The organism is Actinoalloteichus hoggarensis, assembly GCF_002234535.1.
Classification (GTDB): Bacteria; Actinomycetota; Actinomycetes; order Mycobacteriales; family Pseudonocardiaceae; genus Actinoalloteichus_A; species Actinoalloteichus_A hoggarensis.
In genome coordinates this window covers 5,613,015-5,728,357 of the sequence record NZ_CP022521.1, presented here as the reverse complement: position 1 = coordinate 5,728,357, position 115,343 = coordinate 5,613,015, and the positions used below count along the sequence as shown (strand labels likewise).

Below are 115,343 nucleotides of genomic sequence, written 5' to 3'. Positions count from 1 at the left end.
CGCGTTGACGCTGATGGGGGAGGGCGAGGTCCACGACGCGGCGGGCAGGCGGGTGCCGACCGCCACGGCGTTCGCCGAACACGGTCTGCGGGCGATCACGCTGCGTGAGAAGGAGGGCCTGGCGCTGACCAACGGCACCGACGGCATGCTCGGGATGCTGGTGCTGGCCGCCGCCGACCTCGCCGCCGCTCTGGACGTCGTCGACGTCACCGCCGCGATGAGCATCGAGGCGCTGCTGGCGACCGATCGGGTCTTCGCCCCCGAGTTGCAGGCCCTGCGCCCGCATCCCGGCCAGGCGCGCTCGGCGGCGCGGCTGACCGCCCTGCTCGCCGAGTCCGAGATCGTGGCCAGCCATCGCGGGCCCGACTGCAACCGGGTGCAGGACGCCTATTCGCTGCGCTGCGCCCCGCAGGTCCACGGCGCCGCCCGCGACACCCTGTCCCACGCCGAGCTGGTGGCAGACCGCGAGCTGGCCTCGGTCGTGGACAACCCGGTGGTGCTGGCCGACGGCCGGGTGGAGTCCAACGGCAACTTCCACGGCGCCCCGGTGGGCTACGTGCTCGACTTCCTGGCCGTGCCCGTCGCCGACGTCGCCAGCATGGCCGAGCGACGCACCGACCGCCTGCTCGACGTGCACCGCTCCCACGGGCTGCCGCCGTTCCTGGCCGCCGATCCCGGCGTCGACTCCGGCTACATGATCGCTCAGTACACCCAGGCCGCCGTGGTCTCCGAGCTCAAGCGCCTGGCGTCACCCGCTTCGGTGGACTCCATCCCCAGCTCGGGGATGCAGGAGGACCATGTGTCCATGGGCTGGTCGGCTGCCCGCAAGCTGCGTAGCGGACTGGACGGACTGCACACCGTCCTGGCTGTCGAGCTGCTCGCCGCCGCCCGTGCCCTGGACCTGCGAGCGCCCCTGCGGCCCTCCCCGGCGACCGGCGCCGCGGTCGCCCTGCTGCGCCGCCACGTCCCCGGCATCGGCCCCGATCGCCACCTCGCCCCCGACATCGCCGTCGCGCGCGAACTCGTCACCTCCGGCGCGCTGCTGGACGCCGTCACGCCACATCTGGCCTGACGTCGTCGGCGCGCCGAACCGCAGCACACCTGATCAGCCGTCCCCGTCGAGAGGAGTCCCTTTCGTGACCACCGGACCTCGCATCGTCCGCGCAGCCCGAGGCACCACGCTGACCGCCAAGAGCTGGAGCACCGAGGCACCGCTGCGGATGCTGCACAACAACCTCGATCCCGAGGTGGCCGAGCGACCCGACGACCTCGTGGTCTACGGCGGCACCGGCAAGGCCGCCAGGAACTGGGCGAGCTTCGACGCCATCACTCGGGAGCTCACCACGCTGGCCGACGACGAGACGCTGCTCGTCCAGTCCGGCAAGCCGGTCGGCGTGCTGCGCACCCATGAGTGGGCTCCTCGGGTGCTGATCGCCAACTCGAACCTGGTGGGCGACTGGGCGAACTGGCCGGAGTTCCGCAGACTGGAGCACCTCGGCCTGACGATGTACGGGCAGATGACCGCCGGATCGTGGATCTACATCGGTACCCAGGGCATCCTCCAGGGGACCTACGAGACCTTCGCCGCCGTGGCGAACAAGCGGTTCGGCGGCAGCCTGGCGGGCACCCTCACTCTCACGGCCGGTCTGGGCGGGATGGGCGGCGCCCAGCCGCTGGCGGTGACGATGAACGACGGCGTCGCGCTCGTCGTGGAGGTCGACCAGGAGCGGGCTCGGCGTCGGGTGGAGACCCGGTACCTCGATGAGATCGCCGACGACCTCGACGACGCGGTGGCCAGGGTTCTCGCCGCCAAGCGGGAACGCCGCGCCCTGTCGGTCGGCCTCATCGGCAACGCCGCCGAGGTCTTCCCCGAGCTGCTGCGTCGCGGCGTGGCGATCGACGTCGTCACCGACCAGACCTCCGCGCACGATCCGCTGTCCTACCTGCCCAAGGGCGTCGAGCCCGCGGACTGGGCGGACTACGCCGAGCGCAAGCCGGAGGAGTTCACCGACCGGGCCCGGGCGTCGATGGTCGATCACGTCGCCGCGATGGTCGGCTTCCAGGACGCGGGAGCGGAGGTCTTCGACTACGGCAACTCCCTGCGCAGCGAGGCCAGGGTCGGCGGCTACGAGCGCGCCTTCGACTTCCCCGGCTTCGTGCCCGCTTACATCCGACCGTTGTTCGCGGAGGGTCGCGGGCCGTTCCGGTGGGCGGCGCTGTCCGGCGACCCGGCGGACATCCGCCGCACCGACGAGGCGATCCTCGAGCTGTTCCCGGACGACAAGCCGTTGGCCCGGTGGATCCGGATGGCGCAGGAGCGGGTCGAGTTCCAGGGGCTGCCGTCCCGGATCTGCTGGCTCGGCTACGGCGAACGTCACCTGGCGGGGCTGCGGTTCAACGAGCTGGTGGCCGCAGGCGAGATCAGCGCACCGCTGGTCCTGGGGCGCGACCATCTGGACTCCGGCTCCGTCGCCTCGCCGTACCGGGAGACCGAGGGCATGGCCGACGGCTCCGACGCCATCGCCGACTGGCCGCTGCTCAACGCCTTGATCAACACGGCGTCGGGCGCGACCTGGGTGTCGATCCACCAGGGCGGCGGCGTCGGAATGGGCCGCTCCATCCACGCCGGTCAGGTGACGGTCGCCGACGGCACCGAGCTGGCGGCCCGCAAGATCGAGCGCGTCCTGACCAACGATCCGGGGATGGGCGTGCTTCGGCACGTCGACGCCGGATACGAGCGTGCCGAACAGGTGGCGGCCGAGCGCGGACTGCGCATCCCGCTGTCCGACGTCGAGTGATCCGCCCCGGTGCCCGCCTTCGGTCGACGGCGGGCACCGGGCTTCGCCTGCCGTGACGGCGACTCCGGGTGATCATGAATTTCCCACCGTCGCGTCCGGCCATTCTTGATCATCACTCGCCTGTGGTCTATTACGTTGTGAAACTCCGCTCGGTCATTGTTGATCTTTATCGCCGCGCGCTTCGGTGACCTGCTTTCGTGATCCTCGGAATTCATTGACGCGGAATGCCCTGCGCAATTACCTTGGACGGTGATCCAGGCTGCGGGGGTGTGTGATGGGTGGCGCAGGCGAGGTGCGTGGAGAGCTTCTCGACATCGCGGATCGACTACCGGCGGAACGATTGACGCGGCAACGAGAGAAGGCGTCGGAAATCGCAGGAGAACTGGACGAGGCATGGCGCGGAAGCGAATATGCCGAGGCCGCTCCCGCCGTGGCCGGCCTGCGCGAGGTGACGAGCGACCTGACGGCCGCGGCCGGACTGCTGCGTCAGGGCTCGGAACTCCTCCGCGCCCATGCGGCGCGGTTGTGAGCGGACATGGCGGGATTCGACGCCGTCGCCGCTCGGCTTCGGCGCGTCCTGTCGGAGACCGACCTGGCCGTCGCGGAGCTGAGCGGGCTCGCCGATGAACTCGCCGGCCTGGCTCCGAGGGCGGCGGTGGTCCTGCGTGGCTCGGCCGTCGCGGACGTGGCCGCCGTACCCGCGCTGATCGAACGGGCCGTCGCCGAACTCGTCAGCGCGCGTGGTCGCTACCAGGACGTCAACCGGCGGATTCACGCCTACCTGGCGGTGCATCAGGTCGGCGGCCCTGCCGACGCGGGCGTCGGTGCCGTCCCGCCCGTGCGCCCGCCCGTCGTCGAGGAGTCGTCCGGTCCGCCCGGCGGGCTGGAGCCGCCCCGTCCACTCGACGGATCGAGGCCGCCCCGCCCGCCCGTCGTCTCGGCGCCGCGGCGGCCTGCCGACACCGTCACGGACGATCCGGCGACCTGGCCCGGCGTCGTCCGCGAACCGCCCGGCGACGGGTCGTTCACCCCCGAGGAGCGGGCCGTCGCCGAACGCCTCGCCCGCCTCGACCCTGTCGAGGTGGTCCGGCATCCGGAATCCGCCGAACGCACTCCCGACGCTCTGGTGGACGGCAGGCGCGTCGAGTTCAAGACCCTGCTCGACGCCGATCCGGACCACCGGCGAGTGAAGAACACCCTGGATCGAACCGTGCGCAGGGGAGGTCAGGCCGACGAGGTCGTCATCGACGCACGGCGTACGAGCTTGAGCAGCGCGGACGCCGAACGAGGCGTCCACCGGTTCCTTCGTGCCCCGGGGAACTCCCGGAAACTCGCCAGGATCTCCATCTGGGGTGCGATCTTCGACTTCGAATGGGAGAGGACCGATTAGATGTCCGATCACTATGAGGTCTTCTTCGACGCGGCGGGTGCCGGCCGTTCCCTCGAGGAGGTCGCTCGGCTGGTGTCGACGGCCGTCGACATCCCACTCCAGCGGGACGACGACCCGGACCGCGAATACTGGGCTGAACGCGACGGCGTCTTCTTCGATCTCTACTCCGATCACGGGATGGAGGACGACGCGGGAATTCCCTTCGAACGTATGCCGTATTCACTCACACTGCGCAGCGGGACGTCGGGACTCGACCGGCAACGGGTGATCGCCGAGCAGGTCTTCGACCGATTGTGCGCCGAGGGGATGCGTCCGATCTATCTGGTCTGGGGAATCGAGCGAATCATCCGGCACGCGGACTGACCGGCGCGATGGCGGCCCGCCGCACCGGCCGTCATCGCCGCGGGCCTCGTACCCGGCGTGAGCCGGCGCCGTGCTCGGACGGACGGTCGCGACACTCGGGGGTGCGTCGGATCCACGCGTCGTCGTGGTCGGCGAGAAGCAGGCCGCCCGCCGGTGAGCGCGGCGGCTGTGGTTCGGCCCGTGACACGGTGCGGCACGTCGACGCCGTTCCCGTGGGATTCGAGAAGCGACCGTCGGCGGAACCGGCATCCGACGGGCGATCGCGGGCTCGTCGTCGGTCCGGGGACCGCCGATCAGGGACGTCCGCGGCGACACGTCGGCCCGGCGCGGCGGGCTCATGCCATCGGAGAACAGAGCCCGGCGTACGGGCCTGACGAGGGCGCATGTCGTTCCTTTTCGGCAGGTCTCTCGACCTCGTGAATCTTTTCCGGCGGTTCTTCGTCATAACGGGCGAAGGCGCTCGTCCCTTCAGAGGAACCCGCAGGATCTCCGGCCGTCCACCATGAGCGCCGGGGCCTGATCGCCGCGAGACGAACGGAGCACCCGCCGATGACCCAGCACGATCACGCGTTCCCCGCCGGCAGGAGAGGCTCCGACACGATCACTGGGCCTGCCCCGTCGCCGCGTGCACCGGGTGACGAGCCCGGGGATGCCCGCGCCGGTCGGGCGGCGGCCGGCGCGTCCCGGACCGCGCTGCCCGCGCACCCTCGGAACGCCTCGGCCCGACCGCTGCCCCCGCGTCCCCAGCCCCCTCGGCCCGCTCCGCCGCGTCCCACGGCCCCACAACCGAGGTCGTCGGCCGACGCGCGGCGGCGCCGCCCCGCACCGGGCACGGTCGACGAGGCGCTGGACGTCCTCACCCGCCGCGGATTCACCGCCTCCCACGCTCCCGGCGACGACCAGGTGCCTTTCACGCTGCTCTACACCTACGGCTGGCCCGGATACGTCGACGCCGTCCATCTACGTGCCGAGGACGACACCACGGCCGTCCGTTTCCGATCGTCCGGCTGTCGCTGCGCTGGTCCGGCAGCGCTCGACGACGACCTGGTGTGGCGGAGCGAGGGCGACTTCCTCAGCGTGGTCGGCGAGCTGATCGAGCTGCCCGCACCAGGAGAGCGCGGCGCGCCCGAGCATGCTCTGCGGGTGCCCGGCGGACTCTGGGTTCCGCGGGGCTCCGGCGCCCTCGCCTTCCACTGAGCGGTCACGGGAGGCACCGATCCGCCCGATGAGCGGCCGCCGCGGCCGGTGCCCGGTGCCCGCGCCCGGCCGGCCCGCTCCTGAACCACGCCGAGCGCGGATCGCGTCTGCCCCCGACGTGACCGTGTGACCAGCAGCCTGCCGAAGGGGAGGTGATGCACGACGACGGTCCTCGACAGTGAGTGAACTCCAGCGGTCGCGGCTCGTCGACGACACCCGGGACCCTGCGCCGACCCCGCCCCGTCAGGAAGGTGGTGCCCACGAACGAGTCCCCTCGGCCGCGTGCGGCCGTGCACCGACCGCTCACCGGGAGTCATGTGGTGTCGTAAGGGGCAAGCACCCGCTCCGTCTCGGGATCAGGAGGCCGCCCGCCATGTCCGGCTCGCCGCACCCGACGCCGTCGCAGACCGCGTCCCCGCATCCGACGTCGTCGCAGACTCCGTCGGCGACCAAGGCCACGGCCACCGGCCTGCTGGCCGCCATCGCCGACGTCGGGTCGGACCGCCGCCGAGGCGGCTTCTCCCGACACGGCTACGACCACGCCGAACTCGACCTGCGCGCCTGGTTCGTCGAGCAGGCCCGGCGGCGAGACCTCGATGTCCGCACCGACCGCAACGGCAACATCTGGGCATGGTGGGGGAGGCCGGGACCCGACGCCGTCATCACCGGCAGTCACCTCGACTCCGTGCCCGGCGGCGGTGCCTTCGACGGCCCGCTGGGCGTGGTGAGCGCGCTGGCCGCCGTCGACGAGCTACGAGCCAAGGGCTTCACGCCGCGCAGGCCGCTGGCGCTCGTCGTGTTCGCCGAGGAGGAGGGCGGCCGTTTCGGCGTCGCGTGTCTCGGTTCGCGGCTGCTCGCGGGCACCATCGACCCGGCGAAGGCCGCGGCGCTGCGCGATCCCGACGGGGTGAGTCTCGGCGAGGCGATGACCGCCGCAGGCCTGGACCCCGCCGGGCTCGGCCGGGATGACGAGGCCCTGTCGCGGATCGGCTGTTTCGTCGAGCTGCACGTCGAGCAGGGCCGCGGCCTGATCGACCAGGCCGCCCCGGTCGGCGTCGCATCCTCGATCCTCGCGCACGGCCGCTGGCGGTTCTCCTTCACCGGCGAGGGCAATCACGCGGGCGCCACGCCCATCGCCGACCGTCGGGACCCGATGCTGTCGGCCGCCGGACTGGTGCTGGCCGCTCGGCGGATCGCCGCCGAGGTCGAGGGCGCCAGGGCCACCGTGGGACGTCTGGTGCCCAACCCCGGCGGCACCAACGTGATCGCCTCCTCGGTGGATCTGTGGCTCGACGCCCGCGCCGAGGACGACGCCAGGACGCGGACCGTCGTGGATCGCATCCGAGAGGCCGCGACGGAGGCGGCCGAGGCGGAGGGCTGCGCGGTGCGGATCACCGAGGAGTCCTACGGCGACACCGTCGTCTTCGACTCGACCCTGCGGGACGACCTGTCCGCCGCGTTGGGCGGCGTCCCCGCCCTGCCGACCGGGGCCGGTCATGACGCGGGAGTCCTGGCGGCCCGGGTGCCCACGGCTATGCTCTTCGTGCGCAACCCGACGGGGGTGAGTCATGCCCCCGCCGAACATGCGGAACCTGAGGACTGCGAGGCCGGCGTGCAGGCACTGACCACTGTCCTGGAGAAGCTCGCGTGATGCGTTGCTGGGCGCCCTACGCACTTGTCGGCGGCGATGCTCCCCGCGTGGAGTGGGGCGTGCTGCTGGAGATCGCCGACGGACGGTTCCACACCGTCCGGCCGGGGGTGGCGGCCCCGCCGGACGCCGCCCGGCTCGACGGCCTCGCCGTGCCGGGTTTGGCCAACGCCCATTCCCACGCCTTCCACCGCGCGCTGCGGGGCCGGACCCACGTCGGCGGCGGAACCTTCTGGACGTGGCGCAAGCAGATGTACGCGCTCGCCGAACGGCTGAATCCCGAGAGCTACTACCGGCTCGCGCGCGCCGTGTACGGCGAGATGGTGTTGGCGGGCATCACCAGCGTCGGCGAGTTCCACTACCTGCATCACGACATCGGCGGCATCCGGTACGACGACCCCAACGAGATGGGGCTCGCGCTGGTCGCCGCCGCCAGGGACGCCGGGCTGCGGATCACGCTGCTGGACACCTGCTATCTGGCGGGCGGCTTCGGCAAGCCTCTGGAGGGCGTGCAGCTGCGTTTCGGCGACGTCGACGCCGACGGCTGGGCGGTGCGGGCCGAGGCCCTGCTCGCCCAGCTGACCGACCGACCCGGCGTCGACCCCTACCGGGTGCGGATCGGCGCGGCCGTCCACTCGGTGCGCGGCGTGCCCGCCGAGGCGTTGAGCGTCGTCGCGGGCTGGTCGCGGCGATTCCACGCGCCGCTGCACGTCCACCTCTCCGAGCAGCGCGCCGAGAACGACGCCTGCCAGGCCACGCACGGCGTCAGCCCCACCCGGCTCCTCGCCGAGCACGGGGTGCTCGGTGAGCTGACCACCGCCGTGCACGCCACGCACCTGAGCGTCCCCGACATCGAGCTGCTGGGCTCGACCACCACCGGCGTCTGCCTGTGTCCCACCACCGAACAGGATCTCGCGGACGGCATCGGCCTGGGCCGCGCTCTCGCGGACGCGGGCTCGCCGCTGTCCCTCGGCAGCGACGGACACTCGGTCATCGACCTGTTCACCGAGGCCAGGGCCGTGGAGATGCATGAGCGGCTGCGCACCGAGACCCGCGGCCACTTCAGCGCGGCGGAACTGTGGACCACGGCGACGGCGACGGGACACGCCTCGCTCGGCTGGGCGTCCACCGGGGTGATCGAGACGGGCGCGCGGGCCGACCTGGTGACGTTGGACCTGGACGGCGTGCATCTGGCAGGCATCGAGCCCGCCGCGGCGATCTTCGCCGCGACGGCGGGCGACGTCCGCGACGTGATCATCGAGGGCAGGCCGGTGGTGCGGGACCGCACGCACCTCACGCTCGGCGATCCGGCCGCGTTGATGCGCGAGGCCATCGAGGAGCTGCGGCGATGACGAGCATCCTGATCACCGGCATCGGCGAGCTGACCACCAACGACGACGAGCTCGGCAGGCTCGCCTCCGCCGCGATCGTGCTCGACGGCGACCGGGTCGCCTGGGTCGGCTCGGCCGCGTCGGCGCCCGACGCCGACGAGCGGGTCGACGTGGCGGGCCGCGCCGTCCTGCCGGGGTGGGTGGACAGCCACACCCACCTGGTGTTCGCGGGCGACCGCACCGCCGAGTTCGAGGCCAGGATGGCGGGGGCGGCCTACCAGGCAGGCGGCATCGCCGTGACCGTCGGCGCGACCCGAGCGGCGACGGACACGGAACTGGCCGACGGACTGCGACGCCACCTGGCCGAGGCAGCCGCGCAGGGCACCACCTGCGTGGAGACCAAGACCGGCTACGGGCTGACCGTCGAGGACGAGGTGCGGGCGGCGCGGATCGCGGCGGAGCAGGCCGACGAGGTCACGTTCCTCGGCGCGCATCTGGTGCCGCCGGGCACCGACGCGCGGGAGTATCTGGACCTGGTGTGCGGCCCGATGCTCGTCGCCGTCGCGCCGCACGTCCGATGGGCCGACGTGTTCTGCGAGACCGGTGCCTTCGACGAGGAGCAGTCGCGCCGGGTGCTGCGCGCGGCGGCCGATCAGGGGCTCGGACTGCGGGTCCACGGCAACCAGCTCGGGCGCGGCCCCGGCGTGCGGCTCGCGGTGGAGGAGGGCGCGGCCAGCGTCGACCACTGCACGCATCTCGCGGACTCCGACATCGCCGCGTTGGCGGGCTCCACGACGGTGGCGACGCTGCTGCCCGCCTGCGACCTGTCCACTCGTCAGCCGTTGCCGCCCGGCCGGGAACTCCTCGACGCGGGCGCGACGGTGGCGCTCGCCTCGAACTGCAATCCGGGTTCGTCGTACACGTCGTCGATGGCGTTCTGCGTCGCGACCGCGGTGCTGCAGATGGGATTGAGCGTCGAGGAGGCGGTGCGGGCGGCGACGTGGGGCGGGGCCAGGGCGCTGCGGCGGGAGACCGGCGACGGCGCGGTCGGGGTGCTGCGGCCCGGTGCCCGAGCCGACGTCCACGTCCTGGACGCGCCCTCGGTGACGCACCTGGCCTACCGACCGGGCGTCCCGCTCACGCATGCCGTGTGGCGCAAGGGCATGCGGGTGCGTTGACCCGGGCAGGGTCGGCCTCGGCGAGCGGGACGGGCGCGGACGAAGTCGAGGACACGCCGGCTGCGGCGTCGTCGGACGGGTGCGGTACCCGGTGTCGGGCCGTGAGATCAGCTCGTCGGTCCGGACGTCATCTCCCTCGATTCGAGACGTGAGCGTGTCGGATCGCTGCCGCGTAGTAGTACAACGGCCGTCGACGCCATCACGGCAGCCGTGGCACCGTGCACGCCGAGGGCCACCGCGGGCGATCCGCCGTGGGAGAGGACGATGAGGACGTCGCCGATCGGGATGATCGTCGCTCCGAGCAGGTACCAGGCCAGGACCCGGTGGGTGCCGACGGCCAGGATCAGCAGGCCGATCAGGCCCGAGGCGATGTCCCGGAGGCCCTTGGCCGCGAGGTAGGCCTCTCCGCCGCCCGTCGTGGCCGGGATGCCGAAGCCGATCGCGGCCTGTCCCGGCGCCAGCAGGAACCGGCTGCCGATGGCGATGATGCCGAGGGCGAGCAGGACCGCCACACCGAGGGCCAGACGTCTGAGCCGCACACCGCCTCCAATTCTAGCGTTGCTAGATTTTGTGTCGACGCTACATTCAAGTGGAGTCGAATGCTAGCGTCGCTAGAATCCAGACCGTGTCCATCGCGCAGCGCCGAGAACGGGAGCGGGCCGACCGCCGTCGGCTGATCGTGACGACCGCCAGGGAACTGGCCGAGGCCGAGGGCTGGGACGTCGTCACCACGCGCCGACTCGCCGAGCGGATCGAGTACAGCCAGCCCGTCCTCTACAGCCACTTCAGCGGCGGCAAGGACGAGATCATCGCCGCCGTCGCGTCGGAGGGCTTCGCCGAACTGGCCGTCACGCTGCGGAAGGCCTCGGCCGACGGCGGCGCACCGAGGGACGCGCTGGCCGCCGCTGTCGCCGCCTACGTGGACTTCGCCACGGCCAACCCGGCCGTCTACGACGCGATGTTCGTCCGGACGACCGAGCTGGCCTTCGGAACCGAGGACACGCCTGCTCCACTGCGCGAGGCCTTCGACGCGGTGCGGGCGGTGTTCGCCGCCGTCGCCGACGGCCGAGACGTGGAGACGCTGACCGAGATCGGCTGGAGCGCCGTCCACGGCCTCGTCATGCTCGACCGAGGCGGGCGGCTGCGCCCCGGAGAGCGGCGACGACGCCTGACGATGTTGGCCGCCCAGTTCGGCGCCGTGCCGGTGTCCGGGTGACCCGACGAGTCTCGCAGTCCTGAGGACGTCATGACCTCATCCGCCACGGCGTGACCCGAGCGCACGTCGGACTCCGTTTCAGGCCAGGAGTGCCGGGGCCTGCCGTGACGCTGACGGAGTTGGTCGAGCGGCCCCCGGCGCGTGTCCGGGCTGGTGGGTGAGGCGTGGCGGGGCGCCGAGCGGCGTCTCCCGGTCCTGCCTGGGCTGGCACCCGAATACCCCGGAAAGGGGCCACTGGTCTGAGTTTTCACTGGCCAGGCGCGGTAGCGGTGGGGTGAGTGTGGATCTTTAGGCTGGTGCGGTTCGGGTTGGTGATCGTACTGGGGTGGCGGGTTGACGGCGATCGATCGGACCGCGTACCCGCGGTTCAAGCGTGTGGTGTCGTCGAAGGAGTTGGCGGAGGCCTTCACGCCGTCGCAGGCCGAGGTGGTGTGGGCCCGGTCGAAGGTGCGGTCCGGGGCGCCCGAGCAGGTGGTGGCGCTGCTGGTGTGGCTCAAAGCGCACGCGCGGCTGGGGTACTTCCCGAAGTTGGATGCCGTGCCGCGGGTGGTGGTGGAGCATGTCGCGGCCGCGCTCGGCGTTGGCGCGGACGTGGTGGCCCGGGTGGACGCGGTGCGGACAGCGAAGCGGTACCGCGAGTATGTGCGGGAGTTCCTCGGGGTGCGGTACGAGGCGACCCTCGTGCGGAAGATCGCCGAGGAAGCGGTGCGGGAGGCGGTGACGAAGAAGGACAACCCGGCGGATCTGATCAACGTGGCGCTGGATGAGCTGGTGCGCCAAGGCTGCGAGCTGCCGGGGTACACGACACTGGACGCGATGGTGGCGGGCATCCGCACCGAGGTCAATGGCGGGTTGCAGGCCACCGTGTACGGGCGGATGGGGTGGGAGGCCCGCGCCCGGTTGGAGCGGTTGCTGGTGGTGGACCCGGCGACGCGGCGCAGCGAGTTCGACCGGATGAAGGATCCAGCGCCGGCGGCGACGGTGTCGAAGTTCCGGGCCCGGCTGGCACGGTTGCAGGGCCTGGACGCAATCGGCCCGACCGAGGAATGGCTGGCCGGTGTCACGGCCGCGAAGATCGCCCACTTCGCCGGGGAGGCCCGGGTCGCCGACGCCGATGACATGCGTAAGACCAGTGAGGCGAAACGGTTCACGCTGCTGGCGTGCCTGGTGCATCAGGCACGGATCGAGACCCGTGACGACGTGGTGACGATGTTCTGCAAGCGGATCGCGGCGGTGCACAAACGCGGCAAGGACAAGCTGGACGAGCTGCGCGAGGCGCACCGGGGAGAAACCGAGCGTCTGATCGGGGTGCTGGGCAAGGTGGTCGCCGAGGCCCGCGACGCCACCATGGTCACCGCGCGCGGGCGGGGCCGTCCGGTGGGGGTGGCGCGCCGGGAGCAGCAGCTGGGGCGCTCGGTGCTGCACACCCTCGATGGCGAGGGCGGGATCGACCAGGTTCGCCGCGGCACTGGAGGCGGTGACGGCCTATCACGGCAACAACTATCTGCCGCTGCTGGAACGGTTCTATCTGCCGCACCGGCCGACCCTGTTCGACATGGCCGCCTCGCTGGAGCTGGTCGCGACCAGCGCGGACCGGGACGTGCTCGACGCGCTGGAGTTCGTGCGGGAGGTGCGGGACCGGCGCGCCGAGTGGATCCCGGACACCGTGGCCGTGGAGCGGGACGGGGCCATGGTGACGGTGCGGGCCCCGGTGGAGAACTTCGCATCACACGCGTGGCGGAAAGTGTTGCTGGACAAGCACAAGCCGGGGATGGTGGCACGACGGCACCTGGAAGTGTGCGTGTTCTCCCACCTCGCCGCGGAGCTGCGGTCCGGCGACATCGCGGTGGTGGGCGCGGACTCCTACGCCGACTTCACCGCGCAGCTGCTGCCGTGGGAGGACTGCGAACCGCGGCTGGCCGAGTTCTGCGAGCAGGCCGGGATCCCCGCCGGCCCGGACGAACTGGTGGCGCATTTCCGGGAACAGCTGGCCGACGCGGCCGAGACGACGGACGCGGGGTTTCAGGCCAACACCGATCTGCGGATCGTGGACGGCCGCCCGGTGCTCACCCCGCGCCGCGGCGGCGAACGCAGCACCTCGGCGATCGCGCTCGAGCAGGCGATCCATCAGCGGCTCCCGGAGCGCAGCCTGCTCGACATCCTGACCCGCACCGCGTACCTGACCGGCTGGCACCGCCATCTCGGGCCCGCGTCGGGGTCGGACCCGAAGATCCGCGGGGACCGGATGGGCCGCTACGTGCTCACCGCCTACGCCTACGGCACCAACCTCGGCGCCACCGAGGTCGCCCGGCACATGCGCGGCACCGTGTCCGCGCACGAGATCTCCACCGCGGGAAACAAGCACTCCACCGCGGGCAAGGTCGCCCGCTGCTCCACCGACGTGATCAACGCCTTCGCCGAGCTGGACGTCGCAGGGGTGTGGGGCGACGGGAAGGTCGTCGCGGTCGACGGCTCGCAGATCGACACCTGGGAGAACAATCTGCTGGCCGAAACCCACATCCGATATGGCGGATACGGCGGAATCGCCTACCGCCACGTGTCCAACACCTATATCGCGCTCTTCTCCTGATTCGTGCCCTGCGGCACGTGGGAAGCGATCCACATCGTCGACGGGCTGCTGAACAACGATTCCACGATCGACCCTGACACCATTCATGCCGATACCCAAGGCCAGTCCCTTCCGGTTTTCGGTCTCGCCGCGCTGCTCGGGTTCGATCTGCTGCCCCGCATCCGGAACTGGGCGGACCTGAACTTCTACCGGCCCGACGCGGCGGCCGGCTACACCCACATCGACAGCCTCTTCGGCGACGACGTCATCGACTGGGACCTGGTCAAACGCCACTGGCAGGACTTGATGCGCACGACGATCTCCATCCGCGAGGGCGCCGTCTCGTCGGTGACGCTGCTGCGACGGCTGGGCAACCATTCCCGCAAGAACCGGCTCTACCGCGCGTTCCGGGAACTCGGGCGGGCCATCCGCACGATCACGCTACTGCGTTTTCTGAACGATCCGCAGTTGCGGGAACAGATCACCGCGATCACTAACAAAGCCGAAGGGTTCCACAAATTCTCCGACTGGATCATGATCGGCGGCGTTCTGGGGCACAATGACCCGGACGTGCACGAACGGATCGTGAAATTCAACGAGCTGGCCGCCAATTGCGCGATCTATTCCTCGGCGCTGGACATCACCGACGCCGCCAACCAGCTCGCCGCCGAGGGGCACCCGGTCGACTTCGACGACCTGGCCACGGTGACGCCGTACCTGACCCACACCATCCGCCGCATGGGCGACCTGGTCCTCGACCTTGCCGAGCCCGAGCAGCCGCAGACCCGGCTCGATCTCGAACCGAAGGTACTCTTCCGCGCCGGCGCCTGACCGTGCTCCCGAGGGCCCGGCAGGGTGCACGGTAGAGCGTTACTGCTGGTCGGGGGCCGGTCATCCAGCTTGACTTGGAGCGCGCTCCAAGTCCTAGCGTCGGAGGCGTTCGTCAGCCATCGAGGTACCGCCCGGTCCGCCGGGCAGGAGGAGGATCTGCGCATGATCACCCGAACCACGCTCGGCTCGCCCGGTCTCACCGTCAGCGCGATGGGCCTGGGGTGCATGGGGATGAGCGAGAGCTACGGCGCCGCCGACTGGGACGGCGGCCTGGCCACCATCGACCGGGCCCTGGAGCTGGGCATCACGTTCCTGGACACCGCCGACGCCTACGGCACCGGGCACAACGAGGTGCTGGTGGGCCGGGCCATCCACGGCCGCCGGGACCAGGTGCAGCTGGCCACCAAGTTCGGCATCGACCGCAGCGCCGGCGACCGGGCACGCCGCATCCGCGGTGCCCGGGACTACGTGCTGCGCGCCTGCGACGCCTCGCTGCTGCGGCTGGGCGTCGAGGTGATCGACCTGTACTATGCCCACCGCCCACCCCAGGACGTGGAGATCGAGGAGACCGTCGGGGCGATGGCCGAGCTGGTCGAGGCGGGCAAGGTCCGCCATCTGGGCCTGTCCGAGGTCGACGGCGAGCTGCTGCGCCGGGCGCACGCGGTGCACCCGATCGCCGCGGTGCAGAGCGAGTACTCGCTGTGGACCCGCGACGTCGAGGCGGTCACCCCGGTGATGGCCGAGCTGGGGGTCGGGCTGGTGCCGTACTCGCCGCTGGGGCGGGGGTTCCTGACCGGCACCCTGGACCGCTCCACGCTGGGCGAGAAGGACTTCCGGCGCACCAACCCCCGCTTCGCCGGCGAGGCGGGCGAGGCCAACGAGAAGATCGCGCAGACCGTGCGCGAGGTGGCCGACCGGCTGGGTGCCACCCCGGCCCAGGTGGCGCTGGCCTGGGTGTACGCCCAGGCCGAGCGGCTCGGGGTGGCGGTGGCGACCATTCCGGGCACCCGAAGCCCGGCCCGGCTGGAGCAGAACGCGGCCGCGCTGGAGCTCACCCTGGACGCCGAGGCGCTGGCCGCGCTGGACCCGCTGAGCGACCAGGTGATGGGCGAGCGCTACACCCCCGCGCACACCGCTGAGGTCGCTCGGGGTTAGCCGGTGGGCTCGACGCACACGACGTCCAGCTCGACGACGTCGTTGACGTCGCGCCCACCGGTGACCTCGCCGGTCACGACCAGCCGGGGTCGGGCCAGCGGTGCCCCGTCCTGCTCGACGGCCAGGATCGCCCCGGTTGCCGGAGCCCGGGGCGATCCTGGCCGTAGGAGACCAGCGCCCCGGTACCCGTCCGCGCCCACCGCGAGCACGCCGACGCTCAGCTATGTGTCGTCAACCGGTCCTTTGACGACAGGCGGTCCGGGGTGCTCACTGGATCGGCAGGACGGCCGGGATACGACGGTCGGCGCGGCGCCGGAATCCAATGCGAGCCAATGAGCGATGAAGACAGGGTTTGACGACAGGTAGGGTGGGTGCGCGGCCGCGTCCGGCGGCCGGAAAGCGGGGAGGGTCGTGTCGGAGCTGGTCTACGCGCGGGTGTCCACCGACGAGCAGAGCACCCAGCGGCAGACCCACCTGCTCGCCGAGGCTGGGCTCGTCGACGGCGCGGACGGTGTGCGGTTGTTCTCCGACCCGGCGACGTCGTCGAAGATCCCCGCACTGGAACGCGAGAGCTTCCGCGAGCTGGCCGGCTACACCCGGCCCGGCGACCGGCTCACTGTCTCCGAGCTGTACCGGTTGTGCCGGGACCTGGCCGACATCCTCGCGGTCCGGGAATGGTGCCGCGCCCACGACGTGAAGCTGCGGGTGCTGTCCGGCGCGCTGTCGGGCATCGTCGACCTGGCCGCCACCGACGCGACCACCACCATGCTGGTCAACATCCTGGTCTCGGTCGGGCAGTTCCAGCGTGACCTGCAAAACGAACTCACTCGCGACGGACTCGCGGCGGCGTGGGCGACCGGCGCGAAGTCCGGGCGCAGGCCACGCCTGGCCGAGCTCGGCGTCCTGGAGGAAGTACGGCAGGCCTTCCGCGACGGCGCGAGCGTCGCCGCGATGGCCCGCGAGCACGGCGTGAGCCGGGTCGCGATCCGCACCGCCGTCGCCGACCTGATGCCCGGCCGGTCCGAACAGCCGGTGGCCGCCGTCATCGACGAGCCGCGGCCGGTGCGGATCGAGATCCCCGGCAAGATCGCACGGCACCTGACCGAGCGCGACGGCTTGGGCGAGGCCGAACGCCACGCCTTGCGGCGCGGCCGCGAGGTCCGCCGCGGCCAGGGCTACAGCCTGCACGTCACCGCCCTGACCGACGTGCACCGGGCCCTGCTCGCCGCCGCGGCGACGCTGGGCACCGACCAGGCGTCCCCGGCCGAGCGCAAGGCCTACCGGGTCTATGCGGAACGCCTGAACACCACCCCGGCGTGATCGCTCGATCGGTCACCCCTGACGGCGCCGGGGCGCTGATCATCTCCGGGCACGGATCTCATCCGTGACGAGGTGGGCTGGCTCGATGGCGAGGCGCTCGGCGCGACCCAGTGGCCCCTTTCCGGGGTATTCGGGTGGCAGCCCCTGCCTGACCTGTGTCGATCCCCGCCGGCGGGCGGTCTCGCTTCTCGAGCAGCGCCTGATGTGCGGGTGGTGCTGCTCTGGTACCGGTACGCGAGCGGCCTGACCTTCTCGCAGGGGCGAGGCCGGCGAGAGTCGCGGCTTCGCCCGACGGCATGGCCGGCTCGTCGTTCCCCGTGCCTGCGAAACGACGGACCGGGGATGCCCTCGAAGGAGGCGTCGGACCCGGCTGCGTCTCGTTCCGACGGCGGCCGGTCGTACCGTCGGCGACCCCGGTCCGCTAATACAGGTAGGCGTTCCTCGTGAAGGCGTAGTCGGCGAGATAGTCGATCTTGAGGGCGACGGGCGATTCGGCCTTGATTCGAGCGGCCAGCGTCTTTCCGCGTTCGACCCAGGCCGCTTCGGCCTCTTCACTGGGAAACCCCGAGTTCCGGGGATCGTCCGGCCGATAGGTGTCCTGGTATTCGGCGTCCCAGGCGGTGAGGTCGGCGACGAGACCGTCGGGAAGGCGGAGGTCGCGTTGTGCCTCGCGGATGGTGTGGTTGTTCAGGCGGTCTTCCTCCGGGTGGTAGTAGAACGGATCCTCCTGCCATCCGGTGAGCAGGCTGACGTCGATGGACCGCGCCGTGTCGGGTTTCCGTGACGGCGGATAGAGCTGGTCGAGTGGTCTCTGTCGGCGGCCGAAGAGACAGGCGCCCTTGTCGATCACGCCATTGGCGCGGTAATCGACGCTGGCGATGACGGGCGACTCGGCCAGGATTCGGGCGGCCAGCACCTTGCCGTGTTCCAGCCAGGCCTTCTCGGCCTCGGGCGAGGGGAATCCGCCTTTCGACCAGATATAGCCGTCGGGATCGTAGGTGTCCTGGTATTCGGCGTCCCAGGTGGTGACGTCGGCGATGAGACCATCGGGCAGTCGGAGATCGTCGCGCGCTTCCTCGATGGAGTGGTTGGCGAACCGTTCTTCGTAGTAGAAGAACGGGACATCCCGCCACCGGGCCAGCAGCGACACTTTGAGGGGGAGTTCGAACACGTCAGCCTCTCCGGTGCATTCTGAGTGCTCGCGACATTCTGTGGTCATCGCCGCGGTCGGAGCAAGGGGGCCGGTTCGCCGGATCGGCGAATGCGGCCGCGGTGAGGGCGTCGGCGAGTCAGGGCAGGGCGGTCGGCGTCGAGTCTCGCGATGTCTTCGTACCTGCGCCTCAGCGCCTCAGCGCGGAGTGTCGGGTGCGGGGACGCCGGCCCGATCGCCGGGGTGCGGTCCAGGTGCGGGAGGATGTGGACCACGCGGAGAGTGAGGGGCCGTGTCGTGACGGTGATGGACGTGCTCGGGCAGCTGCGGCGAGCGCATGAGCTGTTGACCCAGGCGTGGCGGGCCGTCGAGCACGCCGAGGCGGCGATCGTCGAGGGCGACGTGCTGTTCCGCACCACCACCGCCGGTTCGGCCGCGTCCGAGGTGGCGGGGGCCGCGCGATGCGCCTCGGCGGCACTGGCGGATCTCCGGTGCGGCACGGGCGCCATCGGCGGGGCGTAGGACGTCATCGATCGCTACCATCGGGCCGTCGCGGGGCACGGCGTCGCCGACGGCGAGCAGCCGCCCGCCGCTCCGCGGCGAGCCGCGGAGGCCGCCGAGCCGACCGAACCGGTGCCCGAGTCGGGGATCGGCGGCCGTACGGACGCCCCCGGCTGTGCCGCCGAGCCCGCCGACACGGCCGCCGACCACGCCGAGCTGATCGCCGAACTACGCCGTCGGGGCGTCAAGATCAGCCCGCGCAAGGTCGTCCGCATGACCCGCCTCCGAGACGGCCGGGTCGCCTGGTTGGAGACCGGTTCCACGACGGCCGGGCTCGCACACATTCTCGAAGCGAGGAAGGTTCGCACTTTCGAGAGGGCCGGCGTACCGCGGGAGTGGATCGTGACCGTGGTGTTCGCCGCAGTCGAGCGTGGCAGGCTGATCGGTTACCACGGTGTCGGTCGACCCGTGTACGAAGTGGAGACCGACGCAGGCGTACGCAGGGTGTCGGTCGACGTCTCAGACAACGGATTCATCGTCGGAGCGCACCCCGTCAGTCTGAGAACCAAGGTCCGTCGCCATCGTGACCGAACGAGGACGGAGTCGCCGTGAGCTATGACGTCACTCTGCTCGTGGGATACGGGGAGGACCCGTTCTACTACGAGATGGACGAGGAGGACCTCGGTAATCACAGCATCGAGGAGGCGGGTGCGGATCTGGGGCTCAGCGCCGAGCTCGTCGAGGAGCTTCTGGTGTGGGATGAGGAGTTCCAGCGGACGCGTGATCCGGTGGACGGGCGGCGTTCGACGTTCGCCTCGGCTGTGGCGGAACACTCCTGGGTGGAGCGGGGGCGTGGTCTGGCGACTCGGGTTCGGCGGGAGTCGTCGGTGATCACGCGGTTGGAGTATCGGGGTTTCGGCGGGGTGGCGCCGGGGGCGTGCGTCTTCTGACCGGGCCGTCGGCTCGCCTGCCGCCCGCGTCTCAGGGGCGGCATCGCGTGAGGACGACGGCACCGTGTGAGACCGGGCCACCGCAGGAGACCGGGAGCACGCCGCCGAGTCGCCGATCGTCGGCGGCATCAGCCGGGGCCGCCCGCCTGCCCACCGGGCACGGCAGGCGGCGAGCGGCCGTGGGCGGCGCGGGCTCAGTCCTCGTCGTCGGAGTCGTCGCGGGCCAGGTAGGTGGCCAGCCGCTCGACGGCGTCCTCGAACTCGGGATTGCCGTCCACGAAGGCTCGCAGGCGGTCGGCGACCCAGGACAGGGTGACCGACTCGTCGCCGCGACGCTCCTCGAGTTCTTCGATGCCTCTGTCGGTGAAGTACAACGCTGCCTCCGGCAACGACTGATCGGATACGGGGAAGGCGGTCCCGCGGTCGACGCGGCGCGGCCATGTCGGGCGGATCGCGGCGCCGCCGATACCGACGTGACGCCCGAAAAGGCCTGCCGACGGCGCCCGCGAACACGAGACCCGAACCACGAGATCGAGGCCACGAGACCACGATCATGAGACCGAGGGCACCCGGTGCGGCGGACGACCGACCCGACCTGCACGGCGGACACCGCGGCCGGACACAGAACCGGGTCGCGCCGACGAACGGCGCGACCCGGCAAGCCTAGACCTCGGCGCCGATCAGCTCAGCGCGGTGTCCAGGATCTCCTTCTGCTCCACCTCGTGGACCTTGTTCGAACCCGCCGACGGCGCGGCCATCGCCCGCCGCGACACGCGCTTGAGACCGGACAGTCGCTCCGGAAGCAGATCCGGGAGGTTCAGGCCGAGGAACGGCCAGGCACCCTGGTTCGCGGGCTCCTCCTGGACCCAGCGGATGTCCTGCGCGTTCGGGTACCGCTCCAACGCCGCCGCCAGCTTGCGTCGGGGCACCGGGTAGAGCTGCTCCAACCGCACGATGGCCGTGTCGGTGATGCCCCGCTTGAGCCGCTCGGCGTTCAGCTCGTAGGAGATCTTCCCGCTGCACAGCAGCACGCGCTTCACCGCGCTCGGGTCCTTCACCGTCGGGTCGTCCAGCACCGACTGGAACTTGCTGCCCTCGGTGAAGTCGGCGAGGTCGCTCACGGCCGCCTTCAGCCGCAGGAGCTGCTTGGGCGTGAACACCACCAGCGGCCGGTTCACACCGTCGAGGGCGTGCCTGCGGAGCAGGTGGAAGTAGTTCGCGGGAGTCGACGGCATCGACACCGTCATCGAGCCCTCGGCGCACAGCTGGAGGAATCGCTCGATCCGTCCGGACGTGTGGTCCGGCCCCTGTCCCTCGTGGCCGTGGGGGAGCAGCAGCACCACGTCGGAGCGCTGGCCCCACTTCGCCTCACCGGAGGAGATGAACTCGTCGATGATCGGCTGCGCGCCGTTGACGAAGTCGCCGAACTGCGCCTCCCACAGCACCAGGGCGTCGGGGTTGGCCACCGAGTAGCCGTACTCGAACCCGAGGGCCGCGAACTCCGACAGCGCCGAGTCGTAGGCCATGAACCGCGCCTGGTCCTCGGCGAGGTTCTGCAGGGGGGTGTACTCGCCGCCGCTCTTCTTGTCGATGATCACGGCGTGCCGCTGCACGAAGGTGCCTCGGCGGCTGTCCTGACCGGAGAGCCGGACCAGCCTGCCCTCCTTGACCAGCGAGCCGAACGCGAGCAGCTCGGCGAACGCCCAGTCGACGGCGCCCTCGCGGGCCATCTTCGCCCGCCGCTCCAACACCGGCTTGACCCGCGGGTGCGGGGTGAAGCCCTCCGGCAGCTCGGTGTGGGCGTCGGCGATCCGGACGATCGTCTCCGCGGTGACCGAGGTGTTGAGCTTCGCCGGGACGAGCTGCTCGGACTCCACCGAGGGGCTGGGCGCCGGTGGGTGCTTCTCCAGCTCCCGCACCTCGTTGAAGACGTACTCGAGCTGGCTGGCGTAGTCCCGCAGCGCCTTCTCGGCGTCCTCCACCGAGATGTCGCCGCGACCGATCAGCGACTCGGTGTAGGTCTTGCGGACGCTGCGCATCGTGTCGATGACGCTGTACATCTTCGGCTGGGTCATCGAGGGGTCGTCGCCCTCGTTGTGCCCGCGGCGTCGGTAGCAGACCATGTCGATCACGACGTCCTTGCCGAACGCCTGCCGGTACTCCACCGCCAGCTTCGCCACCCAGACGCACGCCTCGGGGTCGTCGCCGTTGACGTGGAACACGGGGGCGCCGATCATCTTCGCGACGTCCGTGGAGTACTGGCTGGACCGCGAGTGCTCCGGGGCGGTGGTGAAGCCGACCTGGTTGTTGATGATCACATGCAGCGTGCCGCCGGTGCGGTAGCCGCGCAGCAGCGACAGGTTCAGCGTCTCGGCCACGACGCCCTGGCCCGCGAACGCGGCGTCGCCGTGCAGCAGGACGGGGAGCACGGTGAATCCGTTCTCACCCTTGTCGATCATGTCCTGCTTGGCGCGCACGATGCCTTCCAGCACCGGGTTCACCGCTTCGAGGTGCGAGGGGTTCGAGGTCAGCGACACCGTGGTCTCGCCGTCGCCGAACATCCGGAAGTACTTGCCCTCGGCGCCGAGGTGGTACTTCACGTCACCGGAGCCGTGTGCCTGCCCCGGGTCGAGGTTGCCCTCGAACTCGCGGAAGATCTGCGCGATGGGCTTGCCGACCACGTTGGCCAGGACGTTCAGCCTGCCTCGGTGCGGCATGCCGATGACGACCTCGTCCAACTCGTGCTCGGAGGCCTTGTCCAGGACGGCGTCCAGCAGCGGGATCACCGTCTCGCTGCCCTCCAGCGAGAAGCGCTTCTGACCGACGTACTTGGTCTGGAGGAAGGTCTCGAAGGCCTCGGCGGCGTTGAGCTTGGACAGGATGTACTTCTGCTCGGCCGGGTCCGGGTGGCGGTGCGGCACCTCGACGAGCTTCTGCAGCCACTTCCGCTCGTCCGGCTCCAGGATGTGCATGTACTCCACGCCGACCGTGCGGCAGTAGGAGTCACGCAGCACGCCGAGGACGTCGCGCAGCTTCATCCGTTCGCTGCCCGCGAAGCCGCCGACGGCGAACTCCCGATCCAGGTCCCACAGCGTCAGCCCGTGAGACAGGATGTCCAGGTCGGGGTGGCGCCGCTGCCGGTAGTTCAGCGGGTCGGTGTTGGCCATCAGGTGGCCGCGCGTGCGGTAGGCGTCGATCAGCTCGAGCACGCGGGCGGTCTTGTCGACGGCGCCTTCGGGGATGTCGCTGACCCAGCGCACCGGCTCGTACGGCAGCCGCAGCGACGTGAAGATGTCGTCGTAGAAGCCGTCCTCGCCCAGCAGCAGCTGGTGGACCCGCCGCAGGAAGTCGCCGGACTCCGCACCCTGGATGATCCGGTGGTCGTAGGTCGAGGTCAGCGTCATGATCTTGCTGATGCCGAGCTTGACCAGCGCCTTCTCGCTGCTGCCCTGGAACTCCGCCGGGTACTCCATGGCGCCGACGCCGACGATCGCGCCCTGTCCGGCGGTGAGCCTCGGCACCGAGTGGTTGGTGCCGATGGTGCCGGGGTTGGTCAGCGAGATCGTGGTGCCCGCGAAGTCGTCCGCCGTCAGCTTGCCGGTCCTGGCCTTGCGGATGATGTCCTCGTAGGCCTGCCAGAACTGGAGGAAGGTGGTGCCCTCGCACTTCTTGATGGAGGCGACCACCAGCGACCGTGAGCCGTCCTTGCCGGGCAGGTCGATGGCCAGGCCCAGGTTGACGTGCTCCGGGGTGACCACCGTCGGCTTGCCGTCGGTCTCGGCGTAGAAGCGGTTCATGCCGGGGAAGCTCTCCAGCGCCCGGACGATCGCGTAGCCGATGAGGTGGGTGAAGGAGACCTTGCCGCCGCGCGTCCGCTTGAGGTGATTGTTGATCACGATGCGGTTGTCGAACAGCAGCTTGGCGGGCACGGCGCGAACGCTCGTCGCGGTCGGGACCGTGAGCGACTGCTCCATGTTCTTGGCGATGGCCGCCGCGGCGCCGCGCAGCGGCTTGCGCTGCTCGCCTTCCGGCTTGTCCTCCTTGCCCGCGCCCTTGACCGGTGTCTTGGTCGCGGCCTTCTGCGGGGACGGCTTGCCTGCGGGCTGCTGCGTCGCAGCTGCTGTAGTCGAGGTCGCTGTGCTCATCGTCTTCTGCGAGTCGGTGGCGGCGGGCTTCGCCGCCGTCGTGGGGGTTGTCGTCGCGGGGGTTGCGGGCGCCGTCGTCGCGACCTGCTCTCGCTGACCGTTCCGCTGTGAGGACGCGGCCTGCTGTCCGGCCTTCGTCTGGGTGGTGGTACCCGTCGATGAGGCCCCGCCGACCTGCTCGGCAGACTCTCGGCCGTCGCGTCCCGTGCGCTGGGTGGGCTTGTAGTCGGCGAAGAAGTCGTGCCACGCGGGGTCTACTGATGACGGGTTGGTGAGGAACTGCTCGTACATCTCCTCGACCAGCCACTCGTTAGGGCCGAACTGTGACGCAGGGGTGCTGCTGGACACGGCTCCCGTTCGCCTCGATCCGTCTGCTAGGGGTTATTGAGACACTGTTCCCTAGGCTAATCCTCCCCAAGATGTGGTTGTTACAAGACTGGTGCATGCACTCTTCGACTCAGTCACAGGATCGATCACTGTATCGATTCCGTCTTCACGATGTGGACTGAGGGTAACTGATCAGTCGCTTTCTGCGACGGAATTTGCCGACCACAGCCGGGCATATCGCCCGTTGCGGGCGAGTAGGTCCCGATGGGTTCCCTCCTCGACGATCCGGCCCTGATCGAACACGTAGACGCGGTCGGCCTGAGCCGCCGTGGCCAGCCGATGCGCCACGACGAAGGTCGTCCTGGACGCGGACAGCCGGTCGTCCGCGGCGTGCACGGCGGCCTCGGTCGCCGGGTCGAGCGCGGCGGTGGCCTCGTCCAACAGCAGCAGGTCGGGCTTGACCAGCTCCGTCCTGGCCAGCGAGACGAGCTGTCGCTGGCCCGCCGACAGGCTGCCGCCGCGTTCGCCCACCTCTTGGCGGAAGCCCCTCGGCAGCGACGCGATCATCGGCAGCGCGCCCACGGCCCGCGCCGCCGCCTCGATCTCGGCCTCCGTGGCCTCGGGGCGCCCGTAGCCGATGTTGTCGGCGACGGTCCCGCTGAACAGGTGCGGCTCCTGCGGCACGACGCCCAGGTGGCCGCGGTAGTCGATCAGACCGTGATCCCGGATGTCGACGCCGTCGACGAGGATGCGCCCCTCCTCCGTCTGATAGAAGCGTCCGAGCAGCTTGACCAGCGTCGACTTCCCCGCTCCGGTGGCACCCACCAGCGCGACCCGCTCGCCGGGGCGGACCAGCAGGGACACGCCCGTCAGAGCCTTGCGCTCCGCGCCGGGGTACGAGAAGCCGACGTCGACGAACTCCACCTCGCCGCGCAGCCGTGCGGGCACCGGAACCGGCGTCGCGGGCTCCGGCACCGACGGCGGAGTGCGCAGCAGGTCGCGGATACGGCGCAGACCCACCTTGGCCTGCTGGTACAGGTCGAAGACGCTGGAGAGCTGCTGCACCGGACCGAACAGCAGCCGGAGGTACAGCAGGAATGCCAGCAGGACGCCCGGGCTCAGGTCGCCCGCCGCCACCGCGAACGCTCCGACGCCCAGCACCGCCACCTGGGCCACGTCGGAGAGCAGCGCGACGAAGGGGAAGAAGGTCGCGATGTAGCGCTGCGCCCGCAGCCGGGTCGTCCGATAGGTGTCGCTGCGGGCGGCGAAGTTCGCGGCCGAGCGGGCCTCGCGGCTGAACGCCTGCGCCACCCGCACACCCGAGACGTTCTCCTGCAGGTCGGCGTTGACGGCACTGACCTGCTCCCGGGCCTGCGTGTAGGCGCGGGAGGACAGGCGCTGGAAGATCACCGTCGCCAGGATCAGCACCGGAAGCGGCGCCAACGCCACGACGGCCAGCGACACGTCGGTGATCAGCAGCGCGCCGATGATGCCGAACAGTGTGAGCAGACTCACCACCGCGCTCGCCAGTCCGGTCTGGAGGAACTGGGACAGCGCGTCGACGTCGGTGGTCATCCGGGTCATGATCCGACCGGCCTGCTCGCGCTCGTAGTAGTCCAGGCCGAGCCGTTGCAGGTGAGCGAAGGTCCGAACCCGTAGCAGGTAGAGCAGGGTCTCGCCCGCCTTGGCCGCCACCACGGTCTGCAGCGCCACGGTGAGCCAGGAGACCACGACGATCGCCACGCCGCCCGCCGTCGCCCACCACAGGGCGGAGGCGACCCCGTCGGCGACACCGGAGTCGACGCCGTAGCGGAAGAGGCTCGGCAGGATCACCGCGGCGATCGCGTCCAGACTGACCAGCAGGATCGCCAGTGCCAGCGGCCCGCGCACCGTCCGCAGCAGGCGGCGCAGGCGGAAGTCCGGGTCGGGCGCGGTCGGGTCCTCGGTCCGCAGTCGCGGCTCGTCACGGACCGGCGGGAGCCGATCCACCTGCGCGAGCAGCTCCGGCGTCGGGACCATCCCGCCGAACAGCGAGGACGAACCGCCCGCCGCGCGCATGCCGCCCCGCGCGGCTCCGCCCGCCCGGCCGCCCGAGTCGGCGGCATCCCGCCCGGCGAGTCGGATCGACCGGGTCGCGTCCCCGGCGTCGACCTCGGGCCACAGTGCGGCCGTGACGCCCGGCTGCCGGATCGCCGCCGTCTCGGACGCCTCGGCCGATCCGGCCGGATCAGCCGGTGTGACGGTCTGTCCAGCGGGAGCCTGAGCCGGCGCGGACTCGATCGCCGCCCCGTGGGCCAGCAGCGACCGGAACAGCGGACAGCGGGCCGTCAGCTCCTCCTCGGTTCCGACGTCGACCAGCCTGCCCCGATCGAGCACCGCGATGCGGTCCGCGAGAGACAGACTCGAACGGCGATGCGCGATCAGCAGGGTCGTCCGCCCCGCCGTCACCGACCGCAGCGTGTCGTGGATCGCGGCCTCCGTCACCGCGTCCACGGCGGACGTCGCGTCGTCGAGCACCAGGATGCGCGGGTCCGTGAGCAGCGCGCGGGCCAGGGCGATGCGCTGCCGCTGGCCGCCCGACAACGAGAGGCCGCGCTCGCCCACCCGCGTGTCGTAGCCGTCGGGCAGATCCTCGATGAACCCCGCCGCCTCCGCGGCCCGTGCGGCGGCTTCGACCTCCGCGTCGGTGGCGTCGGGCCTGCCGTAGGCGATGTTGGCGCGCACGGTGTCGGAGAAGAGGAAGGCCTCCTCGAACACCACGCCGATCGCACCGCGCAGCGAGGCGGTCCGCAGCGTGCGGACGTCCCGCTCCCCGCCGGGGGAGCCGACGCGGACCGCGCCGCCGTGGACGTCGTAGAAGCGGGGCAGCAGCGCGGAGACGGTGGACTTGCCGGAACCCGCGGGCCCGACCACCGCCAGCGTCTCGCCCGGTTCCACCCGCAGCGAGACGCCGTCCAGCACCGGATCGGCCCTGGTGTAGCCGAAGCGGACGTCGCGAAGCTCGACGGCCAGCCCGCCCGAGGGCAGGTCCGCCGCGTCCGGTGCCTCCCTGACGTCGGGCTGCGAGTCGATCAGCTCGTAGACCCGCTCCACGCCCGCCCTGGCCAGCTGGGCGCTGACCAGCAGACTCGACAGCATCCGGGCCGGGCCGACGAGTCCGACCATGTAGGTGGTGAAGGCGAGGAACGTGCCGAGCGTGATGTCGCCGTTCATCGCCAGCCAGCCGCCGACGCCGAGCACGCCGACCTGGCCGAGCGCGGGCAGCGCGGCGAGCGTGGCCGCCGGGCGCGCGGTCAGCCGAGCGGCTCGCAGACGGTCGCCGAACAGCCGCCGGGCGGTGCCCTCCAGCGTGGCGACCTCACGGCGTTCCTGGCCGAAGCTCTTGACCACCCGGACGCCGGTGACCGTCTCCTCGACCTGCTGTGCCACCTCGGCCGCCCGCTGCTGCGCCGCCCAGGTGGCCGGATAGAGCACCCGCCGGGTGCGCAGGGACTCGATGAACACCAGCGGCAGGACCACCAGCGCCAGCAGGGTCAGCAGCGGCGAGAGCCAGACCATCACTCCCAGCGAGACGACGGCGAAGACCAGCGAGCCGGTGGCCAGCGGGACCATCGACAGCAGCGCGTTCACCAGCTGGAGGTCCGAGATCGCCCGCGAGGCTATCTGCCCGGTGCGGATGCCGTCCTGGTTGCCGCCGTCGAAGCGGGTGACCGAGTCGAACACCGCCTGGCGGAGGTCGTGCTGCACGTTGAGCGCGAGCCTGCCCGCCTCGTAGCGTCGGACGAAGGCCGTCCCGAACCGCAGCAGACCGAACAGCACCATCACGCCGAGGATCAGCCAGAGCCCGTCGGTGCGGCCCGCCACCGCCCCGTCGACGGCCTCGCGGGTCAACAGGGGGATGAGTGCTTCGAGACCCACGCCCACGACGGAGGCGATGAGGGACAGCAGCACGGTGCGGCGATGACGCCAGCACGCGGCGCTCAGCCGCCTCAGCCAGCCGGGTTCCGCGGCGGCGCTTCGATTCTCCGAGGTGGTGCTCGGCGCGAGGGGAGGCACTGATCCAGATTAGGTCCGAACTCGGGCCGCCCACCCGTTCACGGCTCGTCGTCACCCGTTTCCGAGTCCGCCGACCGCGGGACGGGCGGAGCCCGACGACGGCGAGGGCCGGACACGGCGGGCCACGGCGTCGATCACGACGTGGGTCCACCCCGTCCGGCCCGATCCGCGCCGCGGTCGGTGACCGAGGGTCACCGAGCCGACGTCGGGATCAGCTGACGTCCCGACGGCTGTTGGCCAGCATCCCGAGCAGCAGGAACACGGCACACCAGACGACGAACACGAGCCCGGAGATCCACCACTGGGTCGCCATGTCCGTGAAGGCCGCCGCCTCCGGGACCTCCCGGTTCAGCTGGTCGACGTCACCCGCCTCCGGGACGCTCGCGAAGATCTGGTTCAGGCTCAGCGAGATCGCGAGGCCGAACAGCAGCGCGGAGGCCGCGCCGCCCGGCAGGTAGTTCGCCGCGTTGTCGACCCCGAGCTCGGCGAACAGGGTCGCGATCAGACCCTCGCCCAGGAGCACGACGAGCACGAGCGTCAGCACGACACCCGCCTGGTTGGTCATCAACGCGCCGAGGCCGAGGCCGAGGACGGCCCACAACGCCATGACCACCACGGCGACCAGGCTGATCAGCAGCCAGACGCCGAGGTCGGGGAAGTCCCGGAAGCTGGAGCCGATGCCCGCGCCGAGCGAGCCGAGCAGGACCGAGGTCACCCCGTACAGGGCACCCATCCCGGCGTAGACGATCGTCTTCGCGGCGAGCACCCGGCCGCGCGAGTCGGACACGAGGAACGTGGTGGTGATCGTCTTGTGGCGGAACTCGCCCGCCATGCCCAACGCCCCGAAGATCCCCGCGAACAGGCCGGTGGCGACCAGACCCGTCGTGAAGGTCATCGAGGTGAACAGGCTGGTGAGCCCGGAGATGCCTTCCAACTCGGCGTCCGGGACCTCGGTACTGAGCGCCGAGCCGAACATGCTGCCCGCCGTGCCGCCCAACAGGGAGAGCAGGAAGCAGAGCAGGCCTGCCGGGATCAGCAGTCCCCACCACAGGTTGGTGGTGAAGATCTTGCGAATCTCAGACTGGATGAGCCTGTTCATCAGTGGTTACCCCCGGACCCGTCCGACTGCCCCTGGTCGCCGGGCGGCTGCTGGTACGGACTGTGCTGCGGCGGACCCTGCTGGTACGGGCCTGGCTGGTACGGGCCCTGTGGTCCGTGTTGGTACGGCCCCTGCTGCTGGTACGGGCCCTGCGGTGCACCGGGCTGCTGGTAGGGATTGACCGTCGGGAACCCGCCGCTTCCGGGCGGCTGCCCCCAGTTCGGCGGGGGCTGCTGAGGCGCAGGCGGTCCGAAGCCGGGGGCACCCGTGTACTGCCCGCTGGTCATCTCCAGGAACAGCGACTCGAGGTCGACGTGCTCCTCCTGGATGCCGTAGACGGCGACGCCTGCCTTCAACGCGAGGTCGGCGACCTGCTTCGAGTCGGCCCCGCTGACCGCCAGACGGCCGTCGGGGATGCTCTCGATCCCGTTGTGCCCGGCCTCCTGGAGCGCGCCGACCAGCGTGGCGAGATCGTCGGCCTGCACGAGTACTCGGCTGGGGCGCTGCGCGCGGAGCTGATCCAGCGAGCCGTGGTACATCGACTGGCCTCGGCTGATGATCACGACCTGGTCGACGGTCTGCTCGACCTCCCGCAGCAGGTGGCTGGAGATCAGCACCGTCCGGCCGCGCGAGGCGAAGTCGCGGAGGAAGCCGCGCAGCCAGGCGATGCCCTCGGGGTCCAGTCCGTTCGACGGCTCGTCGAGGATCAGGATCTGCGGGTCGCCGAGCAGCGCGGTCGCCAACGCGAGGCGCTGTCGCATGCCCAACGAGAAGCCCTTGGTGTTGCGTCGGCCCGCCTGGTGCAGGCCGACGAGACCGAGGACGTCGTTGACGACCCGGTCCGACACGCCGATCGCTGCGGCGAAGCTGCGCAGGTGGTTGAGGGCGCTGCGCGTCGGATGGAAACTCTGCGCCTCCAACACCGCGCCGACCACCCGGGCGGGGTTGCCGAGCTGTTCGAACGGACGCCCGTTCACGGTCGCCTGGCCCGCCGTCGGACGCACGAGTCCGAGCAGCATGCGAAGCGTGGTCGTCTTGCCTGACCCGTTGGGGCCGAGGAAGCCGGTGACGGTGCCGGGCTCCACGGTGAAGCCCAGATTCTGTACCGCTGTGACCGGCCCGAACTGTTTGGTCAGGCCTTGCACAACGATTCGGCCGGTGCCGTCGTGCACATGTCCTCCCCTGACGTAGGGATGTCAGGCGTCATCCTGCCTCATCGGTCGAAAGGGCATCGGCCGCTTCGACGACAAGGCGGTCGGGGAGTGGCGAAACAGGCGGTGCGGGGGGCGGGCCTGCTTCGGTCGGACGTGGCCTCGACGCGCGTCCGACGGAGGTCAGGGGCCTTCTGGGGAGAGCCTGCGAACCAGTGGCGAGGTGCGTTCGACGACCTTCGCCCGGTGGATCGGCCGCTGAGCGGGGCGGCTGCCCGACGCGGTGTCCGCCTCGGGGGCGGCGCCGTCGGTCAGGCGGCGGTGGTCGCCGTGCCGGGGTGCTTCGGTCATCAGGGAGCGGGAGCCGGCGTCCGCGACGCCGGGGGCGGCGGACGGTACCGCGGTGCCGGGGACCTCGGCGATTCCGGGTGCCTGGCCGGGAGCGCCGTGATTCCTCGTCCCGGTCGCGGCGGAAGCGGACACCCGGCTCGCGGCGCGGGCGAAGGTGCGCGAGAGGGGCCGTCGTCGCCTGCCGTGCGTGTCGCCGTCGCCGATGAGGTGCCGGTGAGCCAGCAGCCACACCTTGCAGGGCCACCGTCGCCGTCGCCAGCCGGACGGACAGGCACGACAGCGACCGTCCTCGTCGGGCTGGTGCACGGTGAGCAGCAGCCGCCATCCATCGGTGAGTCGCCGAAGCTCGGCACGGGCCAGGGGGGCCAGCGTGTCGACGTCCTCACGTTCGGCGGCCTCGTCGAGCATCGTGAGCCGAGTGAGCACCGCGTGTCGGAGCGCCTTCTCCGTGGCGCTCACGGGCGGCGGCTCCCCGCCGTCCGGGCCGCGCGATCCAGGGTGCTGCGCAGCCGACGGGTCTGCCGGGCGGACATCACCGCGCCTGCACCGGGCGGGGAGATGACGGCGATCTCGCCTCCGTCGACGAGCACCGTGACCGAGCGGTCTCGGCCGAAGGGATCGTGGCAGGCGACCCACCAGGCTCGCCCCTCGTCGGTCGAATCGACGTCGGTCGAGGAGCCGCCGGTCCTGCTTCGCGCGGCCCGGCCCTCTTCGTCCAGACCCGTCGTGTCGAGACGGCCGTGGGCGTCGTCCGGCTCGGCGGGGCGACGCCCCTCCGGCGTCTCGGAGGTCACTGCTGCCCCGGGCGACACGGCTGATCGCATCGGCAGCGATGAAGGGGACTGTCCCCCGGTCGAGTTATCCACCACATCCATCGTGGGAACATCGGCGATGTCACCCGGTCCCTTCACCCCCGTGCGGAAAAGTTCACCCGTTTGACCTACTGATTCTGGTCTGAACGGGGCTTTCTCGGGCGAGATCACGATTTCCGGGTGGACCGGCTCGGTTTTCGGGCCGCGATGGGCTTAGACTGGTGTCGGCGGCTCGCTCCCGGTGACCCCCAGGCTGGTTGAGCGGGCCGCCCCTATACGTCTCTCCTCTCCTCCGACCGCCGCCGCGGTCTCGCCCCGATCGGCCGCTGCCGGACATCGCATGAGGCGTGCGACCGACGATCGCCGCCGGGCTCGGCGGTCCTCTCGAACCCGCGCGAGGCGTGGCCCGCGTCTGCGAGCCCGACGGCGGACCTCATGCTCGCCGCGTGCCCAGCACCTCGGAGAGGTCGACCCGCTCCATCGAGTGTGCCTCGGCGACCGCCTCGTTGATCAGCATGCCCTGATGGGTGGTCAGGCCTCCCGCGAGAGACGCGTCCGCCGCGCACGCCTCCTGCCAGCCCTGGTCGGCCAGCCGCATCACGTAGGGCAGCGTGACGTTGGTGAGGGCGTGGGTGGAGGTGTGGGGGACGGCGCCGGGCATGTTCGTGACGCAGTAGAAGAGCGAGTCGTGGACGCGGAAGGTCGGGGCGTCGTGGGTGGTCGGGCGCGAGTCGGCGAAGCAGCCGCCCTGATCGATGGAGATGTCCACCAGGACGGAGCCGGGTCGCATCCGTGCGACGAGGTCGTTGTCGACCAGCGTGGGCGCCTTGGCACCGGGGACAAGCACGGCGCCGATCACCAGGTCGGCCTCCAGCACCGCCTGGGTGATCGTGTAGCTGTTCGAGGTGATGGTGCGCAGCCTGCCCCGGTAGTCGCGGTCGATCTCGCGGAGCCGGGCGACGTTGGTGTCGAGCAGTTCGACGTCGGCCTGTAGTCCGAGGGCGATGCTCGCGGCGTTCAGGCCTGCGACCCCGGCGCCGATCACGACGACGCGGGCGGGCGGCACCCCCGGCACGCCGCTGGCCAGGATGCCTCGACCGCCCGCCGGACGCAGGAGGGTGTCGACGCCCACCATGGGGGCGAGCCTGCCCGCCACCTCCGACATCGGCGCCAGCAGCGGCAGCGTGCGGTCCGGGTTCTGCACCGTCTCGTAGGCGATGCCGGTCACCCCGGAGGCGAGTACCGCCTCGGTGAGCGAGCGACTGCCCGCGAGGTGCAGGTAGGTGAAGAGCACCTGGTCCCGCCGCAGCCTCGGATACTCCTCCGGGAGCGGCTCCTTGACCTTCAGCACGAGGTCGCCCTGCGCCCAGACGTCCTCCGCCGCATCGGCGATCGTCGCTCCCGCGATCGAGTAGTCGGTGTCGGCGATGCCGGAGCCGACCCCTGCCTGACTCTCGACGAGCACCTCATGACCGCGGCGAGTCAGTTCGTGGACGCCGGCGGGGGTGAGGGCGACCCGATACTCGTGGTTCTTGATCTCACGGGGAACGGCGATCTTCATGGGTGGATTCCTTCCATTCCTGCGGTGCGGCGGGCTGCGATCGCGCGGCGGTGGCCGCGGCGTGTCGGCCACGATGCTGCCTCGGCCGCCTGCCTGTCATCGTTCCCGCGGCACGGATGATCAGCGACTCCTTAGTCCGGCGCGGACAACCGGCCGGCGCCGGTCCGACCCCAGTGACGGACGGTGAGCTGCGTCACCAACGCGAGGCGAACCTCTGGAGTGGTCAGATCGAGTTCCGTCACGGCGTGGAGTCGTTTGAGCCGGTAGCGCAGGGTGTTGGGATGGATGCCGAGCTCGGCGCCTGCCCTCCTCGGATCGCCGGGATGCCGCAACCAGGCGTAGAGCGTCGCCACATGGTGCGTCCCCTGCCGGGCGTCGAGTTCCGCCAGTCTCCCGAGCGGCCCCAGCTCGTCGAGATCCGCCCTGGCCGCCGCCGAGGCGAGCCGGTGCAGGACCAGGGCGGGCCAGCAGTCCTCCCACACGGCCACCGGTCCCGGCAGCAGTCCGGCCCGCAGCAGGCCCAGCAGCTCGGCCGCCTGTTCCCGCGACCGTGCCAGCTCGCCTGCCTCGACGGCGGTGCCCACCGCCAGCGCCACCGGGCCCGCCGTGGCCAGCGGCGAGTCACGCAGGACGTCGTGCCCGCCCGCTCCCGCGCGCTGACCGACCACCGCGTAGAGCACCCCGCCCAGCTCGGTGACCACCGGAGCCCGGCCGATCCCCCTGGCCAGGTGCTGTCGCAGGGCCAGCCGAGCCCCTTCGGCCTCCGGTGCCGTCGGCGGGTCCGCCGCATCGATCGCGACGACGCGATGCGGTCCGGAGTCACAGCCCAGTTCGGCCGCCGCCGCCCGCCAGCCCTCGCCGCCGTGCAACAGCAGCCGCGCCTGCTCGGCATGCCTGGCCGCGTCGGCGTCCACCGTGGCGCGCCATCGCAGCAGTCGCAGTGCCACCACGGGGCCCGCGTCGGCGAAGGCCAGCGCCCGTTCGGAGGTCACCGGGCCTGGCACGACCGCCCACATCGAGCCGAGCAGTTCCCCGCCCATCCGGATCGGCACGATCAGCCGAGGCAGCGTGCCGTCGGGCTGCGCGGGCACGAACACCGTGCTCCGGCCGAGACTGAGCTTGCGAAAGACCCCCCGCGACCGGAACCGCGCGAGGACGTCGTTGGGCACCCGCCGCCCCATGATGGTGGCCACCCGCGCCGGGTCCGTCCGGTCCTGTCGAGCCGAGTACGCGACCACCCTGGACTGGGCGTCCTCGATCGTGACCGGCGCGTCGACGATCGCGGCCACCACGTCGGCCAGCGTGAACAGGTCGCCCGCGGCGGCACCGTGATCGCCGCGCGGCTCGGTGATATCGGCATCCGACAGCGCCGCGGCGTCCAGGACGGTCCGCAGCAGCCACGTCACCTGAGCCCAGGCCGCGTCGGCGGACACCTCCACGAGCGCGGTGCCCAATCGCTCGGCCAGCGCACGCAGGCCTGCGTCGGCCGCGAACGGCGGCTTGAGCAGCACGCCCGCGGCCTGGTGCTGCGCGCCGGATCGGACCAGGGCCGCCGCGTCGGACACCGCCGTCACCGCGACGCCCAGCAGGAGCTCGCCCGCACCCGGCCGCGGCGTGTCGCCCGGCTCCACGATGACGACGTCGGCCACCGGCGCGCCCAGTCCCGTGGCCGATCTGGCCCGTAACAGCGTCGCGCCCATCCGGTCCACCACACCCGACACCGTGATCATCCGGCCTCCTGCTTCGTCGCCGTCCGCCGCGACGCACCGGACGGCCCCATCGCCGTCGGCTCACCGCTCGGCTGTCGACACGGCGATGCCCGTGGATGCGCAGGCAGTAGGAAACCAGGCGAGCCGCCGATACGGGGCCGGAAGTCGAGGATTCACCCGAGGCGGCCGCGGTCGGCGGCCGGTGGGTTTCGATGAGAACCCGCCCGGGGTGAGCGGGCGCCCGCCCCGGCACGGCTGCCCCGACCGGCGTGACGTGGCGAGGCGACCGGCCCTCGGTCCGACCCGCCAGGCCGGCGTGGCCGCGTGCGGGCCGTCTCCTGCGCCTGTTCGGGCGGTCCGGCGGCCTCCGGATCCGCCGTCGGCCGAACGATCACCGACCACGTCATCGAGGAGGGTCCGTCCGGCGGGGTGTCTGTGCCGGGCATCGCCCGGCAGCCCGTCGTCGAGCCGTCGGACGGGCCGTCTCGTCGCCTGCGACGGTCACCTGGCGAGCAGGTCGCGCAAGGCCCCGATCACCTGGGCGGGCCCCTCTTCGGCCATGAAGTGACCGCAGGACACCGTCTGGTGTGTCAGATCCTCGGCCCAGGCCCGCCATCGGGTGACCGCGTCGTAGCCCAGTTCCGATCCCCAGTCCTGTTGCAGCACGGTCACCGGCATCCGCAGCCGATTCCCCGCTTCGCGGTCGACCTCGTCGTGGTCGACGTCGATGGTCGCGGAGGCTCGATAGTCGGCGACGATGGAGGGAATCGCGGCCCGGGACGCGGCCAGGTAGGCCGCGCGAATCTCGGCGGGGACGGCCGCCGGATCAGTGGACCACACATCCAGGAAGTGCCCGAAGAAGGCGTCCGGCGCGCCGCTGATCAACGCCTCCGGAAGCCCGGGCCGCTGTGCCATCAGGTAGAGGTGGAAGCCGACGGCGGCGGACACGCCGTGCATGACGTCCCACATGTCCAGCGTCGGCAGGACGTCCAGCACGGCCAGCCGAGTGACCGCGTCCGCGTGATCCAGTCCGGCGCGCACGGCGACCAGCGCCCCGCGATCGTGACCCGCGAGGGCGAACCGCTCATGTCCGAGCGCCCTCGCCAGCGAGACGACGTCCGCGGCCATCGTGCGCTTGGAGTAGGTCAGGCCGTCGGTGTCGACGGGCTTGTCACTGTCGCCGTATCCCCGCAGGTCGGGGCAGATCACCGTGTGGTCGGCCGCCAGGTCGGCGGCGACGTGCCGCCACATCAGGTGGGTCTGCGGGAAGCCGTGCAGCAGGACGACGGGGCTGCCCGAGCCGCCCACGGCGACGTTGAGCGCCACCCCGTCGGCGACGGTCACCCGCCGCCGGGTGAAACCGGTGATCTCCGGTGCCATGTCGATACTCCTCTCCGGTTCGTGTCCAGGACGAGGCCACCGTCGCGGGCTCCGATCAGCACCTGGTCAGCCGGCGATCAGCAGCCGCTTCGCCGCGGCGCCGAGGCACCGTCGGACGGTTAGGTTGGGCGGCGATGGTGACTTTCGGAGTGCTCGGCCCGTTGGAGGCGGCGAACCGACAGGGGCCCGTCGACCTCCGCGGGCCTCGGCATCGGGCGGTGCTGGCCAGGCTGCTCGTCGCAGGCGGCCGGACGGTCCCGGTCACCCGACTCATCGACGACCTCTGGACACAGCCGCCCGCCGGGGCGCTCGGCGCCGTCCAGACCTTCGTCGCCGCCCTGCGCAAATCCCTGGAGCCCCAGCGGCCCGCCCGCACGCCGTCTCGACTGCTGGTCACCGCGTCGCCCGGTTATGCGCTGCGGGTCGAGCCGTCGGCGGTGGACGCCGGGCGCTTCGAGAACGCGGTCGCCGCATCCGCCACGCTGCTCGCCGAGGGCCGCGCCGAGGCGGCGCATGCCCTGCTGGACGAGGGGCTCGGGCTGTGGCGTGGGGCCGCGTACGCCGAGTTCGCCGAGCTGGACTGGGCACGCGGCGCGGCGAGCCGACTCGAGGAGCTGCGCCTGCTGGCCGTTCTCCGTCGTGCCGAGGCGGCCGTGGCCTCGGGGCGGGCGGCCGACGCGGTGCCGGATCTGGAGGCGCACGTCGGGGAGCACCCGCTGCGGGAAGACGGCTGGCGGCTGCTCGCGCTGGCGTTGTACCGAGTCGGGCGGCAGGGCGACGCGCTGGCCGTGCTGCGTCGAGCTCGCGAGGTGCTGCGCTCGGAACTCGGCGTCGACCCCGGTACGGAACTGCGACGGCTGGAGTCGGACGTCCTCGCACAGTCCCCGCACCTCGACGCCCGACCCGGCCCCACGTGGCGATCCCGGCAGCCGGAGCGTCTCGCCGAGGACGGCGTCGACCGCCCGGCGTCATCGGCCGTCGAGCCCGCCACCTCGCCGTCCATCGGCGGAGCCCCCGCCGCCCCACGCCCGTTCGTCGGCCGCACCGCCGAGCTGACCGAGCTGGCGGCGGTCTCGACGTCCGTCGTGGAGACCGGCCTGCCGGGCCTCGTGCTGCTGTCCGGTGAGGCGGGTTCGGGCAAGACCGCGCTGGCCCGGATGCTCGCGGATCGCCTGCGCGGGTCCGGCTGGGCCGTCGCCTGGAGCTCGGTCCCCGAACTCCGCGGCGCACCCGCGGCCTGGCCGTGGACTCAGGTGCACGCGAACCTGGTCGAGGCGGGGTACGGCGCGGCGTTCGCCGAGCCGCCGACGACCGAATCACCACTCACCGAATCGCCGTTCGCGCACGACCCCGCCGAACCTCGCCTCGCGTGGGCAGGACGCGCCGCCGCCGATGTCGCCGCCGTGCGCGAGGCCGCCCCGAGCGCGCCCTCCGTCGGGGATCCCGTCGCGGCGCGCTTCCACCGCCACCGCGCCGTCGTCGCCGGCGTGACCCGCATCGCCGAGGACACCCCGGTCCTGATCGTCTTCGACGACCTGCACTGGGCGGACGAGGAGACCCTCGCCCTGCTGACCGCCGTCGCGGCCGACCCGAGGCCGGGTTCGGTGTTGTTCGTCGGCACGTACCGGTCCACCGAGCTCACCGGTGCCCTGACCGAGGCCCTGGGGCGTGCCGCCCGCGGCGAGCCGACCCGTCTGTACCTGGGTGGACTGACCGAACCACAGGTAGGGGAGCTGATCTCGTCCGTCGCCGACCGCGAGCCCTCGCGCCGCGATGTACGACTGATCCATCGGCGCAGCGCGGGGAATCCCTTCTTCGTCCGTGAACTCATCCGGCTGTGGGAGGGCGATGCCGCCGGGCCGTCGGGTGACGACGTGGACGCGGGGCAGCGGGCGGCGGTCGGGGTGCCCGTCGGCGTGCGGGACGTCATCCGGCATCGACTGACCCGACTTCCCGAGACGGCGCGGACCGTGCTGCGGCAGGCCGCGATCCTCGGCCTGGAGGTCGATCTCGAGGTGTTGACCGCCCTCGTGGGCGATGAGCGGGCGGTGCTGGACGCTGTCGAGTCGGCGCTCGCGGCCGGCTTCCTGAACGAACAGGACGCCGACCGAGTGTGGTTCGCGCACGCGCTGGTCCGCGAGGCGCTGTACGAGGACGTGCCGCTGGCCCGCCGGGCCGCCTGGCACGCCGCGGTCGCCGAGATCATCGAGGCCGCCCACCCCGATGCGGTGGAGACGATCGCCGAGCACCTTCTGCGGGCAGGCGGCCGGGCTTCCGGGGCCCGCACCGCCCGGTACGCCCGTGCCGCCGCGCTGCGGGCGGAGGAACGGCTGGTGCCGCATGAGGCGGCCCGCTGGTGGCGGCGGACGATCACCGCCCTGGACCGAGCCGGCCGCGATCCACGCGATCGCCTCACGGCGGTCATGGGCCTGGTCACGGCGCTGGCGGTGGTGGGCGACCTGGATGCCGCTCGCCGACATCGGGCCGAGGCCACCGAGATGGCGGAGCGGATCGGCGACCCGCTGCTGACCGCCGAAGTGATCGGCTCGTTCGACGTGCCCGCGATCTGGACGGCCAACGACGATCCGGCACTGTCGGCGTTCCTCGCATCCGCCGCCGAGCGCACGCTGTCCGCACTGCCCGCCTGCCGGGCGAGCGACCGAGCCCGACTGCTGATCACCATCGCGATGGAGCGCCGCGCCGACACCGGTTCCCGTGGACCTGAGGCGGCGCGGGAGGCTGAGGCGATCGCCCGCCGACTCGGCGACCCCGCACTGCTCGCCTACGCCCTCAACGGGCGGTTCATGCAGTCCTTCCACCGTGCCGGGCTCGCCCCGTACCGCGTCGAGATCGGCGAGGAGCTGCTCGACCTGGCCGCGCGCCACCAGGGGCTGATCACCTTCGCGGTGCTGGGCAGGCTGATCCTCCTGCAGGCCCGGGCCGCGCTCGCCGACTTCGGCGCCGCCGACGTGCATGCCGCCGAGGTCGATCGCCTCGCCGAACGCTACGAGCTGCCGCTCGTCGGCGTGTTCACCCGGTGGTATGCCGCGCTGCGGCTCGCGGTGACCGGCGGGGTGGACGAGGCCGAGGCCGCCTACCGAGCCGCCGAGAACCGATCGGCGGGCACCGGGATGCCAGGACTGACGGAGGGCATCCTCTCGTTGGCCAGGCTCAGCCTCCACGCACCCGGGATTCCGCCGGACCTCGTCGACGCGGACTGGGGTTCCTATGCGGACTGGGCTCGACCGCTGATCGCCCTCGCCGATCGGCCTGCGAGGTGGAACGGGTCTGGATCGGAAGGGGGCCCTGGGCCGACGGGAGCTGAGGGGGCGACGTGCGGGGCGGGAGCGGAGAACGGGGCCGGGATGCGGTCGTCGACCTGCCACGCGCGGACCGGCGGCGTCCTGCCGCTCGATGCCGCGGGCAGTGTGCCGGACTCGCCGCGTGACCTGCTCTTCGAGGCACGCACCTGCCTGCACGCCATGATCGCGATTCGCACGGGCGACCGCGCGACGATGACCCGGCTCTATGAACGTCTCCTCCCGGCCGCCGGGGAGCTCGCCGGTGCGGGCAGCGGCCTCCTCACCCTCGGTCCCGTCGCCCAGCATCTCGGTGACCTGGCGGCCGCGTTGGGCGACACCGAGCAGGCGGCCGACCACTACCGACAGGCTCGGACGATCGCGGATCTGGCGCGATCCCCGCGATTCGCCGCTGCCGCCCGCGAAGCCCTGAACCGTCTCGGCGCCGAGGCCTGAGCCGGTCGAGCGTCGCCACCGAGGTCTGCGGGCCACGCCGTCGCGCGAGCCGAGGACGGGGGCGGGCTCCCACGCGCAGCAGGCGACCGTGGGGCGACACCGGCCGATCGGGCGCAGCCCCTGACAGCGATCCCGAGGGCGAAATGAGCCTGGCCGCGTCGCGACGTCGAAGCCCGCGGGCGGCAGCGTCCCGGCAGACAGGTCGCGGATCACCACACCGGGTCGGCTCCGGCGAGCGTCGCACGCCGCTGCCGGTGTGTGCGACGGCCACCCGACGCAGCCCGCGACCGGCGCGCCGCCTCGTCGCCTGGCGGGGTGCGAACGCCCGCCCGACCGTGATCGCCGCCGGTCGGCGCCGCAAGGTGTCTGTCCGCGGCGGCCCGCCTGCGGTTCCCGCCGCAGGGGGTGCGCGGGCATCCGCGATCGGCAGCGGCGTGGGCCCGGGGCGGCGCCCTCTGGAGCGGAGACCGGGAGCCGCCCCCGGAGTCAGACCAGGATGACCCAGCCGAGCGCGAGCATTCCGAGGAGCACCGTCGCGAGCGTGAACAGCAGCGGAAGCCTGCCGCTGGGCAGCGGCTCGGACCGGTGCAGTCGCTCCGTCGTCCGGCGGTACCGCCGCAGCGTCAGCATCAGCAGCCCGCCCACTCCGGCCGCGCACAGTACCGCCAGGACCGACGCCGCGGGCACGCCGACGCCCGCCACGAGCCGGACCAGGGCCAGCGCCAGGATCACGAAGGCCAACGCGGTGCGGCGCCAGGACAGCGCCGTCCGCTCGGCCTGGGCGAGATCCCACACCGCGTCCCGGCCGTTCGTCGTCATCGGTTCGTCACCAGCACGACGACGATGAACAGCCCGAAGAGCAGGGTCACCCCCACCAGCAGCGCGCCCGCCGACAACGCGGGCAGCGGGGAACCGGTCCGCAAGGCCCGTTCGGCCGCCATCCAACGGGACAGCCCGAACACGCTCATCGCCATCCCCGTCAACACGAGTCCCACGGCCAGTACCAGGTATGACGTCTTCTGCGGCGCCAGGACGTCCAGTCCGACGCCGCCCGCGGTCAAGGCCATCGCGGTGCGCAGCCAGGCGAGGAAGGTGCGCTCATTGGCCAGGCTGAACCGAGGATCGGGCTCCTCGCCGACCCCGTACACCCGGCGCGGCCATCGCCGACGCTGTCGTCCCACGCGAGTCACGGTAACGCCGTCGGCCGATCGCGCGCCCTGCATGGCGGCCCAGGGTCCTGCGTGGTGGCAGCGGCGGGTCGGCTAGCGTGGCGGCAGTGAGTCACGAGGTCAGCGGGCCGGAACGCGCCCCGAGCGTCTGGAGTCCTTCGCTCGTCTGGCTGTTGGCGGGCACGCTGGCGGTCTTCCCGAGCTTCTTCCTACTGCTGTCGGTGATCCCGCGGTATGCGACCGAGGGCGGGGCCGGTCCGTTCGGCGCGGGGACGGGAACAGGCGTGTTCATGCTCGCCACCGTCGTCCTACAGCTGTTCATGCCGCGCCTGATGGCGCGCTTCGGTTACCGGCGGATGCTCGCGGCGGGTGCCGTGCTGCTCGGTGCGCCGACCGCGGTGCTGACGCTCTCCGACGCACTCGGCGTCATCCTGCTCGTCTCGGCGGTACGCGGGCTCGGTTTCGGCATCGTGACCGTGGCCTTCTCGGCGCTCGTCGCCGAGCTGGTGCCGCCGTCGCGCCGAGGGCAGGGCGCGGGCCTGTACGGCGGTGCCGTGGGCATCGCAGGCATCGCCGGCCTGCCGCTGGGCGTCTGGCTGGCCGACGAGGTCGGGTACGCCTCGGTGTTCCTCGTGGCGGCCGTGCTGCCGTTGCTGTCGCTGGCCGCTCTTCCCGCGATGCGCGCGCCCGCGCCCGTCGTCGACCCGCGCCGCGGAGGCGTGCTGCGCGGCCTGCTCGACGGCGGCCTGCGGCGCCCCTTCCAAATCCTGCTCGCGTTCTCGCTGGCGTCGGGTGCCGTGGTCACCTTCGTTCCGCTCTCGGCGGGCGAGGTCGTGGGCCTGGCCTCCTTGGCTCTGCTCGTCCAGCAGGTGTGCGCCGCGGGCTCGCGTTGGGCGGCAGGGCTGATCGGCGATCGGTTCGGCAACGGGCGCCTGCTGCTGCCCGCCGTGGTCGCCGGGGTGTCCGGGCTCGCCGTGACGGCGTGGGCAGGCCCCTCGTCGCTGCTGATCGGCATGGTGCTCTTCGGGCTCGGGTTCGGGGTGGCGCAGAACGCGACGCTGGTCGTCATGTTCCATCGGGTCGACCGGCAGGGATTCGGCGCGGTGAGCACGCAGTGGAACATCGCGTTCGACGCGGGAACCGGCCTCGGCGCCGCGATGATCGGGATCGTCGTGCAGTACGCCGGCTTCGCCGCGGGGTTCGCCGTGGCGGCGGCGCTGCTGTTGGCGACGGTCGGCGGCGCGGTCCGCGATCGCGCGGCGCGCTGAGGGCGACTCGCGGCCGGGCCTGCCCCGCCGTGCCCCGCCGCCCTGCCCCGCCGTGTTCCGACCCGCATCACGGTGGGGTCGGTCTCGCCCAAGCCCGCCCGTCGCCACAGCGCCGCAGGGCCCCGGTCGGCGACCGCCGCATCACGGTCACGCCGCCGAAGGGCTTTGCCGCGGTCCGGACGCACCATCGCCGGAGAAGATCTCGTGGGCCGCGGTGAAGGCGTTTCCCGCACCGCTCACCGCCCCGGACCTGCCACCCTCGGCCTTCGCGCGGGAGACCCGACGGCCCGCGTCCTTCACTTCGACCTGCCGCCCCAGCCGGACGCTTCGGCGGGGGTCCTGCCTCCTCCGCACCGCCTGTCGGCGTGCGGGCCCGGGCCGGTGGCGGAGACGCCGTCGGGCGGTCTCCGACGTGGAGACCGCCCGAGGACGCGATCGATGCGTCTGCCGCGTCAGAACGCGAAGATCTCACCGGTCTCGGCGGCCAGCACGCACTTGTTCGAGTACGTGCGTTCGATCGCGACCGGCCTGCCCTCCACCGTGCCCGTCGCGGTCACGGTGTGCGGCTGGTAGATCATCGTGCAGATCTCCTGGTTGGCGATGCCCTCGAACCGGTCGCCCACGAGCTTCAGGTCGCTGCACGCCCGGGCGGGGTCGGGGTGGTCGCCTCCGTCCGGATCGCAGGTGAGCACCGCGCTGCGGTGTCCGTCGGTGTCCTGATCCGCGAGGAGCGGGTCCTGACTGATCGTCAGAGTCAGGGTGGTGGGGGTCTGCGCCTCGGTCGCGACCGCCGCCGGCTCGCCCCCGCTCAGGTCGGTGGCGCCGGTCAGCACGGAAGCGGCGAACATCGCGCTCGTGACGAGGTGATGCCAAGACATGGTTGAGATCCTCCTGGGAACAGATCACACTGACGGGGTACGAAGGGTCTACCCGGTTGATCGTGCTCGTCGCCAGGGGCGCGACAATTTTTGCCGTATCAGGTATCACTCGATAGTGGATATCAACCCAGTGTGTCGAGTATTGCGGTGTGATCACCCTGAGATAGCCGAGTGGTGATCACCCGAACGTGTTTTATGGTCACGAAGAATCGGCATCGGTGCGGGCGTGGATCAGAGCGCGGTCGTCTCAGCGCTCAGCCAGTCCAGATAGTCCTCGTCCCCGCCGATGATCGGCGTCGCGATGATCTCGGGCACCTGATAGTCGTGCTGCGCGCGGATATGCGCCGTCACCGCGTCCAGTCGCGCCGTGGTCGTCTTGATGACGCACTGCCACTCCTCGTCGAAGGAGACCTGGTTGTTCCAGCGATAGACACTGCGGACGGGCCCCACGATCTGAACACAGCCTGCGAGCCTGGCCTCGATGATCCCGGCCGCGAGCCGGTCGGCCTTCTCCTGGCTGTCGATGGTCGTCACGACCTGGCAGTACACCGACGACTCCGCGTCATCCGGAGTCGCGACGGCACGTGCGTCGGGGGAGACCGTGGTCGAGGGGGAGGCGGGCTCGGGTATCGACATCGGGCTCAACTCGCTTCCGGGTTCGCGGTTCGCCAGGGCCCCTCTTCCTACCAAGCGAACGCCGTATCCGACAGCGCAGGACAGCGGCAGGGCGCCGGATCGAGTGTCGATCCGGCGCCCTACCGGGTGGTTCGTCGATGTCCGACGGACGACGCCGTCGGCGTCATCAAACGTCAGAGACCGGCGTGCGGCGCACCCTTGCCCGACTGGCCGTGGTGGCCGTGGTGGTGCTTCTTGCCGTGGTCGTCGACGATCACGGTCGTGTTGCCGATGTCGTCGGTGATGGGCGCGTTGGTGCAGTCGTTGATCTGCGGCGAGAGCAGCGGGATGATGACGCCGATGACGGCGGCGACGTTGTTGCCGCAGAGCTGCACCGGCACGGCGCTGATGTTGTTGTCGTTGATCGCGTTGACGCCGTCGTTGTCGATCGAGTCGGCGAAGGCCGCCCCGCCGCCGAGCGACAGGACACCGAGTGCGGCGCCGGCCGCGGCACTGACGATCCGTGCGGAAGTACGCATGGTGAGCACCTTTCAGAAACAAGAGTGTGAAGGGCGGCCGGCGCGCGTGGCGGAAGCCCCGCGGGATGCCGGTGTCCAGGAAGGGTCATGCCTCAGAAGTGGTCAGGGGCTACCCGACCGAGGGGAGTGCGTCCAAGGCGCACTCCCCGATCCGACGAGACGAGCTCAGTCGTGGATGACGACCTTGTTGCCGATGTCGTCGGTGATGGGCGCGTTGGTGCAGTCGCTGATCTGCGGCGAGAGCAGCGGGATGATGACGCCGATGACGGCGGCGACGTTGTTGCCGCAGGCCTGGATCGGCACGGCGCTGATGTTGTTGTCGTTGACCGCGTTGACGCCGTCGCTGTCGATGGTGTCGGCGAACGCGGGCGCACCCAGCATCATCGCGCCGAGGGTGGCGCCTGCGGCGGCGGTCAGGACGCGCGCGGAGGTACGCATGGGAGACACCTTTCTCAGGTTGATCAGGGTTGGTCCGCGGCCGGGCGAGTCGTGATCGTCGCCCGGCCGCGGACGGTTGCTGTGCAGAGAGGCGTCTGACGGCGAGTCGAATGTCTCTCAGCCGTCGTCGCCCGGGGTGTTTCGGATCGTGATCGGCGCGGCGGCGGGGTCAGCCGGAATCGGCGAGCCGCCCGCCCGCACCGCAAGGTGATGCGTGACGAGGATCAGTCGTCGATGACGACCTTGTTGCTGATGTCGTCGGTGATGGGCGCGTTGGTGCAGTCGCTGATCTGCGGCGAGAGCACCGGGACGACGACCCCGATGAGGATGGCGACGTTGTTGCCGCAGAGCTGCACCGGCACGGCGCTGATGTTGTTGTCGTTGATCGCGTTGACGCCGTCGTTGTCGATCGAGTCGGCGAACGCGGGACCACCGAAGGCCAGCGCGCCCAGTGCGGCTGCGGCGGTGGCGCCTGCGAGGCGGGTAGAGGTACGCACGGTGTGTGCCTTCCGTCGTTGCATCTTTGACAAGAAGCACTTTCCGCGGAGTCATCCGGCGGCGAGTGCAATGAGCATTCTGCCCCATCAACCCCCCGATATTGACCGTTCAGGGGCTGATAAGCCTATTTACACCTCATAGAGTGAATCAGCTTTGAACCGCTTTGCGGGGCGTCGGCGTCCTGGCTATGGGTGGGGTCGAGGGAACGCGATGAACGGTCGCGGAGAAACCATTCCAGGGGTACACCGAAACGGTGTACCCCTGGAATGGTGATATGCGGATATGTCGCGGCGTGCCGCGGCTCGGTCGCGCGGACCGACGCCTCACGGGCCTGCCGACTCGGCGGCCTGCGAGACGGAGAGGATCAGAGAGGGAGCGTGCCGGTCAGCGTCTGGGTAAGCCCACCGAGCTGATCGGCGGCGGGCGACGCCGCGGGCGCGGGCTGCGCCTGCGGGGTTTCGGACTTGGCGGGCAGTGTCAGCTCGCCCCCGAACAGCTCGCCGAGCCCGGTGCCGCGCAGCGCGTTGATCTCGGGCTGCTTGTTCTGGTCTCGAACGTGGTACTCGACGGTCGGCTCCGGCGCGGCTGCCGGGGCGGCCTGCTGGCTCTGCGGGGAGTTCATGTTGCCCACCAGGCCGCCGACCGGGTTCGTGCTGATCAGGTCGCTCGCCTGGTCGAGGGCGCCCGCGAGGGGAAGGGTCCGACCCTGGTCGGCGACCGGACTCTCCGCGGGCGCGGGCAGCGTGGTCGGACGTCCGTCGCCCGCGAGGCCGCCGAGGCCGCCGAGCCCGCCGAGCAGAGCGGTCGGTTCGAGCTTCGCCTCGGTGAGGGTCTCGTTCAGCGACAGTGCACGGGCGCCGTCGGCGACGCCCTGGACGGCGTCGGTGACCGGCGGGCCCGCCGGTGCGGGCAGCGTGCTCGGCGCTTCCTGCCCCGTCAGCCCGCCGAGCAGCGCGGCCGGGTCGATGCCGGTCTGGTCGAGCAGGTCGCTCACCGGGTCGGCCGAGGGCTGCGGGGACCGCGCCGGTTCGGCGGCGGATCCGGGGACAGTGGGCGCTCCCGGAGTCGGCTGGACCGAGCCGGGCTTCGGCTGGGGCGCGAGCAGGGCGTCGGTGAGAGCGCCGACCGGCGTGGCGACGCCGAGGTTGCCGAGACCGCCCTCCTGGTCGCGAGGAGTCGTGGCGCCTGCGGCGGGCTGCGCGGTCAGGCCGCCGAGGGCGCTGTCGCCCTCCAGGTTCAGGTTGCTGGTCATCGCGCCGACCGTGTCGGTGACCTCGCCGAGCGGGTCGGCCTGACGGGTCGAGTCGAGATCGGCGGTGACCTGGTCGAGTGCCCGGTCGGCCAGCGGACCGACGAGGGGAAGCTCGGCGGTCTCGGGCAGTGTCGGAGCCGAGTTCAGCGGTGTCTGGCTCACCGCTGCGGTGACCGGCCGGGTGAGACCGTTCGCCTCGACCGGCTGGCCGATGGTGTAGCCGCGGACGGCGTTCACCTCCAGGGCGGTGTCGGCCGCGGAGAAGCCGGAGTGATTCTCCGGACGCTCCCAGATCCGGGTCTGCAGCAGCGAGTCGCGGCTGCCCTCGTCCAGTACGCCCGTGTTGCCGGGCGCGACGTCCAGCGAGATGTCCGGACGGGTCGTCTGGAGGTCGGTGATCTCGTCCACCTCGTGGCCCACCGCGCCGCTGAGCCGGTTGACCCGGTCGACGTCCAACAGGGGGCCGGGGGTCACGAACTGGTCCGCCAGAGCCAGCGCCGTGCCCTCCACGGTGTAGGCGGGCTGCGCCAGCACGTTGCGGACACCCGCCTTGGCGGTGATGTCCGCGCAGGGCACGATCTCGCTGCCCGCGTACTGGTAGGCGAGCGACTGGCAGCTGTGCAGCGGCAGTTCGGCGCCGATGTCCTGGGGCCTCTCCGGCAGGGCGGTTCGGCTGTCGGACTCCGTGGCCATGGCGGCGCCCGCGCCCATCGCGGCGAAGCCCGCGGCCATCACTGCGGCCTGCAGAGTGCGCGAGGTCTTGGAAGGCAAGGTGACTGTCTCCTTGATGTCGTGCGGGAGTCGTGCGGTCTGCCCGATCGCGTCGGCCGACGACTCAGACGGGGATGCGGGCTCCGAGAGTCCGCGTGGAGTTGGCAGTCGCCGGTGCCAGGCGGGGGAGGAGTCGGTCTGGCCGTCGAGGCAGCCGGAGCGCCCGCCACCGGGCACCACACGTTCTCGGGGCATGATCGACCCGATGGCGGCCGAATCGGCGGTCCCGACCGGCAAATCCACTCGGACGAGTTGCGTCTTTGGCTCGATTCGGTGATCTCGGAGGGGATACCGCAGGGCCGGGGAATCCTGGCCGCCGCGCGGCGGCGCGTGTCCGATGAGATCGGCATCGCGACCGCGCACGCCACCGGCCGAGGCGGCCGGAACCGGCGGCGCCCCACACACGGGCGGGGGCGTCCGACGCAGGTTCGGCCGGCGTCGTCAGCCGCCGTCGCCAGGGCCGCAGGCCGCGGCCAACGCCGCGTGGGCCATCGCCGACAGCAGGGACCGCATGGTGGGCAGGTCGACGCCCGTCGCGCTGTGCGGCGTGGAGTTGAGCAGACCGAAGGTCGCATGGGTGGCCGCCAGCAGCCTGCCGCGGTCCGTCCCCGGTGACAGTCGGGCCAGCACGGTGACCCATTCCTCGACGTAGCGGCGTTGCAGCCTGCGCACCGTCCGACGCTGCTCCTCCGGGACGTTGTCGAGCTCCCGATCATGGACGGTGATCAACGCGGGCCTGCCGAGCGCGAAGTCGACATGCCAGGCGATGAGGGCGTCCAGGGCAGCGCGGGCGTCGACCGCCTCGGCGACGCGGGCGCCGCCCTCCGCCAGCAGGCGTTCGCTGACGGCCAGCAGCATCTCGCCGAGCACCGCCTCCTTGTTGCGGAAGTGCCGGTAGAGCGCGGGCCCGGAGACGCCCACCGCGCGACCGAGGTCCTCGATGGACACGCCGTGATATCCGCGGGCGGCGAAAAGCTCGGCCGCGGCGTCCAGAATCTCCTGACGTCGAGCCGAGGTCCGTCGTCGCGGCGCCGGTCGCTCCTCCGCCGGAATCTGGTGCATCGGATCAGACTAGACGGGGCGAGTTAGCGACCGTTAACATCCGGCGAAGGTTAGTGATGATTAACATCCCGTCGGCGTCTCGGCTCGCCGCGGGCCGATCGAGGAGGCGAACCGTGGACGCACCGGCGTTGTCCAGCGCCTGCGATCCGACCGCTGCCGCGTTCCAGCGCAACGTCGCGGCGCACACGGCGCTGGTCGAAGGCCTGAACCGGAGATTGTCGGCGGCGGCGAAGGGCGGGCCGGAACGGGCGAGGACCCGGCACCTCGAGCGCGGGAAGCTGCTGCCACGCGACAGGGTCGACACGCTGCTCGACCCCGGCTCCCGATTCCTGGAGCTATCGCCGCTGGCCGCCACGGGGCTGTATGAGGACGACGCGCCCGGAGCGGGCCTCATCGCAGGCGTCGGGCGGATCGAGGGTCGGGAATGCGTGGTGGTCGCCAACGACGCCACCGTCAAGGGCGGCACCTACTACCCGATGACGGTCAAGAAGCATCTGCGCGCCCAGGAGGTGGCCCTGCACAACCGGCTGCCCTGCGTGTACCTGGTCGACTCCGGCGGCGCCTTCCTACCGCGACAGGACGAGGTCTTCCCGGATCGCGAGCACTTCGGGCGGATCTTCTACAACCAGGCCACGATGTCCGCACAGGGCATCCCGCAGCTCTCCGCCGTGCTCGGCTCCTGCACGGCGGGCGGCGCCTACGTGCCCGCGATGAGTGATGAGAACGTCATCGTCCGGGGTCAGGGAACCATCTTCCTGGGTGGTCCTCCGCTGGTGAAGGCCGCCACCGGTGAGGTGGTCACCTCGGAGGAGCTCGGCGGCGGCGACCTCCACTCGCGGGTCTCGGGCGTCACCGACCATCTCGCCGACGACGACGCCCATGCCCTGCGCATCCTGCGGTCGATCGTGTCCACCCTCGGGCCGAAGGCGCCGCGCCCCTGGGAGACGGCCGCCGTCGAGGAGCCTGCCGTCGACCCGGCCGAGCTGTACGGGATGGTGCCCGTCGACCCGCGGACGCCCTATGACGTCCGCGAGGTGATCGCCAGGGTCGTCGACGGCAGTCGGTTCGCGGAGTTCAAACGCGACTACGGCCCGACGCTGGTGACCGGCTTCGCCCGCATCCACGGCCATCCGGTCGGGGTAATCGCCAACAACGGCATCCTGTTCGGCGAGTCGGCGGTGAAGGGCGCGCATTTCATCGAGTTGTGCGACCGACGTTCCATACCGCTGGTCTTCCTCCAGAACATCAGCGGCTTCATGGTCGGCAGGGAGTACGAGGCGGGCGGCATCGCCAAACACGGCGCGAAGATGGTCACCGCCGTCGCCTGCGCGCGGGTGCCGAAGTTCACGGTCGTCATCGGCGGCTCGTTCGGCGCGGGCAACTACAGCATGTGCGGCCGGGCGTTCTCTCCCCGGTTCCTGTGGATGTGGCCGAACGCCAGGATCTCGGTGATGGGCGGCGAACAGGCCGCCTCGGTGCTGGCCACCGTCCGGCGGGATCAGCTGGCGGCTCGGGACGAGGACTGGTCGGACGAGGACGAGGAGACCTTCAAGGCGCCGATCCGCGCGCGGTACGAGGAGCAGGGCGACCCCTATTACGCGACCGCCCGACTGTGGGACGACGGTGTGATCGACCCCGTGGACACCCGCACCGTGCTCGGACTGGCCGTGTCGGCGGCGGCGAACGCACCGTTGGAGCCGGTGAACTACGGCGTCTTCCGGATGTGACGACGTGTCTCGGGCGACGCCCTCGCCGGGCGGGACGAGGGGCGCCGCCGTGCAGGAGGAGTGGGGCGACGGCCGCACTCCCGGCGTGGGGGTGACTGCCTGCCGGCGCGGGACTCGCCGCGGACGAGTCGGCTCGCCGCCGGTGCGCCCGCCGGTTCCGGCGGCCCGTCTGCCCCCCGGGTCGGTGCCTGCCCGGCTCCACGAAGCACCGCCCGCCCAGGACAGGAGGAGACCCACGTGTTCGAGTCCGTGCTGATCGCCAATCGGGGTGAGATCGCCGTGCGGGTGGCCCGCACGCTCGCCGACCTCGGCGTCTTCTCGATCGGCGTCTACAGCGACGCCGACGCGCAGGCGCGGCACGTCGGCGCGGTGGATCTCGCGCTGCGCCTGGGCCCCGCCTCGGCGGCCGAGAGCTATCTGAACATCGAGGCCGTCGTGGCGGCGGCCGTCCGCTCCGGCGCGCAGGCCGTCCATCCCGGCTACGGCTTCCTCGCCGAGAACGCCGACTTCGCGCGGGCCTGCGCCGCGGCGGGGCTGGTCTTCATCGGGCCGTCGCCCGAGGCGATCGAGCTGATGGGCGACAAGATCCGCGCCAAGCAGGCCGTCGCGTCGGCCGGAGTCCCGGTCGTGGCGGGCCGCACCGAGCCGGGCATGTCCGACGACGAGCTGATCGACGCCGTCCACGAGCTGGGCTTCCCGGTGCTGCTCAAGCCGTCGGCGGGCGGCGGCGGCAAGGGAATGCGGCTGGTCGTCTCGGCGGCGGGACTGCGGGCTGCCGTCGAGGGCGCGCGACGGGAGGCGGCCGCGGCCTTCGGCGACGACACGCTGCTCGTGGAGCGCTACATCGAGCGTCCCCGGCATCTGGAGGTCCAGGTGCTCGCCGATCGGCACGGCACGGTGCTGGCGCTCGGCGAACGGGAGTGCAGCCTCCAGCGCAGGCACCAGAAGATCATCGAGGAGGCGCCGTCGCCGCTGCTCGACGAGGCGGGCCGGACGGAGTTCCTGGCCGACTCGGTGGCCGTCGCCCGGGCCTGCGGCTACGTGGGCGCGGGCACGGTGGAGTTCATCACCGACGTCGAGGGGCGTGGCCGCAGTTTCCTGGAGATGAACACCCGGCTCCAGGTGGAGCATCCGGTGACCGAGGCGGTCACCGGCGTGGACCTGGTCGAATGGCAGCTCAGGGTGGCCGCGGGTGAGCGGCTCGACCCGGACCTGGCGGCGGGCGGCCCGGACGGTCACGCCGTGGAGGCTCGGATCTACGCCGAGGACCCGGACCGGGGATTCCTGCCGACCGGCGGCCGGGTGCTCGACCTCGTCGAACCCGCCGGAGCGGGCGTGCGGGTGGACTCCGGGCTCCGGATCGGAGCCGAGGTCGGCGGGGACTACGACCCGATGCTCGCGAAGGTGATCGCCTGGGGCCCGGATCGCCGCACCGCCCTGCGCAGGCTCGACGCGGCGCTCGGCCGGACGAGCGTCCTCGGCGTCACGACCAACGTGGCCTTCCTGCGGGCGCTGCTGGGCAGGCCCGAGGTTCGGGAGGGCGTGCTGGACACGGGGCTGGTGGAGCGGGTCGCCCCCGAGCTGGTCGCGCATCGCCCGCCGGACGAGGTCTTGGCGGCGGCGGCCTTGGAACGGCAGCTCGCGGCGGAGCCCGCGGGCGAGATCGTGGACCCGTGGGACGTCCCGGACGGGTGGCGGGCGGGTGGGCACGTGGCCCGACGCTGGTGGGTCGGCCCGGTGGGCGGCGAGGAGGTCGAGGTGACCGTGCGGGGTCTCGCCGCGGCCGCCCTCGTGCGGGTCTCCGGCGGCACGAGCGCCGCTGCCGCGTCCGACCACACGGACGCTCACCACACCGAGGAGAACACGGATCTTCCCGCCGCCGCGCGCCTGGACGGTACCGAGCTGGTCGTCGAGTACGACGGCCGAGTCCGACGCTATCGGCGGGCCCGCGGCGGCGAGGTCTGCTGGCTGGGCAGCGGCGGCCGGGCGTGGGCGCTGGTCGAGCGCACGCCGTTGGCGTCGGCCGCGGCGGGCTCCTCGGCGGCGGGCGATCCGATCGTGCGCAGCCCCATGCCGGGCACGGTGCTGTCGGTGGCCGTCGTCGAGGGCGACGAGGTCCGGGCCGGTCAGCCGCTGCTGATCGTGGAGGCCATGAAGATGGAGCACACCGTCGTCGCCCCGGTCGAGGGGCGGGTCCACGACCTGCGGGTCCGTCCCGGATCGCAGGTGGCCGTCGACGAGGCGCTCGCCGTCGTGACCCCGGTCGAAGCCGGCCGGGCACCACTTGAGAAGGAGTGACCCGATGCTCGATCACCGGCTCGACGAGGAGTACGTGGCGCTGCGGTCCACGGTGGCCGAGTTCGCCCGCGCGGAGATCGCGCCGGTGATCGGCGGTTACTACGAGCGTGAGGAGTTCCCCTACCCGATCGTGGCGGGCATGGCGGACATGGGGCTGTTCGGGCTGCCGTTCCCCGAGGCCTACGGCGGGATGGGCGGCGACTACTTCGCGCTCTGCCTGGCCTTGGAGGAGCTGGCCAGGGTGGACTCGTCGGTGGCGATCACCCTGGAGGCCGGGGTGTCGCTCGGGGCGATGCCGATCTACCGCTTCGGCTCCGAGGAACAGCGCCTGCGCTGGCTGCCCGAGCTGTGCGCGGGACGCAGGCTCGCCGCCTTCGGCCTCACCGAGGCGGACGGCGGGTCGGACGCCGGAGCGACCAGGACCACCGCGCGGCTCGACGGCGGGGAGTGGGTGATCAACGGCAGCAAGTCCTTCATCACCAACTCCGGCACCGACCTCACGTCGCTGGTCACCGTCACGGCGGTGACAGGCAGGCGCGAGGACGGGCGTAAGGAGATCTCCGCGATCGCGGTGCCCGCCGGGACGCCGGGTCTCACCGTCGCGGGCAAGTACTCGAAGGTGGGCTGGAACGCCTCGGACACCCACGAACTGTCCTTCGTCGACGTCCGGGTGCCCGCCGAGAACCTGGTGGGCGAGCGCGGCCGGGGCTATGCGCAGTTCCTGCGCATCCTGGACGAGGGTCGGATCGCGATCGCCGCGCTCGGCGTGGGTCTCGCCCAGGGTTGTGTGGACGAGAGCCTGCGCTACGCGGCCGAGCGGGAGGCCTTCGGCCGGAACATCGGCGCCTATCAGGCCATCCAGTTCAAGATCGCCGACATGGAGGTCCGGGCCCACACCGCTCGGCTGGCCTACTACCACGCGGCGTCGCGGATGCTGCACGGCGAGCCGTTCAAGAAGGAGGCGGCCGTCGCGAAGCTGGTCAGCTCCAACGCGGCGATGGACAACGCCAGGGAGGCGACCCAGATCTTCGGCGGCTACGGCTTCATGAACGAGACGCCCGTCGGCCGGTTCTACCGGGACGCGAAGATCCTGGAGATCGGCGAGGGGACCTCCGAGGTGCAGCGGATGCTGATCGCCAGAGAACTCGGGATGGCCGCCTGATCGGTCACGGCGCGGTGGTCACGGAGCCCGTCGCCGTCCGGTCCCGGCGACCCTGGCTACGGCGGGGCGCCTCGTCGACGCCCGAGGCCGCACCGGACGTCGTCCGTCCGGTGCGGAGGCCGGGTTCGTCGGCTCAGCCGAAGGCCTCGGCGGGCACGGCGCGCACCACGTGCTGGGCGGCCGTCGGCGCCAGCTCGCAGGCCCGGTCGACGTCGCGGTGCAGGACGAGGACGCGGATGCTGGAGTCCTCGGTGACGACGATGTCCATGGCGCACATCGACTCCGAGGTACGGACCAGCCGGGCGGCCCGACCCTCCACCTCGGTGGAAGACGCCTCGATGAGGCCGTCCAGCGTCCACTCGTCGATCCCGCGATAGGGGTCGACGGAGACGGCGAGGCCGTTCTCGTAATCCGAGGCCAGGTCGATCAGGATGCAGTCGCCCCGGCCCTCGGCGCCGTCCCGGTAGCCTGCGTCGCCCGCCATCCCGAGCTCGTCGATCAGCTCGTCGCTGACGAGGTCACAGCTCGACGTCCGTTCGAGGTTCGGGTTGGGCTCCAGGTCGGCGGGCGGGTCGGTGGACGTCTCCTCCTCGGCGCCGTCGGAGGGCTCGGTGGAGCCCGACGGGTCAGCGGGCTCCGCCGACGGCTCCAGGAGGTTGCCCACCTCGGGGAGCGGCGGCGCCGAGTTCTCGACCGGGCTGGCCTGGCCGGTCTGCGGGATGGTGCAGCCCGTCAGCACGAGCGCTCCGACGACGAGCAGGCCTGCCGCCGTCAGAGAAGTCCTACTCGGTATCACTGCCGCTCTCCTGGTGACCACCTCGGCATTGTGCATGACCGCCCTGGTGGAACGGCCCGGTTTGTGCTGCCTGGTGCTCAGTCGTTGTCTGGTTCCGACTCGGGGTCGGCGATGACGGCGGCTCCGGCGGCGCTCTCGGCCTGGTGGAGAAGGCGCTCGAAGACCTGGCGCAGAACCTGCGGATCGGGCTGGGGCAGCCCCATCAGGGCGCTCAGGTACAGGCCGTCGCCCACCAGCCGGATCGTCTCGGCGGCCACCGGGTCGCCGATTCGCTCGACGAGCAGGTCGGCCCAGTTCCCGAACACCGCGCGGAGGATGTCGGCGGCCTCCCGGCCGATCTCCGAACTGCGCAGGTTCGCGATCACCGACCAGTAGAGGCCGGCCTCCCGCTGGTCGACGGGCACCGACGTCTCGAGGAAGAAGCGGACCGCGTCCAGACCCTCCATCGCCCTGGCCTGCGTCAGCTCGGCTGTTCCCTCGTCGGCGAGTCGGTGCACCAGCCCGGTCAGCAGGTCGTTCTTCGAATGGAAGTGATAGAGCAGCCCGCCTTTGGAGACCTCGGCGGCGGCGGCCACCGCGTCCAAGGTCACCGCCGACAGGCCGTGGCGGAGGAGAAGGTCCTGCAACGCGTCGAGTATCCGGTCGCGGGTTCGGCTGCTCACCGGGTGAACTGTAGAACACACGCGACTCTGTACCGTCCGGACGGTACAGTCGGTGCCATGAGCAGCTCATCCGTTCCCGCGTCGACGCCCGCCGGTCTGCCCGGCGGGCGGGCCTGGGCCGCGCTCGCCGTGCTGACCCTTCCGGTCCTGCTCGTCTCGGTGGACAACACCGTGCTCGGGTTCGCCGTCCCCACGCTGAGCGAGGACCTGCGCCCGAGCGCATCGCAGCTGCTCTGGATCGTGGACGTCTACTCGTTCGTGCTGGCAGGCCTGCTCGTCACGATGGGCGTGCTCGGCGACCGCCTCGGCCGCCGACGGCTTCTCCTGCTCGGCTCGGCCGGGTTCGGCCTCGCCTCCGTGGTGGCCGCCTACGCGCCCAGCGCGGAGGTGCTCATCGCCGCCCGTGCCGCGATGGGTTTCGCGGGTGCGACGCTCATGCCCGCGACCCTCTCGCTGATCCGCAACATCTTCGTCGACCGGCGACGGCGTCGGATCGCCATCGCGGTGTGGTCGGCCGCCTTCTCCGGCGGCGCGGCACTCGGTCCGATCCTGGGCGGCTGGCTGCTGGAGCACTTCTGGTGGGGCTCGGTGTTCCTGCTGAACCTGCCGACGATGGCCCTGCTGCTGGCGATCGGCCCGTGGCTGATCCCCGAGTCCAGGGACCCGGCGCCCGGCCGCTTCGACCCGCTCAGCGCGCTCTACTCGCTGCTCGCCCTGTTGCCCGCGGTCTACGGGCTCAAGAAGTTCGTCGAGTCCGGGATCTCGCCCGTCGCCACGCTCGCCGTCCTCCTGGGCGTCGGTTTCGCGATCGTGTTCGTCCGCAGACAGCGACGGCTGGACACGCCGATGCTGGACGTCTCGCTCTTCGCCCATCGGACGTTCTCCGTCGCCGTGCTGACCAACCTGCTCGCGGTGTTCGTCCTCGTCGGCTGTCTCTTCCTCCTGACGCAGTACCTCCAGCTGGTCCTCGGCCTCCGACCCATGTACGCGGGCCTGCTGCTCCTGCCCGGCCTCACCGCTGCGGTGGTCGGCTCGCTGCTGGCCACGCGGCTGGTGCGGCGCTTCGCGATGCCCGCCCTCCTGGCGTCGGCGCTGTCGGTGGCCGGCCTGGGCACACTGCTGCTCGTGGGCGTGTCCGTCGACGGCGGCCTCCTGATCGCCTCGACGGCGTTCGGCCTGATCGGCCTCGGCGTCGGCGTCGCGGAGCTGCTGACCAACGACGCGATCCTGGCCTCGGTGCCCGCGCGGCGGGCGGGAGCCGCCTCGGCGGTCTCGGAGACCGCATACGAGTTGGGCGCGGCGCTGGGCATCGCCGTGCTCGGCAGTGTGGTGGCCGCGGTCTATCGGAACGGACTCGCGGAGGTGCCGGGCGTCGACGCAGGCCACCTGTCCGCGGCGGCCGAGACGCTGGGCACGGCGATGGGGCTGGCCGCCGAGCTCGCCGCGCCCGCGGGCGGCGCGTTGGCCGAGGCGGCGACCGGGGCCTTCGTGGCAGGCATGCGACTGACCAGCGTCCTGGGCGCGATGATCATGGTGACGGCCGCGGCGGTCTCCTGGCTGTCGCTGCGCCGCGTGACCCTCGACTCCGCGGCCGAGGACGGGCCCGGCGAGTCCGAGAGTCGCCTTGACACCGACAGCACCCGGTAGCAAGGTTGGTTCATATAGTGCGTACTCTCCGCACTATATGAACGGGGGTTCGGGTGGCGCGGGTGACAGGGTCTCTGGAGGACCAGCACGCCTCGGCGATGATCGACGGCAGGCCCGTCGCCGTGCTCGCGACGACGGACGAGACCGGCAGACCGCACAGCGCCTTGATCTCCTGGTTCGTCCTGCTCGACAGCCACACGCTCGTCGCGGCCCTGGACGGCCGCGGCCGGCACTGTCGGAACCTGCGGAACGACCCGAGGTTCGCGATGCAGATCCTGGCCGACGACCTCGTCCTCGCGGTCGGCGGCCGAGCCGAGTTCCTCACCGCCGAACTGCCCTCCGCACCGTTTCCTGCCGCCGTCGTCCGCCTGGTGCTCGAGGCGGTGGCGGATCAGCGACAGCCGCAGATGCGCTTCCGGGGGCCCGGTTACGAGTTCGACGCCGCGAAACGACACCGCGACGGCGTGGAACGGCAGGTGCTCGCGGAGCTGGCCGCCACCGACCTTCGGCCGCCGTGGCCGATCGGTCGGGACGACTCCGCCTGATCGATCGCAGGTTGTCCGTCGCGGGCCCGCAGCACGAGCGGTCCGCCCGATCCCGCCGAAAGGACTCCCAGCAATGAAGCTGAGCATCTTCTCGGTCACCGACCATCACCCGGCTCGTGACCGCAGCATCGCAGCCTTCTACGACCAGCTCTTGGACGAGATCTCCTACGCGGAGGAACTCGGCTTCGCCAACTACTTCGTGGCCGAGCACCACTTTCACGAGTACGGCATCGTGCCCGCGCCCGCGGTGCTGCTCGCCGCCGCGGCGCGGCAGACCAGTCGTATCGGCCTGGGCGTCGCGGTCGCGGTACTGCCCTTCCACGCGCCGATGGTGCTGGCCGAGGACTACGCGATGCTGGACCAGCTCTCCGGCGGCAGGCTCGCCCTCGGCGTGGGCTCCGGCTATCTCCCGCACGAGTACGCGGGCTTCGGCGTGGACCAGGCGGAGAAGCGCACCCGGTTCGACGAGGCACTGGAGATCCTGACCAGGGCGTGGACCGGCGAACCGGTGCACTTCGACGGCGAGTACCACCGGTTGTCCGGCGTCCGGGCGGCCGTCACGCCGCTGGCGTCACCGCCGGTGTGGGTGGCGGTGATCCGTCCGGAGGCCGCCTACCACGTCGGGAGGCAGGGCCGGAACATCATGCTGATCCCGTACGCCTCCGCCGAGGACATCGATCACCTCGGAGAGGTCGTCACCGCCTACCGCAAGGGCTTCGCCGAGTCCGGCGCGACCGGGACCGGCGACGTCGCGGTGGCCCTGCACACCTACGTCGGCGAACGACCGGACGTCGAAGACGAGGTCGGGCCCGCCCTCGCCCAGTACACCGACACCCGGCTGTATCACAAGAGCCACCGCAGCTACGCACAGCTCGACGCGGCGGAACTGGTCCTCTTCGGCGATGCCGACCTGGTCTCCCGACGCATGGACCGGCTGGAGGAACTGGGTGTCACCCACCTGTTGGCCCTGGCCAACTTCGGTGCGCTCGCCCCGGAACTGGTGACCGCGTCGATGAAGCGGCTCGCAGGGCTGGCCTCGGCCCGGGGCGAGAATCGGTAGGCGTCCCGCCCGGTCTCGCGCGAGCGGGATCGGGCCCGTGAGCATCCGCCGGGTTCGACGCCGTGACCGTGCCGCCGAACGCCGTGACCGTGCGGGCGGCCCTTCCGGGGCCGCCCGGTCGTCGCGGAGGATGCAGGGCGACTCGGTCGTGCGCTTCACTCCGCCGGCTCGGCGGCTGGGGCGCATCCGCGGATCACCACGGCGCGCTCCGCAGCGCGTCGATCAGCCTGCGGTCGCCTGCGGGACCGCCGCGGCATCGGTCAGGAAGGCCTCCAGCGACGAGGCCAGTGCGATCGGGGTCTCGTCGGCGGCGTAATGCCCCGCGTTGTCGAAGACCTCGACGCGCGCGTGCGGGTGCCAGGCGAGCCAGGTGCCGCGGAGCACGTCGGCGCTCAAGGCCGGATCGTGCTCGCCTGCGATGACCAGGATCGGGGTCGAGTCGCCCAGCACCGCCTCGTGGAAGTCGTGCCGTGCCCAGTCGAGGAGGTAGCTCCCGAACGCCGGGACGGACGAGGTGGCGAGCGAGTGTCGCACCATCGCGTCCAGCCAGACGCCGGTGTGCCGGTTGCCCGTGGTCAGGTCGATGATCGCCCGACGGTTGTCCGCGCTCTCCGCGGCACCGGCGAAGAGCTGCCAGGCCTGGTCGTCGAAGGGGACGCCGGAGGCAGGCACCGGGGAGACGCCGACTACGCCGGTCACCCGGCTCGTGTCCGCGGCCAGCACGGCGGCGGCGGCCTTGCCGCCCATCGAATGCCCTAACAGGGCGAACTCCGACCAGCCGAGGTGATCCGCCAGCGCGAGCACGTCGGAGGCGATCTCGGCCATGGTGTACTCGCCGCTCAGCTCGGCGGCCTCCCCGTAGCCCCGGACGTCGACGAAGGCGTAACTGAAGCGAGTGGTGTCCAGCAGGGGGCGCAGCGCGCGGAAGGCGGTGCGGTCGGAGAACCAGCCGTGCAGCGCGATCACTCGGATCGGGCCGTCGCCGTGTACGTCGTGAGGCAGGATCGTCACATCAGCTCCTCGCAGTACGCCGCCGCTTCGGCAGTTGATCACCGGTAGCGACCAGCTTCGGGGTCGGGCGCCTGCCTGTCAACGGTGTGGTTCCATCGGGCGCACCGCAGCGGCCCCCGATTCGGCGGTCCCCCGACCGGGTGACAGTGAGCGGGTGTGTCCGTGTTCGGACCGTCGATCGCGGGACTACGTGCTGGCGGCAGCCCTTGTCGTCGGGCCCACGCCGTCGCGATTCGGGCCGGCGAGTGCGTCGATCAAGACACTCGATCGACGAGCCGAACTTTCCACGGGATTCGTCGGCGGGCCGGTCGATGGACGCCGCGATCCCCCGCGGCGTCGTCGGTTCGGAGCCGCCGGCTGAGCCTCGGAGCCGCTGGGCCGCCGGCAGGAGTCGGGCTGATCGTCGGACTCGGGGATCGCCGGAACTCAGAGCTGTTCGCTGGAGCTCAGGGCCTCGGCGGCGCGCAGCACCGAGGGCGCGACGACCGTCTCGTCGCGCCTGCCGATCGCGACGACGCCCACGCTGGCCACCGCGGGTCCGTTCGGCGGGCGGATGGGCGCGGCGATGCCCCATGCGCCCTGTTGCAGCTCGCCGCTGGTCACCGAGTAACCCAGCCGCCGCGCCTCGGTGATGGCCTCACGCTCACCGGGAACCGGCGGTCTGCCCGCGAGGATGGCGATTCCGGAGGCGCCCCGCTCGGCCTCATGGCGGGCGCCGACCCGGTAGGCGACGTGCGTGATCGTCTTCGACGGCTCGGCGACGGCGACGACCACGCAGCTGTTCTCGCCGTCCAGTGCCGTGACGAAGGCCGTGGCCTGGGACATCTCCGCCAGCTCTCGCAGCTGATGGGTGAAGGTCCGCCTCAACTGGGGAAGCACCGAGGAGGCCAGCTCCAAGAGGCCGAGGGCGAGTTGGTAGCGCCCCTCGTCGGTCTTGGTCACCAGACGGTTGGACTGCAGCGTGCCGATGAGCCGGTAGACGGCGGTGCGTTCGATGCCCAGTCGCCGCGACAGCTCGCCGTGCGGCAGGCCGTCCGGGTGGTCTCGCAGCTCCCAGAGGATCCGCAGCCCGCTGTCGAGCGTCTTGGCGCCGCGCGGCGGGCCGCCGGACTCTCCCGAGTCGGTCGACGAAGCGGGCTCGGCGGACCTGCGCACCGGGTCACGACCTCTCACTGTCGGATGATCTTCGCTCCCGAAATCCAGGAGGCTCATTGTGCACTGTCCACGCGGTCGCGGGCCGGTCGCGGGGGAATGACCCGGGTCGTCGCAGTTCACGCGGGGCCGGCTCCTGCGTCAATTTTCAACCTACCGCTTTTCCGTGCATAGGGCACTATGTGAACAGTTTGAGTAGAGTGTGCACTTATGGCATCCTGCTCTCAGGTTCCACCGGGTCCGATCGGGGTCGGGCGCGGCCGGAGTGCCGCATCGCTGGAAGGTGGTGGAGTGGCAGTGTCGATCACCCGAGCGCAGGCGATCCGACGGTATCCCGAGCTGTCATCGCTGGCGAAGATCAAGGACGCGGGCTGGGACTTTCACGTCCTGGTCGATGATGCGGGCGATCCGTCGTGTCTGGTCGGTTATCGCAGCAGGCGCCAGTTCATCGACGCCATCTACGTGTACGACTCCACCGAGACCACCGCGATTCGCATGGTCGTCGACCGTCCCGGCTCGCCGGGAGGCATCCTCTGGCAGTCCTCCGGAGTCCTGGAGGACACCCTCTCCGAGCTGCTCGCGCTGCCCGCGCCCGGCGAACGGCACGCGCCGGTGCTCACCCGCAGGATGGGAACACTGCTCGGCTTCGTCTGAACCCGCTCGGCTGGGAAGGCCTGCGGCGAGTCCTGATCGCTTACTCCACTGACGGGTCGGATCGGCACCGTCAGCACGTCTTGTGCGGACTACGACGTCGCCGCCGACCACGGCGAAGCACTCCGCACAACAAGTCCGGTCCGGCGACGATGTGCTGCCCCCACACGTCGCCGGACCGGATGTGGTCACCCGAGGGTCACTCGGCGCTCCGGCGTTCGGCGCCTCACGCCGCCGTGCCTCCCCTGCCTCGGAGGTGGCTGCGAATCGCCAGCGGCGCCCCGGCCAGATCCTCGTCGTTGCACAGCAGTTTCACGTCGTAATACGGCGACCCGGCTCGATCGTCGTAATCGAGATGAATCGCGATCACATCCACCGGCTCGCCAAGCCATTCCTGCGCCTGACGCAGCCAGGTCGCTGTTCGCTCGAGGGCGGTGGGCAAGTCGTCGTCCCGGAATTCCACCGGGCGGTAGGGCACTCCTTGAACCTGGTCTCGCTCGTGTTCCGGCCGAGGCAGAGCGATCGCCAGGCCGGACTCGTCGAGTTCGAGTTGGATAGTTTCCTCACTCACTCCCAAAGCCTGTCCTAGTGTGTGCGACCAGGCAACTCCCACGGGTGTGATGACGCGCTCGCTTCGGCCGTCGTCGCAGCTCGGCGGCGGAGGCCGCTCCCGGATGCGATCTCGTCGAGGCACGAGTATCCAGGTGGACATGCGGTCGATGTGGCGAGGAGCGATCTCCTTCGGGCTGGTCAATGTGGCTGTCCGGCTCTACGCCGCCACCGAGGACCACGACTACCATTTCTTCCAGTTGCATCGAAAAGATCATGGCCGGATTCGCTACAAGCGGGTGTGCACCGTGTGTGGCGAGGAGGTCGCGTTCGATGAGATCGCCAAGGGCTACGAGATGGACGACGGCAGGCTGGTCGTGCTCGAACAGGAGGACTTCGCCCGGCTGCCGATCACCACCGAACGATCCATCCAGGTGCTGGAGTTCGTGCCGGTGGAGAGCGTGGACCCGATCTACTTCCAGCGCAGCTACCTGCTGGAGCCGGAGAACCCCTCGGTGCGGCCCTATGTCCTGCTGCGGGACGCCCTGGAACGGGTCGGCCGCCTCGCCGTCGTCAAGATCACGCTGCGGCAGCGTGAGACCCTGGCGATGCTGCGGGCCAGGGACGACGTGATCGTCCTGCACACCATGCTGTGGCCCGACGAGATCCGGCCCGCCGAGTTCGAGTTCCTGGGCCAGGACGTGCCCGTCCGCCCGCAGGAGCTCGACATGGCCACGTCGCTGATCGAGAACATGACCGGCGAGTTCGATCCGACCGAGTTCTCCGACGACTACCAGCGGCTCCTCGGTCAGCTGATCGAGGCCAGGGCGGCGGGTGCCGAGGTGCCCGCCGGACCGCAGGAGGAGCCCGAGGGCGGCGACGTCATCGACCTGATGACCGCGCTGGAACGCAGCATCGCCCAGGCCCGGTCGGGGGACGAGACGACGAAGGAGAAGGAGCGGACCGGGCGCCGTTCGACCGGCCGGAAGCAGCCTTCGGGCGGCGGCCGGACGACCACGAAGACCGGCTCGGACAGCCGGGCGAAGTCGGGTTCGACGAAGGCGGGCTCGGCGAAGACGGCGTCGGCGAAGTCGGGTTCGGCGAAGGCGGCGTCGGCGAAGGCCGAGAGCGCGGGCGACGACGTCGAGGCCGACACCAAGGCCGCCCAGGGGGACAAGGGACGGACGTCTCGGCGCAAGACCGCCGGGCGCAGACGCTCGGCCTGAGTCGCGGCGTCGGCCGTCGCGACGGACGGAGGCGGCGGCGAGTGTCTCGCTGACCCCGCTCGGATGCCGCCCGCCGCTGCTCGACGCGCCGTCGTCGTCGCCGTCCCCCGTCAGACGCCGTTCGACGGCGCCTCTCGCCTCAGGCGGGCGTCCAATCGGTGTTGGCCCCGCAGAGCACCACGGCCGGGAGTTCGCCGGGGACCAGCCCCGCCTCCCAGGCGGCGAAGGGCGTCGCCGCGGCGGGCTCGACGGCGATGCGGAACTCCTCCCAGAGCCGGTCGCGGGCGGCGAGGATCTGCTCGTCGCGGACCAGCTCACAGGACAGCGCTCCGGCCCGGCCGAGCTCGCTGAGCACGGCGAAGGGCACCGTGCCGACACGGGACGCGCCGAGCCCGGAGGCCGCCACCGAGTCGACCTCGGCGTCCACCGGCCCGCCTGCCTGGACGGCGCGGTACACGGAGCAGCAGCCGGTCGGCTCCACGGCCACCGTGCGACGGTCGGGCGCCGCCGCCGACACCGTCCCCGCCGCCAGTCCGCCGCCGCCCGCAGCGACGGCGATGACGTCGACCTCGGGTGCGTCCTCGACGACCTCCAGCGCCACGGTGCCCTGGCCCGCCACCACCGCCGGGTCGTCGAAGGCGGGCACGTACCGGGCACCCGTCTCGACGGCGGCCCGCGCAGCGCCCTCGGCGGCGTCGGCGTACGACGGGCCGAGTCGGACGAGGCGAGCGCCCAGCGCCTCGATTCGGCGGGCCTTGCCCGCGGGCACCGTCTCCGGCACGTAGACGTCGGCGGGCAGCCCGGCGAGTCGCGCGGCCATGGCGACACCCAGGCCGTGATTGCCGCCCGACGCGGTCACGACCCTGCCGGGGCGCTCGCCGCTGAGCATGGCGTTCAGCGCGCCGCGCAGCTTGAAGGACCCCGTCCTCTGCAGGTATTCCAGCTTCAGCACGAGCGGCCTGCCGTCGAGCTCGACGGTCATGATCGGGGTGCGACGCGCGTGGGGCCGAATCCGGTCCGCGGCCTCTCGGACGGCCTTGCGGGCGAGTTCGGGAGTCTGGATCGTGGGTGAGACGCTGAGAGTCACCCGTACCACTGTGCCATCCCGCCTCGGCGGCTCGGGGAGGCCGCCGCCGTGGCCGATCGGCGTTGACGCCGTCTCGCCTCGGCCGTCGCTCACTCGTCTGGACGAGGGAGCAGTCCTCATGATCACCAGCAGTCTGATCGACTTGGCGTGAACGCGGGCAAGACTCCGATATCGAGTGATGGTCGTCGCCGGAGTGAATGCGGACAGCGGCGGCCGTGGCGCTCCGCGTCGGATGGCCGGATTGCCGAATCGCGGGATCGCGGCTTCGCCCGTGAGGGCGGGGCGTGCCGGTCCGACGAGGCGGAGTCGACCCGTGACCACCTGCCCGTCCGCGCCGTGTCGAGCCGCCCGTTCCGGCGCTCCGGTCCGGCTCGACACCGCCGGAGTGGGCGTGGGACGACGCGGCGCGGCGCCGCCCCACGTCCACTCGCCGTCCCCCGAGAAGGGGACGTCGGCGGCCGGTCGTCGCCCGATCCGTCTGGCGGTTCGTGGACGTCCGGGGCTGAGAACGCTAGGCCGCATGATGATCTTCGTCAATAGGTCTGGACCAGTTGGCGGAGCAGGCTGAACGGACCGGACCAGCCCGGATGCCGCCGCCGGTACGCAGGCCGGCCGCCCACGGCGTCGGCCGAGGTGGTAGGCAGTGATCGTGACGAACACACCGTGGCCCGCGGGCACCGCCACCGCGATCGGCTCGATGCCGGGGACCGACGCCATGGAGGCGGTCCGGATCGTGCTCGGCGAGCTTCCGGACCTGCCGCACCTGCCCGAACTGCCCGACCGCGGTGTCGGCGCCGACCTGCTGGGTCGCACGGCGGCGCTGCTGGTCGCCATGCCCGTCGAGGTGGTCCCCTCCGGATACCGGCTCGCCGCCCGTTCCGGACTCGACCAGCGCCGGGCACAGGACCTGATGCGCATGGACCTGGACGCGCTCGACGCGGTGCTGCAGGAGACGGGCGTCCGCCCGGAGCGGCTCAAGGTGCAGCTCGCCGGGCCGTGGACCTTCGCGGCGAGCGTCGAGCTGCCCCGCGGCCATCGCCTCCTCACCGACGCCGGAGCCCTGCGCGACCTGGTCGAATCGCAGATGGAGGGCCTCACCGCCCACGTCCGCGAGCTGACCGAGCGCACCGGAGCGCAGATCGTCGTCCAGATCGACGAGCCCAGCCTGCCCGCGGTGATCGACGGACGGCTGCCCACGCCGTCAGGTCTGGATCGGGTGCCCGCCGTGCCCGCGCCCGAGGCGCAGAACGTGCTCGCCGGTGTGGTGGCGGCGGCCGAGAAGGCCACCGGGGCGCCCGTCCTGGTGCACTGCTGCGCGCCAGACGCGCCCTCGACCCTGCTGCGCGGTGCGGGTGCGGGAGCCGTCGGCGTCGACCTGACGCTGCCGTTGACCGAGTCCACCACGGCCCTGGACGCGATCGGCGAACTGTGGGACTCCGGTGCGACGCTGCTGCTGGGACTGCTGCCGGGGACGGACCCCACCCGTCCGCCGACGCTGCGCGCGGCGGCCCGACCCGCCTTCGAACTCGTCGACCGGCTCGGATTCCCCCGTGCGCTGCTGGCGACCAAGGCGGTGCCCACCCCGGCATGCGGCTTCGCAGGCGCGTCCCCGGAATGGACCAGGACGGCCATGACGACGCTGCGCGAGCTGGGTCGAGTGTTCCTCGAGCCTCCCGAGGACTGGTGATCGCGCGAGCGATCGGGAACGGACAGCACAATGGGCACTGTGAAGAGATTCCTTCGTCGGCTCTGGCCGGCGCGAACCGAGTCGGACGCCCTCCCTGATCGGGAGCCGCCCGCCGAGGGCGACGCCGGACGCGCGGCGGCGGAGTTCTGGGCACGCTGGGAGCTGCTGCTTCCCGAGGTCAGCGCGGCTCTCGGCGACGGGGAGCCGGATCGGATCGAGAACCAGCTCTGCGCGTCGGTCGCCGCGTTGCATCCCGACCTGCACTTCTCCCTCGAACGGGGACACCGGGCCGTCTACGCGCTCGTGATCAGCGCGCAGGGCGACACGGCCCTGCGGCCCTACACCGACGCATGGAAGGCCGCCGCCCCCTCGGACGACACCATCTGGGAGTACCACGACTCCGTGCCGCCGGTCCCCGACCCGAACGGCGTGACGGTCAACCTCGGCGAGCATCGGCTGGCGCTGGCTCAGGTCCGGGTGGCGGCGCTCGTGGACGAGGAGGCGGGACTGGTGGACGTCGCCGTCTTCCACCCGCTCATGTCGGAGCTGGCGGACGCGGCGAAGGCGGCGATGACCTTCCTACCGCTGGACGCCACACTCGGCGAACGACTCGCGGGCGACCGGCTCGGTCGAGTGGAGACCGCCGAGCAGGAGCCCCAGGGCGCGATCGACCTGCTGGAGCTGCGGACCCTCGTCGAGGAGCTGGACGAGGCCCTGCGGCCCAGGACGGTGGACGCGGCGCCCGAGGCGGGCACGTCGGCGGCGGAGACGCCGGACACGCCCGAGGCGCCGCCCGCGCAGGAGACCGAGTCCGAGAGCACGGCCCGTCCCGCAGGGCCGATGCCGACGGGCGACCCGGACGGCGCGGGCTCCGGCCCGTCGGACGGGCGCGCCGATCAGCCGGGCGGCTCGCCCGCGGCGGAGGGGAAGGACGGCCCCGCGACCTGAGGGCGTCCCGCCTGCCCCGGGCCGACTGACGGAGACCCGCCCTGCCCCGGCGCGGACCAGGCGCCCGCGGGCCTGTCGCCGTCGGCGTCGACGGTCGACGGGTCGACGCGCGTGCCGGGGATGACGGCGGCCGTCCACGGCAGGCACGAGGAGGTCGCCGCGACGGCGGACACACTCCCCGTTCCCGGACTGCCGCCGCCTCGGGCCTGATCACGGTCGACGGCCCGACGCGCGCAGGCCCTCCGTGACCCGGGCCCTCCGTGACACGAGATCGACATGACACGGGATCGGCAGGCGCGGCCGGGCGTACTCAATCCTCGGAGGGACGGCGCTCACGGCCCCTGCCGCGTGGGGGAACGCCGTCCGCCTCCGACGCGCCTGCGCCACCCGGCAGCGGCTCGATGCGAATCCGGGTGATGCGTCTGCCCTCCATCTCCGTGACGACGAACCGCCGGTCCAACGCCTCCAGCGAGTCGCCCGGCGCCGGAATCCGACCGAGCCGGAACAGCAGGAAGCCGGCGAGGGTGGAATACGGCCCCTCCGGGAGCGTGAGGCCGGCGCCGTCGGGCACCTCGTCATGGCGCAGCATCCCGTCGACCTCGATCACGCCTGCCCTGGCCTGTGCGTCGGGCCGCAGCTCGGGGTCGTACTCGTCCTGGATCTCGCCCACCAGCTCCTCGACCAGGTCTTCAAGGGTGACGATGCCGTCGGTGCCGCCGTACTCGTCGACGACCACGGCCAGATGCGACCCGGAGCCGCGCAGCTGAGACAGGGCGGGCAGCAGCTCCTTGCTGCCCGGCAGCAGCACGATCTCGCGCACGACGTCGCCCACCCGAAGCCCCCCGGCGCCCCGCTGGACGGCGGTGAGGACGTCACGGACATGGACGAAGCCCAGGACGTCGTCGGCCGACTCGCCGATCACGGGATACCGCGAGTGCGGCTGGTCGATGATCTCCTGTGCAGCCTCGGCCAGCGGCACGGTGGCCTCCAGGAAGGTGACCTCGGTCCGGGGCACCATGACCTGGCTGACGGTGCGGTCGGTCGCCTCGAAGACGTCCACCAGCACCCGCCGCTCCTCGGCGGTGAGCTGGCGGTGCGTGCTCACCATCTCGCGGAGCTCCTCCTCCGTGACCTCCTCGCTCTGCTGGCGCGGGTCGAGGCCGAACAGCCGGACCACCAGGTTCGTCGAGTGGGACAGCAGCCAGATCACCGGCCGGGTGATCCCCGCGATGCGGTCGAGCACGGGAGCCACGAACAGCGACACGCCCTCGGACTTCTGCAGCGCGAGCCGCTTCGGCACGAGCTCGCCGAGCACCAGCGAGAAGTACGAGATGACGATCGTGATCACCACCAGCGACAGCGTGCTCGCCAGTCTTTCCGGCACCCCCCAGCCCGCCAGCACGGGCTGCAACTCCACGGCCAGCGTCGCACCGCCGAACGCGGAGGCGAAGAAGCCCGCGATCGTCACGCCGATCTGCACCGAGGACAGGAAGCGATTGGAGTCGCCGTGCAGCTTGGCGACCTTCTCGCCTCGACGGCCCTTGCCCGCCATCGCTCGCACCTGGCTGCCGCGCAGCGAGACGAGGGCGATCTCCGACGCCGCGAAGAAGCCGCCGATGAGAATGAACACCAGGATGAGCAGGCTGTTGAGTAACGTGCCGTCCATCCGATCAGAATGCCCGGCTCACCGCCGTCTCGCCTCTTTCGTCCGTGTCCGTCAGGGCCGGCTCGTCAGCCTTATCGGTGGTGTGGCTCCGCCGCGGCCACGGCGTGGCGTGGGCGGCGCCCGGCAGGCGCGGACACCCCGGCACACTTCCGGGTGTGAGCCCGGCGGGCTGTGACCCCCGGCGTCGGTGGTCCCGACTAGCCTGCCTCCGTGACCAGCGAATCAGCCGAGGAGACGGCCGCCTCGACCGAGGCTCAGAGCGTCGAGGACGTGCCCGCGCAGGCGAGGGAACGACATGATCGCCTCGCCGAGGAGGTCACGGGACATCAGTTCCGCTACTACGTGCGTGACGCGCCCACGATCTCCGACGGCGAGTTCGACCGCCTCCTCGGCGAGCTCGCCGAGCTGGAGCGGCGGTATCCGGGCCTCGCGACCCCGGAGTCCCCGACCCAGCGGGTGGGTGGCACCTTCTCCACCGAGTTCAACGCCGTCGATCATCTGGAGCGCATGCTCAGCCTGGACAACGCCTTCGAGGAGGAGGAGTTGGCCGCCTGGGTCGACCGGGTGGAGCGTGAGGTCGGCCCCGACGCCCACTACCTCAGCGAACTCAAGATCGACGGACTGGCCATCAACCTGCTCTACGAGAACGGCAGGCTGATCAGGGCGTTGACCAGGGGAGACGGCCGCACCGGCGAAGACGTCACCCTGAACATCCGCACCATGGACGACGTGCCGGAGCGCCTGCACGGCACCGAGGAGTTCCCGATTCCCGAACTCGTCGAGGTGCGTGGCGAGGTGTTCTTCGTGCTGGAGGAGTTCACCGAGCTGAACGCGGGCCTGGTCGCCTCGGGACGCGCCCCCTTCGCCAATCCGCGCAACGCCGCGGCGGGCTCGCTGCGACAGAAGGACCCCCGGGTGACGGCCTCCCGTCCGCTACGACTCATCTGCCACGGGCTCGGCAGGCGCACCGGCTTCCAGGCGGAGCGCCAGTCCGAGGCCTACGCCGCGTTGCGTGCCTGGGGACTGCCCGTCTCCAGCCACACGAAGGTCCTCGGCTCACTCGCCGAGCTGCGAAGACATCTCGCCTACTGGGGCGAGCACCGGCACGACGCGGAGCACGAGATCGACGGCGTCGTCTTCAAGGTCGACGAGGTGCCCCTGCAACGCAGACTGGGCACCACCTCGCGGGCGCCGCGCTGGGCGATCGCCTACAAGTACCCGCCGGAGGAGGCCACCACCGAGCTGCGCGACATCCAGGTCAACGTGGGCCGTACCGGTCGGGTGACCCCGTTCGCGGTGATGGAGCCGGTGAAGGTGGCGGGCTCCACCGTGGCGATGGCCACCCTGCACAACGGCGACGAGGTCCGACGCAAGGGCGTGCTCATCGGCGACCGGGTGGTGATCCGCAAGGCGGGCGACGTCATCCCCGAGGTGCTCGGGCCGGTGGTGGACGCCAGGGACGGCACCGAACGCGAGTTCGTGATGCCCACGCACTGCCCGGAGTGCGGCACCGAGCTGCGTCGGGAGAAGGAGAGCGACGTCGACATCCGCTGTCCGAACGCGCGGTCCTGCCCCGCGCAGCTTCGGGAGCGGCTGTTCCACCTGGCGGGTCGGGGCGCGTTCGACATCGAGGTCCTCGGCTACGAGGCCGCGTCGGCGCTGTTGACCTCGGAGGTGATCACCGACGAGGGCGACGTCTTCGAGCTGACCGAGGAGAGCCTGCTGCAGGCGGAGCTGTTCCGCACCAAGGCGGGCGAGCTGTCGGCCAACGGCCGCAAGCTGATCCGCAACCTGGCCGCCGCGAAGGAACAGCCGCTGTGGCGGGTGCTCGTGGCCCTGTCCATCCGCCACGTCGGGCCGACGGCGGCGCGCGCGCTGGCCGGTGAGTTCGGCTCCCTGGAACGGATCGACGCCGCGGACGAGGCCGAGCTGGCGGCGGCCGACGGCGTCGGACCGACCATCGCGACGGCCGTGCGCGAGTGGTTCGCCGTCGACTGGCATCGTGAGGTGGTCGACAAGTGGCGCCGCGCGGGCGTCCGCATGGTGGACGAGCAGTACGACTCGATTCCTCGGACGCTGGAGGGCCTGTCCATCGTCGTGACGGGCTCGTTGGAGGGCTTCTCCCGCGACGAGGCCAAGGAGGCCGTGATGGCGCGCGGCGGCCGATCCGCGGGCTCGGTCTCCAAGAAGACGGCCTTCGTGGTCGTCGGCGAGGCCCCCGGCTCGAAGTACGACAAGGCGATGCAGCTGGGCGTTCCCGTCTTGGACGAGGCGGGCTTCCGGGTGCTGCTGGCGGACGGCCCTGAGGCGGCGGCGCCGCTGGCCGAGCGGCCCGCCGAGGCGGAGCCCGAGCCCGAGTCCGGGGCCGGGGCTGGGACCGAGACCGGGACTGGGACTGGGGCCGGGCCTGGGACTGGGGCGGCCGACGGAGCCGGTGCCGACGGGTCCGCGGACGGCGAGCCGGCGCCCCCGAAGACGAAGCGGGCGGGCGAGGGCAGACGGTCGCGAGCGAAGCGGACGGGCACGGCCGAGGGCGCTGCCGAGGACACGCCCGAGGAGAGCTCCGCCGCCGACTCTGGTACCACCGAGGCACCGGCGGCCGGGGACATGTCGGGGTCCGCCGCCCACGACGAGGAGGACTCGGCATGACATCCCACACCGGGCTGGATCTCGTCTTACGTCGGGCGGTCGCCGCCGAGTACGCCGCGATCGGCGAGCTGACCGTCGCCGCCTATCACGCGGACGGCTTCCTGGTGGGCGACGAGGGCTATGCGGCCACCCTGCGGGACGTCGCGGGCCGGGACCGGGAGGCGGAGGTGTACGTCGCCGTCGACGGGGCGGCCGAGGCGATCCAGCCGGACGAGTCCGGCGCCGTGCTCGGCGCCGTCACCGTCTGCTCGGCGGACAGCTCCTACGCCGAACTCGCCTGCCAAGGCGAGCTGGAGGTGCGGATGCTCGCGGTCGCGCCCGAGGCACGCGGCCGAGGAGTGGGCGGTCGCCTGATGGGCCAGGTGGTGTCCCTGGCTCGCGCGCGAGGCATGACCCGCATCGTGCTGTGCAGCCAGGACCGGATGCGCACGGCCCATCGACTCTACGAGCGATTCGGCTTCACCCGGCTGCCCGCCAGGGACTGGAGCATCGGCGAGATGCGGCTGCTGTCGTTCTCGTTGGAGCTGGGCGAGCGTGCGTGAACCGGTCGGGACGGCGACGGATCACTCGGTGATCGCCGAGGTCGCACACCGCCGCCTCGGTGTATCGTTGGTGTATGAGTCGCACCAATATTGATCTCGACGACGAGCTGGTCAGCGAGGCGATGAGACGGTACGACCTCACCACGAAGCGTGAAGCCGTGGACCTGGCATTGCGGCGGCTCGTGGGGCCGAGGGTCTCCACCGAGGAACTGCTCGCACTCCGAGGCGTCGGCTGGGACGGCGACCTGGACGAGTTGCGCGCCGGGCCGCCCGAGCATCCATGAAGGCCTATCTGATCGACAGCTCGGTATGGATCGACGTCCTGACCGACCGTCCCGGTGCGGCCCAGGACAGGTTCGTCGAACTGGCGGCGGAACCCGATCAGATCGTCACGACCGAACCGGTGCTCATGGAGCTGCGCGCCGGGGCGAACGGGCTGCGGCGGCTGCGCATCGAATCGGTGCTCAACCGGCTGCGACTTCGTGGAATCGACCCGGCGATCGACTTTCACTACGCGGCGGATCTGTATCGGAACGTGCGGATCTCCGGGCATACGGTGCGTTCGATGGTCGACTGCCTGATCGCCTCGGTGGCGGTGCGCACCGAGGCGATCCTGGTGCACAGAGACCGTGATTTCGAACGGATCGCCGCGGTCGCCTCAGATCTTCGATCCGAGTCACTGCTGACCTGAGACCGAGGACGGCTCTGGCGCGGGCCGTGACGTCGACGCACCACGCGACGACGCACCACGCGACGCGACATCGTCGGTCGAGAGCGTCCCGGACGACCCGCGATCGTCGCGTTCAGTTCGGGAGCAGGCTGGAGACGATGCCGGTGAGGTGGGCGAGTCTGGCGACTTCGGAGGCGCGGAACATGGGGCCGCCGGGCCTGCCGACGAGCAGGGCGCGTTCGGGCCTGCCCAGAGGGGTGACGGCCAGTTCGGTGCCGAGTTCGCGCCATGTCTCCGGTACCCAGTCCTCCTCGCCGTCGAGGACGAGCGACTTGTGCAGCGGCAGCCATGGCAGGCGCATCGAACGGGTCTCGGGAGCCGCGGTGCTGGCGGCGAGGCGGAACGCGCCGTCACCGTTCTCGGCGAACACCACCGCCCAGCCCGCACGGATGATCCGGGGCACGCCCTCGGTGAACACGTCCAACCCCTGGCGAGGGTTGGCGGCGACCTCTTCGATCAACTCCAGCTCACGGTAGGTGTCGAGCACGCCCGCGTAGGGCCGCACGGCGTCGACCTCCACGCCGTCCACCGACTCGGCGGCCGTGATCAGCACGTCCGGCAGCCTGCCGGAGGGCAGCTCCACCACCAGATCGTCGACGGCCAGCCCAGCGCCTCGCTCGACGACGTCGACGCTCAGGATGTCGGCACCCACCGTGCCCAGCGCACTCGCGACCGCGCCCAGCTTTCCCGGCTGGTCGGGCAGTTGCACGCGGATCAGGAAGGACACGGGTTCCAACGCCTCCAGTTGACTGCGCGGAACCTCGCCGCCCGCGCCACGATCGGCGGACCCCATTCGTTCGTCGTGGTCCGAATCGGAGTCGATGACCATTCTCGACCTCACCTACGGCGCCGCGTCGACTCCGTATGAAGCCGCCGCGACACCACCGCCGTCGGCCGAAATCATGGCAGACCACACCGTCGGTGAGATCGCCCGACCGAGTTCGATCAGAGTTTGGAACGAAATTTTCATCCGCAGGCCGGTGGAAGTCCACACCACGGCGGTCGGACGCCACCCGTGACGACCTGCGCGACGCTGCCCAATAGACTCGCGAGGTCTCGCACACTCACCGCGACCAGGGGGGCTTTCCAGTGCCCAGCATCTCCCGTGACGAGGTCGCGCACCTCGCTCGGCTGGCCAGGCTGTCCGTGACCGACGACGAGTTGGACATGTTCGCGGGCCAGCTCGACGTCATTCTGCGGTCGGTCGCCCAGGTCGGGGAGGTCGCAGCCGACGACATCCCGCCGACCTCGCACGCCGTGCCGGTCACCAACGTCTTCCGTGACGACGTGATCCGGCCGGGTCTCACCCGTCAGGAGGCGCTCGGCGGCGCACCCGCCGTCGAGGAGAACCGCTTCCGCGTCCCGCGCATCCTCGGGGAGGAGCAGTGAACAGCCCGTTGATCCGGCACACCGCGGCCGAGCTGGCCGCCAGGATTCACGCCAGGGAGGTCACCTCCGTCGAGGTGACCCAGGCCCACCTGGACCGCATCCAGGCAGTCGACGGGCGGATCAACGCATTCCTGCACGTCGACACCGAGGGCGCGCTCGCCGCCGCCCGCCGGGTGGACGCCGACCTCGACGCGGGCAAGGCTCCCGTCTCACCGCTGGCGGGCGTCCCGCTGGCGCTCAAGGACGTGCTGACCACCAAGGGCATCCCCACGACCTGTGGTTCGAAGATGCTCGAGGGCTGGCGTCCCCCGTACGACGCCACGGTGACGGCGCGGCTGCACGCGGCGGGCGTGATCGTGCTCGGCAAGACCAACATGGACGAGTTCGCCATGGGCTCCTCCACCGAGAACTCGGCCTACGGCGTCACCCGGAACCCGTGGGACACCGACCGCATCCCCGGCGGCTCCGGCGGCGGCTCCTCGGCCTCGCTCGCCGCCTTCGAGGCGCCGCTGGCGATCGGCACCGACACGGGCGGCTCGATCCGCCAGCCCGGCTCGGTGACGGGCACGGTCGGGGTGAAGCCCACCTACGGCGGGGTGTCCCGGCACGGACTCGTCGCGTTCTCCTCCTCGCTGGACCAGGCCGGTCCCTGCGCGCGCACCGTGCTGGACGCGGCGCTGCTGCACGAGGTGATCGGCGGACACGACCCGATGGACTCGACGTCGATCGACGCGCCGGTGCCGCCGGTCGTCGCGGCTGCCCGGCAGGGTGCAGCGGGCGATCTGCGCGGGGTACGGGTCGGCGTGGTGCGCGAGTTCTCCGGCGACGGCTACCAGCCCGGCGTCCTGCGGTCCTTCGAGGCCGCGGTGAAGCAGCTCACCGCGCTGGGCGCCGACGTCGTCGAGGTCTCCTGCCCGCACTTCGACTACGCGCTGGGCGCCTACTACCTGATCGCGCCGAGCGAGTGCTCCTCCAACCTGGCCCGCTTCGACGCCATGCGCTACGGCCTGCGGGTCGGCGGCGACGATCCGAAGCTGGGCGCCGAGGAGGTCATGTCCCTGACGAGAGAGGCGGGCTTCGGGCCCGAGGTCAAGCGGCGGATCATGCTCGGCACCTACGCGCTGTCCTCCGGGTACTACGACGCCTACTACGGGCAGGCGCAGAAGGTCCGGACGCTGATCAGCCGCGACTTCGCCGCCGCCTTCGACACCGTCGACGTGCTGGTCTCGCCGACCACCCCCACCACGGCGTTCCGCATCGGCGAGCGGGCCGACGACCCGATGGCGATGTACCTCGCCGACCTGTGCACCATCCCGGCGAACCTGGCGGGCAACGCGGCGATGAGCGTCCCCAGCGGGCTCTCGGACGAGGACGGCCTGCCGGTCGGGCTCCAGATCATGGCCCCGGCCATGGCCGACGACCGGATGTACCGGGTCGCCGCCGCCTACGAGGTCGCCCGCAACGCGGCCGCCGACGGCGCGCTGATCGACCGCGTGCCCGACGTGGCGGTCTGACGGCCGTGACCGACGGGGGAGGGAGTGCCGGATGCTGACCCGCATCGAGATCGACGGGTTCAAGTCCTTCGCGGACTTCGAGCTGGACCTCCCTCCCTTCCTGGTCGTCCTCGGTCAGAACGCGAGCGGCAAGTCGAACCTGTTCGACGCCGTGCAGCTGCTGCGCAGACTCGTGAGCGCCCCTTCGCTGTTCGACGCCTTCGCCGACATGCGAGGCGAGCTGTCCGAGCTGTTCCGGCGGTATGAGGGCGGCGACGGTGTCGCGCAGGCCGATCGGATGACCTTCGCGGTGGAGGTGCTGCTGGAGCCGGACGTCGTCGACCCGTTCGGCGAGGTCGTGGACGTGAGCCACACGCGCCTGCGATATGAGCTGACCATCGGTCTGCACATGGACCCGGATGGATTCCCGCGTGCTCGGGTGCTGACGGAGGCAGCCCGTCCGCTGTTGGCCAAGGAGGACAGTTGGCCTTCGCGGGCGGGAGTGTCCAAGGCGTTCAAGGAGGCCAAGCTCCGCTACAAGCGCACCACGGAGCTGCTGACGACCGGGTCGAACTCGCAGGGCAACCGGGTCTTCAAGATCGCTCAGGAAGGGAGCCAAGGCCGGCGACGGCAGATTCCCGCGCACTCCGCCGAGGCGACCGTTCTGTCGAGCATCACCTCGGCGGCCGAGTTCCCACTGCTGTTCGCACTGCGCCGTGAGCTGGAGTCCTGGCGCTTCCTCCAGCTCGATCCGGCCGCACTGCGTCAGCCGAGCACCCAGGAGCAGCGCGGGGACGTGCTCAGCGCCAACGGGGCCAACCTGGCGAAGGTGCTGCGCAGAATCGAGCGGACCTCGCGCAGCGCCTACGGCAGCGGCCTCGACGACATCGCCGCCGCGCTGGCGAAGGTCGTGCGTGGTTTCGCGGGGATCGAGGTGGAGGAGAACGCTGCTCGTGGTCAGTGGGAGACGTACCTGACCACCAGGGACGAGGGGCGGGTCAGCGCTCGGGTCGCCTCGGACGGAACCCTGCGGGTGTTGACGCTGCTCGCAGCCCTCCACGATCCCGATCACCGCGGTCTCATCTGCTTCGAGGAGCCGGAGAACGGCATCTACCCGCAGCGACTGCGGGAGTTGCTGGGGCTGTTGAGCAGGCTGGTCACCGATCCGACGGCCGATTCGGATCAGGACGAGCCGTTGACGCAGTTGATCCTCTCCAGCCATTCGCCCGTGGTGCTCACGGCCTTGGAACCCGCGGACCTGGTGGTCATGGACTGGACGACCAGAGTCAGCGACTCGGCGGGCGGTCGGATCTCACGAGTGCGGCGTGTCCTGCCGCCGCCCGCGGGTCAACAGGCTTTCGCGTTCAACGACCTGCCCGTGATGACCGTGGCGGAACGACGGGATCTGCCGGGGATCGACGTTGAAGAGGCGAAACGGGTGTTGGAGAGTTGACCAGGCCGCTTTCCTCTGTTCTCCTCGTCGAGGGTCCCAGCGATGATCTTTTCTTCCCGGGGCTCGTCGACCGGGTGCTTCGCGACATCGGCTTCTCCGATCGAGCCGCAGACTTCGATGTCACGGAACCGATCGTGCTCATGCGCAGGGGAGATCGTCCGTTCAACACTTTCGCGGAGGAGGTCGGGCGGATGAGCCCGCTTCCGTCGCTGACCTTCCTGCACTTCGACGCGGGTGCTTCTCCCGATCGTGAGGGATCCAGGGCGTGGGTCCCCATGGAGAAGGCGTGGCAGACGAACGACGACCTGTTGAAGCAGACCCGGCTCGTCAAGCTCGCCCCTGTCCGGGAGATGGAGAGCTGGGCGCTGGCCGACCTCGACAAGGTCAACCAGCTCGCGGGCTGCGACGTCCGTAGGCCGGATGTCTTCGAGAGCGACCTGCTCGGCGACGTCGAGCGGCTCACGAAGCCGAAGCGCACCCTCACCGAGGCACTACGTGCCGACTCAGGTCGTCGGCGGAGTAGGCGCAAGGCATCGGAATGTCTGCCCCTGCTCGCTGAACGCGTCCGGCTCGATCGGCTGGATCGGGTTCCGTCGTTCGCCCGGTGGCGAGCCGATACCGTGGCCGCGCTGCGCGAGCTGAGTTTCATCCGGTGATCAGACGAGGGAAGACGACGAGAGCCGTGACGGCGGCGACAGCCCGGAATCGGAGGTCTTGACCATGAACGACGTGTCGAAGCTGAACAAGCTGTTCGGGCTGGTCGGAGTGATCAGCGGCGGCGCCGCCGCGTTCAGCCAGTTCCGCAAGGCCAGGAAGGACTCGGATCGGCTGGCGCTGGCCCATGCGCTGACCAACCTGGCCGTGACGGTCACCGGTGCCGCGCTGTTCGCGCGCAGCCTCAGGAAGGACGACCAGGAGTGACCGCAGTGGCCGATCTGATGGACTACGACGAGGTGCTCGCCACCTTCGACCCGGTGCTGGGGCTGGAGGTGCACGTCGAGCTGTCCACCCAGACCAAGATGTTCTGCGGTTGTCCCACGGAGTTCGGCGCGGAGCCGAACACCCAGGTGTGCCAGACGTGCCTGGGGATGCCGGGCGCGCTGCCCGTGGTCAACGGCAAGGCGGTGGAGTCCGCGATCCGCATCGGTCTGGCGTTGAACTGTGACATCGCGCCGTGGTGCCGGTTCGCGCGGAAGAACTACTTCTATCCGGACATGCCGAAGAACTTCCAGACCTCGCAGTACGACGAGCCGATCGCCTTCAACGGCTACCTCGACGTGATGCTGGAGGACGGCGAGACGGTCCGCGTCGAGATCGAACGCGCCCACATGGAGGAGGACACCGGGAAGTCGCTGCACGTCGGCGGCGCCACCGGCCGTATCCACGGGGCCGAGCACTCGCTGCTGGACTACAACCGGGCGGGCGTGCCACTGGTGGAGATCGTCACCAAGCCGATCGTCGGCGCGGGTGCCAGGGCGCCCGAGGTCGCCAGGGCGTATGTCGCGACGCTGCGGGACCTGCTGAAGTCGCTGGACGTCTCGGACGTGCGCATGGACCAGGGCTCGCTGCGGTGCGACGCCAACGTCTCGCTCATGGCCAAGGACGCCACCGAGTTCGGGACCCGCACCGAGACGAAGAACGTGAACTCGCTGCGCAGCGTGGAGCGGGCCGTGCGGTACGAGATGCGGCGGCAGGCCGTGCTGCTCACGCAGGGTGGCTCGATCCGGCAGGAGACCCGGCACTTCGAGGAGGCCTCCGGGTCGACGCGGGCAGGCAGGCCGAAGGAGACGTCGGAGGACTACCGGTACTTCCCGGAGCCCGACCTGGTGCCGATCGCGCCGCCCGCCGAGTGGATCGAGGAGCTGCGCGCGACGCTGCCGGAGCTGCCCGGCGAGCGGCGCAGGCGCATCCAGCAGGAGTGGTCGCTCTCCGACGCCGAGCTGCGTGACCTGGAGAACGCGGGCGCGGTGGCGTTGGTCGCGGCGACCGTCGCTGCGGGCGCCTCGCCCGACGAGGCGCGGTCGTGGTGGGTCTCGTACCTGCTCGCGCAGGCGAACCAGCGCCAGGTCGAGCTGACCGAGCTGCCCGTGACGCCCGCTCAGGTGGCGCGGGTCGTGGCGTTGGTGGCCGAGGGTGAGCTGACGAACAAGCTGGCCCGTCAGGTCGTCGACGGCGTGCTCGCGGGCGAGGGCGAGCCCGACGAGGTCGTCGCCGCGCGCGGCCTGAAGGTGGTCTCCGACGACTCCGCGCTGCAGACCGCCGTGGAGGCGGCGTTGGCCGCGAACCCCGACGTGGCGGACAAGATCCGCGGCGGCAAGGTCGCCGCCGCCGGGGCCATCGTCGGCGCCGTGATGAAGGCGACGAAGGGACAGGCCGACGCCAAGCGCGTCCGCGAGCTGGTGCTGGCGGCAGCAGGCGTCGAGGGCTGATCCGGGCGCCGGACCGGCGCGGCACCGCCCTGTCATCGGGCGGCCGCCCGCCGGTACCGGGCCGGGTCGGCGCCCGTGCCTGGCGCGGGCCGCACACGGGCTCGAGAATCGACGATCCACGACGGCGGCGGCGGCGCTCACCACGGGGGTTCGCCGCCCACGGGGGGTCTGCCCCGATGGGAGGTCGCCGGCTGCGGGAGTTCGCGGCCCGCAGGACTTCGCCGGCTGCGGGAGTCGCCGCCCCCGCCCGCGGTCGCCGCCGGTCAGGTCCGCACCGGCCGGGTTCGCACCGGCCGGGTTCGCACCGGCCGGGTCCGCACCGGCCGGGTCCGCACCGGCCGGATCCGCGGGCGTCGCGGAGCACGGGCGCGGCCTGCACGCGGTCCTGACGTGCTCGCCTGGTGGGGGCCACCCGGACATCCGGCACCCGAGGACGGGTCTAGTCGCGCCCGCCGCCGCCGGGAGTCGGCAGCCGGTCGATGAGCACCACGCGATCGTCGCTGCTGGCCGGGTCGCCGCCCGCCTGGTTCTCGGTGCCGACCCAGATGTAGTCGTCGAGACCGGGCGCCGCGCCGGAGAACCGGCCGTAGGTGCCCTCCCCGCTGTACTGGGGCGGGCTGGCGAAGGTGAGATCGGGGCTCAGCTCCAGGTTCGCGATCGCCTCCTGATCGCTCAGAAAGACCGTGACCATGTCCGGATAGGCGGCGCAGCCCGCGACGCCGGGCTGGTCGGGCCAGTTCCAAGAGGCCTCGCCCAACGGCTCGCCCGGCTCGATCCGATACAGCAGGTCTCGTGACTCGGCACGGTCGGTCACCCAGATCGACGAGCCGTCCACGGCCTGACACAGCCCCGCCGGGGCGGCGAGTCCGCTGCTGACCACCGCCGTCGTCGGGTCGGGGTTGTCCGCCGCGGGGGCGCCCGTCTCGTCGATCCGCAGCACCTTGCCCGCCTGCGAGTCCGGATCGGCCGCCGCCGCCGGATCGCCCGCCGACCCCGTGGCCAACAGCAGCGCGCCGCGCAGATCGTTGGTCAACGCGCCCGCCGGATCGCGGGGCAGGCCGGTCAGCACCGGCTTCGGCTCGTCACCGGCCGCGATGCGCACGACACGGTTGTCCTCCGGCGTGCTCAGCAGCGCGTAGACGAGGCTGTCCTCGGCGTAGTACGGCGACAGCGCCAGGCCGAGCAGGCCGCCGCCGCCCTCGGAGGCGTCGACGGCCACCGTGGCGAACTCCTCCGGCGAGTCCTTGTCCGCCGGGTCCCGACCCCATCGCACGCGCAGGATGCGGCCGGTCGCGCGCTCGGCGACCAGGGCCTGTTCCCCGTCGGGCAGCACGGCGATCGAGGACACCGGGTCCAGACAGGTCACGACCACGGCCGGGTCGTAGTCGGTGCAGCCCTCGGGCGGCGGCACCGGCGCGGGGGAGGTCGAACGTCCGGGCTCGCCGCCGTGACCGCCGCCTTCGTCCGGGAAGCGTGGGGCGTTGTCCGAGCCTGCCATCGGCGGCGGTGCCGGTTCCCACTCCGCGCGGGCGAGCCGCTCCTGCTGGGAGAAGTCGGCGCAGCCTGCCGCGACGAGGCCGAGCACGACGAACCCGGCCAGCGCGGATCGGCGCCCCCGCCGGCCTTGGTTCGGAGAACTCGGCATCCTCCGAGCCTAGGCGCCGGGTCGTGAGCGATGGGTGAGCGGTCCCGAGTCGTCCGCCGCTCGGTCGGATTCGTCGTCCAGAGCCCGGCGGACGGCGGCGGCGCGTTCCACCAGCAGCAGCGTCTCGGCGGCGACCTCCGCCGGGTCCTCCAGCGGGATGAAGTGCGAGGTGGGCAGGATGCGGACCCGTGCCTGCGGCAGCCTGCCGAGGGACTCGGTGAGCGCCCTGGCGTCGGACACGACGTCGTAGCGACCCACCAGCGCCGTGACCGGGCAGCGCAGCCCGGCGATGTCCAGCGGCGGCACCGAGCCGACGGCGCGGAGCAGCTCCGAGTAGTAGGCCCAGTCGAGCCGGAGAAACGGACGCAGCACCTCGGCCAGCAGCGCGGGATCGCCCGCGGGCAGCAGCAGACCGCTGTGTCGGAGAAGCTGTCCGAGCGGCCTCGGCGGCAGTCTCGGCAGGCCGGCGGCCAGCAGCGGAGCGGCCAGCCGCAGCACGTCGAGGCCGCCGGACATGACTCCCTTGACCAGTCCGCCGCCGCGAAACGGACCGGGGCCCGGCCCGCCGCTCGTCAGCCCGGCGACGAGGTCGACGACGGCTCCCCACGGTCCGCGGATCGTCGCGAGAAGGTCGCCGGGCGGTCCCGCGATCAGCATGAGGCCGTTCACCCGCTCGGGGGCGCTTCTGGCGAGTTCGGCGGCGACCGTGGCCCCGGACGACCAGCCGATCACCGAGGCGCTGTCGACGCCCGCGGCGTCCAGGACGGCCTGGGCGTCGGCGACGTGGTCGGCGAGCGCGATACGGCTCGGATCGGTCGGGCGCGCCGAGCCGAAGGTGCCCCGGTAGTGCCAGCCGAGGGCGTGCACGCCCGCGTCGGGCCCGGTCAGCGTGGGCCAGGCCTGCGCGGGCGCGCCGATCGCGCCGCACACCAGCACCGGGGGGCCCGGCGTCGTGCCGTGCCAGCTCACCAGGGCGGTGCCGTCGGAGGAGACCGTGCTGCCTTCCCGCGTCATCACCGAGAAGTCTGCCCCATACGCGCCGCCGCGCCGGGTGGAAGCGCCGCGGAACCCGAAATTCGCTCTTCTTCGTGCATCGGCCGTCGCTCCCGCCGGATGGCCGGTGTCTCCGCGTCGCACGCCCGGAGGCGCCGCGTGCCCGATCCGAGCACACCGCGAGGGGCGGATCGCCGGTGGGCCGTGCCGCCGCTCCGTCCGGCCGCGCGAGTGCCGCCTGCCACCGGAGGGCGTCGCGCCGGAGTCGCCCCGGCGGCCCGGCGGGACCGAGGTCCGCGCGCCGTGGCGGCATGGCTCCCGCCAGTCGGGAGCCGAGACGGGACGGCCTCGTCGGCGGTGCGCCGGGCTGTTGCCGGGCCGGTCCGGGGTCTGGGCTGGAAAGCGGTGCGCTGAGGTGAACGGGGAAGGGGACAGGCGGTCTGGGGAAGCGGCGGAACGGCCTGCGTGTTCCCGGCGGAGGTGTGGTCGTCGATCAACGCGTTCGACTCGGACGACACCGCGCCGATCTCCTGCGCCGGCTGTTCCGGCGGCCGGGTGCCCGCGTGGGCTGTCGGACGTCCGGGGACGTCGCCTCGACGGCGACGGGACCGTGCGAGGAGGAGCGCGTGCTGTCCGGTGGCTGACTCCCGCGGCAGGCAGGAGCCATGCGAGGCCCGCCCGTACCGCCGCCTGCCCGGAGCCGCCTGTGCTGGGACGACTCCGGCTGATCGGCGGTCGCCGGGCCGGGGGACGAGCGGACGCGGGTTACCGTGGCCCGGTGACGACGATCGTTCTTGTGCCCAATGAGCAGGGTGTGCAGGCGCTGGCCGGGAATCCCGACGTGCGGGCGGTCCGGTATCGGCCCGAGGAGCCGTTCCCGGCCGAGGCCGCCGAGGCCGAGGTCCTCGTGCCGATGTTCCTCTCGGCGGGTGCGGTGGGAGCGCTGGCCGAGAACCTGCCCAGGCTGCGGCTCATTCAGCTGCTCTCGGCGGGGGCCGAGGCGTGGCTGCCGCGCACCCCGCCGGGGGTGCGGATCTCCACGGCGCGCGGCGCCCACGGCGGCAGCACCGCCGAGTGGGCGCTGGCGGCGATCCTGGCGATCTATCGGGAGCTGCCGGCCTTCGAGCGCACCCGGCTCGAGCGTCGCTGGGATCAGCGCGGCACCGACACCCTGCAGGGCAAGCGGGTGCTGGTCCTCGGCGCGGGCGATCTCGGACGGGAGATGCGTCGCAGGCTGAATGCCTCCGATGCGAGTACGACGTTCGTGGCCCGCACGGCGCGGGACGGCGTCCACGGCCTCGACGAGCTGCCCGGTCTGCTCCCGGAGCATGACGTCGTCGTCGTGATGGTGCCGCTCACGGCGGAGACCACCGGGCTGGTGGACGCGGACTTCCTCGCGGCGATGCCCGACCGGGCGATCCTGGTCAACGCCGCCCGAGGACAGGTCGTCGACACCGACGCGCTGCTGGCGGAGCTGACCACGGGGCGGCTGCGGGCCGCGCTGGACGTGACCGACCCGGAGCCGCTCCCGGAAGACCATCCGCTGTGGACGGTGGACGGCCTCCTGTTGACGCCCCACGTCGGCGGCAGCACACGGGGCGGCCAGGATCGCGCCTGGGCCGTCGCCGCACGGCAGATAGGCCTGTTCGCCTCCGGCGCCGACCCGGAGAACCTCGTCCACGGCGAGTACTAGATCGGACATCACTTGTCGGGAGGCGGGGGTGTCGGGGTGATCCGGGCATTATCCTGTCAGGCGTGACGACGAACCTGGGCGCTTCAGAGACCCGTCCGATGCCCGGCTCGGCAGGCCACGAGGGCACCGACCCGGGGCCCGCCATCGGTCTGCTGCTGCTCCGGCTCGTCGTCGGCGGCTTCTTCATCGCCTCGGGCACCGAGAAGTTCTTCGGCTGGGCGGGGACTCCGGGGCGCGACGGCTTCGCCGACAGCCTCACCGGGTTCGGGTTCACCCAGGTCGGGCTGCTGGCGACCATGACAGCGGTCGTCGAGATCGTCGCCGGAGTGCTGGTGATCATCGGCCTGCTGACCGCGTTGGCGGCCGTACCGCTGCTGGGGATCTCGGTGGCGGCCGTCGTGTTCCGATTCGACGAGGGTCTGTTCCTGACCGGCACGGGCGGTTTCGCCTTCGAACTGCTGCTGGCCGCCACGACGGCCGCCCTGGTCTTCGCCGGGCCGGGCCGGTTCGCGCTGGACAACGGTCGGCCCTATTTCCGCTTCCCGTTGCGCAGCGCGATCGTCTTCCTGGTCCTCGGCGGCATCGTCACCGCGGTGGTGCTGTTCCTCTTCCGCTGACGGCGGGCGCCCGCCGCGGCAGGCGGGCCCGCCCCGCCGCTCGAACCGATCGGCATCGGACTCTCGCCTCCACCGCACTGGTGGCTCTACGCTGCCGGCCGTGACTAACTCCGACGACGGATTAGGCGGAGCCGCCGGGCCGTACGGCAGGCGGCGCACCGAGAATCACGATCACTTCGGGCTCGACGCGGCCGCCGCGAGGGTCGCCGCCGGGACAGGCCGCGCGGGCCCGGATCAGGATTACGCACCACCGCAGCGGGTGGGCAGACACGCGATGGTCGAATCGCACCACGGCGCGGAGCGGGCCCGCCGTCACGAGCCGGAACCCGATGTCGACGACTACGTCGAAGACCGCTATTCCGAGGCGGCGGGCGACCCCGGCGGGTATCCGGCAGGCGTCGACCTGGGCAGACACATCGACCGGAATCAGGACTGGGACCGCGACGCGGGTCGGGGCCGGGGCGGGGCCGGACACCGTGACGAGACACGCCGTCACGGCGAGCACGGCGCTCGGGAACAGAGCGGCTGGGACGAGGACGATCCGGATCAGGACGGGGACTACCTGGATCAGGACCGGGACTGGGCCGGTCAGCGAGCCGCCACCCGCCCCCGCGACCGCGACGACCTGCCCGCCGCCGAGAGCGATGACGACGACTACTACTACGACGACGAGCCCGCCGAGCCCGTCGACCGGGCGGCACTCGTCGAGCCGGAGCCGTTGGACGGCCGGAACAGGCGACCCGCCCTGCCCGCCAACGCAGGCACCGACGTCGGTCTGCTGCTGCTCAGACTGGTCCTCGGCGGCGTCTTCCTCGCACACGGCGCGCAGAAGGTCTTCGGCCTCTTCGGCGGGCCGGGCATCGACGGCTTCGCCGCCTACCTGACTCAGTCGGGCTTCCACCAGGCCGAGCTGCTCGCCTGGGTGACCGGTGTGACCGAGTTGGCGGGCGGGGCGCTGGTCGTCCTCGGTCTCGCGACTCCGCTCGCGGCGGCGGGCCTGCTCGCCATCATGGCCAACGTGATCCTCCTCCGCTTTGCCGAGGGCTTCTTCCTCACCGCCGACGGCGGGTTCGAGTTCGAGGCGGTGCTGGCGGGCCTGGCCGCCGCCCTGATCTTCGCCGGACCCGGCCGGGCCGCCCTGGACAACGGCAGGCCGTGGTACCGGCGCCCGATCATCACGGGTGTGAGCTGTCTCGTCGTGGCGGCCGGTGCCGGGGCGGCCGTCTACTTCCTCCTGCGCTGATCGTCGACCGTCGGTGACCGACTCCCCGCCATCCGGCTTGTGCCGTTCCGCGCCCGCGGTCATGGCCGGGAACGTAAGGTCGTCGCTGTCCGGATTCGCCGCCCTCCTCGATCGGGGGACGGGCTCGCACGGACGCCCCGCCGCGTGGCCCACCGGCCGTCGGTGCCGGGCGGCCACCAGATTCGCCGCGTGTGATCAGCGAACTCGCTCGTACCCGGTCGTTCTCGTGGCACACGGCGCCGATCCACCGTGCCCGCGGTCGTCTCGGTAGCGTCGACGACCTCGATGGAGGAGACCAGGGAGAACATGGAGCCCTTAGAACCCGGCGATCCGCAGGTCGTCGGCCGTCATCGACTGGTGGGCAGGCTCGGGTCCGGCGGGATGGGACGGGTCTATCTGGCGTTGTCCCCGGACGGCCGGGTCGTCGCCGTCAAACTCATCCACCGCGAGCATGTGGCCGATCCGATGTTCCGCGGCCGGTTCCGGCGGGAGGTCGACGCCGCCCGCCGGGTGAGCGGCGCCTACACGGCGGCGGTGATGGACGCCGACGCCGAGGCGGAGCTGCCGTGGCTGGTCACGGTGTATGTGCCCGGTCCGTCGCTGCGGGAGGTCGTCCGCACCCACGGCCCGCTGCCGGTGTCCTCCGTTCGAACACTGGCGGTGGGTCTGGCGGCGGCGCTGCGGGAGGTGCACCGGGCGCGGTTGATCCACCGTGATCTGACTCCGGCCAACGTGCTGCTCACCGATGACGGGCCTCGGGTCATCGATTTCGGGATCACCAAGGCGATCGACGCGGACACCGAGCTGACCGGGACCGGATTGATCATCGGTTCGCCGGGCTTCCTGTCTCCGGAACATGTCGAGGGCCGCGATCTCACACCCGCCTCCGACGTCTTCTCCCTCGGCGCCACGCTCTTCTTCGCGGCGGCGGGGACCGGACCGTTCGGCAAGGTCTCCTCGGCGGCGTTGCTCTACCGCGTGGTGCACACCGAGCCGCTGCTGGGAGGGCTGCCGCCGGAATTGCGGCCGGTCATCGAGCCGTGTCTGGCCAGAAGCCCGGAGTCGCGGCCGACCCCGGAACAGCTGTTGGACCTCCTCGGCTCGGTGCGCATCGGGTCCTCGTGGCTGCCCGAGGCAGTACGAGCGCTCGTCGAAGGGCAGCAGGACCGGCTTCGGGCACTACGGGACGGGCAGGCGGAGGCGGGCCCTGGAGAAGCGACCTCCACGAAGACGAGCTCGCAGGGCACGGATCCGGCGGCCGAGGACGCCGACGCCACAGTCAGGGTCGACCGTGCGCCCATCTCGGCCGGCCGCGCCGCCGGGGCCCCGGCGGACCCTGCTGCCGATCCCCGGCTGCCGCACTCCTGGACGCCACCGTGGGAAGGCCGACCCACGAACGCCGTCGCACCCGGAGTCGGCCCGGCTTCCGGCCAGAGTCGTCCGGCGAACCCGCAGCAGGAGCGGGAGTCCGCCGTGCCCGGCGCCCGTCGACGCCGCGACTCGGCGAGGTCGGCCAAGTACGCCGTCATCGCCGCGTCGTTGGCCGTCGTGGTGGCCGTCATCGTGGTCAGCCTCGTCGCGGCGACCCAGCGCGGTGATCCGGGTGTGGGCGACGGCATGGCGGGTGGACAGCCGACCAGCGGTGAACTCGCGGAGTCGCCGACCGATTCGCCGGAACCCGCCGGCGAGACACTCCCTCCGGGTGCCCGGCTGCCCGAGGGTTTCGCGGGGGAGTGGACCGGGATCGTGGAGCCTGCCGACGGTGTGGGGGCTCGTTCCTATGCGCGCCTGAGCGTGTCACAGGGCGCGGTCGGTGACGTGGTCGGCGAGTTCCTGCGCTTCGTGTCCGGCTGCACCGCGGATCTCGAACTGACGGCCCTGACCACGCACGCCGCGATCCTCACCGAGATCGACCGGGCCGTGCAGACCGAGGGACACCTCTGTGCCCAGCCGGAGACGACGACGCTGACCCTGGCGGACGACGGTTCGATGCGATACGAGAGCACCGGCGAGGATCCCCGCGTCGCGGTCTTCCAGCCTGCAGGGGCAGAGGTGCCCGAAACGATGGTGGGCCGCTGGTCCGGGTCCGTCATCGGGGTCGAACATCCCGACATCGCGGCCGAGACGGCCGTCGACGCGACGATCGAGATCCACGGCGGGGCGTTCGGCAACGCCGAGGTGTACGTCGAACTCGCCGACGGCTGCCATCACGCCTCTCGGATCGTCTTCGGGGGAACGGACTGGATCACCGTCGAACAGATCAGGGTCTTGGGCTTGGGGGAGGGCTGCCCGCTCGTGCCCGAACGGGAAGTCATGCTGGTCGGTGACGACGGGACACTGCGTTATCACGGCACCGGCCCCGCGCTGAGCGGCTCGCTCGTGCGGCAGTGATGCCGCCCCGGCGACGCTTTCCGCGCGTCGAACGTCGGCAGGCGTCGGGTCGGCAGCCGTCCCCGCCGTCTTCGGCGTGGCTGGACGAGGGGGTCGTCCGACGAGGGAGGCGGGACCGCGGGACCGATGACACCGGTATCGGGGCAGGGAGGCGCCTCGCCGCACTCGGGGCCGGTACCGGGTCCGACCGGGCGGGGACGACCTCGGCTCGCGGTGACCTCGGCCGGATATGCCGCCGTCATCGTGTCGCCCGTCGCCGTGGTGACGGCCGTCGCGTTCGTCGATCGCGGCGGCGCCAGTACGGTGCAGGGGACGGGCGGCGACTCCGCCGACGGATGAGCGATCGGTGAGACGGAGGCTGTCACCCGGCCCGACGACTACGTCGGCTGAACGGCGCGCCCGACCCGTCCGAGCGGTGACACCGCCCTGAAGGTCGAGATCCGGTCTCGTTTCGGCGTCTCCTTTCGCCGGGGCGGCCGCTCCGGGCGGCCACAGCGCCGGTGCCGTCCGGCCGCGGCCCCCCGAGAAGGCATGATCGGTGTCGTACGGGAGAACGCCAGGCACGGGCGAGGGCGTTGGGGAACGACCGTCGGGGTCCGGACGTCGGTAGAGGGGATTCCGGCGGCGTCGGGGGACCGGCGAGACTGACGATCCGGCCTTCGCGGCCGGTTCGCCGCGTGTGACGACGTCGACGACGGCCGTCCACGATCAGCTGGGACGAGGGTGGGAGCGACATGGAGTCCTTGGCGGAGGACGATCCGAGGACGATCGAGCGGTATCGCCTGTTCGGCAGGCTCGGGGAAGGCGGGATGGGCCGGGTGTTCCTGGCGCTGTCCTCCGACGGGCGCACGGTGGCCCTCAAGCTGATCCATCGACATCTCATCGCCGACCCGCTTTTCCGAGGCCGGTTCCGGCAGGAGGTGGCGGCGGCCCGCCTGGTCAGCGGTGCCTATACGGCCCCGCTGATGGACGCCGACGCGGAGGCGGAGGTGCCCTGGCTGGCCACCGTCTACGTGCCGGGTCCCTCATTGCGGGGCGCGGTCGCCGAGTCCGGTCCGCTGCCGGTGTCCGCCGTGCGCACTCTCGCGGCCGGGCTGGCCGCCGCGCTGCGCGAGGTGCACCGGGTCAACCTGATCCACCGCGATCTGACCCCGGCCAACGTGCTGCTCACCGAGGACGGTCCGCGCGTCATCGACTTCGGCATCACCCGCGCCGCCGACTCGACCGGCGGCCTCACCGCCACCGGGATGCTGGTCGGCTCGCCGGGATTCCTGTCGCCGGAACAGGTCGAGGGCGACGACGTCACGCAGGCCTCGGACGTCTTCGCGCTCGGTGCCACCCTGTGCTTCGCGGCCTCGGGCACCGGCCCCTTCGGCACGGCGTCCTCGGCGGCGCTGCTCTACCGGGTCGTGCACGCGGAGCCGGAGCTGTCGGCGCTGCCCGCGGCGGTGCGGGCCATCGTGGCGCCCTGCCTGTCCAAGAACCCTGCCGACCGGCCCACGCCGGACGACCTCCTCGCGCAGATCGGCCCGGTCGACACCGGGGACGCCTGGTTACCGATGCCCGTCGTGGACCTGATCGCCGACCAGCGGGCTCAGGTGCGTGCCCTGCGCGCCGACCTGCCGCCCGCGACCCCCGGCCAGGGCAGCCCGGTCCCGGCCGCTCTCGCCGGGGAGGCGGCACCCGTCGCTTCGGCGCCCGCGTCGGACGAGCTGGACGAGATGGACGCCCCCACGACGCGATCTCGGGTGGCGGCCCCACGTCCCAATCCCATGCCGCACACCCTGGTGTCCGGTCTGCCCGCGCCGACGGGGCACCCCGTCTCGGAGGCAGGGGCCCAGGGCCCCAGGCCGCCCGTCCCCACCCACCTTCAGCCGTTCCCCGTGGACACGGCCTCAGCGCAGTCCGGTTTCCATCAGGTGCCGGGCAGACCGGTCACGGCGGTCCACCGGATGCAGCCGCGCCCGCGTCGGACCCGCCGAGGCACCGTGGCGTGGGTCGCCGTCGCCGCGGTGGTCCTGATCGCCGTGATCGCCGCGGTCGCGGTGTTCCTCACCCGCGAGCGGCGCGGGGACGCGGTGCCCGGCAACGGGTCGGCGGTGGACGGCGGCGGATCCGCGGTGGACGGGGAGGACGGCGGCGGGACCGAACCCGTCGACACCGCCGTCGGCGACGTCGCCGCCGCCTTCCTCGGTGACTGGGCGGGGCTGATCGAGTCCCCCGACGGCGACGCCCGGTCGGTGTTCGCCACCATCAGCCTGACCGGCGGGACCGTCGGCGGCAGCGTCGGCACCTTCACCCGGCACGTCTCCGGCTGCTCGTCGGCGTTGATCCTGGACGCCGCCACCGACACCCGACTCGAGCTCCACGAGCGCGACCTGGAGACCGAGAAGGACGACGAGGACTGCGAGGAGCCGGAGACGACGACCCTGGACCTGCTGGTCGACGGGACGATCCGGTACACCAGTGACGACCCTCGGCGCTCCGGGACCTTCGCGACGGCCCTCGACGCCCTGCCCGCCGGCTTCGCGGGGGAATGGACCGGACGCGTGCTGCCCGCGGGCGAGGACGAGGACGAGGACGACGAGGCGGTGGACGTCGTGCTCACCCTGACCGAGGGCGGGGCGGGCGACGAGATCGGTGAGTATGTGCGGCCTGCGGGCGGCTGCGTGGCGACGCTCACCTTCGAACGCGCGGCCCAGGATCGCGTCAGCGTCACCGAGACCGACCAGGGCACCGTGAACGAGGGTTTCGAGTGCGTGGAGCCCGAGAGCACGGTGCTCACGTTGACCGAGGACGGCGCCCTGCGTTACCAGAGCTTCGAGCCGGATCGGGCGGGCGTTCTCCAGCAGGGCTGACGGCGACGGCGGCGCGGCCGCGCTCGTGCCCGGCGGTAGCCTCAGCGGCCGATCACGGCGGTGAGGACGGCGTCGAACGTCGGGCGGGGAAGGCGAGGACGGCGGTCGGGGTTCCTGGAGTCGCGGACGGCGACGGTCGCCGGGCTTGAGCACATCTCGACGCAGCGGCCGTTGTTCGCGCTACGGGTGGACTTGATCCACTGTGCCTCGTGTGGCCGGCCGCTGGAAGACCTGCCGTTCACGACAACTCCTTGGCGGTGTCCCGAAAACCAGGCGAAGCGACTCCTCACGATCGAGCGAGCGTTCCTCTGCCTGGTGACAGGCCAGAGTGTACTCCCGGACGGTCATCGTGTGATCGATCAGAGAAGTGGACGTGACGGTCTCCCGCCAGGCGAGCGTCGGTAGGCGTGGGCTCGCGAAGCCGATCAGGTAGAAGCCGGAACCGTCGAGCGCATCGAAGCTGCCCGCCGTGAAGGGAATCATGCGAACGTCCAGGTTCTCGGGATGTCGTTCCATGAGCGTCACCAGGTGTTCGAGCTGACTACCGAGTACGGCGATGCCGCCGACGCACTGGCGCAGGGCCGCCTCGCTGTTCACGGCGGTCAGGTGCAGTGGATCACCGTCTGCGAGCCGTTGCTGCCGTGTCATCCTGGCGGTGACGCGCAGCTCCTCCTCGGACGACCGAAAATTCGGCGCTGCACCTCGGATGACCGCGCGGATGTACTCCTCGGTCTGCAACAGACCGGGAATCAGCCCGCCGCTGCAGGTCCGGACGCCCTTCCGCACCATGCTCGTAGCCGAAGAACCGCGGTAGCTCATTGCTGAAGATCCCGGTGTACTTGTTCCACCAGCCGCGTTGCCCGCCGTGTTCGTGCAGCTTCCACAACTCGGCCGTCTCGTCGGCGTCGGACTCGTATGCCGTGATCAGACGAGCCAGCTTGTCCTCGGTGGCTCGGGTGCGGCCCCGTTCGATCTCCGAGACGTGGGCTTGCGTGCAGCGGGCCGGCCAGCCCGACTCGGTCGCGGCGAGGCCGAGAAGACAGCGCCGTTCACGTAGCCGGACCCGGTTCCCAGATGGCGATGGTCGGTGACCCTGACTAGGCGTGGATGGCGGCCGTCCAGAGCCGACCACCTGGTCATCTACCTGGAGGAGGTGCTCACGCGGGTGCGCGAGCCGAGGCGCTTCGCATTGCGGGAGCTGCGGGACGGCATCGACGGCCCGGTGGTGTCCGCCTGGGGGCTGTCCATGGGGGCGAGGTCCGTGCTCCGCCATCCCGACGGCACCCTCTTCGCCACGTCGGGGCGGGCGGAGGACTCGGTCGGCCTCGGCACGAGCGCGGGCCGTCGAATCGAACTCGTCTGGTTGGAGTGACCACGTCGGCGTGCCCGTTACGGAGTACACGAAGTCGTCTTCGGGGGCGAGACCGCTCACGCCTGCCCGTTCGTCACATCGGCTGCCCGCGTGGTCAGCGGGTGACGTCCCGCACCGCGCCGGTGGAGGCCGAGGTGGCCAGCTTCGCGTAGGCCCGCAGGGCTGTGGAGACGTGTCGCTGCCGGTCCACCGGTTGCCACGGCCGCTCGCTCGCCTCCATCTTCGCGCGGCGCTCCGCCAGCACGGCCGGGTCGACCAGCAGTTCCAGGCGCCGTTCCCGGACGTCGATGACGATCCGGTCGCCGTCCTGCACCAGGCCGATGTCCCCGCCGTCGGCCGCCTCCGGGGAGACGTGCCCCACCGAGATCCCCGAGGAACCGCCGGAGAACCGACCGTCGGTGATCAGCGCGCACTTCTTGCCCATCCCGGTGCCCTTGAGGAACGCCGTCGGGTGCAGCATCTCCTGCATCCCCGGCCCGCCGGAGGGGCCCTCGTAGCGGACGACCAGCACCTCGCCCGCCTGGATCGTCTTGCTCAGGATCGCCTCGACGGCCTGCTCCTGGCTCTCGACCACCCGCGCCGGGCCCTCGAAGTGCCACAGCTCCTCGTCGATGCCCGCCGTCTTGATGACCGCGCCGTCCACGGCGAGGTTCCCGCGCAGCACCGCCAGGCCGCCGTCGGCCGTGTAGGCGTGTGCGACGTCGCGGATGCAGCCGCCCTCGGCGTCCACGTCCAGCGACGACCAGCGGTTCCGCGTGGAGAACGCCTCCGTGGTCCGCACGCCGCCCGGCGCGGCGTGGAAGAGCTCGACCGCCGCCTCGGAGGCCTCCCCGCCGCGGACGTCCCACTCGGCCAGCCAGTCGCGCAGCGAGGGGCTGTGCACCGCGCGGACGTCCTCGTGCAGCATCCCGCCCCGGTACAGCTCGCCGAGGATGGCTGGAATGCCGCCCGCCCGGTGCACGTCCTCCATGTGGTAGTCCGAGTTGGGCGACACCTTCGACAGGCACGGCACACGGCGGCTGATCGCCTCGATGTCGGCGAGCGTGAAGTCGATCTCGCCCTCCTGGGCGGCGGCCAGGACGTGCAGCACGGTGTTCGTGGAGCCGCCCATCGCCATGTCCAGCGCCATGGCGTTCTCGAAGGCGTCCTTGTTCGCCAGCGACCTCGGCAGCACCGAGGCGTCGTCCTGCTCGTACCAGCGCTTCGCGATCTCGACGACCGTGCGACCCGCCGCGAGGAACAGCTCCCGGCGGGCGGCGTGCGTGGCCAGCGTCGACCCGTTGCCCGGCAGGGCCAGACCCAGCGCCTCGGTCAGGCAGTTCATCGAGTTCGCGGTGAACATGCCGGAGCAGGAGCCGCAGGTGGGGCAGGCCGCCTGCTCGACCTGGCTGAGTCCGCTCTCGTCGACGCCCGGATTGGCCGAGGCGGAGATCGCGGTGATCAGGTCGGTCGGTGCCTGGGCGACGCCGTCGACCACCACCGCCTTGCCCGCCTCCATCGGACCGCCGGAGACGAACACGGTGGGGATGTTCAGCCGCATCGCGGCGTTGAGCATCCCCGGCGTGATCTTGTCGCAGTTGGAGATGCAGACGAGCGCGTCGGCCTGGTGGCCCTCGACCATGTACTCCACCGCGTCGGCGATGACCTCGCGGGAGGGCAGCGAGTAGAGCATCCCGCTGTGTCCCATGGCGATGCCGTCGTCGACCGCGATCGTGTGGAACTCGCGCGGCACCCCGCCCGCCTCCCGGACGGCGCCTGCGACGACGTCACCGAGGTCGCGAAGGTGCACGTGACCGGGCACGAACTGGGTGTAGGAGTTGGCGATCGCCACGATCGGCTTGCCGAAGTCACCGTCGGTCATGCCGGTGGCGCGCCACAGCGCGCGGGCGCCGGTCGCGTTACGGCCGTGGGTCGTGATGCGGGAACGTAGCTGAGGCACGGCTGCTCCGAGGAGACGTGGTGGTGAGCTTCGAGAATCGCCACGGGTTCGGCGAATCGCCTCCAGACCCTGGTGAGGGTCGCCGGGATCGGCGATGCACCCGAGCCTACCCCCGGCCCGGCGGGCACCCGGAAGCGCTGGTGAGAGACGTGTCTCTCGGCGTGGCCATGCGTGCCGGCGCTCGACGGCTCCGCCGCCTGCGGCGATCCGGGCGTGGAGCCGTCCCCGGGGACCCGCGTCGGAGGTGGTCCGCACCGTGGCGCGCGTCGGTGCGGGCAGGGTGCCGCGATCGGTCGGCGGCCTCGACCGGCCCGACGGTCCGGTTCGGGTGCTAGTCGGCGCGCGTTCCGGTGTCCGTCGTCCCAGGTCGCTCCGCCTCGGCGGCGGTGGTGGCGTCCGGGGTGGCGGACCCCGTGTCCGGTTCCGCGTCGGCCGTCGCGGGCGTCGTCGTCGCCGAGTCGGCGGCCTGCGAGTCGGCGGCCTGCGAGTCGGACCGCGCATCGGACGCCGAGGAATCGGGCTGTGAAGAGTCGGACGTCGGAAAATCGGTCGCCGAAGAATCGGACGGCGAAGAATCGGAAGCCGAAGAATCGGACGGCGAAGAATCAGGCCGATCATGCTGCGAGGAATCGGGCGCCGGAGAATCGGACTCCGAGCCCGAGGAGTCGGACGCCGTCGGGTCGGTGGAGTCGGCCGTCCTCGACTCGACGTCCGAACCGGCGATCGCCTGCTCGGCGGCCGTCAGATCGGGCAGACGGCCGCCGCTGAGCGCGGCCAGTCTCGGCAGGTCACGCGGCCGCACGGTCGGCAGCCGCACCTCGGCGCCCTCCTCCCGTACGACGTGCACGGTCGACTTCTTGCCCAGTCGGAGCCCGCGGACCTGCGACCAGTCGACGCGGGTGCCGCCGAAGACCTCCCGTACCTGGATGCCCGTCGTGTCGACCGTGGTCCGGCGGCGGATCACCCACCAGGCGAGACCGATCGGAAGGAGGTAGATCAGTTGGAGGCCCGGGGCGCCGAAGGCGAAAGGTGTCGCACACCACGCGAGCGCGGCCGCGCCGAACAAGGCGATCGGGCTGATGCGGAAGAGCTCTCGCTGCCGCTGGTCGGGGGCCTGCCGCGCGGTCGTATCGCTCATGTGTCCGATTTTCGCACCGACGTCCACCGTCCGGGCCGACGCGGTCCGTAGTCGCCGCCATTACCGCATCTACCTGCGGTGATGCCATTCGCTGTCACCCGGTCGTGTCCAGTATTCGAGAAGTTCATCCCGTAGAGTTGACGCCTTCGTGTGGGGGCGGCTACCGTACTCGGCGTGCTGCGACTCCCGAACATTCTCGTACTTCCCTGGCGCGCCGACGCCTAGGGCTCCTTCAGCGTCGACGCGCCAACCCCTGAGCGGCTCTATGCCGCCGGGGGTTTTTTGTTGCCCGCCCCGCAACCGACACCCCACGAGGCAGATCGAATGACCAGCGCAACCTCGAAACCAGTCCCGGTTCCCTCGCCCGTCGATCACGCCAGGCCGAAGCCCGCCCCGCCGCACGGCGCCCCCGTGCAGGTGACCGGTGCACAGGCCCTGGTCCGCTCGCTCGAATCGGTGGGCTGCGAGGTCGTCTTCGGCATTCCCGGCGGAACCATCCTCCCCGCCTACGATCCGCTGCTGGACTCTGAGAAGGTGCGCCACATCCTGGTGCGACACGAGCAGGGCGCCGGGCACGCGGCCACCGGCTACGCACAGGCCACCGGCAAGGTCGGCGTGTGCATGGCGACCTCCGGTCCGGGTGCGACCAACCTCGTCACCCCGATCGCCGACGCGAACATGGACTCCGTTCCGCTGGTCGCCATCACCGGGCAGCAGTCGAGGAGCCTGATCGGCACCGACGCCTTCCAGGAAGCCGACATCTGCGGCATCACCCAGCCCGTCACCAAGCACAACTTCCTGGTCACCGACCCCGCCGACATCCCGAGGACCATCGCGGAGGCCTTCCACCTGGCGTCCACGGGCAGGCCGGGGCCCGTGCTCGTCGACATCCCCAAGGACGTGCTCCAGGAGACCACCTCGTTCTCCTGGCCGCCGGAGCTGCGGCTGCCGGGTTACCGCCCGACCGCCCGGCCGCACGGCAAGCAGATCCGCGAGGCCGCCCGGATGATCGCGGGCGCGCGCAGACCGGTGCTCTACGTCGGCGGCGGAGTGCTCAAGGCCGGGGCGGTCGAGGAACTGCGCGAACTCGCGGAGGCGGCCCGGATCCCCGTGGTCACCACCCTGATGGCCAGGGGCGCCTTCCCCGACTCCCACCCGTTGCACCTCGGCATGCCGGGCATGCACGGCACGGTCGCGGCCGTGACGGCGATGCAGCGCTCCGACCTGCTGATCGCACTCGGAGCGCGGTTCGACGACCGCGTCACCGGCCAGCTCGCCACCTTCGCGCCCGAGGCGCAGGTGATCCACGCCGACATCGATCCGGCGGAGATCTCCAAGAACCGGCGGGCCGACGTCCCGATCGTGGGCGACTGCAAGGACGTCATCGCCGAACTGATCTCGGCGGTGCGGCTGGAGTTGGAGCGCGGCGAGCACACCGAGCCCGCATCGTGGCTGGCTCAGGTCCAGGGCTGGCGGGAGACGTTCCCCCTCGGCTACGAGTGGCCCGCCGACGGTTCGTTGTCGCCGCAGTACGTCATCGAGCGGATCGGCGACCTGGTCGGACCCGATGCCGTCTACACCGCGGGCGTCGGGCAGCATCAGATGTGGGCCGCGCAGTACGTCAAGTACGAGAAGCCGGGAAGCTGGATCAACTCCGGCGGGCTCGGCACCATGGGTTTCGCGGTTCCCGCCGCGATGGGCGCCCAGGTGGGCAGACCGGACACCCCGGTGTGGGCCATCGACGGCGACGGCTGCTTCCAGATGACCAATCAGGAACTGGCCACCTGTGCCATCGAGGGCATCCCGATCAAGGTGGCCGTCATCAACAACGGCAACCTGGGCATGGTCCGGCAGTGGCAGAACCTCTTCTACTCGGCGAGGTACTCCAACACCGACCTCGGCACGCATCGTCGTATCCCCGACTTCGTGCTGTTGGCCGAGGCACTGGGCTGTGTCGGGCTGCGCTGTGAGAGCCGTGCGGACGTCGACGAGGTCGTGCGCAAGGCGATGGCCGTCGACGACCGACCCGTGGTGATCGACTTCGTGGTCGGCAAGGACGCCCAGGTCTGGCCGATGGTGGCCTCCGGCACCAGCAACGACGAGATCCAGGCCGCGCGGGGCATCCGCCCCGTCTTCGACGACGTCGAGTGACCGCGGTCGCGGACCGGCGCGACCCTGCCGTCGGCGGCCCGGTCCGAGGGCGAACGTCGGTGACGGGGAGACGTCGTCCGACTCCGGCTCGACGGCGCCCCACCGGGCGCCCGACCGGGCCTCGGCGGCACCAAAGACTCGGCCTTCGCAGCCGAGACGGTTCGATCAGGACAGGAGCAGGAGCGCATGAGTCGGCACACGCTCAGCGTGCTGGTGGAGAACAAACCGGGCGTCCTGGCTCGGATCTCGGGGCTGTTCTCCCGCCGTAACTTCAACATCGAGTCGCTCGCCGTCGGCGAGACCGAGCACGCCGACGTCTCCAGGATGACGATCGTGGTGGCCGTCGACGAACTGCCGCTCGAACAGGTGACCAAGCAGCTCAACAAGCTCGTGAACGTCATCAAGATCGTGGAGCTCGACCCGGACGCCTCCGTCCAGCGCGAACTGCTGCTGGTCAAGGTGCGGGCGGACGCCACCGTCCGCAGCCAGGTGCTGGAGACGGTGCAGATGTTCCGCGCCAAGGTCGTCGACGTCTCGCCGGAGGCGGTCGCGATCGAGGCGACCGGCACGGCCGACAAGCTCGACGCCCTGCTGCGCATGCTGGAGCCCTATGGGATCAGGGAGATGGTGCGCTCCGGGATGGTCGCCGTCGGACGAGGCGCCCGATCGATCACCGTCTCGGCGGCCCGCTGACCGCGCTCGGCCGTCGACAGGCGCGAGCCTGAGCAGAGATTCACTTCAAGACCAGTCTCACCAGTAGATGAGGAAAAGACACATGAGTGCCGAGATCTTCTACGACGACGACGCCGACCTGAGCGTGATCCAGGGCAGGAAGGTCGCGGTCATCGGCTACGGCAGCCAGGGCCACGCGCACGCGCTGAGCCTGCGCGACTCCGGCGTCGACGTGCGCATCGGGCTCGCCGAGGGCTCGAAGTCGAAGGCGAAGGCGGAGGAGGAGGGCCTGCGGGTGCTGCCCACCGCCGAGGCCGCCGCCGAGGCCGACGTGATCATGATCCTGGCGCCGGACACCGCGCAGCGGACCATCTACGCCGAGGACATCGCGCCGAACCTGAAGAAGGGCGACGCGCTGTTCTTCGGGCACGGCCTGAACATCCGGTACGGCCTGATCACCCCGCCCGCCGACGTCGACGTCGCGATGGTGGCGCCCAAGGGACCCGGCCACCTCGTGCGCAGGCAGTTCGTCGACGGCAAGGGTGTACCCGCGCTGATCGCCGTCGAACAGGACGCCACCGGCAACGCGCAGGCGCTGGCGCTGTCCTGGGCCAAGGCCATCGGCGGCACGCGGGCAGGCGTGATCAAGACGACCTTCACCGAGGAGACGGAGACCGACCTCTTCGGCGAGCAGGTCGTGTTGTGCGGCGGCACCACCGCGTTGATCCAGAACGGGTTCGAGACCCTCACCGAGGCCGGGTACCAGCCGGAGGTGGCCTACTTCGAGGTGCTGCACGAGCTGAAGCTCATCGTGGACCTGCTCTACGAGGGCGGCATCGCTCGGATGCGCTACTCGATCTCCGACACCGCCGAGTTCGGCGATTTGACCCGGGGACCGCGCATCATCTCGCCGACGGTCAAGGAGGAGATGCGCAAGATCCTGGGCGAGATCCAGGACGGCACCTTCGCGCGTGAGCTGATCGCCGAGGAGGACGCGGGGCGCCCCACCTTCACGAAGCTGCGCAAGGAGGGCGAGGAGCACCCGGTCGAGGAGGTCGGCAAGAAGCTGCGCGGCCTGATGTCCTGGGTGGACCGGCCGATCACCGAGACCGCCTGAGTTCGTCCTCCCGTCGTCGGCGTGGTCCGGTGCTCGCCGTGCCGCGCCGACCGCCTGCCTCGGCGGCGGTTCCCGCCCAGCGCCGGAGCCGCCGTCGGCAGGCGGCGATGCCCGTCCCGGCGGCCGAACGGAGTCCGCTCGACCGGCCGTTCGGCCCCGTGCTCGACGGCGAACGGCCGTCACGGCGGATTTCGATGGCGCCCCCTTCGCCGAGTCTGGTAAGTGAGGGCGACGAGATCACGGTGCCGTGCGTCTCCTCTCGCGTCGGCCGCGTCGTGGTGTTCGCGGGTCGGTCCGCGGCGATTCGACCTGCGAAGGCCCCGCCACCGGCGCCGATCACAGAGGTATACGGTTCGTCGCGCAAGGTGACGACAGTTCGCGCGGCAGCGTGGCCCAGGCGAATCAGGGGAGAGAGATTGAGTGACGAGGCAGCGTCGACCGCACACGAGGTGCCGATCTACGACGACAAGGCGCACATCAGAGGAACCCTCGACATCTCCAGTGCCGAATGGATCACCAGCACGGAGGACGAGGATCAGAAGGGCGTCGAGATCGCCTTCGTCGAGGAGTACATCCTGATGCGCAACGGAGCCGAGCCCGAGGGGCCGGTGCTCGTCTTCACACAGGCCGAGTGGGACGCCTTCGTGGAGGGTGCCAAGGACGGCGAGTTCGACGAGCCGTGGTGAGCCCGAGCCTACCGGGATAGATCGTCGCGATGCCGGGGTGCCGAGCGGGGTCTCGGGTGGTCCCCGGCGCCGCGCGGGCAACGCGGCCCGCGCCGTGAGGAACGGCGGCCCGATGCCTCGGCCTTCCGCGCACGAGGGGCCTGGCGTCTTCGACGCCGATGTCGACGAGGCCAGGTAAGCGGCCTCTCGCGCGAGGGCCTCGTGCTGCTTCCGTCTCCTGCGACAGCGTCCCGCCCTGACGACCGTCTCCGGCAGCGCCCCGCTTCCGCGCCGGCCTGGCGGGAGTACCTCGCGGTGTGCCACGAGCACCGGGCGAGTCGGCGAGTCGGATCGGATTCATGCCCGACGCCCTCGCCGCGGTCCCCGACCGCGCGGCCACGCCCGTCGTGGACCGGCCGTCGACGGCACCCGTCGCCCGAGGCACCACCGACGGAGCCTGTGGCGGAGCGACACACCGAGGGCGTCGAGAGATCGCGGTATTCCTCGTCACGTCCGTCACGCGCCCGACCATGCCCGAGCAGGCCCCTCGTCGGCCCGGCCTCGGCTGCGCGGCTGCTCGCGGGCGGGGACGACGGCGACTCCGCCGCCGATGCTCACTGGTTGGGCCGATCATCTCGCAGGCTGCGGCGTACCTTGTCCCGCACTATGAGAAACGTTTCACAAGCGTGGGACTAGACTGCTGCGTGGCGGTCGCCGCCAGGCAGCCGAGGACCGCAACACACCTTCCCTGGAGCAGCTCGTGACCAACACCAGTCGTCCCGTCGCCCTCATCGCCGAGAAGCTCGCACCCTCCGCGGTCGAGGTCTTCGGCGACGAGGTCGAGATCCGCTATGTCGACGGCACCGACCGGCCCGCCCTGCTGTCCGCCGTCGCCGAGGCGGACGCCCTGCTCGTCCGATCCGCGACCAAGGTCGACGCCGAGGTGATCGGCGCGGGCTCGCGGCTGAAGGTCGTGGCCAGAGCCGGCGTCGGCCTGGACAACGTCGACGTCCCGGCCGCCACCGAGCGCGGGGTCATGGTGGTCAACGCGCCCACCTCCAACATCGTCTCCGCCGCCGAGCACGCCGTCGCCCTGCTCCTCGCGGTCGCCCGCCACATCCCGGCGGCCGACGCCAGCCTGCGCGCGGGCCAGTGGAAGCGCAGCTCCTTCAGCGGCGTCGAACTGCGCGGCAAGACCGTCGGCGTGGTGGGCCTGGGCAAGATCGGCCAGCTCTTCGCCCAGCGCGTCGGCTCGTTCGAGACGAAGCTCATCGCCTACGACCCGTACGTCTCGCCCGCGCTGGCCGCCCAGCTCGGCATCGAGCTCGTCGAACTCGACGAGCTGCTGTCCAGGGCCGACGCGATCTCGATCCACCTGCCGAAGACCCCGGAGACGAAGGGCCTGATCGGAGCCGCCGAGCTGGCCAAGACCAAGCCGGGCGTCCTGCTGGTCAACGCCGCCCGCGGTGGTCTCGTCGACGAGGCCGCGCTGGCCGAGGCCGTCAGCTCGGGCCAGGTCGGCGGGGCCGGCGTCGACGTCTACGAGACCGAGCCCACCACCGACAGCCCGCTGTTCGCCCTGCCCGGCGTGGTCGCCACCCCCCATCTGGGTGCCTCCACCGCCGAGGCGCAGGACCGCGCGGGCACCGACGTGGCCCGCTCGGTGCTGCTCGCCCTGCGTGGCGACTTCGTGCCGGACGCCGTGAACGTCCAGACCGCGGGCGTGGTCGGCGAGCAGGTGCGGCCGTACCTGCCGCTCACTCAGAAGCTCGGCCTCGTGCTCGCCGCGCTGCTGCCCACGACCCCCGCCTCGGTCACCGTGGAGGTGCGCGGCGAACTGTCCGCGGAGGACGTGAGCGTGCTGCCGCTGGCCGCGCTGCGCGGCGTCTTCTCCAAGGTGGTCGAAAGTCAGGTGACCTTCGTCAACGCGCCGAGGCTCGCCGACGAGCTGGGCGTGGCCGTGGACGTGCGCACGGAGACCGAGAGCGCCAATCACCGCAGCCTCGTCACGGTGCGGGTGGCGATGCCGGACGGCGGCACGGCGAGCGTCTCGGGAACCCTCACGGGTCCGCAGCAGGTCGAGAAGCTGGTGGAGATCAACGGCAGGCACTTCGACCTGCGGGCCGAGGGCAACGTCCTGCTGCTGGAGTACCCGGACCGGCCGGGCGTGATGGGCACCGTCGGCACGCTGCTCGGCGAGGTCGGCATCAACATCGAGGCCGCCCAGATCAGCCAGACCACCGATGCCTCCGACGCGACGATGCTGCTGCGGGTGGACCGGCCGCTGACCGGCGGGGTGCTGGAGCCCATCGGCGCGGCGATCGGCGCCAGCACCGCGTACTCGGTCTCCTTCGACTGAGGCGGCGACCGGGTCCGTCACGACGGCGTCCCCGCCGGGCCGCTCCGCTGCCGCCGCCGGCCTGTCGACAGCGCCGCCGAGGCCGTTCGAACGGCTTCGGCGGGGGCCTTGCGCACCGTCCTCACCGGAGACCGCGGCGGGTCGGCGTCTCGGGTGGACGGTCTTCTCCCGGGCGGACGGCCGCCAAGAGCGGACGGCCTTCCCGGGGCGGGCGGGTCGCGGTGCACGGCGGCACGGGGCGGGCGGCGTCGCAGCACGAGGCACGCCCCGCCGCCTCCCGGCGTCGAGCCGGTCGGCCGCCGCGGCGAACGCCGTCGACGGTACGGGCGCCCGAACCCGCGCCGTGGGCAGGCGGGGGCCGTCGATGGTGGGAAACAAACACCCTGTGTCATCGGCTCGGTGAGACATCGGCCGATCCGGGGGAGAAGTCCAAGATTGCTTCATCCAAAAGGAGTAATCACAGGGTCCTGATCTCGCGTTAGGTTCCCATGAAGAAGGCCGGACCAGGCGCTGCGGCGACTGCGGCGCCGTGCCGAGCTGCTCTCCGTGTCCCTTCGACCCGGGCCCGCCACACCGGGCTCGATGCTGGAGGTCTCCCTGCCGGGGCGGCCCGCTGATCGAACTCTCGACCGATCAGGGACGCCTGCCGACAGGGGTCTGCCGTCTTTCGGGGCCGGGTCGCCCCGAACGGCAGGCCGGAGACGTACGCAGGCCTCGGCATGGTCGAAGACGGGTCTTCCAGTGAGGGCACACCAGTGAGTCGAAGTCGAAGAAGGGTCACCAGGTCCGCTGCGGCGGCCCTGGCGGTCGTCCTGACCACCGGGGCAGTGGGCAGCGCGACGGCACAGGATCAACCGCTCGCACCGCCGCTGCCCACCGCGGACGCGCTGTCGACCGACGTCGGACTGTCCGGCGTCGCGCCGAGCCTGGCAGGCGTGCAGGGCCGGACCGGGGTCTTCATCGAACTGGAGAACGCCCCGGCCGTCGACGTGTTCGTCGAGGAGCAGAAGGCGGGCTCCAGCGACGAGGAGGCCAGTGTGGCCGCCGAGGAGGCCAAGGAGGCCACCCTGGCGACCGCCGACGTCGTCGTCGCGGAGCTGCGCGTCGCCGACCAGCAGACCGAGGTCCTCTACGAGACCGTGAACGCCGTCCCCGGCGTCGCCGTCCGAGCCGACGCCGAATCGGTCCGCGAGCTGGCGGAGCGCTCCGACGTCCGGTCGATCCGGCCGCTGGTCAAGCACGAACTCGCCAACGCGAGCGCCGTGCAGCTCACCAACACCCTCCCGAGCTGGCAGCAGACCGGCCGCTACGGCGAGGACATGCGGATCGGCATCATCGACGACGGCGTCGACTACACCCACGCGACCTTCGGCGGCCCCGGCACTCCGGAGGCCTACGACGAGATCGACCGCACCGCGGTCGACCCGAGCTACTTTCCGACGGACAAGGTCGTCGGCGGCACGGACCTCGTCGGCGACGACTACGACGCCTCCAGCGATGACCCGAAGCTGAACCAGCCCCGCCCGGACGACAACCCGATCTCCTGCGGCACCCACGGCACCCACGTCGCGGGCACCGCGGCCGGCTTCGGCGTCAACGCCGACGGCAGCACCTTCGACGGCGACTACTCCGAGCTGGACGACGAGACCGTCCGCGGCATGCGGATCGGCCCCGGCACGGCACCGGACGCCCTGATCTACTCCATCAAGGTCTTCGGCTGCGAGGGCTCCACCGATGTCACCGCCGCAGGCCTGGACTGGACGCTGGACCCCGACCGCGACGGTGACTTCACCGACCGGCTCGACGTGGTCAACCTCTCGCTGGGCAGCAACTTCGGCGCTCCCGACGACCCGACCAGCCTGTTCGTCCGCAAGCTCAACCAGCACGGTGTCGTCACGGTGTTCTCCGGCGGCAACGGCGGCGACCTGTTCGACGTCGGCGGCTCTCCCGGCAACACTCCGGAGGCGCTGACCGTCGCGAGCAGCCGGGACGCCTCCGTGGTGCGCGACGGCGCGGAGGTCGTGGCCCCCGAGTCCCTCGCAGGCCTCCAGCCCGGCCAGTACAGCCAGGACTATCCCGACTACGCGGGTCTTGACCTGACGGCCGGGGTCGTCCGACTCACCGACGAGGGCAACCTCGACGGCTGCGACCCGCTGTCCTCGGCGGACGCCGCCGCGGTCGACGGCAAGATCGCCTGGCTGGAGTGGGACGACGACGACACCACCCGCCGCTGCGGCTCCGCGGGCCGCACCGACAACGCCTCCGACGCCGGCGCGGTCGGCGCGATCTTCTCCTCCGGCGTGGACCAGTTCAGCGCGGGCATCGCGGGCAACGACGTGATCCCGGTCATCCAGCTCACCGGCACCGCGGTCGACGAGGTCCGTCCGGCGCTGGAGGCCGGCACGCTGGAGATGCGATTCGCGGGCGAGCTGCGCACCTCGGTGCCGACCGTCGACGAGGACCTCGTCGACACGCCCAGCTCCTTCACCTCCCGCGGCGGCCGGGGCCCCGCCGTCAAGCCGGACCTCAGCGCCCCCGGCGACACGATCGCCTCCGCCCTCTCGGGCAGCGGCGACGGCACGCTGGTGATCAGCGGCACCTCGATGGCGGCCCCGCACACCACCGGCATCGCCACCCTGCTCCGCGAGGAGCACCCGGACTGGACGCCGGAGGAGATCAAGGCCGCGCTGATGAACACGGCGGGTGCCGACATCACGACCGGCCCGGACGGCATCGTGCACGCGCCGAACCGCGTCGGCTCGGGCCGCGTCGACGCCTTGGCGGCCCTGGACAACCAGGTGCTGGCCATGGTGGAGGACGACCCCGGTCAGGTCAGCGTCTCCTACGGCACCGTCGAGGTCGACGGCCCGATCGCCCAGACCAAGACGATCAAGCTGATCAACAAGGGCGTGCGACGGACGACGATGTCGGTGGCCTACCAGCCCGCCACCGAGATCCCCGGCGTCAGCTACGAACTGGACCGCGAGACGGTGACGCTGAGCCCGCGTGGCGTCGCGAGAGTCACCGTGACGCTCACGATCACCGACCCGACCGCGCTGCGCAAGACGGCCGACGCGACTCTGGAGAAGGAGCAGGGCGGCGAGGCCCGCCAGTTCCTGGCCGACGCCTCGGGTCGGATCGTGTTCACCCCGGAGTCGGGCTCCACGGTGCCGCTGCGGGTTCCGGTGCACTCCGCGCCGAAGCCCGTCGCCGACATCGAGGCGGCCACGTGGCTGCGCCTGCCGGAGGGCTCCGAGCAGGCGGTGCTGAACCTGCGGGGTCGGGGCATCTCCCAAGGCTCCGGCGATGAGGCCTACCGCTCGCTGATCAGCGTCCTGGAACTCCACGCCACCAGCCCCGAGCTGCCCGAGTGCGTGAGCGATCAGACGGTGGGCTGCACCATCAACCGCACGGCCAAGGGCGGTGACCTCCGCCAGGTCGGAGCCACCTCCACGGCGCCGCTGGCGGTGTTGCAGGGCGACCCGGAGTCGGCGCTGCTCGCGTTCGGGATCACCACCTGGGCCGACTGGTACAACATCGGCAGCAACACGGTGCCGTTCGTCGACATCGACGTGACCGGGGACGGCGTGCCGGACTTCGAGACCTACGTGACGAAGTACACCGGCAGCGACGTCCTGGTGGCCGCCACCGTCGACCTCAACGCCGAGGGCGCTCCGGTCGTCGACGTGCAGCCGATCAACGGGCAGCTCGGCGACGTCGACACGAACGTCTTCGACACCAACGTGCTGGTCCTGCCGGTGGCGTTGACGGCCCTGGGCATCGACCCGGCCGCGGAGTCGGCGCCGATCACCTACACCGTCGGCGTCAGCGGCTACTACGCCGCCCCGGGTGACCCGGACGGGCTCGTCGACTCGATCGACGACCCGATCTCGTTCGACGCGGTGCGCCCCGGCCTCTGGACACAGGGCGGCGGGGACGCGGCACTGTCCTACGAGGCTCGGCCGGGCACCGCGCTGGTGGTCAACCGTGACCTGGAGACGGCGTCGGAGGACGGACAGCTGCTGGTGCTGCATCACCACAATCACCGGGGAGATCGGGTGCAGGTGGTGCCGACGGGCAGCACCCCGCCGATCTTCGTCAACTGACTCCTCGCGGAGTCGCGGCTCTCGACGGGTCGCGTGTCCTGACGGGACGGACGTCTCGGCGGGACCACCGCCATGACGGGATGCTCCGCCCGAAGGGAGGGCTCCGCGTGACGGAGTGGAGCACTGCCTCCTGACGGGCGGGCCTGTCCGCACCATTCGGCGATGCCTCGGCCGTACTCGGCCGGGGCATCGCCGTCGTTTCGCGGGCGGGCAGGGCCGTCCCCGCGAGGTCCCCGAGATGCAGCCCGCACTCGTCTCGCGGGCGCTGTGACATCGCGCCCGCCCACGCTCGAGAGCGACGGGGGATTGACGGCGCCCCTTAGGCTGTTCGAGTGATGTTCACTCGAATGGGCGTCCCGCAGTACGGGAAAGATCATCGCCGGCAGGCCGCCGCCATGTGGAGTACCGATCCGGGAGCGGTAGCCTGCTCGAACGAACTGGTCCCGTTCAGTGGGATCTGTACCAGGGAGGTGCACGGATGCGGCTCGCTGTGATCCCAGGCGACGGGATCGGGCCCGAGGTTATCGCCGAGGCATTGAAGGTGCTCGGTGAGGTAGTCCCCGACGCGGAGATCGTGCGTTACGACCTCGGTGCCGCGCGGTGGCACGCCACCGGCGAACTGCTGCCGGAGTCGGTGTTGGGAGAACTGCGTCAGCACGACGCGATTCTGCTCGGAGCGGTCGGCGACCCGTCGGTGCCCAGCGGCATCCTCGAACGCGGACTGCTGCTCCGACTGCGTTTCGAGCTCGACCACCATGTCAATCTGCGGCCCGCTCGGCTCTACCCGGGGGTGCGCAGCCCGCTGGCCGATCCCAGCGACGTCGACATGCTCGTGGTGCGTGAGGGCACGGAGGGCCTCTACGCGGGCAACGGCGGCCTGCTCCGCAAGGACACGCCGTACGAGGTGGCCACCGAGGTCTCGATCAACACCTCGTTCGGAGTGGAACGGGTGGTGCGGGACGCCTTCGCGAGGGCCGCGGCCCGCCCGCGCAGGCACCTCACCCTCGTGCACAAGACGAACGTGCTCACCTACGCGGGCTCCCTGTGGTCGCGGATCGTGGAGGAGGTCTCCCTCCAACATCCGGAGGTGACCGTGAGCTACCAGCACATCGACTCGGTGACCATCCACATGGTGACCGACCCGTCGCGGTATGACGTGATCGTCACGGACAACCTGTTCGGCGACATCCTCACGGATCTGGTGGCGGCGATCACCGGCGGCATCGGACTCGCCGCGAGCGGCAATCTCGACATGACTCGACGCAACCCGAGCATGTTCGAGCCGGTGCACGGCAGCGCGCCGGACATCGCCGGACAGGGCGTGGCGGACCCCACGGCGGCCGTGCTGTCGGTCGCGCTGCTGCTGGATCACCTCGGCATGTCGGAGGCGGCGAAGCGCATCGAGGCGTCGGTGGCATTCGACCTGGCCACCCGCGACCACGCCTCGCCGGGCGCCACCTACGCGATCGGCGATCGGCTGGCCGCACTGGTCTCGTCGAACACCCGCCCGGAGCGGCCGGTCTCGCTGCCGCCGTCGGCCTGATCCCACGCCTGACCCGGGGCCGTCCACCATGGTGGACGGCCCCGTTCGTCTCTCATAGGCCGTATCCCCGCTGGTGAGCCGCCTGTCGACGCGGTCGACGCGACGTTTCACGGACGGGTGGAATTATCCCAGCATTCGGACTTTCGTGTCCGAAGAGTTGGATTACCGAGGCGGGTGTGGCACCATCGCCGCGTGGCTCACCACAGCATGATCATTATCGTGTAGCGCGTCGGGCAGTGCTTCCCTTCAGCACCCGACGCGCAGACCTCTCGCATCCCGCGAGGGGTCTTTTTGTTTGTCCCCTCCTGCTCGAAGCCAGACTCGACACCGCCCGAGGAGTCCTTCGTGTTCCGCACCGCTCCGGCAGACACGCCGCTCGGCGACGCCTTCCACCTCTACGACACGACGCTGCGCGACGGCGCCCAGCGGGAGGGCATCTCCTACTCGGTGACCGACAAGCTGACCGTGGCCCGCTTGCTGGACTCCCTCGGCGTCGGGTTCATCGAGGGCGGCTGGCCCGGTGCGCTGCCCAAGGACACCGAGTTCTTCGCCAGGGCCGCCGAGGGCGAGCTGGAACTGCGGCACGCCGCGCTCGTCGCCTTCGGAGCGACCCGGCGCGCCGGGCTGACGGCCGCCGAGGATCCGCAGGTCCGCGCCCTGCTCGACTCGAAGGCCCCGGTGATCACCCTCGTGGCCAAGTCCGATCGCAGGCACATCGAGCGGGCGTTGCGCACCGACGTCGCGGAGAACTGCGCGATGGTCCGCGACACGGTGTCGCTGCTGGTCGCCGAGGGCCGCCGGGTCTTCGTCGACGCCGAACACTTCTTCGACGGCTATGCCGCCGACCCCGACTGCGCGCTGCGGGTGCTGGAGGCCGCGGTGCTCGGCGGCGCCGACGTCGTGGTGCTGTGCGACACCAACGGCGGCAGCCTCCCCACCGGGCTGGCGGAGACGGTCACCGAGGTCCACGCCCGCACCGGATTCCGCCTGGGCATCCACTGCCAGGACGACACCGGCTGCGCCGTGGCCAACACCATCGCCGCGGTACAGGCGGGCGTCACCCACGTCCAGTGCACCGCCAACGGTTACGGCGAGCGGGCGGGCAACGCCGATCTCTTTCCGGTGATCGGCAACCTCGTCACCAAGCTCGACATGCCGGTGCTCCCCGAGGGCAGGCTGGTCGAGCTGACTCGCGTGTCGCACGCCCTCGCCGAGATCGCCAACCTCGCCCCCGACCCCCACCAGGCGTACGTCGGGACGTCGGCCTTCGCTCACAAGGCGGGGCTGCACGCGAGCGCGATCAAGGTCGATCCTGAGCTCTACAACCACATGGAGCCCGGCGACGTCGGCAACGGGATGCGCGTGCTGGTGACGGAGATGGCGGGCCGGGCCAGCCTCGAACTCAAGGGACGCGAGTTCGGGCTGGACCTGACCGCCCGACCGGATGCCGTGGGCCGCGTGGTGCGTCGGGTCAAGGAGCTGGAGGCCGGCGGCTGGTCGTTCGAGGCGGCGGACGCCTCCCTGGAACTGCTGTTGCGCGCCGAGCTGGGCGGCGGTGCCGAGGCGGCTGTCGCCGAGCGTGTCACCGAGGCGGCTGTCGCCGAGCGTGTCACCGAGGCGGCTGTCGCCGAGCGTGTCACCGAGGCGGCTGTCGCCGAGCGTGTCACCGAGGCGGCCGCCGCCGAGCATGTCACCGAGGCGGCCGCCGCGCTGCGGCCGTTCACGCTGGAGTCCTACCGGGTGTCGCTCGATCACCGGGCCGACGGCGAGGTGGTCGCCGAGGCGACGGTGCGGCTGCACGTCGACGGCGAGCGGGTGATCGCCACGGCCGAGGGCACCGGGCCGGTCAACGCCCTGGACGCGGCGCTGCGAGCGGCGCTCACCCCGTATCTGCCCTGGCTCGCCGACGTCCGGCTTCTCGACTACAAGGTGCGCATCCTCGCGGGCAGGCACGGCACGGACGCGGTCACCCGGGTGCTCGTCGACTCCGGCGACGGCGTCGACAAGTGGACCACGGTGGGCGTGCACGGCAACATCGTCGAGGCCAGCTGGCTGGCGCTGTGCGACGCGCTGGCCTACCGGGCCGCCCGGCAGGCGGGTTCGGTCCGGGTCTAGCGGCTCCCGCGGCGGTGCCGTGACCTACGGGTGGTCGGCGCCGCCGGAGACTCCACGGCGGAGCGGGCGCCCACGGCCGGGACCAGGGTTATTGGCACGTGATCGCCGAGTGAGAGCGGCACGCCGTAGACCTGGGCGATGAAGATCGTGGCGATGGCCGGGTGGATCGCGGCGCAGCCGTCCATCTTCGTCGTCACGCCCAGCGGCACGGCGAAGTCGGCGTATCGGCGGTCGACACCCAGGTTGATGGTGGTCTGGCGGGGTCACGGAGGGGACGGGCGGCTTTCATGCCGCCGCAGAGCCGCACCCCGCCGACCGAGGGTCGTCGGATACCGCGATTCGAGTGGGACGTTCGTGATCCTCCCCGCAGCGCGCGACCACCGGTGGTGACGGTCGAACGTCACACTCGGCGTCCGAGTGAAAGACGCGCGATCCGCCCTCGAAGCCGATCCGGACGGGGTCTGCTGTCTCGTTGATCAGGACGCCGAGACGCGGGGGCACGGAGAGAATGCAGGTTGATCTGGCGGCACTGGGAGCTGTCGCCACGAGCGCATCGAACATCGCCGATCTGGTGGAGGAACTGGCGCCGCGGACCGTCGAGCGGGGCGCCGAGGCCGCGGGCGCCTCACCCGGCTGGGGGTTCGCCGAGCAGACACCGGTCTGCACCGAGGTGTGGCAGACGAACCTCGTCGGCCTCGCGGCGGAGATCCGCGACGCGGGCGAGAAGATCGAGCAGTCGCTGCGCCTCTACCAGGCGAACGACGAGGACGCGGCCGACGATCTCGGCCGTGTCGAGGGCGACCTCCCGTCCGCGTCGGGATCGGGGGAGCGCTGACATGCCGGACCTGGCCCAGCTGCGCGATCTCGACCCGGCCCGCTGGTCCGAGCTGGCGCAGGCGTGGAACGACTGGTCGGACGACCTGGCGCGGCAGCTCGAGGACATGGACGGGGAGGTGACCCGGCGGATCGCCGACGACGAGGTCTGGCAGGGCTTCGCCGCCGCGGCCGCCGAGCACTACGTCGACGAGATCCGCCGCCGGGGAGTGCAGAGCGTGGACGACATCCGCGATGTCGCCGACGTGTATCAGCAGGCGGCCGACGACATCACCGTGTTTCAGGACCGGCTTGCCTCGATCCTTGCCTACGCCCGAGGCGGCGGGCTGGAGGTCCGGCAGAACGGTGACGTCGGGATAGCCCCGTACGACACCACGGGAATGTCCGACGACCAGAGGATCCACGAACGCGAGGTGCGGCATCGGGCCCTGCTGGACGTGCAGGACCAGATCGCGGAGCTGTTGGGAGAGGCCGAGGACCTCGACCGCGAGTTGACCGGCCGCCTGGAACACCACAGCGCCGTGCACAGCTCGGCGGCCGACATCGCCGCGATGCAGGAGCGCATCGAGGAGCGGGCCGCCCGCGCGGCGGAACTGGCGGGCACGCGCCCGCTGACCCACGAGGAGGCCGTGGAGCTTCGCGATCTGCTGGAGCACTATGCCGAGGACCCGGTGTTCGCCACCGAGTTCCTCGAGCTGCTGGGACCGGAGAAGACCCTGGCCCTCGCCTCCGACGTGACCGGGATCGGCAACCACCTCGGCAACCCCGATCCCGAGTTGGCCAGAGGCCTCCAGATCGAACTCGGCCAGGCCCTGGCCACCGCCACCGACGGCCGCGGCGAACCCAACCTGGGCGAGCAGTGGTGGGCCGACCTCGCCGAGGCGGGGCGGCAGGAGGTGCTTCTGCCCGGCTACCGGGGCCCGGAAGGCGTCTACGGCTATCAGTTCCTCGGACCGCTGCTGAACTCGGGCGAGTACTCCTCGGAGTTCCTGGAGTTCCTCGGCGCCGACCTGATCGACTTCGAGAAGGAGAACCCGGAGGCCTGGAACACGCAGGAGGGCGTCCTCGGCGAGCCGCTGCGTTTCAACTTCATCGACGACCAGACCGCCGGGCTCGACCCGATGTACGGCCTGATGCTCGCGTTGGACGAGAACCCGCAGGCCGCGAAGGACTTCTTCTCGAAGGACGGCGAGAACCGCGTCGAGTACCTCGCCGAGCGTGAGTGGATCCCCGACTCGCTGACCAGGTCCGTCCCCGACGACCACCTGTCGGCGGGCTGGAGCAGCTTCGGCGACGCCCTGGAGGCCGCGACGCTGGAAGCGGGCCGGGACGAGGTGTCCAGGGAGATCCTCCGAGACTCCATCGGCGCCTTCGCCGACCGACCCGACGGCATCCCGCACACCATGGGCGACACCATGACGAACATGATCAGCGCGGAGATCGCCTTCGTGAACGCGGACTCGATGAACAGCGGGATCAACCCGGACGCCGCCCGGCGTGATGACATTCGGAAGGTGATCGGCGACCTGGCCGGTGACCCCGCGCAGTACGCCCAGATCCATGAAGCACAGCGGGTCTACACCGCGTTGCGGCTTGAGGAGATGGCGTCCAGCTCATTCGATCTGGGTACGCGCTACACGGATGTCGAGATGGCGGGTCGCGAAGCAGCCGTGATCTTCAACGCCTTGGACGGGGCGCGGGCCGAGGCCGGTTATGCGGAGATGACGGGTGCGGACAACGAGTACAACCAGGCCATCGAGGATCGCGCCGCGCTGACGGACTTCGTGATCGGTAACGTCGTAGGAGAGATTCCCGTCGCCGGCGGATTCCTAGGGGATGGCGTGAGCATGGTCCTGGACCAGGTGGTGGAGAACTCCCGCCGAGACGACCATTCCGCGGCTCAGGGCTGGGCTGAACATATTTATCACGGCGGTTCGACGAACGTGGAGAGGCTCGTGCTCGACGCGGTGATACGACATGAGATGTGGGGCCCGGATATGCAACCACCTGTTGAGTTGATGGTTGAGGGCAGGATGCCCCAGTACTCGGCGCTGGACGATGAACAGCGAAGAATATTCGACGAGTGGCAAAGTGGTCCCGGAAGTGGCGATCTGCGCAGCGTGATCGAAAATATCAGAGAATCCTATTATGTGGATACCTCGATTTCGCTGGGGAACGAGAACGGGTCGGGTGAATGATGCGGAGTATGCGCTCACTGTCCGCCATGGCAGCTGCGTTCGTACTGGTTTCCGGGTGTGTTGGCGCCGGTCAGGATTCGCCACCCGTGGCGTCCGACGCGGAACTTATCTGCGATAGCCTGTTGCATGGAGATTCGTGGGATGCGATGGCACTGGGGCGTGGGGGGAGGCCGGATCTGTTTCAGAATGAAGGATACGAGTTCTCTTGCGGATGGAGTTTTCGTGAGGAATTCTCCAATCGGATTCGTGTTGATCCGGCGGAGCCGATGCTCCGGGTGGCACTGCCTCGCCTCGATGAATCAGGATACAGTGCTATCGTTGCGTTCGCAATGGGTGGGCCGACTTATCAGGTGGTGTCGGTCGGTGCAACGGATGCCTTGTTGACTGTCAATGATGTCACGATCCCTGTTGAATGCTCGAAAAATTCGGATATCGGTGATTTCTGGCTGGACATCGGTTCCGGCCTGGGAGGGAGGCAGAACGACGGGTTCGTTCTGACGGAAGACGTCCAGTATAGAGATGCCATTCTGGCAGCCGGCGTCGAAGTGGCGAACAATCTCATAGATCGATGGGAGTGTGGTACGGACCCGCTCGTCGTTCCTGGCGAGCTGCCGCCGCATCCGGTGCCCGAGCCGGTGGGTGAGTCGTCGCTCTTGTGCGATCTGGTCGATCCCGCTCTCATCTCGCCGCCGGTGTCCGGGTCCCGCCATACGGTCGAGACGATGACGGGCGGTGTGGCGGAGGCGTGTCAGGTGTGGGACATCGAGAGGCCGCGGGAGCCTGGGGAGGATCTGTCGCTCATCGCGACGTTCGTGGTGTCGAGGGGCGTCATCGCGGAGACCGTGCAGGGCCGTGCCGCCGATCTGTATATGGGAACCGGGCTGGACCACAGCTGTGACGGCGAGCCGGTGCACTACCACCTGAGAGGTCTCGGAGACGGCGTCGACGATTCGCCGGACGGTGACCTCTTCGCCGCGCTCACGAGTGCCGCCGCCGAGCGGGACGGGTGCCCGCTGCCGTGATCGTCCTGCCGTGTCTCCTTGTGCTGAGCGGCCCCGCTGACCTGCCCGTCTAGAGTGGTGCCGTCCGTCGGAAGAGCATTGCAGGAGGTTGTCCGTGCGTATCGGCCGTATCGCCCACCCCCAGGGAGTGGCCTTCGTCTCGATCGAGGGCGAGCCGGACACGGACCAGGTCGCGGTCGAGATCGCGGAGCACCCGTTCGGCGAGCCCACCTACACCGGCCGTCGGTGGCCGCTGGCCGACGTGCGGGTGCTGGCGCCGATCCTGCCGAGCAAGGTCGTCTGCATCGGGAAGAACTACGCCGACCACGCCCGGGAGATGGGCGGCGAGCCGCCGGTCGACCCCGTGATCTTCATGAAGCCGTCGACCTCGGTGATCGGCCCCGGCGCGAGCATCCGGCTGCCCGCCGACTCGACGCAGGTGGACTTCGAAGGCGAGCTCGCGGCCGTCGTCGGCGCGCCGTGCCGGGACGTGTCCCCGGCCAAGGCCAAGGACGTGCTGCTGGGTTACACGATCGCCAACGACGTCACGGCGCGGGACCAGCAGAAGGCCGACGGCCAGTGGACGCGGGCCAAGGGCCACGACACCTTCTGCCCACTGGGCCCGTGGATCGACACCACCGTCGATCCGGCCGACCTGCGCATCCGCACCGAGCTGGACGGCGCGGTGCGGCAGGACTCCACGACCGCCAACCTGCTGCACGACGTCCCGGCGTTGGTGGCCTGGATCTCCCGCGTCATGACGCTGCTGCCCGGTGACGTGATCCTCACCGGCACGCCCGCCGGAGTCGGGCCGATGGTGGCAGGACAGACGGTCGCGATCACGGTGCAGGGCCTCGGCACCCTGCGGAATCCGGTCGTCCAGCGCTGACCCTGGTCACGGGACGGTCGGTCGACACCGCCGAAGATCGGATACTCGGCCGTCCCGCCCGTCCCGCGGCCTCTCATCTCGAGCGACCCTTCGCCCCGGGGGACCACTCGCCCCGGGGGACCACTCGCGCCGAGGGGCCGTTCGGCCCTCAGGCCGCCTGTCCCCGCGACCACTCCGGGCCGTTCTCGCGACCGCCCGTCCGCTCGTCTCGGTGGGCGCCCGTCCTCGCGACCCCGGCGCCGCCCGCCGGTGGCAGGTCCGCGCGCCGCTGCCGTCGTTCAGCCGGGGGCTCGACGGTCCGGGCTGGATGCGGGCCGCCGGGCGAAGGCGGGCGCGTGTTCGGGCAGCGGGCCGATTCCGACGAGTGTGGCGGGAATCGCCTGAACGGCCGGAAGCCGATCGATCAGGCGTAGCGGCAGCGGCATCCGGCCGCCGAGCTCCACCGGGGGGCTGCTCTTCAGGTCCAGGTCGCGGAACAGCCTGCGGTGCACGAGCCGTTGCGCGGTCTGGATGAGCAACGCGGGAACGATCCGGCGTCTGCCGACGCGGGCCAGGTCGCGACTGGTCAGGGTTCCGGCGAGCAGACCCGGCACGGTGATGCGGGCGGCGGCGACGGCATCCTGGATCGCCAGATTGATGCCCACGCCGCCGATGGGCGACATGGCATGCGCCGCGTCGCCGATGCAGAGCAGGCCGGGCACATGCCAGCGCCGCAGTCGGTCGAGGCGTACCCGCAGAGCGGAGACGTCGTCGAAGGAGCTCAACTCCGCCACACGGTCGGCCAGTATCGGCAGGAGCCGCGCGATCCGCGT

The 115,343-nt window shown here is 71.3% G+C and carries 93 protein-coding genes and 4 pseudogenes (2 of these 97 cut by a window edge); 58 read left to right on the top strand and 39 right to left on the bottom strand.

Annotated elements, in window-relative coordinates; genetic code table 11:
* The 9 genes from hutH to hutI all read left to right on the top strand — a co-directional run.
* Positions 1 to 1,072, top strand: partial view of a histidine ammonia-lyase gene (gene hutH / locus AHOG_RS24380; RefSeq protein ID WP_093943409.1) — the 3' portion only. Its footprint begins 461 nt before the window's first position; the window shows 1,072 of its 1,533 coding nt (coding positions 462–1,533); its start codon lies beyond the left edge, outside the window; it ends in the stop codon at positions 1,070 to 1,072.
* Between the two features lie 64 nt (positions 1,073 to 1,136).
* Positions 1,137 to 2,798, top strand: coding sequence for a urocanate hydratase (hutU, locus tag AHOG_RS24375; RefSeq protein ID WP_093943408.1), 1,662 nt, complete (start codon positions 1,137 to 1,139; stop codon positions 2,796 to 2,798).
* Between the two features lie 274 nt (positions 2,799 to 3,072).
* Complete coding sequence (locus AHOG_RS24370; protein ID WP_093943407.1) at positions 3,073 to 3,327, top strand: hypothetical protein; 255 nt, start codon at positions 3,073 to 3,075, stop codon at positions 3,325 to 3,327.
* Positions 3,328 to 3,333: 6 nt separating this feature from the next.
* The gene (locus AHOG_RS24365; protein WP_093943406.1) at positions 3,334 to 4,188 is read left to right on the top strand and encodes a CdiA C-terminal domain-containing protein; all 855 of its coding nucleotides are present in this window, start codon (positions 3,334 to 3,336) and stop codon (positions 4,186 to 4,188) included.
* Positions 4,189 to 4,551, top strand: coding sequence for a hypothetical protein (locus tag AHOG_RS24360; protein WP_093943405.1), 363 nt, complete (start codon positions 4,189 to 4,191; stop codon positions 4,549 to 4,551).
* Positions 4,552 to 5,454: 903 nt separating this feature from the next.
* Positions 5,455 to 5,748, top strand: coding sequence for a hypothetical protein (locus tag AHOG_RS28915; RefSeq protein ID WP_157737027.1), 294 nt, complete (start codon positions 5,455 to 5,457; stop codon positions 5,746 to 5,748).
* Between the two features lie 373 nt (positions 5,749 to 6,121).
* Positions 6,122 to 7,399 (top strand): allantoate amidohydrolase, encoded by a 1,278-nt coding sequence (locus AHOG_RS24350; protein ID WP_093943403.1) that lies wholly within the window; start codon positions 6,122 to 6,124, stop codon positions 7,397 to 7,399.
* Positions 7,399 to 8,748 (top strand): formimidoylglutamate deiminase, encoded by a 1,350-nt coding sequence (locus AHOG_RS24345; protein ID WP_093943402.1) that lies wholly within the window; start codon positions 7,399 to 7,401, stop codon positions 8,746 to 8,748. The genes AHOG_RS24350 and AHOG_RS24345 overlap by 1 nt, the downstream gene beginning before the upstream one ends.
* Positions 8,745 to 9,905 carry an imidazolonepropionase gene (gene hutI, locus AHOG_RS24340; protein ID WP_093943401.1) on the top strand — a complete coding sequence of 387 codons (1,161 nt, stop codon included), beginning with the start codon at positions 8,745 to 8,747 and terminating at the stop codon, positions 9,903 to 9,905. The genes AHOG_RS24345 and hutI overlap by 4 nt, the downstream gene beginning before the upstream one ends.
* 107 nt (positions 9,906 to 10,012) lie before the next feature.
* On the opposite strand, the gene AHOG_RS24335 is transcribed toward hutI, so the two are convergent.
* Complete coding sequence (locus AHOG_RS24335) at positions 10,013 to 10,444, bottom strand: DUF4267 domain-containing protein (protein ID WP_211290492.1); 432 nt, start codon at positions 10,442 to 10,444, stop codon at positions 10,013 to 10,015.
* A gap of 86 nt (positions 10,445 to 10,530) precedes the next feature.
* Between AHOG_RS24335 and AHOG_RS24330 the strand changes: the two genes are divergently transcribed.
* The 4 genes and pseudogenes from AHOG_RS24330 to AHOG_RS24320 all read left to right on the top strand — a co-directional run bounded on the left by AHOG_RS24330 (position 10,531) and on the right by AHOG_RS24320 (position 15,676).
* Positions 10,531 to 11,121 carry a TetR/AcrR family transcriptional regulator gene (locus AHOG_RS24330; RefSeq protein ID WP_093943400.1) on the top strand — a complete coding sequence of 197 codons (591 nt, stop codon included), beginning with the start codon at positions 10,531 to 10,533 and terminating at the stop codon, positions 11,119 to 11,121.
* A 375-nt stretch (positions 11,122 to 11,496) separates the two neighbouring features.
* A pseudogene (locus AHOG_RS29665) lies at positions 11,497 to 11,886 on the top strand (DUF4158 domain-containing protein); the annotation flags it as partial.
* A 667-nt stretch (positions 11,887 to 12,553) separates the two neighbouring features.
* Positions 12,554 to 14,521 (top strand): annotated as a pseudogene (locus AHOG_RS30155) (transposase).
* Between the two features lie 162 nt (positions 14,522 to 14,683).
* Positions 14,684 to 15,676 carry an aldo/keto reductase gene (locus AHOG_RS24320; protein ID WP_093943399.1) on the top strand — a complete coding sequence of 331 codons (993 nt, stop codon included), beginning with the start codon at positions 14,684 to 14,686 and terminating at the stop codon, positions 15,674 to 15,676.
* On the opposite strand, the gene AHOG_RS24315 is transcribed toward AHOG_RS24320, so the two are convergent.
* Positions 15,673 to 15,885, bottom strand: a complete 213-nt coding sequence (locus tag AHOG_RS24315; protein ID WP_093943398.1) for a hypothetical protein — start codon at positions 15,883 to 15,885, stop codon at positions 15,673 to 15,675. The genes AHOG_RS24320 and AHOG_RS24315 overlap by 4 nt on opposite strands.
* 202 nt (positions 15,886 to 16,087) lie before the next feature.
* Here AHOG_RS24315 and AHOG_RS24310 point away from each other — a divergent pair, with 202 nt between their 5' ends.
* The gene (locus AHOG_RS24310) at positions 16,088 to 16,996 is read left to right on the top strand and encodes a recombinase family protein (RefSeq protein ID WP_093943397.1); all 909 of its coding nucleotides are present in this window, start codon (positions 16,088 to 16,090) and stop codon (positions 16,994 to 16,996) included.
* 421 nt (positions 16,997 to 17,417) lie between these two features.
* On the opposite strand, the gene AHOG_RS24305 is transcribed toward AHOG_RS24310, so the two are convergent.
* On the bottom strand, positions 17,418 to 18,167 hold the full coding sequence (locus tag AHOG_RS24305; protein ID WP_093943396.1) for a hypothetical protein: 750 nt from the start codon (positions 18,165 to 18,167) through the stop codon (positions 17,418 to 17,420).
* A gap of 276 nt (positions 18,168 to 18,443) precedes the next feature.
* Between AHOG_RS24305 and AHOG_RS24300 the strand changes: the two genes are divergently transcribed.
* The 3 genes from AHOG_RS24300 to AHOG_RS24290 all read left to right on the top strand — a co-directional run bounded on the left by AHOG_RS24300 (position 18,444) and on the right by AHOG_RS24290 (position 19,597).
* On the top strand, positions 18,444 to 18,668 hold the full coding sequence (locus tag AHOG_RS24300; RefSeq protein WP_093943395.1) for a hypothetical protein: 225 nt from the start codon (positions 18,444 to 18,446) through the stop codon (positions 18,666 to 18,668).
* 111 nt (positions 18,669 to 18,779) lie between these two features.
* On the top strand, positions 18,780 to 19,259 hold the full coding sequence (locus AHOG_RS24295; RefSeq protein WP_093943394.1) for a hypothetical protein: 480 nt from the start codon (positions 18,780 to 18,782) through the stop codon (positions 19,257 to 19,259).
* Entirely contained in the window at positions 19,256 to 19,597 is a 342-nt protein-coding gene (locus AHOG_RS24290; RefSeq protein WP_093943393.1) for a hypothetical protein, read from the top strand. The genes AHOG_RS24295 and AHOG_RS24290 overlap by 4 nt, the downstream gene beginning before the upstream one ends.
* A gap of 194 nt (positions 19,598 to 19,791) precedes the next feature.
* Here AHOG_RS24290 and AHOG_RS24285 read toward each other — a convergent pair whose 3' ends face one another.
* The 10 genes from AHOG_RS24285 to AHOG_RS24240 form a co-directional block, all read right to left on the bottom strand.
* Positions 19,792 to 19,971, bottom strand: a complete 180-nt coding sequence (locus tag AHOG_RS24285) for a DUF6104 family protein (RefSeq protein ID WP_093943392.1) — start codon at positions 19,969 to 19,971, stop codon at positions 19,792 to 19,794.
* Positions 19,972 to 20,277: 306 nt separating this feature from the next.
* A complete protein-coding gene (locus AHOG_RS24280) occupies positions 20,278 to 24,090 on the bottom strand; it encodes a multifunctional oxoglutarate decarboxylase/oxoglutarate dehydrogenase thiamine pyrophosphate-binding subunit/dihydrolipoyllysine-residue succinyltransferase subunit (RefSeq protein ID WP_093943391.1) in 3,813 nt (1,270 codons plus the stop codon).
* 171 nt (positions 24,091 to 24,261) lie between these two features.
* Positions 24,262 to 28,125 (bottom strand): ABC transporter ATP-binding protein, encoded by a 3,864-nt coding sequence (locus tag AHOG_RS24275; RefSeq protein ID WP_093943390.1) that lies wholly within the window; start codon positions 28,123 to 28,125, stop codon positions 24,262 to 24,264.
* 211 nt (positions 28,126 to 28,336) lie between these two features.
* The gene (locus AHOG_RS24270) at positions 28,337 to 29,224 is read right to left on the bottom strand and encodes an ABC transporter permease subunit (RefSeq protein ID WP_093943389.1); all 888 of its coding nucleotides are present in this window, start codon (positions 29,222 to 29,224) and stop codon (positions 28,337 to 28,339) included.
* Positions 29,224 to 30,396: an ABC transporter ATP-binding protein gene (locus tag AHOG_RS24265; protein ID WP_093943388.1), complete on the bottom strand. Its 1,173-nt coding sequence runs from the start codon at positions 30,394 to 30,396 to the stop codon at positions 29,224 to 29,226. Before AHOG_RS24265 ends, AHOG_RS24270 begins: the two co-directional genes overlap by 1 nt.
* Before the next feature lie 162 nt (positions 30,397 to 30,558).
* A complete protein-coding gene (locus tag AHOG_RS29650) occupies positions 30,559 to 31,185 on the bottom strand; it encodes a hypothetical protein (RefSeq protein ID WP_184451087.1) in 627 nt (208 codons plus the stop codon).
* Positions 31,182 to 31,520 carry a hypothetical protein gene (locus AHOG_RS24255; protein ID WP_093943387.1) on the bottom strand — a complete coding sequence of 113 codons (339 nt, stop codon included), beginning with the start codon at positions 31,518 to 31,520 and terminating at the stop codon, positions 31,182 to 31,184. The genes AHOG_RS29650 and AHOG_RS24255 overlap by 4 nt, the downstream gene beginning before the upstream one ends.
* Positions 31,521 to 31,971: 451 nt before the next feature.
* Positions 31,972 to 33,099, bottom strand: coding sequence for an alanine dehydrogenase (gene ald / locus AHOG_RS24250; RefSeq protein ID WP_093943386.1), 1,128 nt, complete (start codon positions 33,097 to 33,099; stop codon positions 31,972 to 31,974).
* 131 nt (positions 33,100 to 33,230) lie between these two features.
* The gene (locus tag AHOG_RS24245) at positions 33,231 to 34,829 is read right to left on the bottom strand and encodes a helix-turn-helix domain-containing protein (RefSeq protein ID WP_093943385.1); all 1,599 of its coding nucleotides are present in this window, start codon (positions 34,827 to 34,829) and stop codon (positions 33,231 to 33,233) included.
* Positions 34,830 to 35,309: 480 nt separating this feature from the next.
* The gene (locus tag AHOG_RS24240; protein WP_093943384.1) at positions 35,310 to 36,188 is read right to left on the bottom strand and encodes an alpha/beta fold hydrolase; all 879 of its coding nucleotides are present in this window, start codon (positions 36,186 to 36,188) and stop codon (positions 35,310 to 35,312) included.
* 134 nt (positions 36,189 to 36,322) lie between these two features.
* On the opposite strand from AHOG_RS24240, the gene AHOG_RS24235 reads away from it, so the two are divergent.
* Complete coding sequence (locus AHOG_RS24235) at positions 36,323 to 39,943, top strand: ATP-binding protein (protein ID WP_093943383.1); 3,621 nt, start codon at positions 36,323 to 36,325, stop codon at positions 39,941 to 39,943.
* Between the two features lie 486 nt (positions 39,944 to 40,429).
* Here AHOG_RS24235 and AHOG_RS24230 read toward each other — a convergent pair whose 3' ends face one another.
* Positions 40,430 to 40,762: a YidH family protein gene (locus AHOG_RS24230; RefSeq protein WP_093943382.1), complete on the bottom strand. Its 333-nt coding sequence runs from the start codon at positions 40,760 to 40,762 to the stop codon at positions 40,430 to 40,432.
* Positions 40,759 to 41,124, bottom strand: coding sequence for a YidH family protein (locus AHOG_RS24225; protein WP_245856422.1), 366 nt, complete (start codon positions 41,122 to 41,124; stop codon positions 40,759 to 40,761). The genes AHOG_RS24230 and AHOG_RS24225 overlap by 4 nt, the downstream gene beginning before the upstream one ends.
* Positions 41,125 to 41,219: 95 nt before the next feature.
* Between AHOG_RS24225 and AHOG_RS24220 the strand changes: the two genes are divergently transcribed.
* Positions 41,220 to 42,380: an MFS transporter gene (locus AHOG_RS24220; protein ID WP_169725903.1), complete on the top strand. Its 1,161-nt coding sequence runs from the start codon at positions 41,220 to 41,222 to the stop codon at positions 42,378 to 42,380.
* A gap of 452 nt (positions 42,381 to 42,832) precedes the next feature.
* Here the strand turns inward: AHOG_RS24220 and AHOG_RS24215 are convergent, their stop codons facing one another.
* The 7 genes from AHOG_RS24215 to AHOG_RS24185 form a co-directional block, all read right to left on the bottom strand.
* Positions 42,833 to 43,258: an SSI family serine proteinase inhibitor gene (locus AHOG_RS24215; protein WP_093943379.1), complete on the bottom strand. Its 426-nt coding sequence runs from the start codon at positions 43,256 to 43,258 to the stop codon at positions 42,833 to 42,835.
* Between the two features lie 231 nt (positions 43,259 to 43,489).
* The gene (gene cutA, locus AHOG_RS24210) at positions 43,490 to 43,894 is read right to left on the bottom strand and encodes a divalent-cation tolerance protein CutA (protein WP_093943378.1); all 405 of its coding nucleotides are present in this window, start codon (positions 43,892 to 43,894) and stop codon (positions 43,490 to 43,492) included.
* Positions 43,895 to 44,067: 173 nt separating this feature from the next.
* Positions 44,068 to 44,412, bottom strand: coding sequence for a hypothetical protein (locus tag AHOG_RS24205; RefSeq protein WP_245856421.1), 345 nt, complete (start codon positions 44,410 to 44,412; stop codon positions 44,068 to 44,070).
* Positions 44,413 to 44,577: 165 nt separating this feature from the next.
* Complete coding sequence (locus AHOG_RS24200; protein ID WP_184451089.1) at positions 44,578 to 44,850, bottom strand: hypothetical protein; 273 nt, start codon at positions 44,848 to 44,850, stop codon at positions 44,578 to 44,580.
* A gap of 224 nt (positions 44,851 to 45,074) precedes the next feature.
* Entirely contained in the window at positions 45,075 to 45,347 is a 273-nt protein-coding gene (locus AHOG_RS24195; protein ID WP_093944765.1) for a hypothetical protein, read from the bottom strand.
* A gap of 365 nt (positions 45,348 to 45,712) precedes the next feature.
* Positions 45,713 to 47,371, bottom strand: coding sequence for a hypothetical protein (locus AHOG_RS24190; RefSeq protein ID WP_157737026.1), 1,659 nt, complete (start codon positions 47,369 to 47,371; stop codon positions 45,713 to 45,715).
* Positions 47,372 to 47,812: 441 nt separating this feature from the next.
* Positions 47,813 to 48,433 carry an SACE_7040 family transcriptional regulator gene (locus AHOG_RS24185; RefSeq protein ID WP_093943376.1) on the bottom strand — a complete coding sequence of 207 codons (621 nt, stop codon included), beginning with the start codon at positions 48,431 to 48,433 and terminating at the stop codon, positions 47,813 to 47,815.
* Between the two features lie 113 nt (positions 48,434 to 48,546).
* On the opposite strand from AHOG_RS24185, the gene AHOG_RS24180 reads away from it, so the two are divergent.
* The 3 genes from AHOG_RS24180 (at position 48,547) to AHOG_RS24170 (ending at position 53,620) form a co-directional block, all read left to right on the top strand.
* The gene (locus AHOG_RS24180; RefSeq protein WP_093943375.1) at positions 48,547 to 50,160 is read left to right on the top strand and encodes a carboxyl transferase domain-containing protein; all 1,614 of its coding nucleotides are present in this window, start codon (positions 48,547 to 48,549) and stop codon (positions 50,158 to 50,160) included.
* 237 nt (positions 50,161 to 50,397) lie between these two features.
* The gene (locus tag AHOG_RS24175) at positions 50,398 to 52,458 is read left to right on the top strand and encodes an acetyl/propionyl/methylcrotonyl-CoA carboxylase subunit alpha (RefSeq protein ID WP_093943374.1); all 2,061 of its coding nucleotides are present in this window, start codon (positions 50,398 to 50,400) and stop codon (positions 52,456 to 52,458) included.
* A gap of 4 nt (positions 52,459 to 52,462) precedes the next feature.
* On the top strand, positions 52,463 to 53,620 hold the full coding sequence (locus AHOG_RS24170) for an acyl-CoA dehydrogenase family protein (RefSeq protein WP_093943373.1): 1,158 nt from the start codon (positions 52,463 to 52,465) through the stop codon (positions 53,618 to 53,620).
* 133 nt (positions 53,621 to 53,753) lie between these two features.
* Here the strand turns inward: AHOG_RS24170 and AHOG_RS24165 are convergent, their stop codons facing one another.
* Positions 53,754 to 54,416 carry a DUF3558 family protein gene (locus AHOG_RS24165; protein WP_157737025.1) on the bottom strand — a complete coding sequence of 221 codons (663 nt, stop codon included), beginning with the start codon at positions 54,414 to 54,416 and terminating at the stop codon, positions 53,754 to 53,756.
* A 77-nt stretch (positions 54,417 to 54,493) separates the two neighbouring features.
* Entirely contained in the window at positions 54,494 to 55,078 is a 585-nt protein-coding gene (locus tag AHOG_RS24160; RefSeq protein WP_093943371.1) for a TetR/AcrR family transcriptional regulator, read from the bottom strand.
* A 57-nt stretch (positions 55,079 to 55,135) separates the two neighbouring features.
* Between AHOG_RS24160 and AHOG_RS24155 the strand changes: the two genes are divergently transcribed.
* The 3 genes from AHOG_RS24155 to AHOG_RS24145 all read left to right on the top strand — a co-directional run bounded on the left by AHOG_RS24155 (position 55,136) and on the right by AHOG_RS24145 (position 58,330).
* Positions 55,136 to 56,725 (top strand): MFS transporter, encoded by a 1,590-nt coding sequence (locus AHOG_RS24155; RefSeq protein ID WP_093943370.1) that lies wholly within the window; start codon positions 55,136 to 55,138, stop codon positions 56,723 to 56,725.
* A 62-nt stretch (positions 56,726 to 56,787) separates the two neighbouring features.
* Positions 56,788 to 57,270, top strand: a complete 483-nt coding sequence (locus tag AHOG_RS24150; protein WP_157737024.1) for a pyridoxamine 5'-phosphate oxidase family protein — start codon at positions 56,788 to 56,790, stop codon at positions 57,268 to 57,270.
* Positions 57,271 to 57,343: 73 nt separating this feature from the next.
* The gene (locus AHOG_RS24145; protein ID WP_093943368.1) at positions 57,344 to 58,330 is read left to right on the top strand and encodes an LLM class flavin-dependent oxidoreductase; all 987 of its coding nucleotides are present in this window, start codon (positions 57,344 to 57,346) and stop codon (positions 58,328 to 58,330) included.
* 222 nt (positions 58,331 to 58,552) lie between these two features.
* Here AHOG_RS24145 and AHOG_RS24140 read toward each other — a convergent pair whose 3' ends face one another.
* Together AHOG_RS24140 and AHOG_RS24135 are read right to left on the bottom strand one after the other, a co-directional pair.
* Positions 58,553 to 59,341 carry an alpha/beta fold hydrolase gene (locus tag AHOG_RS24140; protein WP_093943367.1) on the bottom strand — a complete coding sequence of 263 codons (789 nt, stop codon included), beginning with the start codon at positions 59,339 to 59,341 and terminating at the stop codon, positions 58,553 to 58,555.
* A gap of 426 nt (positions 59,342 to 59,767) precedes the next feature.
* Positions 59,768 to 60,514 carry an IclR family transcriptional regulator gene (locus AHOG_RS24135; RefSeq protein ID WP_169725902.1) on the bottom strand — a complete coding sequence of 249 codons (747 nt, stop codon included), beginning with the start codon at positions 60,512 to 60,514 and terminating at the stop codon, positions 59,768 to 59,770.
* Between the two features lie 270 nt (positions 60,515 to 60,784).
* On the opposite strand from AHOG_RS24135, the gene AHOG_RS24130 reads away from it, so the two are divergent.
* Complete coding sequence (locus tag AHOG_RS24130; RefSeq protein WP_157737023.1) at positions 60,785 to 61,147, top strand: hypothetical protein; 363 nt, start codon at positions 60,785 to 60,787, stop codon at positions 61,145 to 61,147.
* 223 nt (positions 61,148 to 61,370) lie between these two features.
* On the opposite strand, the gene AHOG_RS24125 is transcribed toward AHOG_RS24130, so the two are convergent.
* Positions 61,371 to 61,715: a hypothetical protein gene (locus AHOG_RS24125; RefSeq protein WP_093943364.1), complete on the bottom strand. Its 345-nt coding sequence runs from the start codon at positions 61,713 to 61,715 to the stop codon at positions 61,371 to 61,373.
* 103 nt (positions 61,716 to 61,818) lie between these two features.
* Here AHOG_RS24125 and ku point away from each other — a divergent pair, with 103 nt between their 5' ends.
* A complete protein-coding gene (gene ku, locus AHOG_RS24120; RefSeq protein WP_245856420.1) occupies positions 61,819 to 62,919 on the top strand; it encodes a non-homologous end joining protein Ku in 1,101 nt (366 codons plus the stop codon).
* A gap of 139 nt (positions 62,920 to 63,058) precedes the next feature.
* Here the strand turns inward: ku and AHOG_RS24115 are convergent, their stop codons facing one another.
* Positions 63,059 to 64,006: a serine/threonine dehydratase gene (locus tag AHOG_RS24115; protein WP_376700096.1), complete on the bottom strand. Its 948-nt coding sequence runs from the start codon at positions 64,004 to 64,006 to the stop codon at positions 63,059 to 63,061.
* Between the two features lie 649 nt (positions 64,007 to 64,655).
* Between AHOG_RS24115 and AHOG_RS24110 the strand changes: the two genes are divergently transcribed.
* Complete coding sequence (locus tag AHOG_RS24110) at positions 64,656 to 65,693, top strand: methionine synthase (protein WP_093944762.1); 1,038 nt, start codon at positions 64,656 to 64,658, stop codon at positions 65,691 to 65,693.
* Between the two features lie 30 nt (positions 65,694 to 65,723).
* Positions 65,724 to 66,398 (top strand): annotated as a pseudogene (locus AHOG_RS24105) (hypothetical protein); the annotation flags it as partial.
* A gap of 553 nt (positions 66,399 to 66,951) precedes the next feature.
* On the opposite strand, the gene AHOG_RS24095 reads toward AHOG_RS24105, so the two are convergent.
* Positions 66,952 to 68,307 carry a hemolysin family protein gene (locus tag AHOG_RS24095; protein ID WP_093943362.1) on the bottom strand — a complete coding sequence of 452 codons (1,356 nt, stop codon included), beginning with the start codon at positions 68,305 to 68,307 and terminating at the stop codon, positions 66,952 to 66,954.
* 210 nt (positions 68,308 to 68,517) lie between these two features.
* Between AHOG_RS24095 and ligA the strand changes: the two genes are divergently transcribed.
* The 4 genes from ligA (at position 68,518) to vapC (ending at position 72,189) form a co-directional block, all read left to right on the top strand.
* The gene (ligA, locus tag AHOG_RS24090) at positions 68,518 to 70,956 is read left to right on the top strand and encodes an NAD-dependent DNA ligase LigA (protein WP_245856419.1); all 2,439 of its coding nucleotides are present in this window, start codon (positions 68,518 to 68,520) and stop codon (positions 70,954 to 70,956) included.
* Positions 70,953 to 71,498: a GNAT family N-acetyltransferase gene (locus tag AHOG_RS24085; protein WP_093943361.1), complete on the top strand. Its 546-nt coding sequence runs from the start codon at positions 70,953 to 70,955 to the stop codon at positions 71,496 to 71,498. The genes ligA and AHOG_RS24085 overlap by 4 nt, the downstream gene beginning before the upstream one ends.
* Before the next feature lie 74 nt (positions 71,499 to 71,572).
* On the top strand, positions 71,573 to 71,782 hold the full coding sequence (locus AHOG_RS24080) for a type II toxin-antitoxin system VapB family antitoxin (protein ID WP_093943360.1): 210 nt from the start codon (positions 71,573 to 71,575) through the stop codon (positions 71,780 to 71,782).
* Positions 71,779 to 72,189, top strand: a complete 411-nt coding sequence (gene vapC, locus AHOG_RS24075; RefSeq protein ID WP_093943359.1) for a type II toxin-antitoxin system VapC family toxin — start codon at positions 71,779 to 71,781, stop codon at positions 72,187 to 72,189. The genes AHOG_RS24080 and vapC overlap by 4 nt, the downstream gene beginning before the upstream one ends.
* Positions 72,190 to 72,301: 112 nt before the next feature.
* Here the strand turns inward: vapC and AHOG_RS24070 are convergent, their stop codons facing one another.
* Positions 72,302 to 72,955, bottom strand: a complete 654-nt coding sequence (locus tag AHOG_RS24070; RefSeq protein WP_093944761.1) for an ACT domain-containing protein — start codon at positions 72,953 to 72,955, stop codon at positions 72,302 to 72,304.
* Between the two features lie 94 nt (positions 72,956 to 73,049).
* Between AHOG_RS24070 and AHOG_RS28910 the strand changes: the two genes are divergently transcribed.
* The 7 genes from AHOG_RS28910 to gatB all read left to right on the top strand — a co-directional run bounded on the left by AHOG_RS28910 (position 73,050) and on the right by gatB (position 78,992).
* Positions 73,050 to 73,247 (top strand): hypothetical protein, encoded by a 198-nt coding sequence (locus AHOG_RS28910; protein WP_157737022.1) that lies wholly within the window; start codon positions 73,050 to 73,052, stop codon positions 73,245 to 73,247.
* Positions 73,248 to 73,317: 70 nt separating this feature from the next.
* A complete protein-coding gene (gene gatC / locus AHOG_RS24065; RefSeq protein WP_093943358.1) occupies positions 73,318 to 73,617 on the top strand; it encodes an Asp-tRNA(Asn)/Glu-tRNA(Gln) amidotransferase subunit GatC in 300 nt (99 codons plus the stop codon).
* Positions 73,614 to 75,131 carry an Asp-tRNA(Asn)/Glu-tRNA(Gln) amidotransferase subunit GatA gene (gene gatA, locus AHOG_RS24060; RefSeq protein WP_093943357.1) on the top strand — a complete coding sequence of 506 codons (1,518 nt, stop codon included), beginning with the start codon at positions 73,614 to 73,616 and terminating at the stop codon, positions 75,129 to 75,131. Before gatC ends, gatA begins: the two co-directional genes overlap by 4 nt.
* Before the next feature lie 31 nt (positions 75,132 to 75,162).
* Positions 75,163 to 76,563 (top strand): AAA family ATPase, encoded by a 1,401-nt coding sequence (locus tag AHOG_RS24055; RefSeq protein WP_093943356.1) that lies wholly within the window; start codon positions 75,163 to 75,165, stop codon positions 76,561 to 76,563.
* A gap of 191 nt (positions 76,564 to 76,754) precedes the next feature.
* Entirely contained in the window at positions 76,755 to 77,219 is a 465-nt protein-coding gene (locus tag AHOG_RS24050; protein ID WP_342746044.1) for a hypothetical protein, read from the top strand.
* Between the two features lie 64 nt (positions 77,220 to 77,283).
* Complete coding sequence (locus AHOG_RS24045; RefSeq protein ID WP_075742611.1) at positions 77,284 to 77,484, top strand: hypothetical protein; 201 nt, start codon at positions 77,284 to 77,286, stop codon at positions 77,482 to 77,484.
* Positions 77,481 to 78,992, top strand: a complete 1,512-nt coding sequence (gene gatB / locus AHOG_RS24040; RefSeq protein WP_093943354.1) for an Asp-tRNA(Asn)/Glu-tRNA(Gln) amidotransferase subunit GatB — start codon at positions 77,481 to 77,483, stop codon at positions 78,990 to 78,992. Before AHOG_RS24045 ends, gatB begins: the two co-directional genes overlap by 4 nt.
* A gap of 439 nt (positions 78,993 to 79,431) precedes the next feature.
* Here the strand turns inward: gatB and AHOG_RS24035 are convergent, their stop codons facing one another.
* Positions 79,432 to 80,637 (bottom strand): PQQ-dependent sugar dehydrogenase, encoded by a 1,206-nt coding sequence (locus AHOG_RS24035; protein ID WP_093943353.1) that lies wholly within the window; start codon positions 80,635 to 80,637, stop codon positions 79,432 to 79,434.
* Positions 80,638 to 80,646: 9 nt separating this feature from the next.
* Entirely contained in the window at positions 80,647 to 81,651 is a 1,005-nt protein-coding gene (locus tag AHOG_RS24030) for an alpha/beta fold hydrolase (RefSeq protein ID WP_093943352.1), read from the bottom strand.
* Between the two features lie 757 nt (positions 81,652 to 82,408).
* Between AHOG_RS24030 and AHOG_RS24025 the strand changes: the two genes are divergently transcribed.
* From AHOG_RS24025 to AHOG_RS29645, 5 genes are all read left to right on the top strand, one after another.
* Entirely contained in the window at positions 82,409 to 83,323 is a 915-nt protein-coding gene (locus tag AHOG_RS24025; RefSeq protein WP_093943351.1) for a 2-hydroxyacid dehydrogenase, read from the top strand.
* A gap of 62 nt (positions 83,324 to 83,385) precedes the next feature.
* A complete protein-coding gene (locus AHOG_RS24020; RefSeq protein ID WP_157737021.1) occupies positions 83,386 to 83,940 on the top strand; it encodes a DoxX family protein in 555 nt (184 codons plus the stop codon).
* Positions 83,941 to 84,040: 100 nt separating this feature from the next.
* Complete coding sequence (locus AHOG_RS30150; protein WP_245856418.1) at positions 84,041 to 85,183, top strand: DoxX family protein; 1,143 nt, start codon at positions 84,041 to 84,043, stop codon at positions 85,181 to 85,183.
* Between the two features lie 285 nt (positions 85,184 to 85,468).
* Positions 85,469 to 87,574 carry a serine/threonine-protein kinase gene (locus tag AHOG_RS24010; protein ID WP_093943348.1) on the top strand — a complete coding sequence of 702 codons (2,106 nt, stop codon included), beginning with the start codon at positions 85,469 to 85,471 and terminating at the stop codon, positions 87,572 to 87,574.
* Positions 87,575 to 88,308: 734 nt separating this feature from the next.
* Positions 88,309 to 90,432 (top strand): serine/threonine-protein kinase, encoded by a 2,124-nt coding sequence (locus tag AHOG_RS29645; RefSeq protein ID WP_093943347.1) that lies wholly within the window; start codon positions 88,309 to 88,311, stop codon positions 90,430 to 90,432.
* Positions 90,433 to 90,473: 41 nt separating this feature from the next.
* Here AHOG_RS29645 and AHOG_RS30145 read toward each other — a convergent pair whose 3' ends face one another.
* The 3 genes and pseudogenes from AHOG_RS30145 to AHOG_RS30385 form a co-directional block, all read right to left on the bottom strand.
* Positions 90,474 to 90,587: a hypothetical protein gene (locus AHOG_RS30145; protein WP_245857080.1), complete on the bottom strand. Its 114-nt coding sequence runs from the start codon at positions 90,585 to 90,587 to the stop codon at positions 90,474 to 90,476.
* A gap of 25 nt (positions 90,588 to 90,612) precedes the next feature.
* A complete protein-coding gene (locus AHOG_RS29640; protein WP_184451091.1) occupies positions 90,613 to 91,221 on the bottom strand; it encodes a DUF5753 domain-containing protein in 609 nt (202 codons plus the stop codon).
* A 154-nt stretch (positions 91,222 to 91,375) separates the two neighbouring features.
* A pseudogene (locus AHOG_RS30385) lies at positions 91,376 to 91,564 on the bottom strand (hypothetical protein); the annotation flags it as partial.
* Here AHOG_RS30385 and AHOG_RS23990 point away from each other — a divergent pair.
* Positions 91,520 to 91,804, top strand: a complete 285-nt coding sequence (locus tag AHOG_RS23990; RefSeq protein ID WP_093943345.1) for a hypothetical protein — start codon at positions 91,520 to 91,522, stop codon at positions 91,802 to 91,804. The pseudogene AHOG_RS30385 and the gene AHOG_RS23990 sit on opposite strands and share 45 nt — an antisense overlap.
* Before the next feature lie 94 nt (positions 91,805 to 91,898).
* On the opposite strand, the gene ilvD is transcribed toward AHOG_RS23990, so the two are convergent.
* Complete coding sequence (gene ilvD, locus AHOG_RS23985) at positions 91,899 to 93,743, bottom strand: dihydroxy-acid dehydratase (RefSeq protein ID WP_093943344.1); 1,845 nt, start codon at positions 93,741 to 93,743, stop codon at positions 91,899 to 91,901.
* Between the two features lie 331 nt (positions 93,744 to 94,074).
* Positions 94,075 to 94,881, bottom strand: a complete 807-nt coding sequence (locus AHOG_RS23980; protein ID WP_093943343.1) for a PH domain-containing protein — start codon at positions 94,879 to 94,881, stop codon at positions 94,075 to 94,077.
* A 411-nt stretch (positions 94,882 to 95,292) separates the two neighbouring features.
* Between AHOG_RS23980 and AHOG_RS23975 the strand changes: the two genes are divergently transcribed.
* The 8 genes from AHOG_RS23975 (at position 95,293) to cimA (ending at position 109,609) form a co-directional block, all read left to right on the top strand.
* Positions 95,293 to 97,032 carry an acetolactate synthase large subunit gene (locus AHOG_RS23975; RefSeq protein WP_245857079.1) on the top strand — a complete coding sequence of 580 codons (1,740 nt, stop codon included), beginning with the start codon at positions 95,293 to 95,295 and terminating at the stop codon, positions 97,030 to 97,032.
* A gap of 186 nt (positions 97,033 to 97,218) precedes the next feature.
* Entirely contained in the window at positions 97,219 to 97,725 is a 507-nt protein-coding gene (gene ilvN / locus AHOG_RS23970) for an acetolactate synthase small subunit (protein WP_075742596.1), read from the top strand.
* A gap of 82 nt (positions 97,726 to 97,807) precedes the next feature.
* Positions 97,808 to 98,821 carry a ketol-acid reductoisomerase gene (ilvC, locus tag AHOG_RS23965; protein WP_093943341.1) on the top strand — a complete coding sequence of 338 codons (1,014 nt, stop codon included), beginning with the start codon at positions 97,808 to 97,810 and terminating at the stop codon, positions 98,819 to 98,821.
* A gap of 416 nt (positions 98,822 to 99,237) precedes the next feature.
* Positions 99,238 to 99,507 (top strand): DUF397 domain-containing protein, encoded by a 270-nt coding sequence (locus tag AHOG_RS23955; protein ID WP_211290488.1) that lies wholly within the window; start codon positions 99,238 to 99,240, stop codon positions 99,505 to 99,507.
* A gap of 739 nt (positions 99,508 to 100,246) precedes the next feature.
* Positions 100,247 to 101,845 (top strand): phosphoglycerate dehydrogenase, encoded by a 1,599-nt coding sequence (gene serA / locus AHOG_RS23950; protein ID WP_093943339.1) that lies wholly within the window; start codon positions 100,247 to 100,249, stop codon positions 101,843 to 101,845.
* Positions 101,846 to 102,600: 755 nt separating this feature from the next.
* Entirely contained in the window at positions 102,601 to 105,951 is a 3,351-nt protein-coding gene (locus AHOG_RS23945; protein WP_211290487.1) for a S8 family peptidase, read from the top strand.
* 478 nt (positions 105,952 to 106,429) lie between these two features.
* On the top strand, positions 106,430 to 107,494 hold the full coding sequence (locus AHOG_RS23940) for a 3-isopropylmalate dehydrogenase (RefSeq protein ID WP_093943337.1): 1,065 nt from the start codon (positions 106,430 to 106,432) through the stop codon (positions 107,492 to 107,494).
* A gap of 345 nt (positions 107,495 to 107,839) precedes the next feature.
* Positions 107,840 to 109,609, top strand: coding sequence for a citramalate synthase (gene cimA / locus AHOG_RS23935; RefSeq protein WP_093943336.1), 1,770 nt, complete (start codon positions 107,840 to 107,842; stop codon positions 109,607 to 109,609).
* On the opposite strand, the gene AHOG_RS23930 is transcribed toward cimA, so the two are convergent.
* The gene (locus AHOG_RS23930) at positions 109,606 to 109,851 is read right to left on the bottom strand and encodes a cation:dicarboxylate symporter family transporter (RefSeq protein WP_221439006.1); all 246 of its coding nucleotides are present in this window, start codon (positions 109,849 to 109,851) and stop codon (positions 109,606 to 109,608) included. The genes cimA and AHOG_RS23930 overlap by 4 nt on opposite strands.
* Positions 109,852 to 110,117: 266 nt before the next feature.
* Between AHOG_RS23930 and AHOG_RS23925 the strand changes: the two genes are divergently transcribed.
* The 4 genes from AHOG_RS23925 to AHOG_RS23910 all read left to right on the top strand — a co-directional run bounded on the left by AHOG_RS23925 (position 110,118) and on the right by AHOG_RS23910 (position 114,531).
* Complete coding sequence (locus tag AHOG_RS23925; RefSeq protein ID WP_093943335.1) at positions 110,118 to 110,444, top strand: hypothetical protein; 327 nt, start codon at positions 110,118 to 110,120, stop codon at positions 110,442 to 110,444.
* Between the two features lies 1 nt (position 110,445).
* Positions 110,446 to 112,641, top strand: coding sequence for a hypothetical protein (locus AHOG_RS23920; RefSeq protein ID WP_093943334.1), 2,196 nt, complete (start codon positions 110,446 to 110,448; stop codon positions 112,639 to 112,641).
* Positions 112,642 to 112,667: 26 nt separating this feature from the next.
* Positions 112,668 to 113,663, top strand: coding sequence for a hypothetical protein (locus AHOG_RS28900; RefSeq protein WP_157737020.1), 996 nt, complete (start codon positions 112,668 to 112,670; stop codon positions 113,661 to 113,663).
* Between the two features lie 94 nt (positions 113,664 to 113,757).
* Positions 113,758 to 114,531 (top strand): fumarylacetoacetate hydrolase family protein, encoded by a 774-nt coding sequence (locus AHOG_RS23910; RefSeq protein ID WP_093943332.1) that lies wholly within the window; start codon positions 113,758 to 113,760, stop codon positions 114,529 to 114,531.
* A 278-nt stretch (positions 114,532 to 114,809) separates the two neighbouring features.
* Here the strand turns inward: AHOG_RS23910 and AHOG_RS23905 are convergent, their stop codons facing one another.
* On the bottom strand, positions 114,810 to 115,343 hold the final stretch of the coding sequence (locus AHOG_RS23905; protein WP_245856417.1) for an FAD-dependent oxidoreductase. It continues 756 nt past the right edge of the window; 534 of the gene's 1,290 nt are visible here — the last part of the coding sequence; the start codon falls outside the window, past its right edge; its stop codon occupies positions 114,810 to 114,812.

Bases quoted from the DNA above. Each gene is read 5' to 3' on its own strand.
- AHOG_RS24370 (WP_093943407.1), top strand. From the start codon at position 3,073: ATGGGTGGCGCAGGCGAGGTGCGTGGAGAGCTTCTCGACATCGCGGAT.
- AHOG_RS24365 (WP_093943406.1), top strand. From the start codon at position 3,334: ATGGCGGGATTCGACGCCGTCGCCGCTCGGCTTCGGCGCGTCCTGTCG.
- AHOG_RS24360 (WP_093943405.1), top strand. From the start codon at position 4,189: ATGTCCGATCACTATGAGGTCTTCTTCGACGCGGCGGGTGCCGGCCGT.
- AHOG_RS24350 (WP_093943403.1), top strand. From the start codon at position 6,122: ATGTCCGGCTCGCCGCACCCGACGCCGTCGCAGACCGCGTCCCCGCAT.
- AHOG_RS24345 (WP_093943402.1), top strand. From the start codon at position 7,399: ATGCGTTGCTGGGCGCCCTACGCACTTGTCGGCGGCGATGCTCCCCGC.
- hutI (WP_093943401.1), top strand. From the start codon at position 8,745: ATGACGAGCATCCTGATCACCGGCATCGGCGAGCTGACCACCAACGAC.
- AHOG_RS24320 (WP_093943399.1), top strand. From the start codon at position 14,684: ATGATCACCCGAACCACGCTCGGCTCGCCCGGTCTCACCGTCAGCGCG.
- AHOG_RS24270 (WP_093943389.1), bottom strand. From the start codon at position 29,224: ATGAACAGGCTCATCCAGTCTGAGATTCGCAAGATCTTCACCACCAAC.
- ald (WP_093943386.1), bottom strand. From the start codon at position 33,099: ATGAAGATCGCCGTTCCCCGTGAGATCAAGAACCACGAGTATCGGGTC.
- AHOG_RS24245 (WP_093943385.1), bottom strand. From the start codon at position 34,829: ATGATCACGGTGTCGGGTGTGGTGGACCGGATGGGCGCGACGCTGTTA.
- AHOG_RS24240 (WP_093943384.1), bottom strand. From the start codon at position 36,188: ATGGCACCGGAGATCACCGGTTTCACCCGGCGGCGGGTGACCGTCGCC.
- AHOG_RS24235 (WP_093943383.1), top strand. From the start codon at position 36,323: ATGGTGACTTTCGGAGTGCTCGGCCCGTTGGAGGCGGCGAACCGACAG.
- AHOG_RS24230 (WP_093943382.1), bottom strand. From the start codon at position 40,762: ATGACGACGAACGGCCGGGACGCGGTGTGGGATCTCGCCCAGGCCGAG.
- AHOG_RS24215 (WP_093943379.1), bottom strand. From the start codon at position 43,258: ATGTCTTGGCATCACCTCGTCACGAGCGCGATGTTCGCCGCTTCCGTG.
- cutA (WP_093943378.1), bottom strand. From the start codon at position 43,894: ATGTCGATACCCGAGCCCGCCTCCCCCTCGACCACGGTCTCCCCCGAC.
- AHOG_RS24205 (WP_245856421.1), bottom strand. From the start codon at position 44,412: ATGCGTACTTCCGCACGGATCGTCAGTGCCGCGGCCGGCGCCGCACTC.
- AHOG_RS24200 (WP_184451089.1), bottom strand. From the start codon at position 44,850: ATGCGTACCTCCGCGCGCGTCCTGACCGCCGCCGCAGGCGCCACCCTC.
- AHOG_RS24185 (WP_093943376.1), bottom strand. From the start codon at position 48,433: ATGCACCAGATTCCGGCGGAGGAGCGACCGGCGCCGCGACGACGGACC.
- AHOG_RS24170 (WP_093943373.1), top strand. From the start codon at position 52,463: ATGCTCGATCACCGGCTCGACGAGGAGTACGTGGCGCTGCGGTCCACG.
- AHOG_RS24155 (WP_093943370.1), top strand. From the start codon at position 55,136: ATGAGCAGCTCATCCGTTCCCGCGTCGACGCCCGCCGGTCTGCCCGGC.
- AHOG_RS24145 (WP_093943368.1), top strand. From the start codon at position 57,344: ATGAAGCTGAGCATCTTCTCGGTCACCGACCATCACCCGGCTCGTGAC.
- ku (WP_245856420.1), top strand. From the start codon at position 61,819: ATGCGATCTCGTCGAGGCACGAGTATCCAGGTGGACATGCGGTCGATG.
- AHOG_RS24095 (WP_093943362.1), bottom strand. From the start codon at position 68,307: ATGGACGGCACGTTACTCAACAGCCTGCTCATCCTGGTGTTCATTCTC.
- AHOG_RS24085 (WP_093943361.1), top strand. From the start codon at position 70,953: ATGACATCCCACACCGGGCTGGATCTCGTCTTACGTCGGGCGGTCGCC.
- AHOG_RS24080 (WP_093943360.1), top strand. From the start codon at position 71,573: ATGAGTCGCACCAATATTGATCTCGACGACGAGCTGGTCAGCGAGGCG.
- vapC (WP_093943359.1), top strand. From the start codon at position 71,779: ATGAAGGCCTATCTGATCGACAGCTCGGTATGGATCGACGTCCTGACC.
- AHOG_RS28910 (WP_157737022.1), top strand. From the start codon at position 73,050: ATGACCATTCTCGACCTCACCTACGGCGCCGCGTCGACTCCGTATGAA.
- AHOG_RS24055 (WP_093943356.1), top strand. From the start codon at position 75,163: ATGCTGACCCGCATCGAGATCGACGGGTTCAAGTCCTTCGCGGACTTC.
- AHOG_RS24050 (WP_342746044.1), top strand. From the start codon at position 76,755: ATGAGCCCGCTTCCGTCGCTGACCTTCCTGCACTTCGACGCGGGTGCT.
- AHOG_RS24045 (WP_075742611.1), top strand. From the start codon at position 77,284: ATGAACGACGTGTCGAAGCTGAACAAGCTGTTCGGGCTGGTCGGAGTG.
- AHOG_RS24035 (WP_093943353.1), bottom strand. From the start codon at position 80,637: ATGCCGAGTTCTCCGAACCAAGGCCGGCGGGGGCGCCGATCCGCGCTG.
- AHOG_RS24030 (WP_093943352.1), bottom strand. From the start codon at position 81,651: ATGACGCGGGAAGGCAGCACGGTCTCCTCCGACGGCACCGCCCTGGTG.
- AHOG_RS24010 (WP_093943348.1), top strand. From the start codon at position 85,469: ATGGAGGAGACCAGGGAGAACATGGAGCCCTTAGAACCCGGCGATCCG.
- AHOG_RS29645 (WP_093943347.1), top strand. From the start codon at position 88,309: ATGGAGTCCTTGGCGGAGGACGATCCGAGGACGATCGAGCGGTATCGC.
- AHOG_RS30145 (WP_245857080.1), bottom strand. From the start codon at position 90,587: ATGTGCTCAAGCCCGGCGACCGTCGCCGTCCGCGACTCCAGGAACCCC.
- AHOG_RS29640 (WP_184451091.1), bottom strand. From the start codon at position 91,221: ATGGTGCGGAAGGGCGTCCGGACCTGCAGCGGCGGGCTGATTCCCGGT.
- AHOG_RS23980 (WP_093943343.1), bottom strand. From the start codon at position 94,881: ATGAGCGATACGACCGCGCGGCAGGCCCCCGACCAGCGGCAGCGAGAG.
- ilvN (WP_075742596.1), top strand. From the start codon at position 97,219: ATGAGTCGGCACACGCTCAGCGTGCTGGTGGAGAACAAACCGGGCGTC.
- ilvC (WP_093943341.1), top strand. From the start codon at position 97,808: ATGAGTGCCGAGATCTTCTACGACGACGACGCCGACCTGAGCGTGATC.
- AHOG_RS23940 (WP_093943337.1), top strand. From the start codon at position 106,430: ATGCGGCTCGCTGTGATCCCAGGCGACGGGATCGGGCCCGAGGTTATC.
- AHOG_RS23925 (WP_093943335.1), top strand. From the start codon at position 110,118: ATGCAGGTTGATCTGGCGGCACTGGGAGCTGTCGCCACGAGCGCATCG.
- AHOG_RS23920 (WP_093943334.1), top strand. From the start codon at position 110,446: ATGCCGGACCTGGCCCAGCTGCGCGATCTCGACCCGGCCCGCTGGTCC.
- AHOG_RS28900 (WP_157737020.1), top strand. From the start codon at position 112,668: ATGGCAGCTGCGTTCGTACTGGTTTCCGGGTGTGTTGGCGCCGGTCAG.